The sequence below is a fragment of the Rathayibacter sp. RFBD1 genome (assembly GCF_002932915.1).
Classification (GTDB): domain Bacteria; phylum Actinomycetota; class Actinomycetes; order Actinomycetales; family Microbacteriaceae; genus Rathayibacter.
In genome coordinates this window covers 115,344-225,786 of sequence record NZ_PSWQ01000009.1, presented here as the reverse complement: position 1 = coordinate 225,786, position 110,443 = coordinate 115,344, and the positions used below count along the sequence as shown (strand labels likewise).

The window sequence follows — 110,443 nt, the reverse complement described above, 5'->3', positions numbered from 1 at the left end:
GGGCGAAGGGGTAGGCCAGGAGCACGTGCTCCGGCAGCCGCGCACCGGCGTCGCGCTCGCGGAGGACCGCACCGAGGGCCAGGGCCGCTCCCGCGCTCGCGCCGCCGATCGCGACGGGTGTGGATCCGGACTCCGTGCTGCGGAGGTGCCGCCAGGCGGCGTGCACGTCGTCGAGCGGGACGGGGTAGCGGACGTCGGGGCCGGCGAGCCGGTAGTCGACGGAGACGACCCGGGCCCGCGCCCGGTGGGCGAGCTCCGCCGCGACGACGTGCGACTCGCGCATGTCGATGCTCCCGGCGGCGAACCCTCCTCCGTGCACCCAGAGCAGAGCGCGCTCGGGCGCGGCGGGCGAGTACACGCGCAGCGGGACCGGTCCGTGCGGGCCGGACGCGGTCTCCGTGACGACGTCGATCCCCTCGGGCAGCGACCAGGGCCCCGGATCCTCCTCGAAGGCGGCCATGCGGGCGGCCTGCTCGGCGTCGAGCGGATACGCGAGGCCGGCCAGGAGGGGCAGCCGGGCGGCGAGGTACGGATCGAGCGGCATCGGCGCCTCCTTCGGGGTCGGGATCGCGGACCACGCTAGCCCGGCCGCGGGTCCTCGAGCGGCGCCTGCTCAGCCGCGTCGCCGCAGGAGCAGCACGCCGTCCAGGAGCACGGCGGCCGTGCCGTCGGGAGCGGTCACGGCGCGCTCCCTCGTCTCGACGAGCTCCGCGGTCCACTCGGCGGGGTCGAGGGCCAGCTCGGCGAGCTCCTCCTCGGGGCCGACGAGGTGCATCGCTCCGTGGCGGTGGTCGTCGCCGCTCGCCCACGGCGGGGGCGCGGCGTGCGAGACGACGGCGAGGCGGCCGCCGGGAGCGACGACGGAGGCCGCCCGCCGCAGCACGTCGATCCGCGGGAACTCGGCCATCGAGTGCAGGAAGCTCGCCGTCACCAGATCGAACTCCCCCACGACCGGCCAGTCCTCGGCGAGGTCGGCCTGCACGAAGTCCACGTCGGCGCCCCGCTCGGCCGCGGCCGCGCGCGCCCGGCCCAGCGCCGTCTCGGAGAGGTCGAGCCCGGTGATGCGCCAGCCGAGCGACGCCAGCCACAGCGCGTCCGCCCCCTCGCCGGCGCCGAGGTCGAGGGCGCGGCCCGGCGGCAGCGAGCCGACCAGCCCGACCAGCGTCGCGTTCGGGCGGCCAGACCAGATCCGATCGGAGTCGGCGTAGCGCGCCTCCCACTGCTCGCGTGCGGTGCTCATGCTGCTCCTCGTCCCCGGGCGCAGGGGCACCCGCGTCGAGGATGCCGCGCCGCCGCTCCGGCCGCCAGCGCTCGTGCCGAAGCGGCACGGGCACCCGTCCCCGCGGACGACACGGCCAGACGGAGCCGCGGCGCCGCGCGGACCCGCCGGACGCACTTCCCCGACACGCCCTGCGCCGATTAGCGTCGGTGCATGGCCCTCCGACTCGAAGAGATCATCGTCGACTGCACCGACTTCCGGACCCTCGGGCACTGGTGGCAGGAGGCGCTCGGCTGGGACGTCGTGGACGAGGACGAGGACGGCATCGAGCTGCTCGCCCCGTCGGGCCGCGGGCCGAGCCTCCTCTTCCTCGACGTACCCGAGCGCAAGACCGTGAAGAACCGCCTGCACCTGGATTTCGTGCCGGACGACCAGGAGGCGGAGGTCGCGCGGCTGGTCGGCCTGGGGGCGACGCGGTCCGACGTCGGGCAGGGCGAGCAGTCCTGGGTCGTGCTCGCCGACCCGGAGGGCAACGAGTTCTGCATCCTCTCGGCGCGGGAGTGAGAGCGCTTCCACTTTCCAGGACGGTTGTCGGGAAAGCGCTTCCATGCGCATGCATCGAAAAAGAATCTGAGAAGTCAAGGGTAGAACGATCGTTCTCGACTCCCTAGCATCGCCTCCGACGCGTTTCCCGACCGGGAGCGCGCGGAGCCGAGGAGTCACCGTGACCACCTACGACAGACCCGTCGCCGCCGTCGGCATGACGCAGTCGCAGCAGCAGGGCGAGCTGCTCGCCGGCCGCGCCCTCGAGAACCGCGCCTTCGGCCTCTACGCGTACGCCTACCGGCTCACACTGTCGGACTCCGCGGCGAGCGCCGCCCTCCGTCACGCGGCGGTCACCGTCCGCAGCGGACGGCCGCAGGGACTCGACGACACGGGCGCCCTCGACCTGATGCGCTCCGAGGTCGGACGCGCGAGCGTGCAGCGCGGCGGCTCCGCGATGGAGCGCGCCGAGCAGGCCCCGCCGGCGATCCGCGAGGACGACCTGCTGCGCTCGGGCTTCCACCGCCGCCTGCACGCCCTGCCGACGCTCGAGCGCCAGGCCTGGCTGCTCCGGCACACCGGCGGCCACGACGTCGACGCGATCGCGGCGATGCTGCAGGAGCCGGCGGAGCGCATCCGCTCGGCCCTCGCCTCGGCCGCCCGCACGCTGGTCGAGGGCGAGCTGGCCGAGAGCGAGTCCGCGGAGTAGCGCGGCACGAGGTGCCCGAGAGACGCCGGGTCCAGCCGGCGGCGCCCCTCAGGCGTCTGGGACCCGGCCGCGACTCGGCACGACCGGGAGGACGGGGTCAGTCGAGGTAGTCGATGTCGTCCCACGGCTGGTGGACGTCACCGGTGTCGCGGTCGTCGTCCGGCACCTCGAGCTCCTCGAAGATCACCGGAACACCTGTCGAGATCAGGACGCTGACCTGGCGGTTGCCCACGATCACGAAGTCGACGAGGCCTCCTCCGGCCTGCGTCGCCTCGGTCGCCGACCGCTTCAGCTCGGCGACGTCGGTCCCCTGGGACAGCCCGTAGGTCTTGCCCTCGATGGTGACGGTGGTGCGGATCATGTGGCGCTGCTGCTCCTCGGCTCGATGGGTTCAGCGTACGAATCGCGACAGAGCGCTGCCAGGCCTTGCGGTGGACGCCCGCGGCTGCCACGGGTGAAGGGGCCGGCTGAGGCGAGCGGCGTCCGGAGCCGCGGCCGGAAGCAGCGTGACGGGCCGCTCGGGCGGATCCGCCGCTCCTGACCTCGGTTCCGGACACCGGGCGGCGGAGTCAACCGGGCGCGCTCCACGGAGCTCCCGCCGTAGCGTGGAACCTGTCCGCACGTTCCGCATCCAGCGACAAGGAGGATCCGATGACCGAGAAGAACACTCCCGAGGACCCGCAGACCACCGACCCCGAGCACGTCGACCCCGACACGGCCACCGACCCCGAGGGCGACCCGGTCGAGAACCCGTCGGGCTGACGCCCGCACCGGAACGGCCCGCGGCCACCGGGACCTCGCTGAGAAGGCGGAGTCCCGGGGGTCGCGGGCCGTTCCCGTGTCCGGCGCCGCCATACTGACGGAGTGCAGGCCGAGGACGACGAGCGCAGGGATCTCGAGCGGATCCTGTCGGCCCGACCCCGCGACGACGGCGCCGACCGGGACGAGCGGCGCGATGCGCTGCGGCGGCTCGGCGAGCTGGAGGCGGAGGACGCTCCTCCCGGAGTGACGGGGTCCGGCGCGCAGACCGGCGCCGCGCCGTCCGTGGCGCAGCCGGGCGCGGCGCATCCCGGGACGGCGACCGACTCGCGTGCCCCCCTGCCGGCGGCCGCACTTCCGCTGTCGGCGACCGTCGGCTCCGAGACTGCGGAGTCGCCCGCCGAGCACCCCGACGGGCCGGCCCCGCGGACGCCGCACCCGCGCCGCCGCCGCCTCGTGCTCGCCGCCGCGATCGTCGGCGGTGCCGCGGTCGGCGCGATCGTCCCCACCGCGCTCCTCCTCCCTCCGCCCGCGGACCCCGTCGCCGCGCCGACCGCCTCCGCGGATCCCGCCGACCGCTTCGCCGCGCTCGTGGAGGGCTGGGAGCCGACCACCGACGTCCCGCCGGGTCTCGCCCTGCTCGCCGGGGAGGCCGTCGTCTACGGCTCCGGGTTCGACACCGCCGAGAACGACCGCCTGCTGATCACCGAGCCGAACGGCACCACGGTGTGCCTCGCCGTGCAGCGCCCGGACGCGTCCTTCTTCGCCGGCTGCACCGGCTCCGAGGCGTTCTTCGCCGGGGAGCCCCTCCGGGTCAGCGGCACGACGCTCCGCAGCGGCGCCCCGGTGTACACGCAGATCCTGCTCCGCCCGGACGGGACGATCGAGGGCGGCTACCAGCTGGTGCCGGAGTCGCCGCAGCCCGAGGCGGAGGAGTCCGGATCGGTGGAGTCCGGGTCGGCGGAGTCCGCGACCAGCGAGCCCTGAGCCGCCGAGCCCGCGACCAGCGAGCCGTGAGCCTGCGAGCCGCTAGGCGCGCGTCGCCTCCGCCGCGTCCGCGATCACCTCGGCCGCGGACGCCGTCCGCTCCCACACCGCGCGCTGCCGCTCGGCGCCCGTGCCCCGCGCCAGGACCCGCTCGACGCCGCACGCCGCGACCTCCTCGTCGCCCGACTCCGCCAGCGCCCGACCCGCGTGGTCGAGCAGGCGCGCCAGCACCGCGGAGGCGGGGGCCGGGCAGCCGTCGACCGGATCGATGAGGTCGCCGGTCGTGCCGTGGCGGCTCGCCAGCCAGGAGGAGACGGCGATCACCGGAGTCGGCAGCGGCACGGGCGGGACCCCGGCGTCCGCGTCGCGCACGGCCGTCTCGGCGAGCGCCCGGATCAGGACGGCGATCAGCGCCGAGTCCTCGGCGTGCAGCGGGACATCGGCGATGCGCACCTCGACGGTCGGGTGCGCGCGGGAGAGACGGGCGTCGAAGTAGAGCATGCCCTCGTCCAGCAGCACGCCGCAGGAGGTGAGGGAGGCGACGACGCTCCGGTACTGCTCGAGGTCGCCCCAGATCCCGACCGGGCCGGCGGTGGGCCAGCGCCCCCACGACTGGTAGCGCCAGCTGGAGAAGCCGGTGTCGACGCCGGCGCTCAGCGGGGAGTTGGTGCTCAGGGCGAGGAGGGCGGGCAGCCAGCCGCGCAGCCGGTCGAGGACCGCGATCCCCTCCTCCGGCGACCCGATCCCGACATGGACGTGCAGGCCGCAGGTGAACTGCTCGCGGGCGACGAGGCCGAAGCGCTCGGCCATCCGGTCGTAGCGCTCGTCGGCCGAGAGGTGCGGCTCGAACGCGGCGGGGCTGGTCGCGACCGCGACGGCGCGGGCGCCGACCTCGCGGGCGGAGTCGTCGGCCAGGCGGCGGCCCTCGCGCAGCCCGGCCAGCAGCGCGTCGTGCGTGCGGGCGGGAGCGCCGACCGCCTCGATCTGCTCCGCCTTGAGCTCGGCGGCCAGGGCGACCGCCGCGGAGCCGCGGACGGAGCCGAGCAGCAGCGGCGCCGCGGGCGTCGGGAGGAACGTGCCGGCGTCGACGAGGAGGTACTCCTCCTCCACCCCGAAGGTGCGGGCGCTCATCGGAGCGCCTTCCGCCCGAGTCCCCCGCCGCAGCCCACCCGGTCATCCCACCGTGCCGTGCGCCCGCCGGGCAACCGTCCTCGGCCGATGTTCAGCGTCGGGGCACGGTCGGGGACCCCCGTCCGCGTGCGGGCTGTCAAGGCCGGGTGCGGCGGAGCGCGGAGCGGCAGGATCGAGGAACACCCAGAACCGGAGGTCCCCGTGCCCGACAGCACTCCCGAGCAGGCCGAGTACGACGTCGCCGTCATCGGCGCAGGACCCGCGGGGACGGCCGCCGCCCTCCGCGCCGCTGAGCTGGGAGCGCGCGTCGTCGTGCTCGAGGCCGCGCGCGTCGGCGGCACCTGCGTCAACACCGGCTGCGTGCCCACCCGCGTCCTGGCGAAGACGGCGCGGATGATGCGCGAGACCCGCTCCGCCGGCGACTACGGTATCGAGATCGGCACTCCCGTCCTCGACTGGGCCGCGACCGTGCGCCACGTGCACGAGCGCGTCGACCTGGTGCGCTCGATCAAGCGCGAGGCGCAGCGGTTCGAGGAGGCGGGGGTCGACCTGATCCACGAGGGCCGCGCCCGCTTCGTCGACGAGAGCACCCTCGTGCTCGACAGCGGGAGGCGGATCCGCGCGCGCTCGATCATGGTCTGCGTCGGCGGGCACTCGCGGCGGCTGCCGATCCCGGGCGCCGAGCTCGCGACCGTGCCGGAGGACGTGCTCGGGCTGACCGAGCTGCCGCGCCGCGTCGCCGTGATCGGCGGCGGCAACACGGGCGCCCAGCTCGTCACCGTCTTCAACGCCTTCGGCTCGGAGGTGACGCTCCTCGACGTCGCCCCGCGGATCCTGATGACCTCCGACTCCAGCATCTCCGAGCACGTCGCGTCCGCCTTCGAGCGCCAGGGCGTCCGCGTCCGCACCGGGATCGAGACGGTGTCGGGCATCGAGCGGCAGGACGACGGCTCGCTCGCGATCGCGTGGCGCGAGGGCGGCGAGGATCGCACGGCCGAGGTCGACGTGGTGATCATGGCCACCGGCTGGCCCGCCGACGTCGAGGACCTCGGACTCGAGAACGCGGGCATCGAGGTCGTCCGCTCGGCGATCCCCGCCGACCAGTACTTCCGCACCGTCGTGCCGCACATCTTCGCGGTCGGCGACGCGAACGGGCGCGACATGCTCGTCCAGGCGGCGCAGTTCGAGGCGGAGGCCGCCGCCGAGAACGCGGTGCTCGGCGCGAACCGGCGCACGCCCCAGTTCCTCCTGCCCGCGGGCGGATTCACGGACCCGGACTACGCGGGCGTCGGCTTCACCCAGGAGCAGGCCCGCGAGCGCGACCCGCAGTGCGTCGTCGCCTCGGTGCCGTTCTCGCACCTGGACCGCGCCGTCATCGACGACCGCGAGAACGGGTTCCTCACGCTGATCGCCGACCGGCGCCGCGAGCTGCTGCTCGGCGCGCACGCGGTCGGCGAGAACGCGATCGAGGTCGTGCAGTCGGTCACCACCGCGATGGCGGCCGGAGTCGACCTCGCGACCCTCGCGAACGTCCGCTTCGCCTACCCCACCTACAGCGCGGTGATCGGGATGGCGGCGCGCGCCCTGCTGGCCGAGCCGGCGCGCCCGACCGAGCTGGACTGACGCGCTACCCGATCCTCGGAGGCGGCGCCAGCCCCGAACCGGCGGCCCGCCGCCTCCGAATAACTGGAGACGGGCACTCCGCCCGCCCCGCCGAGAGGAACCCCTGTGCCGATCCCCGCTGTCGACTACAACCACGTCCGACTCACCGTCCGCGACATCGCCGTCTCGCGCCCCTTCTACGACTCCGTCTTCGGCTTCGACGTCGCCTTCGAGGCGCCGCCGGCCGATGCGTCGCCGGAGGAGAAGGAGCAGCTGGCGTTCGTGTTCGGCGGCGTGATCTACCAGTTCCCGGGCGGACTGCTCGGCCTGCGCCCCGTCGCGCCCGGCGACGACCGCTTCGACGAGGACCGGGTCGGGCTCGACCACGTCAGCTTCACCGTCCCCGACCTCGACGCGCTGAAGGCCGCCGCGGCCGTGCTCGACGACCTCGGCATCCCCCACGAGCCGATCAAGGACGCCGGCGGCATGAGCCTCCTCGAGTTCCGCGACCCCGACAACATCGCGCTCGAGATCACGTCCCCGAGCTGATCAGAGCAGCGCGCGTATCGAGATCTCCACGCACGAACGGGCAGGTCTCGATACGCCGCTTCGGGCTACTCGACCAGCAGAAGTCCCCGACATGCTGATCGAGTAGCGCGCTCAGCGCGCGTATCGAGATCCCCGCGCACGCCCGGAGAAGCGGACTACGGACGCCGCCGACGGTACGGAGTCGTCGTCGACACCCGGACGAGGCCCGCGCGCTCCAGGATGGGCCGCGAGTACTCGGTCGAGTCGCTGTGCACGAGGGTCTTCCCGAGGGCTCGAGCGGAGGCGGCGCGGGCGGCCGTGACCAGGCCGTAGAGCCCGCGTCCGCGGTACTCCGGCAGCGTCGCTCCGCCCCAGATGCCGGCGAAGGCGGTGCCCGGGACGGGCTCGAGCCGGCCGCCGGACGCCATCCGCCCGTCGACCTCGGCGACCCACAGCTCCATGCCGTCGCCGCGTGCCAGGCGGGCGACGAGCGAGTCGGCGATCGACACGTCGACCTCCTCCTCGAAGGCGGCGTCGATCATGGCGCTGAAGGCGCGGACGTCCGGCTCGTCGACGACCCGCCGCAGCACGACCCCCTCCGGGACCGGCCGGTCCGAGAGCAGCGCCTCGACCGGGCCGATCATGATCGACTCGGCCTCGTCCGGCGCGAAGCCGTTCGCGACGAGGGCGTCGTGCAGGCCGGGGGCCTCGTCGTGGCCGCGGGTCTTCCACTCGACGCGGGTGATGCCGGGATCGGCGTCGAAGTGCGCGCAGGCCGCGGCGACCAGGCGGGCGATCTCCGCGGAGGACGCGCCGGCGAGGTCGCGGTAGGTGACGAAGCCGCGTCCGCCGGCGAAGGTCACCAGACGCAGAGGCCCCTCGCGCGTCACGGAGACGGCGCTCGGGGTCTCGGCGTCGGAGCGGAGCTGGTCGTCGTAGGCGCGGAGGTAGTCGGAGCTCATCGCCCCGACGCTACCCCCGGACCCGGGCGATCAGGTCCTGGATGAAGGGGATGACGTCCTTCGCCTGGTCGACGCTGGCGAATCCGGTCGCGACGAGCGGCCAGATCGAGCCGATGAGCGTCGCGATCACGGCGGCCACCGCGGCGACCCAGGCGAGGGCCGCGTTGCGGGAGAGGAACGCGACCGCGAGGCAGGCCAGGCCGACCGCGTAGCTGAGGACGATCGAGAGGACGATCGCGCCGACCGGGACGTCGAGCGCCCCGGCCGTGGTGCCGTCGGCCGCGCCGATCAGCCCGAGGACGGGCAGCAGCACGGCGACGACGACCACGAACGAGAGCACGACGCCCGTGCCGAGCGCGATCCAGGCCGCACGCGGCTTGCGTCGCGCGCCGTACGAGCGGGTGCGCACGGGACTACTCCCGACCGGCGGCGGACGACGCGCGGTCGTCCTCGGAGCGGTGGGCGTCGGTGTCGTCGGACGCGGCGTCGCGATCGGCCGCGGCCTCGTCGCGCTCGACGTGCTCGGACTCCTCCGCCGGAGCGACCTCGACGGTCGCGGTGCGGGGGTCGCCGTCGTCGTCGACCGGCTCGACCTGGACGCGGACCACGAACTCCGCGGTCTCGACGACGGCCGGGGCCGCGTGCGTCTCGACGCGGGGGTCGTCCTCGTCGCGCTCGGCGGCGCGCTCGTCATCGGCCGTCTTCTGGGCGGCTGAGCGCTCGTCGCGCTCGTCGGCCGCTCGGTCCATCGCGTCCGCGGCGTCGTCGGCGGCGTCCGCCAGGCGTCCGCGGGCGGAGTCGACGGCACCGGAGACGGCGTCGCGGGCGTTCCCGGCGGCCTCCTTGGCGGAGTCGCGGGCGTCGGACGTGGCGCGCTTGGCGGTGTCGACGAGCGGCTCCCTGTCCTCCTCCGGCTTCTCGATCGGGTCGAACGGGCCGTGGACGTCGGTCGCCTCGACGTTGACGACGACGTGGCCGCCGGCGACCGGCTCCGCCACGCGCTGCACCTGATCGCGCACGGCGTCCAGGACCTCGCGGACGGGGTGGGGGTACTCGACGACGAGGTCGATGTCGACGGTGGTGACGCCGTCGGCCTTCGAGACCGTGACTCCGGGGACGGTGCTGGTGCCCAGCACGCGGCGGGAGGCGCGGTCGAGGCCGCGGGCGACGGCTCCACCGAGGTGGTGGACGCCGGACACGCGCTGGGCGCTCTCGCCGGCGGCGGTCGCGACCCGGCTCTCGGTCGACTCGGGCTCGGACGGCTTCCCGTCGCGGCGGGCGGACTCGCGCCGACTCTGCTCGTTCGGGGTCGGCTGCTCATCGGTGCGGATGCGCTCGACGGTGCCGGGCTCCATCGGATCGGACATGGGGTGCTCCTTCAGAAAGACTTCCATCCCGCCTGAGCGGGGCTCTCCGGCCCTCCCGATCGGGAGGGCCGGACGGTGGTGCCGGCGGCTACTGCACGCGGGCGGTGCCGCTCATCTTCGTCCGCAGACCGCTGACGATCTGGATGACGACGGGCGTCTCCTCGCCGAGGAGGGCGTCCCACTGGCGGACGGCCTGGTCGACCGTCTGCCGGGTGCGGGCGGGCGAGGCGCCGCGGCGGGTGTGCGCGGTGACGCGCAGCACCTTCTGGTGCTTGATCTCGAACGCGGTCACGTCGACCGCGACGATGGACGGCTCCTGCGACAGGGCCTCCTCGAGGACCTGCTCGGCGACCTTCGCGTCGATGGTGACGGAGCCACCGGTGGGCGTCCCCGCTCCCTCTCCGGAGCCGACGCGCAGCAGCGTGGAGGTGCGGCCGCGGCCCTGGCGCACGATGAAGCGCACCAGCAGCAGGATGAGGACGAGCGCGACGACCGCGATGACCCAGAGGATCCACGGGGTGCCGCCCGAGAGGGCCTGGCTCGTGGGGTCGGCCGCGTCCTGCGCGGCGGTGGACACGTTCTCCTGCACCTGCGGGAGCAGCGACCCCACCGCGACGGCGCCACCGGCGAGGAGGAGGACGAGGCCCACGACGAACAGGAGCAGCCGGTTGAGGAATCGGTTCGTGGTGGTCATCAGCGGACCGTTCCCTTCTCGGACAGGCGCACCTTGGAGCGCAGGCGCGGGGTGCAGTCGAACGTGGCGAGCTCGGCGTCGACGGCCTCGCGGATCGGCGTGACGTCGATGCTGCGGCCGGAGGTGCGGGAGACCGTCACGTCGACGACGCGGGATCCGACCGACACCGACACGTTGTCGGGGTCGACGTCACCGGCGTAGCCGGCGGTGCGGGCGACGGCCTGCGCGATGACGCGGTCGTCGACGATCGCCGCGGTGCGGTCGGTGCTGACGGCGCGACGGCCGCGACGGCCGGGCTTGAGCGACACGACGATCAGGACGAGCCCGATCAGAGCGAGCACGGCGCCGGCGGCGGCGGTCAGCGCGATGGGCGCCGCGGCCGCATTGAGCAGCGAGGACGCTCCGTCCTGCGGGGCCACGAGCAGCGCGGGCTGGCCGAGGACGGCGAGGACCGCCTCTGTGCCCAGCCACGCGAACAGCAGGATGAGCAGGACGGCGAGGACGATCGCCGATCCGGAGCGGGACGAGTGCGTCTCGCGCCGCACCAGGCGCGGGTAGAGCGCCCGGCCGGCAGTGGTGGGAGTCGTCACGACACCCTCCTTCGTTCTCGGAGGTCGGCACCGGTGATCCGGAGGTCGACCCGGCCGATCGTGGAGCCCGTCAGTTCGAGGCAGCGCGAGCGGATGGTCGTCTGCGCCCGGCTGAGTCGGTCCAGCAGCGTCCCGGAGGAGCGGCGGCCCGTCTCGCCCAGGGGCGTGACGTGGATGGGGGCGTGCGCGACGACGTGGAGGCGTCCTCCCTCGTCGTCGAGCTCGACGGACACGTCGGACGAGTTCACGTCCAGCGCCTCCGCGGTGACGGCCGACACGACTCGGCGCACGGCGCGCGAGCTGATCGTCGTGCGGCCGTGGCTGGCCTCGTCGGCCATCACCGCCGCGGTCACGAGGACCGCCGCCCGCGGAGGGTGTCGCCGAGGGAGCGCAGGTCGAGCTTGCCCTCGACGACCCGCCCGACGCCGTAGCCGATCGCCATGGCGAGCGCGACCCAGAGGAGCGCCCAGAAGCCGAAGACGAGAGCGGTCAGCGCGAGGACCGCGCCGAGGACCAGGCCGATGTGGGACGGAGTCACTTGACGCGGCTCTCGGTCTCGTCGTCCTTGTCGTCCGAGGGGATGAAGACGTCGGAGATGGTGACGTTCACCTCGGCGACCTCCATGCCGACGACCGAGGAGATGGCCTCGGAGACGGCGGAGCGGATGCTGTCGGCGAGCTTCTGCAGCGCGACGGGGTACTCGGCAACGACGGTGATGTCGGCGGCGACCTGCTTCTCGCCGACCTCGACGGAGATGCCCTGGCCGCGGTCCTGCGCGTTGATCGCGTTGCGGATGGCGCCGATGGCGCGGGCGGCGCCGTTGCCCAGGTCGTGCACGCCGGGGACCTCGCGGGCCGCGATGCCGGCGACCTTCTCGACGACGCCGTCGGCGATCGTGTTCTTGCCGGCCGAGGTGGCGGTGCCGTGCTTGGCCGAGGAGGCGTTGGCGAGGCTGGTGGGGGTGACGTTGGTCATGATCTTCTCCAGATGGTCAGAGGTCGTGGCCGGGGCCGCGGTGCTCACGATCCGTGGCACATGATGAAGACGTGGCTCGGGGCCCGGACGTCCCGGTGGCTCAGCCAAGGTGCAGGGAACGTCGAGCGGAGATGCGTTTCGCGGCCACCGGCGTCCACAGGCCTCGGCGGCGCACTCGCTGAGCGGCCAGCGGAGTGCACAGCCGCGTCAGGCCGCGGTCGCCGTCCCCGCCGGGAGCCGGCGGTCGCGCCGACGGGTGAGGGCGCGGCGCCAGGCGGGGCTCCACCGCTCCTCGGCGACCGCGTTGACGCCCCACGACAGCAGGAGGACGACGACGAAGGCGACGAGTCCGGCTCCGTCGCGGCCGATCAGCGGCCAGAGCGCGCTGACGATCGCGCTGCCCACGACCAGATGGAGGATGTAGAGCGAGTAGCTGATCCGCCCGAGCCAGAGCAGCGGCGCCCATCTCAGCACGGCGGTCCGGCGCCGCATCGCGACGACCGTGACGGCCGCGCAGACGCCGAGGACGACCGCTCCGTCCGGCCCGCCGTGGAGGAGCTGGGCGTTCAGGGCCGCGATCAGAGCCGCCGGCACGGCGAGGAGCTCGAAGCGCCCCTGCCGTCGCGAGAGGAACAGCAGCATTCCGACGCAGAAGAGGGGTCCGTACTCGGCAAGCGTCAGGTTCGCCAGGACCCGGACGGCGACCGGCGCCGAGACGACGTCGACGCCTCCCGAGACGAGGTGGGCGGCGACGGAGGCGGTCGCGGCGACGCCGAGCCAGACGACCACCAGCACGCGGACCAGCCGATCCGTGAACCGGCACTTCGTGAGGACGAGCACGAGCAGCACCAGCAGGTAGAACTGCATCTCGACGGCCAGCGTCCAGAACGCGCCGTTCACGTTGGGCACCAGCAGCAGCCGCTGCACCATCGTGAAGTTGAGCAGCAGCTCCAGCGGCGTGAGGTCGGTGCCGGGGACGCGGGCGAGAGCGCCGACGACGATCGAGACGACCACCGCGATCCAATAGGCCGGGTAGAGGCGGCTGACGCGGGAGATCGCGAAGTCCGACGGCCGCCGCGCGCGGTCCGCGGACATCAGGATCACGAAGCCGCTGATGACGAAGAAGAGCTGGACGCCGAACTCGCCGAACGGGAGCGCGACGGATCCCGGCGGTGCATCCGGATGATCGAGCGAGAACGCGGTGGTGAAGTGGTAGACGACCACGCCGAGGGCGGCGAGGCCGCGCAGACCGTCGAGCTCGACGAAGCGTGACGCCACGGCTCCCCCGCTCCGGAGCCCCCGCCCCTCGCTCGAGTGTTCCAGAGCGCTCCGGTCGCCCGCGCGTCGGCCGTCCGTCGTTCCGCGCCGCGCCCGGCACCCGCCTCGACCCGCATCCCGGCGGCGGAGGCGCGGGGAGGGCGGCGCTACGCTCTCGGGATGGATGCGGAGCGCGCGGGCGAGGGGACGCCGACCCCGGCGCCGGGCGACTTCCCGTACCGGTCGCAGCTGCTCGCGAACCTGAGCGCGCTGATCCTCCTCTGGGAGTCGCCGACGCTGCAGGGCCGCATCCTCGCGGCGACCGGCGAATCGCTCGACCAGCCCGCGCACCAGACCCTCCGGCACCTCCTCGCCTGGGGGCCGATGCGCCCGACGGCCCTCTCCGAGGCGCTGGGCACCGGCGCCTCCTACATCAGCAAGATCGTCGGACGGCTGGAGCGCGACGGACTCGTGAGGCGGACGACCGACCCGGCCGACCGGCGGGCCAGCCTGGTCGCCCTGACGGACGCCGGAGAGACGGCGGCCCGGGGCGTGTACGCGCTGGGCGACCGGATGATCGCCGAGGTCCTGGCCGGATGGTCGGACGACGAGGTCCGCCGGTACACCGAGCTGACCGAGCGGTTCGTCGCGGATGCGATCGCGTCGGCCTCGCGCATGACCGAGCGCGGACTCCTCCCCGCGGAGGAGCAGCGCGTCAGGCCGAGTGCAGGTGGCGGTCGAGCGTCATCCAGTTCTCGCGGCTGAGGCGGGCGGCGCCCTCGGTGTCGCCCGCGCGGAGGGACTCCACGATCGCGCGGTGCTGCTCCACGGATCCGCGGGCCGCCAGGGAGGCGAAGCGCTGGCGCTCGGCACGGCGGATGAGCGGAGTGGCCTGCTCGAGCACGTCCTCGATCATCCCGTTGCCGCTGAGCCCGGTGAGCACCGCGTGGAACGCGTCGTCGGAGCGCAGCGCCGGCTCGACGTCGCCGTCCGCCAGCGCCCGGGCGAAATCGTCGTTCGCCGACTCCATCGCGGCGAGCGCCTCCGGAGTGACGGCCGGGCCGGCGAGGCGCGTGGCGAGCTCGTGCATGGCGGCGGCGATCTGCTGGGCGTCGCTGATGCTCTCGGCCGTGGCGGGGGTCACGATCGTCGCCCGGCCGGGCTTGGCCGAGACGAGGCCGACGCGGGCCAGCCGGAGCAGCGCCTCCCGGATCGGCGTCCGGCTGACCCCGAGCCAGGCCTCCAGCTCCTGGTCGCGGAGGCGCTCCCCCGGCTCGAACGTCCCGTCGACGATCGCGTCGCGCAGGGCGCGGTAGACGTCGTCGCGGAGGAGGGACCGGGGGGTGACGGCGGTCGTCTTCGGGATGGGCATACGGCGACGATAGCACCGCGCGATATATTGCATACGCCACTCGACCGCCGCCACCGGCGTCACTCCACCGACACCGCGCCCGCTCCGCTCACGGCGAGCCGGGTGTCGAGCGGGAGCGGCTCCCACCGGTCGCCCGAGCAGAAGTCGACGCGGTCCCGGTCCAGTCCGCTCGTCGTCACGACCTCGCCGCCGTCGAGCACGACCAGCGTCTGCATCCCCTCGTCCTCGGACCGGTCGGGCCCGGACCAGGAGATCCCGGTCCGCTCCTCGACCGACTCCGGCGACTCGTAGGGGCAGACGACGAGGAAGTCAGAGCCGTCGACGCCGTCCACCTCCGCGAGGGCGAACGATCCGCCCGCCGCGGCCTCGGCGGCGTCTTCGACGGCCGGGCCGGGATCCGCCGCGCCCGCGCAGCCGACGAGCAGCAGCGCGGACGAGAGGACGACCGCGGCAGCCCGGGTCCGGTGGCCGGAGGCGGCCCCTCGGCCCGCCGGCCCCGTCACCGCGTCGCCCGCACCGCGTCGAGGATCAGCTCCGCGACCGCGTCCGGCTCCGAGACCGTCACGGCGTGCGACGCGTCGATCTCGACCGCGGTGGAGCGGGCGCGCTCGGCCATGAACCGCTGCGACTCGGCGGGGACGGCGAGGTCCTGACGGGTGATCAGGGTCCAGGACGGGATGCTCCTCCACCCGGCGGCCGTGGCCGAGTCCTCGAGCGCGGCGGCCGCGATCGGCCGCTGGGTCGCGGCCATCAGAGCGGCGGTGGGCTCGTCGACGTCGGCCGCGAAGACCTCGCGGAACCGGTCCTGCTGGATGTAGAGGTCGTCGCCGGAGAACCCGCCGGACGCGAAGGGGACGGGGGTCAGGGCGGGGCCGAGCTCGCCGCCCGGGAACCTCCCGGCCAGCTCCCCGGTGCTCTCGCCCGGCTCCAGGAGGAAGCTGGCGACGTAGACGAGCGCGCGGACGTTCGCGGCGCCCTCCGCCGCCTCGCTCGCGACGGAGCCTCCGTAGGAGTGGCCGGCGACGACGACGGGTCCGTCGATCCCGTCGAGGACGCTGCGGAGGTACTCGGCGTCGGGGGCGAGCCCGCGGAGGGGGTTGGCGACCGCGAGGACGGGCAGGCCCTCGGCGAGGAGCCGGGAGGCGACTCCGTTCCAGCTGGACGACTCGGCGAACGCGCCGTGGACGAGGACGACGGTGGGCCGATCGCCCTCAGGGGTGAACGCGGACGTGGACATGGCTGCTCCTTCGGGATGAGGTGGTCGGACGACTGCATGCAATATATTGCATGCAGGTAGAAGAAGGCGAGAGGGTGGCGGGAAATTCCCGGGGTGGATGAACGGAGTGGTCCGGTCGCCTGGTCAGGGCCTCCCGCCCTCCCGGCGAGCCGAGCGTTCAGCTCCCGTCGTCATCGACTTGCGCATGCGCGCCGACGTCGCCCAGGGCGAGACGCTCTCGACGGAGTGAATGCCTCCTGCCTGGCCGTTCCTGCGTGGAGGCGCGCGGACACGATGCCCCCACCGGCGCCGGAGAAGCCTCGCGCTCCTCGATGAGCGAGAGGACATAAGCTCGCACACGTGGCAGCCGGCGCAGTGATGTACAACTTCGCGATACAGCTGGCTGATGTGGACCGCGGTGTCTACGAGGACATCACGTTGCGGGCCGCTCGGCACCCCTCCGAGACCGACGCGTACATGATGACGCGCGTGCTCGCGTACTGCCTCGAATACGTGGAGGGGATCACCTTCAGCGAGGGGATCTCGTCGACAGCGACCGAGCCGGCGGTGCTGGTCCGCGATCTCACCGGCAGGCTGACCACGTGGATCGAGGTGGGCGCGCCGGACGCCGAGCGACTGCACTTCGGGAGCAAGCTGGCCGACCGCACGACGGTCTACACGCATCGCAACCCGGAGAAGGTGATCGCGGCGTGGTCCGGCAAGCGCGTCCACCAGCTCGAGCAGATCACCGTGCAGAGCTTCGACCAGGGGTTCCTGGATGCCGCGGTCGCGGTACTCGAGCGCCGCAACACGCTGACCGTGTCGGTCGTCGAGGGGCAGCTGTATCTCGAGTTCAACGGCGTGACGTCGAGCAGCGACATCCACGTGCATCAGCCGGGCTGAGCCGGCGCCGAGTGTCACGAGGTCCGTGTCCGGAAGACCGGTCGGAGGACACGAAGGAGCATGACGGCAGGGCACTCGCCGCCGACGAGTGGCCTCCTGTTCTGCGGGCCTTCGTCCTGACCGCCGTCGTGGTGCCGCTCGCCGTCTACCAGGTCGTGCCGCGGCTGCTCCTCCTGCACGGCCGGATCGTCGCCTTCCGCGGACGTCACCGAGCGGCCCGAGGCTGAGGTCGGACGCTGACGACCCTGGACGCCGAGGGGCTCGAGGCCGCTCCGAGTCGAGTGGGGTCTCGGCGAGCCGGTCGCGGGCGATGGTCGCGGGGGATGCCTGCTCCTCGACGCTGCGGGTGTTGAGTCCGAGGAGTCCCTCGGGGGGTGAGCTCGGCGCTGATCGAGTCGATGATCGCGGCGGCGTCCGCGTCGACCTCGCGCTCGCCACGGGGACGACGGGGAGGAGAGCAGGAGGCCGGCGGAATCGTCGAGCTGCACGAGGGTGTCGTCGGCGACGGTGCTGACCCACCGAAGACGGCTCTGGGGACGGCGCTGCATCGACCGGCTGTACGCCCTCGAGGGGCGGCGATGAGGGTCTGGTGCTGGGGTGAGGTGAGGCGATCCTCGGCGACTCGTTCTCGTGTGGGGCCTCATCTGGCGACGTCGATGAGCAGTCGCTCACGAGGAGGCCGGAGCGGCTGGGCGGCCTCAGACCGTGCGGACCGTGCCGCCGTCGACCACGATCTCCGCGCCCACGATCGAGGCGGCGGCGTCCGAGACGAGGAAGCCGATGACCTCGGCGACCTCCTCCGGCGCGGCCAGCCGGCCGAGCGGCACGCCGCCCAGCGAGTCGAGGAGGAGCCCCATGCCCGCCTCGGGACTCACGCCGCGGGAGTCGGCCAGTCGCGCGGCGAGCGCCTCCGCCCCCTCGCCCTGGAGGCCCCCGGGCGAGACGGTGGCGACCCGGATCCCGCGCGGCGCCAGCTCACCGGCGAGCCCCTTGCTGTACGCGCGGAGCGCCGCCTTGGCCGCCGCGTAGCCGAGCGTGCCGTCGGGCAGCGGCATCCGGCCCTGGATCGAGCCGACGTGCACGATCGCTCCGCCGCCCCGGGCGAGCAGCAGCGGGACCAGGGCGCGGTCCATCCGCACGGCGGCCAGGAGGTTGAGCTCGAGCTCCGCCGCCCAGTGCTCGTCCGACAGGGCCGCGTGACCGCCGGCGGGAGCGGACGACCCGCCCGTGACGTGCACGACGGCGTCCACGCCGCCCTCCTCCTCCAGCGCCGCGGCGACCAGGGAGGCCGCTTCCGGCCGGGTCGCGTCCGCCTGGACCACCCGTGCCGCCCGCGTCCGCTCCGGCGCCGACCGGCCGACCGCGACCACGCGCGCTCCGGCGTCGACGAGCCTCGCGACCGTCGCCGCCCCGAGGCCCCTCGTCCCGCCGATCACGACGGCGGTCCGGCCGTCGAGCCGCTGCGACGACGGGAAGCCGACCCGATCTCCTCCGCTCATCAGGCGGGCTCGACGATCAGCTCGGCGATCCGGTCGTCGCGGACGGTGAAGGAGAAGGCGAACGTCAGCGGGCCTCCGGGGAAGTCGCCGTCGACGGAGGCGAGCAGGCGGCCGTCGGCGAACGAGGCGGGCGAGACGACGACCCGCGGCTCGATCTGGTGGACGGTGAGCCACTCGCGCACGCGGTCGCGGCCCTCGTAGGTGGAGCCGTCGTCGGCGACGACGGCGTCGGGCGCGAACACGGCGAGGAGCGCGTCCGCGTCGTGGGCGTTGGTGGCGGCCACGAAGTCCTGGACGGGCTCCGGCAGGGTGACGTCGTTCACGGCGGTTCTCGCTCCTCGTGCTGGGGGCGCGTCGAGGGTCGTCGGCTCGGGCCTCCGACCGGACGCACCCGGGGTGGGTTCGGTGGAGTCAGACTAGCATTTACTGTCCCACAAGACAGTATTTCCGGAGAGATCCGTGGACGACGAAGACCCGGCACCGCCGTGAGACGGTCCGGGCCCTCGGGCACGCAGGGGCTGCGCGTCAGCGGCGCAGCGTGTGGCTCGGCTTCTCGTCGAAGCGCACCTGGTACGCGCTCGCGAAGCGGCCGAGGTTGCCGAAGCCCCACTCGCGGGCGACCGCGGCGACGGTGGTCGAGCAGGGGTCGCCGGCGACCAGGTCGGAGTGGGCGCGGTCCAGCCGCACGTCGCGCAGGTAGACCGACGGCGACACTCCGAGGTGCCGCTTCGTCGCCTGCTGCAGCGTGCGGGTGTGCAGACCGGCCGCGCGGGCTGCGTCGGCCGGGGTGATCGGCTCGTGGGCGTGGTGCTGGAGGAAGTCGAGCGCCACCCGGGTGCGGGAGGCGGACGGGCGCCGCAGCACGGCCGGCACGTCCCACGCGCGCCACGGGAACAGCAGGAGCAGCACGCGGGCGAGGTCGAGCTCGGCGGTGAAGCGCACGAGCGGAGTGATCGCGGCCGTCGCGAGCGCGGCGCTCGCCTCCGTCACCGCGGCGCGCCAGCGGGCGAGGACGCCGGGGTCGGCGTCCGCCGCGTGGTCGAAGGAGACGGGCTGGCGGGGGCCGGCGTGCGTCTCGGTCGCGACGTCCTCGAGGAACCCGGGGGCGAAGTGGATGAGGTTCTGCCGGTGCGGCTCGAACTCGAGCCCGAACTGGCGCTCCGCGGGGAACAGGAACGGGGCCGAGAGCGCGCCGGTCCGGGTGAACGGCGGGAGGTTCAGGCGTCCGCCACCGGCGCGAAACCAGCCGACGACGTACTCCTTCAGGTGGGGGACCTGGCCGGTGAGGGCGCCGGAGCAGTCGGAGGTGCGCAGGGTCACCCGGTCGCTGCCGCGGACGGCGTAGCGGTAGGAGAAGCCGCGCTGCAACGGAGCGACGCGGAACTCGCCTCCGCCGTACGCCTCGGAGTAGACGGCGGACGCGGCGGACGGATCGTCGCCGGAGGCTTCGTAGCGCCGGTCGGCCCGCTCGTCGCCCGCGAACGGGCTGCCGAGAGTGAAGGTCGACTCGCTCATGACGTCCGCCCGGGGCGGCGGCGGAGGGAGCAGTGCATGGGGGGCTTCTTCCGGGTTCGGGGTCTGTGCGCTCGGGGGGACGCACGAGGGGTACGGAATCAAGACGTGTCGAGGAGCCGGAATGTCACGAATCCCGTCTCGAGACGTCCCCCATCGGCGGCACTCGCAATCCGGCCAGCGGATTCGGCGGCCCGTTGTCAAGGCTGGTAGTCATGCCGGACGGCGCCCCACACTGAGGGCACCGGCGCGCGGGGACACCGCGCGCGGGACCGCGGAGGAGGCGCTCATCGACGACGACCCCCTCCTGAACGCGTCCGACGCGACCCTCGCGGCGCGCGCCGTCGACGGCGACGTGCAGGCGTTCGAGCAGCTCGCCCGCCGCCACGGCGCCCTCATGCGCGTCTACGCCGCGAAGCTCCTCGGCTCCGAGGCGGAGTCCGAGGACGTGGTGCAGGAGGCGTTCCTCACCGGCTGGCGGCGTCTGGCCGATCTCGACAGCCCGGCGCACATCCGCAACTGGCTGATGCGCATCGTCACCCACAAGGCGATCGACCGGATCCGCGTCCGCCGCCGCCACGACGACATCGACGACTGGGATCCGCCCGCGCCGCCCGAGCACTCCCCCGAGCGCATCGTCGAGGCACGACTCCAGCTGGACGCGGTCTGGGAAGCGCTGGACCGATTGCCTGCTGATCAGCGACGCTGTTGGCTACTCCGCGAGACCGCCGGCTACAGCTACCAGGAGATCGCCGACGCTCTCGAACTCCCCGTCTCGACGGTCCGCGGCCTCCTCGCCCGGGCCCGTCGATTCCTGCTCCACGAATTGGAGGCATGGCGATGACCGACGACGCCGCCGTGCCCGAGGACGACCTCGACGGCCACACGCTCGAGGAGCTGGGCGAGTACCTCGACCGCGGCCGCGAGCCGCGCGACCCCTCGATCGAGAACTCCGCCGCGTGCCGGCTCGCTCTCGCGAACCTCACCCGCCTCACCGAGCTCTCGGCACGGGCGCTGCGGCAGGAGGCCGACCGCGAGCCCGACCGCGACGAGGTCTGGATCGCCGGCCTGCTCGACGCGATCCGCTCCGAGGTGCGCTCCGGCCGCGACATCCCCGTCCGCCACCCCGACCCGACCCTCCGCCTGGCGCTCACCGAGGCGGCCGTGCGCGGGATGATCCGCCGCGCCGGCGACACGATGGGCGGCGTCATCATGGGCCGCTGCACCCTCGACGGCGACGTCTCGGCTCCCGGCGCGGTGGTGCGGATCGACGTGACCTGCGCCCTCGAGTTCGGCCTGCCGGTCGCCGTGGCCGCCGACCGCCTGCGCGAGCGCATCCGCTACGCCCTGGAGCGCCACACCGAGCTGACCGTCGGCGCGATCGACGTGACCGTCGACGACGTGTACCCCCACCGGGAGGAGCGGGAATGACCGACGACACCGAGCTCTCGCAGCGGCTGACCGCCGAGATCCGCGACATCGAGGGAGTCGCGGGGGTCTACCCCGCCCAGCCGATCGTCGAGGCCGCGGCCGACGCGCTCGCCGTGAAACTGGACCTGCGGCAGCCCGACGTGCTGGTCGACATCGACCGGTCGGAGGGGTTCACCACGGTGAGCGCGCACATCGCCGCGTCCGCCGCACTGCCGGCCCCCGAGACGCTCCGCCTCGTGGGCGAGCGGATGCACGCGCTGCTCGCCGCCGACCCGTCGATCACGGGGCCGCTCGCCGTGAACGTGAAGGTGCGCCTCATCGAGGACTCGGGGCGCGCCGAGCACTGAGCGGGGCCGCCGCCGCCCCCTCCCGCGGGAGGCCGCTCTGGTACGCCTCGCGCGGCGTGCCGCGTACCGGAGCGGCATCCAGGGGAAGGGATCAGGGGTAGCCCGTCCGGGTCAGCAGGAGACGAGGCGGTCGAAGCGGGACGCGACGCCCGAGCTGTCGCTGAACTTGCGGTTGATGACGCTCATCGTGTTGCAGCCGCTGTCCGGGCCGTTCCTCCAGATGACCTTGACGTTGCTCGCCTGGTCGCAGTGCCACCACACCGTGACCTGCGCGCGACCCAGGGAGTCGCGCTGCGAGCGGACCTCGTAGCAGTTGCCCGGGCCGCCGTTCTGGTAGACGAGCTACCCGGCGGAGGCGGGGGTCGCGACGGCGACGGCCCCTCCGAGGGCGAGGGCGATCGCGGCGAGCGTGGCCGTGAGACGACGGTGCATGGTGTTCTCCTTCGAACGGGCGATCGGAGGCGACGGCGGCCGTCCCTCTGCCAGCACCCTGGACCCGGCCCCGCTGAGCCCGGTCATGAGCTTTCGTCCCGGGGATCACCCCGCCTGGAGGGTGGAGGGAGAGCGAGCACTCCTCACTAGCGTCGAGGCGCGTGCAGCTGCGCGCCCCTTCGACGCAGAGGACTCACCATGCCTTCACGACTCCTCGACCGGCCGCGACTCGCCCTCGCCCTCGCGGCCCTGTGCCTCGGAGTGCTCGCGGCGACACCCCCGCAGGCGGTCGCCGCCCTCGCACCGGCGTCCGCGACTCCGACCGCCTCGTCCGCCGGCCAGGCCGTCACGGCGGCGCCCGCCGACGCCCCGGGCTGGACCACGCTCCTGCGCGACGACTTCACCGGGCCGGCTGGCGCGCCGGTCGGGAGCCAGTGGGAGCACGAGGTCGGCACCTGGGGCACCGGGGCGGTCGACCGGACGACCGCGTCGACGGCGAACGTCTTCCTCACGGGCGGCGGCGCTCTGGGCATCCGCGCCCTCCGCGACTCCGCCGGAGCATGGACGTCCGGGCGGATCGTCACCGCCGACAAGTCGTTCTCGGCGCCGGCGGGCGGCCGACTGCTGATGACCGCCTCGATCCAGCTGCCGGACGTCGCGCAGGCCACCGGCTACTGGCCCGCCTTCTGGGCTCTCGGGCGGGACGCGAACGCCGTCATCGACTGGCCGGCGACCGGCGAGTTCGACATGCTCGAGGCCGTCAACGGCGCCGCCCAGGTGATCCAGACGCTGCACTGCGGAGCGCCGGACGGCGGCCCCTGCGACGAGCCCGCCGGCCGGACGAGCGGGATGCTGGACTGCGCGTCCTGCGTGACGGGGTTCCACCGCTACTCCGCCCTGCTCGACCGGACCGTGCCCGGCGACGAGCGCGTGGAGTTCCTCGTCGACGGCGTCACCCGGCACGTGGTGCGGGAGTCGGAGGTGGGGACGGCCGCGTGGCAGGCCGCGGTCCCGAACGACGTGCTGCTGATCCTGAACCTCGCCATCGGGGGCGGGCTGCCGAACGGCGTGTGCGGGTGCGACAGTGGAGCCGTTCCGAAGAGCTCCGGCGGGACGATGCTCGTCGACCACGTCGCGGTCTACCGGTCCGACGCGGCGCCGGCTCCGGTCGTCGTCGGGACCGCCGCGGTGGGCGCGACCCTGTCCTCCTCCGCCGGCCGGACGGGACCGCTCGTGCACCGCTGGGCGGCGGGAGGCGTCGACATCGCGGGAGTGACGGGTCCGGATCTCGTGGTCCCCTCCTCCGCGGTCGGCAAGCGGGTGACCGTGACAGTGAGCGCCGCCGACGGCTCCGGCCCGACGACCTCGCAGCCGACCGCACCGGTCGCCGCCGGCACCCTCGGCGCCGCGACGCCGACCGTCACGGGCACGGCCCGGGTCGGAGCGGTGCTCACGGCAGCCCCGGGTCCGTGGACGCCGACCCCCGTCAACCTCACCTACCGGTGGAAGGCGGACGGCGCGGCCATCGCGGGAGCGACGTCGCCGCGGTTCACGCTCACGAAGGCTCAGGCGGGGAAGCGGATCACGCTGACCGTCACCGGGACGAAGACCGGGTACACCACCGCGAGCCGGACCTCCGCGGCGACGGCGGTCGTGGGACGGTGACGGGCGCGGGCTGTCCCCCGCCCGCCACCGTGTCTCAGACCTCGCGCTTGCGGCGAGGAGCGATGCGCAGGACGGCGGTCCCCGCAGCGATGAGGGCGAATGCCGCGAGGGCCAGCCAGACCGAGTCGAACCCGGTCATGGCGAGCGTTCCGGCACCGACTCCGGCTCCGGCGGCTGTTCCGATGTGGTTGTACATGTCTCTCTCTCTGTTTCACCAGTCGCGCCGACGGCGTGTCAGCGCATCCAGGTAGGCCTTGGTGTGGACGACCTGCAGGAACAGGTCGACGACGAGCTCGTACATCGACGCGGCGGCGAGCATGTACCGCCAGCCGCGGTCGCGGACCGTCACGATCCGCTCGACGACGAAGATCGCGGTGACGGCCAGCCAGAACGGCTGGAGGCTCAGCTCGCCCCAGCCGACCGCGTAGACGATCGTGGCCAGGTAGACGTAGGTGATGATGCAGCCGAGCATCGTGAGCAGCTGACGCCCCCAGTAGGGAGCCGTGACCCGCGTGAAGCCGTACTGCACGCAGTTCTCGACCGCTCCGCGCTTCCAGCGCAGGCGCTGACGCCAGAGGTCTCCCCAGGTCGGCATGACCTCGGTGACGAGAGTGCAGCCGGCGGGGCTCAGCACGTCGTAGCCGAGGTGGCGGATCGCGAACGTGAGCTCGTTGTCCTCGGTGAGGACGGTGGTGTCGTAGATGCCGCCGATGCCGTCTCCGGAGGGGAGGGAGCCGGCCAGGCGGGCCGCGCTGATGCGGCGCATCACGGCGACCTGGAGCACGGCCGCGGTGCCCGTGACGACCAGGCACTTCCCGTTCAGGCGGCGCACGTCGCGGGCGTAGCGCGCGTACTCGTTGCGCTGGAGGTGGCCGACGAAGCCGCCGCCCTCGCCGCCGCGGAACACTCCTCCGACCGCGCCGATGCCGCCGTGCAGCCTGCCGCGGGCGATCTCGAGGAACCCGGGGTCGAGCGCGGAGTCGGCGTCCTGCACGAGCACCAGGTCGTCGTCCTGCAGCCCCGGGAGGACCTCGGCGAGGAACTGGTTGAGGCCGCCCGCCTTCTTGTGGCTGTTCCCGACGGTGACGAACACCTCGGCGCCGTGCGCGAGAGCGATCTCGACCGTGGCGTCGGTGCAGTTGTCGGCGATGACGACGATCCGGTCCGGCGGCCAGGTCTGCCGGCGCAGGCCCTCGATCGCCGCGGCGATCCCGGCCTCCTCGTTGTGGGCGGGGAGGGCGGCGACCAGGTCGCCGATGCGCGACGAGGCGCGGCGGCCGCTGCGGGGGCGCGTGCCGCGGATCGGAGTGGATGCCGGAGGGAGCCGGTCGGCGTCGACGGCGGGGAGCACGGTGCGCTCGAGGACCGCGGCGGGGGCCGGCGGACGCTCGAGCAGCGCGGTCGGGGCGGCCGGACGCTCCAGGGCGGCGGTCGCGGTGGCCGGATGCTCCAGGGCAGCGGCCGTCGCGGCCGGAAGCGCGGTCGGCGCAGCCCGACGCTCCAGGACAGCGGCCGGCACGACCGGTCGCGCGACCACCGCGGACGGGGCGGCCGGATGCTCCAGCACCGCGGTCGGGGCGGCGGGGACCGTCACCGCTCCGGCAGGCGTCGCGGACGCGAGGCGGCGCGGAGCGGAGACCCGTTCGCGCCCGGAGCGGGCGGCACGGCGTCCCGAGAGCGGGCGCGAGGCCGTCTCGTCGTGCGCCTCCCAGGTCGCCCGGCGACGGGGAGCCGTCGGCTCGTCCGCGCCGTGGCCAGGCTGTGTCGTCATGACTGTTCCTCTCCGCGGCCGGGGGCCGATGTGCGCTGATGAGCGCCCGCGCGGAACGGAGGTCGTCGCCGGGGTGGGCGCGACCCGAGTGAGGAACGGCGTCCGACGGGGGGATCGGAGCAGGGCCTGACAGAGGACAGCATCGGGGGGTGCTGCGATCAACCTAGGGGCACGGAGATGATGGAAGCAAGCAAAATTTGTCACCCTAAAGGGGCCATGCAAGGTCCTTGCGGCTCCGTCGTCCTCGTCGTAGCAGGTCAGTCGGCTCGCCGAGCCTCCTCCACACCCGGCGCACCCCTCTCCGCTCGGCCCCGCGGCGGGCCGTTCGGGGGTCGGCGGCGCTCTTGTGCGCCGAGCCGCCGGGGTCCAGCATCGAGCGACGGCCCCCGCCCGGGGCGGCCGCACCCGACGGGTCAGGGGCGCCATGCGGTCGCGAGGTCTGCTCTTCTGCCTGATCCCGCCGATCCTCTGGGGCGGCATGCTCCCGGTCGCGGACAGCATCGCGGCGACGGTCGACTCCTTCTTCATGACCCTCATCCGCTACACCGCCGCCGCGGTCGTCCTCGCCCTGCTGCTCGCCCGGGCGGAAGGGCTCCGCGCCTTCCGGCTCGACGGCCGCGGGTGGCGGCTGGCACTGCTCGGCGCCTCCGGATTCGCCGGCTTCGGCCTGCTCGCCTTCACGGCTCTGCGGTTCACCTCGGCCCCGAACGTCAGCCTGATGATGGGGATGATGCCCGCGATCGGCGCGGTGCTCGCGAGCATCGGCGCGCGTCGCCTGCCGCCTGCCGCCACCGTCGGCTGCATCCTGCTCGCGCTCGCCGGAGTCGCGCTCGTCGTCACCCGCGGCGACGTCGCCCTCCTCCTCGACGGCGAGCTGGGGTTCGGCGAGCTGCTCGCCCTGCTCGGAGCGATCTGCTGGGTCGTCTACACGCGCGGAGCCGCGGCGTTCCCCGGCTGGTCGGCGCTGCGGTACTCGACGCTCACCACCGCGCTCGGCTGCCCCTCGATCGCCGTCGCGGTCGCCGTGGCGACGGCCACCGGCTCCGCGCACCCGCCGACCGGAGCCGAGGTGCTCGCGGCCTGGCCGCAGCTGGCCTACCTGATCCTCCTGGCCGGCGTCGTCGCCGTGCTGCTGTGGAACGCCGGCATCAAGCTGCTCGGCGCCCTCAACGGCACGCTCTTCCAGAACCTCGTCCCGGTCACGACCTTCGCGATCAGCATGGCGGGCGGCTACCGGCCGGGGCCCGTCGCCCTGCTCGGCGCGGCCATCGTCGTGACGGCGCTGCTGCTCAACAACTGGGCGACGCGGCGCGCGGCCGCGGTCGCCGCGCGTCCCGCGGCGGTGCCGGCTCCGGTGCGCTGAGCGCACCGCGGGAGCCTCCCGCTCGGGGCGGTCACTGGTCGGAGTTGCCGGCCCAGCGGACGGAGCCCTGCGCCTCCTCCTTGCTGATCGGGGACACTGTGCGGCAGTGCGAGCACTCGAGCAGGTAGCGGGTCGAGACGGTCAGGACGGGGACGAAGAAGAGCGAGAGGCGCGTCCGGCGGCGGAGGATCCGCTGCTCGTCGCGCTGCCCGCAGACGCGGCAGACGAAGACGAGCGTCCGGAGGAGGTCCTCGACGGCTCGGGTCCCGAAGATGAGGAGCATGCGTCCGAGCGTAGGGAGCAGGGCGCGCTCGGCGGAGGGGGTTGCCGGGGCGCCGTCGCCGCGTAGCGCCGGGCGCAGACGACCACGGCGAGCGCCGTCTCGAGCAGGTCGCCTCCGTAGAACAGCAGGAGCGCCGCCTGGCGTCCGGTCTCGTCCGGCGCCTCCGCGTAGAGCACGGTCGCGAGCAGCGCGTGCGCGGCGATGCCCGCTCCGAGCACGCCCAGGCGCAGGCCGAACGGGGCGCGGTGCGGGTTCGGATCGACTCCGGCGAGCGCCGCCGTCAGCAGGCAGCCGCTGAGCAGGAAGTGCAGGCCGAGTGCGAGGTGCAGCAGCGGGTCGGCGTGCGCGGCGGCGAGCAGTCCGGTCGCGTGCACGAGCCAGAGGGAGCCCGTCGAGAGCAGGAGCGCCGTCACGGGGTGGGCGAGGAGACGGGCCGGGCGGCTCCGGAGCAGCCGCGAGAGCCGCCGGGCCGCCGTGACGTCGAGCGCGCGCAGGGCCAGGGTGACGGGGGCCGAGAGCACCAGGAGGAGCGGCGCGAGCATCCCGAGGACCAGGTGCGTCAGCATCGCCCCGCGCGGATCCGCGTGCGACCACTCCGCGAGCGGACCCGCGAAGCAGAGCGCCGCGGTCGCGAGCCCGCCGAGGAGCAGGGCGGTGCGGTGGAGCGGCCACGGCCGTCCGCGCCGCCGCTCGAGTGCCGCGGCGCCCCCTCCGAGTGCCGCGGCCGCGGCCAGCGGGACCAGGAGCAGCAGGCCCGGGTCGAGCAGGGAGTGGTCGGCGTGCGGGGTCACGCCGTCGCGCGCCGTCGCCGAGGCAGGAGGAGGAGCCCCGCCGCGAGCAGCACCGCTCCCGAGGCGATCCAGGCGGAGTCGTAGAGGAGCAGGTCGACGTCGTAGCGCACCTGGTGAACGCGGAGCAGCTTGTGGTCGACGACTCCGTCCCACAGCTGGAACAGCCCGGCCCCGGTGAGCCCCGCGGCCCACGCCGTGCGCGGACGCAGAGCGGATCGGCGCCGGGCGTCGGCGATCAGGAAGCCGCCGCCGACGAGTGCGAGGATCTCGGCCGCGTGCAGCAGCCCGTCCGAGAGAAGGCCGATCGCCGGAGTGGAGCGGTCGTAGAAGTGGTGCCAGGCGAGGATCTGGTGGAAGACGATCTCGTCGACGGCCGCCATGAGGCCGACTCCGATCAGGAAGGCGCCCTGGAACGCCCTGTCGCCGCGGAGTCCCCGGCCGCTCCGCCGCATCCGGTCCCCTCCCGATCGAGTGCCGGGGCCCCGGGATCCCGAGACCCCCGCGCCTCCTCCCGAGGCCCCGCCACCAGGGAAGCGGACGCCCGGATCGCGGCCTAGAGGGTTGACTCCTCGCGCCCGCGCCGGTCGTGCTGCCCCTCCGCTACGGGCTGGGCCGACGAGGCGCAACCCCGCGCGAGGGGCGCTCCCGTTCGGGAGAGTGGAGGCATGCAGCAGCTGACCTACGCCTCCAAGAGCTTCGTGACGACCGACGCCGTGACCGAGGCCCTCCTCGACCTGGTGACCGCGATCGACCGCCAGGAGCACTCCGAAGCGGTCACGGTCCCGGCGTTCACCGAGGACGGCGAGCTCATCGAGGCGAAGATGACCCTCGACGCGAGCAGCGAGCTCGTCGCCGTCCCCGTCGAGGTCTCCATCAAGGACGAGGAGTCGACCACCGGCGCCGTCGAGGCCGCCGTCGAGGACATCCGCTCCCGCATCAAGAGCAACCGCGCCACGATCGCGCGCCCCGTGATCGACGAGGACCCGGAGCCCTACAACTACGAGGAGTTCTGAGCAGCGCCTGCGGGCCTCCACGCCTCAGCACTTCCGCGCCTCCTCCGCACTGAGTTGCCCGGATCTGCTCACGACACGCCGGAGCGGCCAGCCGATCCGGGTACCACAGCGCGGATCCTCGCCCTGCGCCTCTTGACCGGCGGCACCGCAGGGAGTCGGATGAGGGCGTGCGCGCGCTGGTCCCCGTCTCCGATCCGTGGTCCGTCGACGGGAGCGGGCGGACGGACGACGGGCCCGTCGACGACCTCTCGGTCCGCGCCGAGCGGGACGGCGGCTCGTACTCGGTCCGCACGCTGCGGCTGACCGGTGTCCGCCTCGGGCCGCGCGGCTCGGTGCACGGAGTGGTCACCGATCCGGTCGCGACGGCGGCGCTTGCGATCGGCTCGCTCCTCCTCTCGGCGATCCCCGCCGACCTGCCCGAGGACCGGACGCGAGCCGCGATGGTGGCAGCGGAGGCGCGGGCCCAGGAGCTGGCCGCCGACCGGTCCGCGTGGGACGTGAGCCCCCTCCCCCTCGATGGGATCGACTACGCGCTCTTCACCCGGACTGTGCCCGAGGGCGCCGTCGCCCACGCCGACCTCGGCTGGGCCGTCGTCGCGCTGTGGAGCATAGGCCCGCTCCCCCGGGGCCCCTTCCACCTGCTCGAGATCCCCGACGAGCCCGTCCCGCGCTGAGTCGCCCGGATCGGCTCGCGACACGCCGCAGCGGGGAGCCGATCCGGGCGACTCAGCGAACGGGTCAGCGCACTCGGCCCGGGTTCACGCGCCCGCGACCGTGGAGCCGCGCACCAGCAGCTCGGTCGGCAGCAGCGTCACACGCTGCACCTCCTCGCCGGCCAGGAGTCGCACCAGCACGTCCGCCATCGCCTCGCCGAGGCCTGTGGAGGGCTGGCGCACCGTGGTGAGGCGCGGCTCGCTCGCCTCGGCGAAGTAGTCGCCGTCGAAGCCCGCGAGCGCGATGTCGCCCGGCACCGTGAGGCCGCGCTCGCGCAGCGCCGTCAGGGCGCCCGCCGCCATCTGGTCGTTGGAGGCGAAGACCGCGTCGATAGGCCGCCCGGAGTCGAGCAGGCGGCGCATCGCGGTCGCGCCGTCCTCGGGCGAGTAGTCGCCGTACTCGACGAGCGAGTCGTCGAGCCCCGCGGCGCTGACGGCCGAGCGCCAGCCGGCCAGGCGGTCGATCGCGGCGGGCATGTCCTGGCGGCTCGCGATCATCGCGGGGGCCGTGCGGCCGAGGCTCAGCAGGTGCTCGGTGACCGTGCGCGCCGCTCCGGTGTTGTCGACGTCGACGAAGTAGCTGCCGCCCTCCTCCGTCAGCGGCCGCCCGCCGAAGACCACGGGGAGGGAGGCGCCGAGCTGCGCGTAGGAGTGGTCACCGCTGTGGTGCGAGACGACGAGCGCGCCGTCGACGTTGCCGCCGAGCAGGTAGCGCCGCGTCTTCTCGGGCGCCGCCTCCGACGCGATCACGATGGTGAGCGTGTACTCGGTGCCGGCGAAGGCCATCGCGGCCCCCTGCACCACCGAGGCGAGGAACGGATCCGCGAACACCTTCGCCGCCGACTCCGGCACCACGAGCGCGACGGTCTGCGTGCGGCGGCTGGCGAGGGAGCGCGCGGCGCGGTTGGGCACGTAGCCGAGCTGCTCGATCGCGGCGAGCACGGCCGTCCGGGCACCGTCCTTCACGCGCGGGGAGTCGTTGACGACCCGGCTGACCGTCGCGCGGGAGACTCCGGCCAGCGCGGCGACGGCTTCGAGGGTCGGGGCGGCCGAGGCGGTGTCGTGGGTCATGCGGGCCTTCCTCGCGGGTGCCTCCGAGGCTAGCCGAGCGCCGGAGGAGTGGGCTCGTGCGGGGCGTCCGCGGCGTGAAGGGGCGCGGATCGCGGCCATTCGGGGGTGATGCGGCGGTGACGGGGCCACCGGGAGCGCCCCCGACGACCGCGCTCAGAGCCCGGTCGCCCCCTCCTGGCCGAGGCCGTTGAGGGCGAGCGCGAGCTGCGTCCGCGTGCGGACCCCCATCTTCCGGTAGGCGTGGGCGAGGTGGGTCTCCACCGTGCGGACCCCGAGGAACAGCTGCTCGGCGATCTCCCTGTTCGTCAGCCCGGAGGCGGCCGCGTCGGCGACCCGGGCCTCCGCGGTGGTCAGCAGCGCTCGGCCGTCCACCGCGTCGACGGTCTCCGTCAGCTGGAGGGTCCTCGCGGCGATCCGGGGGTCGTCGGCGTGCGCGCGCGACGTGGCGACCTCGGCCAGCACGGTGCGCGCCCGGGCGCTCCTGCCCCCGGCGACGAGCAGCTCGGCGCGGTCGAGCTGCGCCCGCGCCAGCTCGGGCGCGAATCCGCTGCGGCGCAGGAAGTCGACCGCGTCGTCCGCCAGGCGCAGGGCCTCGGCGGGCTCGCCCGAGCGCATCGCGACGAGCGCCCGGAGCCGGAGCGCCTGGCCGTGAGCGTGCGGGCGCCGGTGCGGCTCGTCGAGTCCGGCGAGGTGCCGGGCGAGCGCCTCCGCTCCCTCCAGATCGCCGGCGTGGACCCGCGCCCGGCCGAGCTCGACGTCGATCCAGAGCCGCCTGCCGGGCTCGACGATGCCCTTCGCGTCCGCCAGCGCGAGAGCCGTCTCGAGCTCTGACCGCGCGATGTCCCACTGCTCGGACCACGCGGCGTCGATCCCGGCGAGCCCGTGGAGCAGCAGCCCGCCGCGCATCATCGACGTCGGGCTCACCGATCCGGCGAGCAGCTCCTCCAGGGTGCCGCGGTCGTTGCGGGTGAGCGCGACGAGCCCGCGGGCGCGCGTGAGCGGCAGCGGCGGGTCGACCAGGCCGCGCGCGTGCTGCTCCGCCTCGGCCAGCAGCGACCCGGCCTGCACGATGCGTCCCGCGAGCACCTCCACGATCGCGGCGTGCGCGAGGGCGGACACGGTGGTCCGGTGCTCGCCGACGAGCTTCGCCGTGCGGACGAACGCCGTGAGGGCGGGGCGGGAGCGGCCGAGGTCGTCGGCCTGGTACGCGCCGGTGGCCTCGACCGCTCCGGAGCTGGACCTCAGGTCGAGCACGCCGTTCACCGCCTCCAGGGCCCGCGTCCGCGCGAGGATCTCCGAGGAGAGCCCCTGCCCCGCATCGAGGTGCCGGAAGGCGAGATCGCCCAGAGCAGTGAGGAGGGTGTACGGCGTGAGCTCCGGAGGGAGCGCGGCGGCCCGCTCGGCCAGTGCCCGGCCCACCTCCGCGGCCTCGCCGCTGGACCAGACGAGCCTCAGCACCTGGATCACGGTCGACCGCACGTCGTCCGGCTCGAAGGTCCTCAGCGCGTTCGCGAGGCGGTGGTCGAGGGCCTCGACGCCCAGGTCCTGGGCGATCGCCTCCGCGGAGACGACGGCGAGCCGGTCGAACCGGGACGGCGTCAGCTGCGCGGGGTCGACCATCGCGGACAGCCGCAGGACGAGCGCGATCTCGCCCCGCCCACCGGCGATCTGCGCCGCGTGCAGCACCGTGTCGACGTGCGCGGTCGAACCCGGTTCCGCCCGGGCGAGCGCGCGCAGCGCCAGCCGGAGAGCGTCGGAGCTCGTCCCGATGCGCCGGGCCCGATCGGACGCGGTCCGCAGCTCCGCCGCCAGCTCCGGTTCCGGACCGGGCGGGAGGGCGTCGTCGCGGTGCTCGAGCCGCTGCTCGGCGGGGAGGGCCGTCTGGGCCAGCTTCGCGTGCAGGGCGCGCCGGACGCCCACCGGCGTCGTCTCGGTCACCGCGGTCCGCAGCAGCGGCGTCCGGACCGACACTCCGTCGCCCGTGACGCTGAGGACGCCGAGCCGCACGGCCTCGGCGAGCGCCTGCTCCTGCTGACCGGAGACCTGGAGGAGCACGTCGACGCTCCCCGTCCGCATCAGAGCGGTCGCGACCAGGAGCTCGTGGACGGCCTCCGGGAGCCGGGAGATCCGCTCGATCGTCGACGCGACGGCGCGGGACGCGGAGGCCCTCGGCCGCGGCTCCCCCGCCCGGCGGGCCATCGCGAGGTCGATCGCCCAGGACGGGTTGCCGCCGCTCTCCGCGGCGATCTCGGCCGCCTCGGTCGGGGTCAGGCCGTCGATGTCGGCGTCGGCGAGGACGGCGGCGACCGCCGCCGGTCCGAGGGGAGGGAGGAGCGCGAGCTGGGCCGCGGTGAAGACCACCTTCCACGAGGTCACCGGTCCGCCGGCGTCCAGTTCGCGCGCGACGACGAGAGCGATGCCGGCCGCCTCCTGTGGCGGTCGGAACATCGGCGCCAGGAGGTCGACCGACTCCCGGTCCGCCAGGTGCGCGTCGTCGAGGATCACCACCGCGTGCGACGCCGCCAGCAGGGAGCAGAGGTGGCGCAGGGCGGCCTCGAGCACGCGGCGGTCGGCGAGAGCGGGGGGATCGACGACGAGGAGCCGCTCCAGGACGGCGCGGTACCCGCTCGGCAGAGCGCGGTGCAGGCGGTCGGGCACGAGGCGGAGGAGGGACCTCACCGCGGCGAAGGGACCGACGGCCCCCTCGTCGAAGCGGATCAGCAGCACGACCCGGTCGTGGCGGACGCGGCGGGCGAGGGCCTCGAGCATCGTCGTCTTGCCCACGCCGGGCTCGCCGACGAGCGCCAGACGGCCGCCGCGCTCGCCGGCGACGCGCACCATCCGCTGGAGCAGCGCCCGCCGCTCCGGCGCGATCCGATCGGGACCCTCGGGGTCCTCGAGCGCTCCGGGGGTCATCGGCGGGCGCTCCCGAAGACGGCGTCGAGGTGCGCGAGCGCCGACTTGGTCGGCGACAGCGCGGTGTGGCGCGCCCCGGCCCCCACGTCCTGGAGTGCTCGCGCGAGCGGGTGGCCGGTGCGCAGTGCCGCCGCGCCGCTGCCGTTCACGAGCAGCGGCAGCGCGCCCTCCGCCTCCGCGACGGCCTGCACGGCCAGGTCGGCCGCCGTGGCGCGGTCCAGCGCGGACTGCGCGTCGACCGCGGCGCGGGTGCCGAGCCCTGCCACCGCGGCGGAGTAGAGGGCGTTCGCCCGCGCGACCCGCAGCATCGCGGAGCTCACCGAGGCGCGGACGTCGCCGCGGTCCCAGCGCGCCGATCCGTCCGCTGCCTCCGCCGCCACCCTCTCGGCCGCGGCGGTCACGGTGCCGATCAGGGGGGCGGCGAAGAACAGCGTGGCGAAGTAGGTCAGCGGTGCCGCGGCAGGATCCGGACGGAGGATCCGGGTGCGGCGGAGGGGCACGGTCACGTCGTCGAGGAAGGCGGAGTCGCCGCCCGTGCCCCGCAGTCCGAACGCGTCCCAGGTCGCCTCGGTGCGCACCTCGTCGACGGGGACCAGCACGCGCACCGGCTCACCGGCGCCGGCGTCGAGGACCGTCGCCATGACCCAGTCGGCCCAGGGCAGTCCGCTCGCGGGCGAGGAGACCGCCCGGACGCGGAAGCCCCCGCCGATCCGCTCGCCGGTCCCCTGCGGAGCGAGGGTCCCGCAGACCAGCGGCGCGCGTCCGGGCGCCCAGATCTCGCGCAGCGCCTCGTCGGGCAGCTCCGCGACGGCGAGGTTCGTCACGGCGGCGACCGCGCCGACCCAGCCGAGGTCCGTGTCCTCGGCGCCGAGCGCGAGGAGCCGGGCGGCGATGTCGGCGACGGTGGCGGGGCCTCCTCCGTACTGCTCCGGCCGCCAGGCCCGCAGGACTCCGGACCGCTCGAGCGGGAGCGGCACCGGGGCCGCTCCGCGGCCGGTGGTCGAGGGGATGTCGTGGTGCGTGAGGGTCATGCTCGTCCTGTCGATCGTCGCCGGAGTCCCGACTCCGCTTCCGCGCCGCTCGGGGCGCTGCGGTGCGGCGTCGTCCGGTCCCGATCCTCGCCACCGGCTGTCGACGTCGCGTCGACGACGGATCGACGCCGGGGCGCGCTCCGGCTCACAGTCCGTGCGGGGCGACGAGGAGGCGGACGGCGAAGACGGCGCCGAACAGGACGAACCAGAAGCCGCCGACGACGACGCCGGCGACCGCCAGCCCGCGTCCGCGCTCTCCGGTCCGGCGGATCTGCGCGAGCGCGACCAGCGACACCACGAGGCCGACGACGTTGAGGACGAACGCGAGCACGAAGCCGGCGATCGACAGGGTGTTCAGGCGATCGGTGTGCGGTGCGGTCGATGTGCTCCGGCCGGTGATGGACATGGGGTCTCCTTCGTGCAGCGTCCCGGGCGGGCGCAGCGGCGGACCGTCCGAGATCAGCCTCCGACGATGGACGACAGGTGTCGAGCACCGTCCGGACGATCGTGATCACCCCACAGGATGAGGGCGACGGACCTCCGTGATCGCACGGACGCCGGCCCCGGCGCAGCGGACGACGATCGCCTCCATGCCGGAACACGAGCCCGCCCTCGACTCCTTCTCGGAGCAGTCCCCCTCCACCGCAGCCGCCCGGAGCGCTCTCCGCGCCTCCCCTGCGCAGTGGATCAGCGGCGCGCGTCCGCGGACCCTCCCCCTCAGCATCGGCTCCGTCGCCCTGGGCACGGGAGCGGCGATCGCGGGCACCGGCGGCGGCATCGCCGAATGGGCGGCCGGCGGCCGGAATCCGGGGATCGCGGCGCTGTGCCTCGCGGTCGCGCTCTGCCTGCAGATCGGCGTGAACTTCGCCAACGACTACTCCGACGGCGTGCGCGGGACCGACCGCTTCCGGCGCGGACCGGCCCGGCTGACCGGAGCCGGGACCGCCGCCCCGGCCGCCGTGCTCGGAGTCGCCCTGTCGTTCCTCGCGCTCGCCGCGGTCAGCGGGACGGCGGTCGTCCTGCTCACGGGGCTCTGGTGGATGCTCGCGGTCGGCGCCGCCACGATCGTCGCCGCATGGTTCTACACCGGAGGCGCGCGCCCCTACGGCTACCGGGCGCTCGGCGAGGTGTCGGTCTTCGTGTTCTTCGGGCTCGTCGCGGTCCTCGGCACGGAGATCGTGCAGCTGGACCGCCTCACCGGTCCCGGCTGGATCGCCGCCACGGCCGCCGGATCCTTCGCCTGCGGCGTCCTGATGGTCAACAACATCCGCGATGCCGAGGCGGACCGCCTCGCCGGGAAGCGGACCCTCGCCGTCGTCGTCGGGGAGCGCACCGCGCGGGTGCTCTACGCCGTCCTCCTGCTCGCCCCGTTCGCTCTCCTCGCCGTCCTCGCGCCGGAGCATCCGCTCGCGCTCGTCGCCGCGTCGGCCCTCGCACCGGCGGTCCCCGCCGTCCGGATCGGCTCGCGTCCGGCGGACGCACCGCGCCTCATCGCCGCCCTCCAGCTGTCGTCTACCGCCTCGCTCGTCTACGCGCTCCTGCTGACGGGAGCGCTCGCCCTCGGCGCCCCGTCCTGACCGCCGCAGCCCGGCGAGCCCGTCCCCCGCACGTCCCTCTCACCCGCCCGCTCCCCCGATCGAGGTCACTCATGCGCATCGTCTTCTCCGCCAACCCGCTCCCGGGGCACCTCGTCCCGATGATCCCGCTCATGCGGGCCGCGCGTGCCGCCGGGCACCGCGTCGCCGTCCTCACCGGGGCCGACGCCGCGGCGTTCGTCCTCGCCGAGGGGAGGCCGGACCTCGAGATCCTGCCCGCAGGGCCGCCCACCCTCGCGGCGATGACCGCGATGCAGGAGGAGACCGGGGCGAGCCCCGCGACCGCTCCGGATCCCGCCACGATCGCCGAGTTCTTCGCCGTGCGCCGGGTCGCCGAGACGGTGGACGAGGCGGTGAGCGCCGCCCGGGTCTGGCGCCCCGACCTGGTGATCAGCGAGAGCCTCGATCACGTCGGACCCTACGTCGCCGAGGCGCTCGGAGTGCCGTTCGTCAGGCACACGTTCGGACCCGAGCGCCCCGAGGCGGTCCGGACCGCGATCGCCGCGGCCTCCGCCCGCGCCGCCGCCGCGCGGGGTGTCGTGCTGCCGGCCCCCGCGGCGTGGATCGACGTCTACCCGGCGTTCCTCGAGGACCCGGCGAGCGTCCGCACCGGATACCGCATCCCCCTGCGCCCGTCGGCGCACGAGGCCGCGGGCTCGCCCGGAGCGCCGCGGCCGGCGCACGGCGACCGGCCGCGCGTGCTCCTGACCATGGGAACGGTCTTCACCAGCCAGCCGCTCCTGGACGCCCTGGTGTCGTCGATGGAGCGGGACGGTCTCCGCATCGACCTGGTGGCCACCGCCGTCAACGGCGTGCGGGCGCGGCCGGGGGCGCCGGAGTCCCCCGTGCGCGTCGAGAACGTGCCCTTCCGTCCGCTCGCCGAGCTCTTGGCGGACGCCGACGCCGTTGTGACAGTGGGCGGTGCCGGCACCGTCCTCGCGGCCCTCGTCTCCGGGGTCCCCCTCGTGGTGATGCCGCTCGGCGCGGATCACGCCGTCAACGCGGCCCGCGCCACGGCAGCGGGTGCGGCGATCACCGTCGCCGCAGCGGAGGAGGCGGGTCCCGCCCTCCGGAGGGTCCTCGAGGACGACCGGTTCCGCGCGAGCGCCCGGACGGCCGCCGCGCGCATCGCAGCGCTGTCGGCCGCCGACGAGGTGCTCGGCGAGATCGAGCACCTCGTCCTGGGCGACCTGCGGAAGCGGGCGTGAGCGGGGAGGAGCGGCCGGGAGGGATGCCGGCCGCGGAACCCGGTCCCGGTGCGCTGCGGCCGCGATCCGCCGGGTCCGGGCGCGGATCCACGCCGTCGCACCGTCGTCGACAGCCCGTCGACCGGACGTCGACGGCCGACTGGTCGACTCCTCACGACCGCCCCCTCCGGGCGGACCCACGACGAAGGACGGACATGCCCCCCACCACTGACCACCGCACCGCCGGTGCCGCTTCCGCCTCCCGCGCCGCGTTCCTCGAGGACGTCGCCGCGCTGAGCGCCGCTCTCGAGGGCGCCGCGCTGACACCCGAGGACGACGGCTACGCGGCCGCCTGCGCCGGCTACAACCTCGCCGGCCACCGGCGTCCCGACGTCGTCGTGACGGCGCGCAGCGCGGGCGACATCGTCGAGGCGGTCTCGTTCGCCGCGGCGCACGGCCTCCCCGTCGCCGTCGTCGCCACCGGCCACCACGCGACCCGCCCGATGCGGGACGGCCTGCTCGTCTCGACGGCGGCGATGACGGACGTGCACGTCGATCCCGCGGCTCGACGGGCCGTCATCGGCGCCGGCGCGCGCTGGAGCGACGTGGTGCCGCGCACCGCGGAGCACGGCCTCACTCCCGTCCACGGGTCCTCCGGCCACGTCGGCGCGGTCGGCTTCACGCTCGGCGGCGGCCTCAGCCCCGTGCTGGGCCGCCGGTACGGCTGGGGGTCCGACCACGTCGTCGCCCTCGACGTCGTCGCCGCCTCCGGCGAGCTGCTCCGCGCCTCCGCCGATAATCACGCCGACCTCTTCTGGGCCCTGCGCGGCGGCCGGAGCAGCCTCGGCGTCGTGACCTCGATGGAGATCGAGCTGTTCCCCGTCGAGCGGTTCATCGGCGGCGGCCTGTTCTTCGACGGGGAGCACGCCGAGGCCGTCCTCGCCGCGTTCGCCGCGGCGACAGCATCGGCGCCCGACGAGCTCACGCTGTCGCTGGCGTTCCTCCGCTTGCCGCCGGTGCCCGGTGTGCCGCCGCTGCTCGCCGGGAGGTCCGTGCTGCACGTCCGGGTTGCGCACCTCGGCGACGCGGCGACGGCTGCGGCGCTCCTGGCTCCGCTCCGCGACGCGGCGCCCGTCCTCGTCGACACGGTGGAGGAGACGCGGTCCGAGGACTTCGAGCGCATCCACAACGACCCGACCGACCCGGCGCCGTTCTCGGAGGAGACCTCCCTGCTCGCGGGCCTCGACGCGTCCGCGCAGCGCGCGCTCCTCGACACCGTCGGACCCGCGAGCGGCACCGGTCTCCACATCGTCGAGCTGCGGCACCTCGGAGGGGCGTTCGCCGCGCCGCGGGCCGGAGCCGGGGCGGTCTCCGCAGGCTCTGCCGCCTACGTCCTCTGGGCCGTGTCCATCGGGATGCCCGAGGACGACGCCGACGGCGTCGCCCAGGCGCGCGCGCTGATCGAAGCCCTCCGCCCGTGGAGCACCGGCGCGCGGTACGTCAACTTCGCCCCGGACGACGGGCACCCCGAGCGCTCGTTCTCCGGGGACGACTGGGCGCGGCTGCTGCGGGTGAAGGCGGCCGTCGATCCCGGCGACCTCTTCCGGGCGCAGACGCCCCTGCTCGAGCACGCGCCGTCCGGCGAGCGCCGTCCCGCCCCGCGCCCGTGAACCCGCACCACCGACCCGCACGAACGACCACCACCGACCGAAGGAGCACCACCGTGACCACCACCGGCACCACCGACACCACCACCGCCACCGCCGCCCTGCCGTTCGCGGTCGAGCAGGAGCTCGGCCGCATCCCGCTGCTCTGGGCGCGCGCCCTCGACACCGCCGACGCGTCCGTGCTCGAGGACCTCCTGACCGACGACGTCGTGGTTGACATGACGCCCGCGACCACGAGGATCGGGCTCGAGTTCCCCGTCCTGCAGGGGAGCGGGACCGTGATCCCCACCATGATCGGCGCCGTCGGCCCGCTCGACACGATGCACGCGGTGAGCAACGTCACCGCGAGCCGCCGCGGCGACGGGTACCTCGTCGAGGCCTACGCCCTGGCGCAGCACTTCCTCCCCGGCGAGGGGCCGGTCGCGACGGCGACCCGGCACGCCCTGATGGGCAACACCTGGACCTTCCACGTCCGCGTCACGCCCGAGGGCCACCGGGTGGAGCGCTTCGTCATGGACTGCCGCTGGATGGAGGGCGACCCCCTGGTCCTGCTGGCCGCGATCTCCTGACGCCCGCGGCGGCCGGATCCGCGGACCCGGCCGCCGTCCTCACCCCGGCGGGATCCCGGAGACTCCGGCCGGGACCCCGAGGAGGCCGATCCGCCTCAGGCGACCTCCTGCCGCAGCGGCTGGCGCCGCGCGAAGGCGCGCACCAGCGCGAAGAAGCCGTAGCGGCCGCCGGCGGCGTCGAGGAGGAGGTGCGCGTCGACCAGGTCCTCGAGCACGGCGCGCGTCGCCGACACCTCCAGGTGCAGGACCTGCGCCGCGGTCTCGACGGAGAAGGCCTCCTCGGTCAGGTGGGACAGCGCGTGGAAGGCCGCCCGGCGGTCCTCCAGGAGCCCGGCCGACGCGCGGCGGAACGGGGCGTCCACGATCCTGCAGTCGGCGTGCATCACGACCGGCTGGTCGAGGTCGTCGTACAGCTGCTGCTCGATCTGCGCGACGCTCCACGCCGGACGGTCCGCGAGGCGGGCCGCCGCCACGCGGACCGCGAGGGGCTGGTGCGAGCACGCGGCCGCCAGCCTCGCGGTGGGGCCGGGCTCGGCGGCCAGGCGCTCACGGCCGACGAGGCGCCCCATCAGCTCGACGGACTCCTCCGGGGCGAGCGGCAGGAGCTTCATCCAGCGCGCCCCGGTGACGTCGAGGAGCCGCCTGGTCGCCGTCACCACGGTCAGCGAGCCGGCGCCCGTGGGGATCAGGGGGTGGACCTGGGCAGCGCTCGCCGCGTCGTCGAGGAGGAGCAGCACCGGCCGGTCCGCGGTCACGGACCGCCACAGCGCCGTGCGCTCGTCGAAGCCGTCGGGGACCGCGGCGCGGGCGACTCCGGCGCCCTCGAGGAGCGACAGCAGCGCGCCGGCCGCGGTGCGGGGGTGGCCTCCCGCCGCCCGGAGGTCGACGAAGAACTGCCCGCCGGGGAACGCCGCCCGCACGCGGTGGGCGGCGTGCACGGCGAGCGCGGTCTTGCCCATGCCGCCCAGCCCGGTGATCCCGACGACCCCCTGGCCGGAGCCGACCGCCGCGGCCTGCTCGATGCGGAGGATCTCCTCGGCCCGCCCCACGAAGTCGGCCGGGTCCGGTGGCAGCTGCGCGGGTGCGACGGCGTGGCCCGGCGTCCCACCCGGCCGCGCAACGGAGGCCGAGAGGGCGACCGGACCGGCGGGCGGTCGAGCGGGATCGTCCTCGAGGAGGTCGCGGTGCAGCTGCTGGAGCGCCGCGCCGGGCGAGACTCCGAGCTGCTCGGCGAGCCGTCGTCGGAGCGCGTCGTAGGCGCCCAGCGCGTCGCTGCGGCGTCCGAGCGCCCGGAGCGTCTCCAGGAGGAGCGCGGCGACTTTCTCGTCGAGCGGTCGCTCCTCGGCGAGGCGGCGCAGCCCGGGCAGGGCGTCGTCGTGCCGCCCGAGGCCGACCCGGAGCCCGGCGAGCTCCAGCGCGATCTCGTTCCGCACCTCGAGGAGGCGCCGGCGCTGGTCCTCGAACCACTCCCCGGGCAGCCCGGCGAGCGGGGTGCCGCTCCACCGGTCCGCCGCGGCGCCGAGCCGCTCGGCAGCGCCGGCCGGGTCGTCGGCCCGCTCGAGCTCGCGGGCGAGACGGCGCTCCCGCTCGACCACGGTCAGGTCCAGATCGACGCCGCCCCGGGGCATCCGGTACCACCCGCCGTCGGTCTCGATGCCCGGCCCGTCCGCGCCGGCGTGAGGAGCGAGCACGCGCCGGAGCCGGTAGACGTAGGTCCGCAGGACTCCGTGCGCGCTCCGGGGCGGGGTCGCCCCCCAGATGCGGTCGACGAGCGTGTCGACGTCGACCGGGCGGCCGTCGGCGAGCAACAGGATCGCGAGGACGGCCCGCTGCTGCGGCGAGCCGAGATCGAGGTCGGCGCCCTCCGCGACGGCCGAGATCGGCCCGAGCACGGTGAACCCGACGGAGCGGGGAGCGGGTGAGGTCATGGACGGTCCTCCTGTGGCGGTGGGGCGGTGGCGGGGCGTCCGGACGACGCGGGGTGCGCGGGACGCGCGGATTCGAGGGGGTGACGGAGCGGCTGTCGCGATGCGGAGGAGACGGACGCCGGGTCCGCTGCGCTCCTCGCGGCTGGGCGGAACGACGGGCACCGCCCGCGCCTCCCGGAACCGGGACCGCGGACGGCTCCTCACCTGCGCCTCAGCGTCGCGGGAGTGCCGCGCGCGGGCTCGCGGCGCCCCGGTCGCTGCGGGCGGCGGCGTCCGACGGCGCGCTCGACCGGCGCCGCGAGGTGAGCGCGAGGAAGGCGAGCGCGCCGACGAGCGCGATGCCCCCGGCGAGGCGGAAGTCCCCGTCGAGGCCCGTCGCGGTCACCACGCCGCCGCCGACGATGGAGCCGGCCGCGAGGGCGAGCTGGATGGTGGTGACGAACAGCGCCAGTGCGGTCTCGGATCCGGCGGGGGTCGCCGTGGACATCCAGGTCTGCAGGGCGAGCGGGAGGCCTCCCCAGACGAAGCCCCAGACGAGCACGAGCGCGACGACGCCGACGCTCGAGGGCGCCAGGAACGGCAGCAGGACGACCGCCGCGGCGAGCGCGATCTGCGCCGTCCCCGTCGTGCCGCGCACGCTCCGCGTCACCGTCGCTCCGGCGGTGAAGTTGCCGGCGATCCCGGCGACGCCGAACAGCAGCAGTGCGACCGTGACCGCCTCCGGTCCGAGCCCGGCACGGGTCTGCAGGAAGGGCGTGATGTAGGTGTACGCCGCGAACTGGGCGAAGAACAGGACAGCGGCGCCGAGGAGTCCGACGCGGGCGCGCGGCACGCGGAGCAGTCCGCCGAGGGAGGCGAAGCGGACGCGCTCCGTCGAGGGGAGCGGCGGCAGGGTCGCGAGCTGGAGGGCGAGGGCGACCAGCCCGATCGCGCCGCCGATGACGAACGCGAGGCGCCAGTCGGCGAGCGCCGAGACGGCCGCGGACAGCGGGAGGCTGACGACGGTGGCGACCGAGATGCCGGCGGTGATCATCGACACCGCTCGGACGGCTCCGGCCGGCGGCACGAGCCGGGCGCCGATCCCCATGCCGATCGCCCAGAATCCGCCCAGGCTGACGCCGAGGAGTGCGCGGGCGGCCAGGAGCACGGGGAAGGTCGGAGCGAGGGCCGCGAGCGCGTCCGAGACAACCAGCAGTGCACTGAGGGCGACGAGCACGGTGCGGCGGTCGAACCGCGAGGTGGCGACCGTGACGAGGGGCGCGGCGAGGGCGGCGAAGAGGCCGGTGACGACGACGACCGAGCCGGCGGTCCCGATCCCGACGTCGAGGTCGGACGCGATCGCGGGCAGGAGGCCGATGGGCAGGAACTCCGAGAGGACGATCGCGAACGAGCCGAGGGCGACGGCCGCGACTCCGACCCGTCCGCGGCGCGCCGTGATTCCGGGCCCGCTCACGAGAGCGCTCCGACGATCGCGGGGGCGTCGACGAGGGGGAGCGTTCCGGTGCGCGACGGGAGGGCGCCACGGCGGAGGGCGGGAGGAACGGTGCTGGTCATGAGTGGTCTCCTTGCTGCTCGGGGTTCGCGGGCGGAAGCGGTCCTTTTCCGGGGGAGGCGGGCCGGGCAGGGAGCGCCGTGCCGATCTCTGGGCCTGATGAAGCCACCCGGGTTGTTGACCGATCAGTCTTGAACGCTACGCCGATGTAGACCTTTCAGTCAATAACTCCGTGCAGCCCTCCCGGCCGGGCCTCAGGTCGCGAGTCCGGCGAGGTGGTGCGGCGCGGAGGGGTCGTACCGTCGGAAGACGGCGTCGGGGAAGTGCGGGCCGACGAGCACGACGTCCCCGCCTCCGACCCGCTCCGCGAGGAGCTGCCGCGTGCGGACCGCCTCCGCTCCGTCGTGGTCCCCGACCCAGACCAGCTCCGGACGGAGGATCTCGGCCGGGCAGTGCACCGCGTCGCCGACGACGAGCGCGCGGAGGCGGCTCCCCTCCACGGCGAAGCCGACGTGACCCGGCGTGTGCCCCGGTGTCCGGACGACCCGGACCCCGGCGACGGGCTCCTCGCCCTCCACGAAGTGCCGACGCCGCGCGTCGATCAGACGGAGCTCGTTCGGCCGCGGCCCCACGGCCTCTCCGCCGTTCTCGGGCCGGCTCCAGAAGTCCCACTCGTCCGCCGCCAGCCAGTACTCGGCGTTCGGGAACGTGGGCACGCCGTCCACGGTCTCGCCGCCGATCCAGCCGATGTGGTCGGCGTGGAGGTGGGTGATCAGCACGGCGTCGATGTCGGCCGGCTCCAGCCCGAGGGCGGCCAGGCTCTCGAGCAGCGCGCCTCCGCGCATGTACGCGTCGCGGACGGCCCCCGGCCGGACGAGGGGGATGGTCCGGTCGCCGATGCCGGCGTCGATCAGCACCCTGCGGTCCGCAGTGGTGGCCAGGACCGCTCCGACGCTCAGCACGAGCATGCCGTCGTCGTCGAGGACGTCGGGGCCGTCGGCGGCGAGCGCGTCGTCTCCGCGGGGGTAGGCGAGTCCGGGCTCCGCGCGGAACTCGCCGTCGGGCAGGTAGTCGAGGGTGATCCCGCCGAGATCGAGGTGGGCCGCGGCTGCGGGTGATGCGCTCATGAGGACTCCGGACGGTGCTCGGGACGGGGACACGAGCAGTGAACCGCGACGAGGCCCGTCCGGCCGTCCGTGGTCCCACCGAGACCGCTCCGCGCCGGCTGGGAGCCGACCGGGCGGCAGCGGAGGGAACGGTGACAGGTCCGCCCCTCCACCCGGCCCAGCCGTGGTTCCACGGACGCCCCGACGGCGACCGCGTTCCTACCGTTCCCACGACGGCCCGCGCAGAGAGCGCGGGCGGGCCGGACTCCGGCCGGACGTCGCGGAGGGAGCATCCATGCGCATCACGGTCCTGGCGGTCGGGTCTCGAGGAGACGTCCAGCCGATGGTGGTCCTCGCCGCCGAGCTGCGCGAGCGCGGACACGACGTCCTGGTGGCTGCACCGGACGACCTCGTGCCGATGGCGTCCGCGCTCGGCCTCGACGCCGTCCCGCTCGGCTTCGACGTGCGGGCGTTCCTCCAGTCGGGCGAGGGGCAGGCGTGGCTCGCCTCCGGAGACACCCGGAGCTACCTCCGCGGCCTGCTGCGGCAGAAGGTCGAGCTCAGCAGCGTGCTGCAGCCCGCGATGGTGCGGGCGGCGGCGGGTGCCGACCTCCTCCTCGCCGCCAACCTCGTCCTCGACGAGGCCTCGTGCATCGCGGAGGCCGCGGGGATCCCCGTCATCGGGATGCACTTCGTGCCGCGGCGCTCCAACCCGCGCTACCCCGCCGTCACCGTGACCGCCCGGAGACTCCCCCGCCCTCTCCCCCGCCTCACGCACCTCATCGCCGATCGCGTCGAGCGGCGGGCGACGGCGGGCTACGTGAACGACCTGCGGCTCGCGCTCGGCCTCCCTCCGACGACCCTGCCGGTCAGCCGGCGCCTCGCGGACCGGGGCGCCTGGGAACTGCAGGTGTACAGCTCCGTGCTGGTGCCCGGCCTCGAGGGGTGGCCGGAGCGCCGGCCGGACACCGGGTTCATCCGCGCGACACCCGAGCAGCACGCGCTGTGGGGCGATGCGGGCGCGGACGACTCCCTCGACGCCTGGCTCGACGCGGGCGACCCCCCGGTGTTCTTCGGCTTCGGGAGCATGCCCGTCGGCGAGCCCGGCCCCGTGCTCGCCCTGCTCGACCAGGTGTGCCGCGACCTCAGGGTCCGCGGTCTCGTCGGCGCGGGCTGGAGCGACTTCGCCGACCGCGCGCCCTCGACCCGGGACCGGCTCCGCGTCGTCGGCGCTCTCGACCACCGCGCCGTCCTCCCCCGCTGCGTCGCGGCCGTCCACCACGGCGGCGCGGGGACCACGGCGGAGTCGCTGATCGCCGGCCTCCCGACCGTGATCGCCGCCGTCTTCAGCGATCAGCCGTTCTGGGGGCGCCGCGTGACCGAGCTCGGGGTCGGGTCGACGTTCGCGTTCGTCGACCTCTCCGCCGACCGGCTCGTCGCCGCGCTCCGGCCCCTGCTCAGGGAGGAGGCCGGGAGGCGGGCGCGAGCCGTCGGCGCGGCGCTCGCCCGCGAGGACGGGGTGCGGGCCGCGGCGGACGCCGTCGAGCGCTCGGTGAGTGCCGGCGTCCGCTGAGACGTCCGGGGTCCGTCAGCCGCGAGAGGCCGCGTTCCGGCGGAGCCCCGCGATCACCGGTCGCCGGTCCGCGCAGCCGCTCCCGGGCGGACGACGCGGTCCACGGCACGGACGGCCCCGGTCGCGTCGGTGCCGTCGGCGGCGAGCCAGACGACGCCGCGGACCGCCTCCACCCCCGGCGCCGGCCGGTCGATCCGGTAGCCCACCCGGAAGGGGAACGAGCCGCCCGTGCTCCAGGGGAAACTCCCGGGCGCCGAGTGGTGCTCGACGAGCTCGACCGTCGCCCAGGTGAGCCCCGCCACCGCCGTGAGAGGGGTGTCGAGGAGCAGCCGGTCGCCCGCGCGCACCGGCGCCGCGGTCACGCTGCCGCCTCGCCGACCTTCAGCGGCGCTCCGTGCCCGGGCAGGATCCAGTGCGCGGGCAGCTCGCGCAGGTGCCGCCCGGCGGCAGCGGCCTCGTCCGGATCGGCGTGGAAGAAGCCGGGGAGCAGCTGCAGGCCGTCGGAGTCCAGCAGGGGATGGCCGGTGACCAGCGCGTCCCCGGCGATCAGGACTCCCGCGGACGGCTCGAGGTACGCGGTGTGCCCGCTCGTGTGCCCGGGGCTCGGGACCACGCGGAGGGTGTGCCCGGTGGTGAGCGCCAGCTCCGTGCCGGCGAGCTCGACGGCGGTCGGCACCCCGACCCGGCCGAGGCCGCCCGCCGCGACGGCGCGGAGCACCCAGTCGATCGTCCGCGGTCGGTGCAGCACCGGGAGGAGCTCCCGCAGTGTCACCTGCTCCTCGATCTCCCGGCGCACGTTCGCCGCCTCCACCGGGCCTGTCGCCACCGCGACTCCGCGGGTCCGCGCCAGCAGACGGCTGCTGCCGAGGTGGTCCGAGTGGCCGTGGGTGATCAGGATCCTCCGCAGGTCCTGCATCCGCCCTCCCGCGAGCGCGATCGACCTCTCGACGAGCCGCAGGTCGCGGGGATAGCCGCAGTCGACCAGCTCGACGGAGCCGTGCCCCGTGAGGACCGTCCAGTTCGACAGCGGCCCCTCGACGAAAAGGACGCCGGGCGCGACCGCGGTCGTCCGCATCCTCACGCGGCTGCGGCGCGCACTCCCGCTCATTCCGGGCCCCTCGAGCCGAGCGGGCGGACGAGGAGCGGAGCGGGAGCGGCCTGCGAGGAGCGGGAAGGACGTCTGGACACTCGGCCATGGTCGTCCCCGCCGACCGAGGCCCGCGTCGGTGGGATCACGGAGATCCGGCGGACGCGCGCGGTCCCCGCCTCGACGGACGCTCCCGGCCCGATCCGATCGGCCCTTCCGGGTCAGCCCGTCTCGGGGAGCACCGTGACGGTCAGCGCCCGCGCCGGAAGCGGGAAAGGAAGCTGCGGAACCGCTCGGCCTGCCGGTCGGTGAAGTCGTTCGACAGCCGGAAGGCCTCCCTCGTCGGATCCGCCCCGTTCGCGACGTCGCGGATGGCGCGCAGCGCCTGCTCCGACGGCGTCGGCCCGTCCCCCGGACGCGGCTGCGCCGACCCGCTCGAGGGGTCCTCGTCGCGCCGGTCCTTCGGCTCCATGTCGCCTCCTCCGCGCCAGCCTAGGCGGCGGGAGGTCACCTCCGACGAGGTGTCGAACGGGGCGCGGACGCCGAGGAGCAGTGCCCCGGCGGTCGGACGCTCCCGGGGCGACGATCGGCCGCGGCCCGTTCCGGAGGGACCGTCGACCGCTCGCGGCCGGGCGGCACGCTCCCCGACCTCGACCCCCGGACCCGGAGCACCACGGCCCCGGGCCCGAGGCCCCCGTCCCGCGGTCCGATGTCCCCCGACCCGGTCCCGCGGGAGCCTGCGGGCGTCAGCCCTTCACCGCTCCGCTCATGATGCCCGCGATGAGCTGGCGTCCGGCGAGCAGGAACAGCACCAGCAGCGGGATCACCGAGAGCACGGCGCCGGCCAGCACGATCGAGTAGTCGACGTAGTAGCCCGACTGCAGCTGCGCGAGCGCCGTCTGCAGGGTCGGATTCGTGGGGCTGAGGACGATCAGCGGCCAGAGGAAGTCGGTCCAGGCCATCATGAACGTGAAGAGCCCGAGGATCGCCATCGCCGGTCGCGCCGCCGGGACGGCGACGGTGAGGAACGTCCGGAACTGGTTCGCTCCGTCCACGCGCGCCGCCTCAATCAGCTCGTCCGGGATCACGTCGACCAGGTACTGCCGCATGAAGAACACGCCGAACGCGGTGACCAGCGTCGGCACGATCACGGCGCCGAGCGAGCCGGTCCAGCCGAGCTGCCGCATCAGGATGAACAGCGGGATGATGCCCAGCTGCGTCGGGATCGCCATGGTCGCGACCACTCCGATCATCAGGCCGTCGCGCCCGCGGAACCGCAGCTTCGCGAAGGCGTAGCCGGCGAGCGTCGAGAACGACACGACCGACAGCGTGATGATCCCCGAGACGATGACGCTGTTCAGCAGCGCCGTCCAGAACGGGATCGCCGTCAGCACCTGCGAGGCGTTGGCGAGGAAGTTGCCGCCCGGGACGAGCGGCAGGGTCTCGCTGCGGGTCGCGTTCGAGCCGCTCGCCACGACGAACGACCACCAGAGCGGGTAGGTCGAGCCGAGGATGAAGGCGCTCAGCAGCCCGTAGGTGAGGAAGCCGGGCCGGTCGACGCGGCCGGCGCGGGAGGCGCGGACGCGGCGCACCGGGAAGGCGGCGGAGGTGGCGGGGGCGGTCATCGCTCGCTCTCGTTCTGGCCGAGGCCGGTGGTGGTGAGCAGGGGGTCCGCGGCGGCGATCTCGTCCGCGGTCGCGGGGCGGGCGGAGCGCCGCTTCGAACGCTGCGAGATCCGGTTCTCGACGGAGGCGATCCGCCGCGAGATCGCGAAGTTCAGCAGGCCGATCAGCACGATCAGGAGGAACAGCAGCCACGCGATCGCGGCCGCCTCGCCGAAGTTCTGGCGGAAGAACGCCATCTCCCAGAGGTAGAGGACGGTGGTCTGGAACTGCCGGTCCGAGCCGCCGATGCCGCCGGCGTTCGACACGTCGAACAGGCGCGGCTCCGCGAAGATCTGCAGGCCGCCGATGGTGGCGGTGATGATCACGAAGATCAGGGTCGGCCGGATGCTGGGGATGGTGATCGAGCGGAAGCGGCGGAACGCGTTCGCCCCGTCGATCGCGGCCGACTCGTGCAGCTCGCGCGGCACGGCCTGCATGGCGGCGAGGAGGATGAGGGCGTTGTAGCCGGTCCAGCGCCAGTTGACCATCGTCGCGATCGCGACGTGGCTGGCGAGGCGGTCGTTCGTCCACTCGATCGGGCTGATGCCCACGAGGCCGATCAGATTGTTGATCAGACCCTCCTGGTCGCTGAAGACGCTCGAGAAGATCAGCGCGACCGCGACCGGCGAGACGATGTACGGCAGCAGGACGCTCATCCGCCAGAAGGTGCTGGCCCGCAGCGCCTGGTCGAGGGCGGCCGCGAGCAGCAGCGCGACGGCGAGCTGCGGGATCGTGGAGAGCAGGAAGATGCTCAGCGTGTTGACGATCGAGTTCCAGAAGAAGCGGTCGCCGAGCACGGCCGCGAAGTTCGCGAACCCGACGAAGTCGCCCTGGCCCTGCAGCAGCTGCCAGTCGTAGAGCGACACGACGAGCGTGTAGACCAGCGGGAACGCGCCGGTGAGCGCGAAGAGCAGGAAGAACGGTGAGATGTAGAGGTAGGGCGAGGCCTTCACGTCGAAGCGGCTCGCGCGCTGGCGGAAGGTCAGCGGGAGTCGGGGCGCCGGGCGCCGCTTCCCCGCGGGGGGCGTCGCCGTGGCCGGCGGGGTGAGTGTGCTCGTCATGGCGCTCTCTTCGAGGTCGAGTCGGAGTCGGAGGGGATACGGCGGGGCCGGAGAGGTCTCGGTCCGGCCGGCGGCAACGGTTCTCCCGTGCGGCGAGGCGGCCCGGGATGCGGGCGGCCCGGCCGCACGGGGACCGGGAGGTCCGGTGGCGGCCGGACCTCCCGGATCGGGTGGGCGTCGGCTCGGAGGCGTCAGCCCCCGGGCGTCGGCCCGACCGGATCAGTCGACGAGCTCGCCGAGGAGCTGGAGCGCCTCGTTCCAGCCCTCCTTGCCGTCGATCTCGCCGCGGTCGACCTTCTGCAGGACCGGTCCGAAGACGTTCTCCTGGATCAGCGAGTCGTCCGGGCCCTTGTACTGGGCGACGACGCCCTCGGCGCGCTGCGCGAGGATCGCGCCGGTCGGGGAGTCGTTCATGCCGGGGTCGGGAGCGGCCGCTGAGGCGAGCTCCTTCTGCGCGTCGAGGGTGCTCGGGAACGGTCCGGCCGCCTCGAACGCCTTCAGCTGCTGCTCCGGCTCACTGAGCCACGACGCCAGCGCGGCGGCCTCGGCGGGGTGCTTCGACTGGGTCGGGACGGAGAGGAACGAGCCGCCCCAGTTGGCGGGGCCGCCGGGGAAGACGTCGGCGAAGTCCCAGCCGGTGGCCTCGGCGTTCCCGCCGCCGGCCTCGACGTTGCTCTTCAGCGTGCCGAACATCCAGCCCGGGCAGACGAAGGTGGCGAAGGTCTGGTCGGTGAACGATTTGCCCTTGTTCCAGTCCCACGCCTTCTGCGCGGCCGAGAGGCCGGAGGCGGTGGCGTCGGTCAGCTGGCCCCAGCGCTCCTCGAGCTCCGGGTTGCCCTCGACGTTCAGCTCGCCGTCGGAGGTGTAGTACCCCTCGGGCAGCTGGTTGACCATGGCGTTCCAGACGAATCCGGAGTGGTCGAACCAGGCCTTGCCGGTGGCGTCGTGGTACTTCTGGCCGGCGGCGAAGTAGTCGTCCCAGGTCGCGTCCGGTCCGCCGAGCATCTCGGCGACGGCGGCGCGGTCGGTGGGCATGCCGGCGGCCTCGAAGGCGGCAGTGTTGTAGCAGAGGCCCTCGGGTCCGATGTCGGTGCCGTAGCCGATGACGCGTCCCTCGGGGTCGGTCGCCTGCTCGTACTTCCAGTCGACCCAGTCGGCCTTGCGGTCCTCGATGCCGTGGTCGCGCAGGTCGACGAACTGGTCCGAGACCTCCATGACGGAGCCGAGCCAGCCCTCCTCGATGGCGACGACGTCGGCGAGTCCGGAGCCGGCGGCGAGCTTGGTGAACGCGTCGGTCCGCGCGTTGCCGCCGGTGTCGATGTTGTTCGGGACGATGGTGATCCCCGGGTTGGCGTCCTCGTACTCGCCGTAGAGCTCGTCGAAGCCCATGGCGTTGAACGTGGTGACGGTCAGCTCGATCTCGCCGCCCTCGGAGGCGTCGGATCCCGACGAGCATCCGGTGACGATCAGGGCGAGGGCCGAGGCGCCGGCGATCGCCGCGGCGATCCTGGTGCGTCGTGAATAGGGCACGGTCACTCCTTCGTGATGGTGGTGGGGCACCCCTGGGAGCGCTCTCACGCGTGCTGTTCCGCGTATGTGAGAGCGCTCTCACGAGGTGTGCGGCGAGCTTACGCACGCCCCCGCGGAGAGGTCAAGCGTTTTCGAGAGAGCGCTCTCATCCACTTGTTGGTCCCCGCCCAGCCGCGCGCCTCCCCGCCGCCCTCGCCCCGCGAGAACGCAGAAGTCGCGGTACTCGAACGCGAGTACCGCGACTTCCGTGGACTCATCGCCCTCTGCCGATCGAGTAGCGGCTACTCGACCAGCAGGCCGACCTCAGCCCACCAGCACCGCGAAGCCCTGCGCGGGCAGCTGCACGGAGACGGCTCCGGACGGCGACGTCTCGCTCACGAGCGCGCCGTCCTGCGAGTAGACGCGCAGGGTGCCGGAGCCGCCCGAGACGCCGATCGCCGTGGTGCGCACGCCGTCGGTGGAGTTGCGGATCAGCTCGGTGCGGCCGCCCTCTCCTCCGACCACGAGGCGCGTGACCAGAGGTCGCACCAGCATGGCGTCGAGGCGCGTCTCGCCGCTCAGCGGGCGGACCTCGACGCTCGACGAGCCGGCCGGCACTGTGCGGCGGAGCTTCTGCGGGAGCAGCGCGCCCGCTGCCTCGGTGACCCCCTGCGACCCGACGGTCGAGCGGAGCAGGTCGAGCGGCCGCTTCCCCGACGTCCAGACGCTCAGGGGCGTGCGCTCCGTGCCGCGCTGCGGCTGGTCGATGACGGCCTCCACCACGCGGTCCTGCGTGGACGAGCCGATCGGGATCGAGATCGCGCGGCGCGGGTCGGTCAGCGAGAGGTACGAGCCGCTCCAGCCGGCCTCCCCCGTCCAGGACGACTCGGGCGTCACGACGGTGCCGCTGCGCGCGCTCTCCGCCTCGACCAGCGTCAGCCCGTCGCGCGAGCGCTCGGTGGCGACGGAGCGGGCACGGTCGGCGACGTCCGGGTGTGCGTCGAGCGCCAGCATCGCCAGCAGGCCGTGGATGGTGCTCTCGGCGCCGCTGTTGCGGTTGACGGACCCGTCGGCCTGGACGCCGTCGAAGACGACTCCGGTGGCCGGGTCGTAGACCGGGCCGAGGCTGCGGTTCAGGCCGAAGAACCAGGCGCCCTGCACGGCCGCGAGGTCGGTGAAGGCGCTGGAGCCGGTGGCATCGGCCAGGGCGAGCGAGTTCTGCAGGCGGGAGTCGGCTCCGTAGGCGATCTGCACGCGGTCGGTCGGAGTCGGGTTCCAGCCGTTGTCGGGGCCGCCGGCGGTGAGCAGCTCCGGAGCGAAGCGGGCGCCGTCGACGAGCGCGGGCTCGAGGAGGGAGGAGTCGTCGAGCGCTGCGGACGACGCGGCGAGGCCGCCGGCCATCTGCGACGACCAGGAGTGCCAGAGCGTGCGCGACTTCGTCCACGGGAGGATCGCGCCGTACGGCCAGGCGGTGGTGTCCGCCTCTGTGGTCGTGGTGCGGGCGTAGGCGGCGACGCCCTCGGCGAGCTCGGCCGTGCTCGTGCGGACCGCGGAGTCGTCGGGGGCGGCCTCGAGGTAGGCGGAGAGGCCGAGCAGCGCCTCCGAGGTGGCGTCGGCGCCGTCGACGATCAGCCAGGCCGGCACCTGCACGCCGTCGGCCTGCGCGTACTCGCCGTAGCGCGTGAGCACCTCGCGGTCGACCGCCGCGACGCCGAGGCGCAGCCGCTCCTGCAGGAAGGCGGCGAACTCCGGATTCGTGTCGCGGAACGCCGCGTAGCCCTCGCCGAGCGCCCACAGGGTGCGGGCGAGCCAGTAGCTGTCCTCGGAGTCACTGGGGTCCGGCAGCTCGACCGGCTCGGCGCTCGCGTTGAGCTCCCCGTCGGTCTGCATCCAGAGGACCACGTTCCCGGCGTCGTCGCCCTCGGTGGTCTGGAAGTAGGCGAGGGCGCGGAGCGTCTCAAAGGCCTTCTCGCGGCTCTCGGTCGAGCCGGTCTGCTGCCAGTGGCGGAGGTAGACGACCGCGGCGCGCGAGATGTCGTCGGTGTTGAACGCGCCCTGCTCGTAGTCGCCGGTCGCCGGATCGAGGCGGCCGCCGCCGACGCGCTCGAAGGTGCCGCCGTCGCGGGCGTCGGCGTAGGTCCACGGCATCACCAGGTTCGGCTCCTCGTCGAGCCGGTAGGTGGTGTGGCCGGGCTCGGGCACCGGAGTGGCGGTGTCGAGGAGGAAGTCGAGGTGCGCCGTGTTCGTCAGCGGCTCGGCCGCCTGCGCGGGGGTCGCGCCGAGGGCGAGGCCCCCGACGGTGAGGGCGGCGGCGGCCAGGACGGCCGCCGATCGGGTGAGCGTGTTCGTCATCGAACTCTCCTTGGGTGGGGGATGTGGGGGGCGGATCTCGATGCGCCGGCGGTGCGGGCTACTCGATCAGCGGGAGGCGCCGACGGACTGGATCAGCGACGTCAGCCGTCCGTGCGGACGAGGCGGGCCGCGCCGATCTTCGAGTCGGCCATGCCGTAGAAGACGTAGTGCTGCCCGTCGATCTCCTCGATCGCCGTCGGGAAGACGACGTTCGGGACGATCCCGCTGCGCTCCTCCTCCGTCTCGGCCTCGAGCAGCGGCTCGGCGGTGCGCGCGATCACCCGCGACGGGTCGTCGCCGTCGAGGAGGATCGCTCCGGCCGAGTAGTTCACGTGCTGCTGCTGCGCGAAGGCGCTGTCGATCACTCCGGTCACCCCGTGGTGGATGAGCAGCCACCCCTCGGGCACGCGCAGCGGCGCCGGTCCGCCGCCGACCTTCAGCTCCTCGAACGGGAACTCCGGGCCCGCGAGGAACCGGTGCCGCGTCCAGCGCGTGAGGCTCGCCAGGTCGCGGTCGACCTCGTCCACCGGCACGTAGCTGATCCAGATGCTCTGCCGCGGGTCCTCGATCCCGGCCGGGAGGCGCACGCCCTCGCCCGGCCGCGTCTCGCCGAGGTCCCACATCGGCCGGTGCAGCACCGCGAACGAGCGGGTGCCGTCCGGGGCGGCGACGATCTCGGGGAAGAACACGCAGTCCTTGTTGTGGAACAGGCCCAGGTCGATGTCGAGAGCGTCGTCGTAGGCGAAGGTCACCGGGCCCAGGCGCCGCCAGTCGCGGAGGTCCTCCGACACGGCGAGCGCCGTCCGGGGCCCGAGCGGCCCGTAGGCGACGTACGTCATCACGTGCAGGCCGAGCGCCTCGATGAAGGTGATCCGCGGATCCTCCACGCCGGCGTTGTGCGCGCCGCGCTCGAAGCCGCGGTCGGGCGCGAGCACGACGCCCTCGCGCTCGACTCCGACGGGCACGCCGCCCTCGACGATCACGCGGGCGAGCCCCACGCGGGAGACGTTGCCGGCGGCGACCATCCGGGGCAGGAGGTAGAGCTCGCCGTCGGGTCCGCGGCCGCTGCCGGGGTTGAGCACCCCCTCGGCTTCGAGCTCGTCGCCCGGGGCGGGGTCCATCACGACGCCGACGCGCTCGAGACGGTAGGGGACAGTGGTGAGGGTGGGAGACATGGTCAGCCTTTCACTCCGGATCCGAGATCGGTCGAGACGAAGTAGCGCTGGAACACGATGAACAGCACCACGACGGGCGCGGCGAGCACGACGGCTCCCGCGAGGATCGCCCCGAACGGGTTGTCGGTCGACGACGCCACGTTCGAGATGTAGTTGGCCAGGGACACGGCGAGCGGCTGCAGCGACGCGTCCTTGGTGATGAGGAACGGCCAGAGGAACTCGTTCCAGGGGCCGATGAAGGTCAGCAGCACGGCGGTCACCAGCGCAGGCCGCACCAGCGGGAGCGCGATGGTCCACAGCAGCTTCAGCTCGCCGGCGCCGTCGATGCGGGCCGCCTCGAACAGCTCCTTGGGGAGCTGCAGGAAGTACTGCCGGAAGATGATCACCGCCGTCGAGTTGATGGCGAACGGCAGGATCATCCCGAGGTGGCTGTCCGCGAGGCCGTAGTCGCGCGCGATCAGCACGTAGAGCGGGATCTGCAGCAGCTGGAACGGGATGACCTGCACCAGCAGGGCGAGCGCGAACACCGCGTTGCGCCCCCGCCACTGCAGCATCGCGAGCGCATAGCCGGCGAGGACGCCGAAGAACACGGTGCACAGCAGCACGCCGCCGGTGAAGATCCCGGAGTTGACCAGTCCGGTGAGCAGGCTGATCCGCTCGTTCACGTTGACGTAGTTGTCGAGCGTGAGGTTGCCCGGCTCCGGGATCGCTCCCGCCAAAGTCGGGTCCGGGTCCGTCTGCAGGGAGCCGACGATCATGTAGTAGAAGGGGAAGAGGAAGACGATCGCGCCGATCGCGAGCACGACTCCGCGCAGGATCACGGCTCCGCGGCTGGAGCCGACGGGGCGCCTCCGCGGCGACTTCTCGGGGGCGACGGCGGCGGGCACGGCCGAGGCGGCGCCTCCGGCACTGGACAGGGTGCTCATGAGTTCCTCTCCCCCGCGAAGCGGTTCTGCAGATAGGCGATGACCAGCACCAGCAGCACCAGGACCACGCCGATGGCCGAGGCCACGTCGGGCTGCCCCTGCTGGATCCCGAGCTGGTACATCAGCAGCACGGGCGAGGCGGACGCGCCGTTGGGGCCGCCTCCGCCGGTGAGGAGGTAGGGCTCGGTGAAGAGGTTCGCCCCGGTGACGGTCGACACCAGCAGCACCAGGAGGGTCGCGGGCCGCACGCTCGGCACGGTCACCGACCAGAACTGGCGGATGCGTCCGGCGCCGTCGGTCGAGGCCGACTCGTAGAGCTCCTTCGGCACGTTCTGCAGCGCCGCCAGGTACAGCAGGATGTAGAACCCGAGCTGCTTCCAGGTGACGTAGAGCGCGATGATCGGCATCGCGAGCTGCTCGTTGATCAGCCACGACGGGTTCGGCGCGAGCGGCCCGAGGAGGCTGTTGACCAGCCCGTTCCCGTTGAAGAGGAACAGCCAGACGCCGACGACCGCGACGCTCGCCGTGACGTAGGGCACGTAGAAGCTGACGCGGAGGAACGTCCGCAGGTGCACGACCTTGTCGAGCGCCGCGGCGAGAAGCAGGGAGAGCACCACCGTCAGCGGCACGTTGATCACCAGGAAGATCCCGATGTTGCCGAAGGAGCGGATGACCTGCGGGCTCGAGAACGCCGTGACGAAGTTGTCGAGGCCGACGAACGGCCGCTCCACCTGCACGCCGGGAGCTGCGAAGAAGAAGTCGTGGAACGCGATCCAGACCGAGTAGACGACCGGGAACGCGAAGACCGCGAGCACGAAGAGGAGGTAGGGGCTGCCGAACAGCAGCCCGAGGGGCTGGGGCCCGAGGACGCGGTGCAGGAGGCTCCGCTTCCCCGGTGCCCCGGCCGGCGCGGGCCGGCGGGTGAGGGTGGTCACGGCCGGGTCACTGCTGGCCGGCGAGCCCGGTGACGGTCTCGGCCGCTCCGTCGAGCGCCGTCGTCACGTCGCCCTCGCCGAAGATGACCGTCTTGCCCCACGCGTCGCGGATCGCCTGCAGCATCTGCACCGTGTTCGGCCCCGACGGCACCTCGATGGTGCGGCTCGCCTGGTCGCCGAAGCGCTGGTAGGCGGGGTTCGCCTCGAAGTAGTCGGCGTAGGTGGTCTGCAGGTCGGTGCGCAGCGGCATCTGGCCTGTGGTCGCGAGCAGCGAGCGGTCCTGCTCCTCGCTGGTCGCGAACTTCAGCACCTCCCAGGCGGTGCCCTTGTTGGCGCAGGCGGAGTAGAGGCCGACGTTCTTCGCGTCGCTGAAGGTCCAGGTGTCCTCGGCGGGCGTGCCGTCGGGGGTGGGCACCGAGACGGAGCCCCAGTTCAGGTCGTCGTAGACCGAGACCGCCCAGGGGCCGACGATCGACATCGCGGCCTGGCCGTCGGCGAAGGCGTCGCCCTGGTACTGCTCGCGGCCGGCGAGGCCCTGGTCGTAGAGGCTCTTCCAGAAGTCGGCGACCTCGTAGCCCTCGTCGTCGGCGAAGGTGGCCTTGCCGTCCTCGACGAGGCTCGTCCCTCCGGTGGCCGCGGCGTAGAGCGGCATGAAGTCGAACTGGGTCTGGAAGAACTCGCTGGTGGGCGCGGGCTGGATCGCGGCGGGCGCGGCTCCCGACTCGACCAGCGTCTTCGACGTGGCGAGGAAGTCGTCGTAGGTCGACAGCGACGGGTTCTCGGGGTCGAGTCCCGCCTTCGCGAAGAGGTCCTTGTTGTAGAAGATGACGACCGGGTTGCTCTTCCACGGCATCTGGAAGTACTCGCCGTCGGCGTTCTGGTACTGCTCCGCGAGGTCGCCGCTGCGGGTCTCGATGTAGTCCGCGCCGCCGTCGAAGCTCGAGAGGTCGACGAGTCCGCCCTGGCGCTCGAACTGGCCGACCGCGCTGGGGGCCGTGTTGAAGACGAGGCACGGCGCGTTGCCGGCCGTGATCGCGGCTCCGATGACCTCCTCGCTGCTCTTGCCCGCGGGGATCTCCTGCCCGGTGATCTCCTCGTCCGGGTGGTCCGCGTTCCAGGCGTCGACCATCGCCTTGCCCCACTGCACCTCCTGCTCGTTGTTCGAGTACCAGATGGTGATCGGTCCGGTGGCGGTGAGGTCGGTCGACGCTCCGCCGCCACCGCTGCAGGCGGTGAGGGCGAGCGTCGCGAGGGAGGCGGTGGCGATCCCGGTCAGCCAGCGTCTCGTCGTTGAGGTGCCCATGGTGTTCTCCTTGTCCGGCGTGCGCGACGGTGCGCACGCGTCTTCAGTGGGTCGACGGCCGCGGAGGAGCGGTCGAGTGGCGCACCACGAGCCCGGCGGGCTCGAGGTCGACGTCGGGGGCGCTGCCGGACTCGATGAGGTCGAGCAGCGTGCGGGCGGCCTCCTCGCCCCAGCGCGCGGGGCGCGTGCGGGCCGAGGTCAGCGACGGGTAGACGTGGGCGGCGATCTCGGAGTCGTCGAAGCCCGTGATCGAGAGGTCGTCGGGGAGCCGGAGCCCGCGGGCGTGAGCGACTCCGAGGCCGGCGATGGCCATCGGGTCGTTGCCGAAGACGATCGCGGTGGGCGGAGTCGGGCTGTCGAGGAGGCGCTCCGTGGCCGCCGCGCCCTGCTCCGCACTGAAGTCGGTGGCGACGAGCGCGGTGGGATAGAGCCCCGCGTCGGTGCAGGCCCGCGTGAAGGCCTCGCGGCGGCGGGAGGAGTGGAGCAGGTGGTCCGGCCCCGCGACGTGGGCGATGCGGCGGTGGCCGAGCTCCGCCAGGTGCCGGACGGCGTCGGCGATGCCCGCGGAGTCGTCCATCACGACGGCGGGTGAGGAGGAGCCCTCCAGCCGCCCGAGCGTGACGGCCGGGATCTGCAGCTCGGCGAGCAGCGCCGGCCGGGAGTCGTCCTGCCGGAGGTCGGTGAGGAACACGCCGTCGACGCGGCGGTCGGCCGCGAGCGTGCGGTAGACGGCCTCCTCGGAGGCGCCCGGGTCGACGACGCTGAGCACCAGCACCCGGCCGCGCTCGGCGAGCACCCGCTCGACCCCCGAGATGAAGGAGGGGAAGAACGGATCGGCCGCGATGACCGCCGGGTCGCGCGCCACGACGAGGCCCACCGCGAACGAGACGCTGGTGGAGAGGGAGCGGGCCGTGAGGCTGGGCCGGTAGCCGAGCTCGGCAGCGACGCGGAGGATCCGCTCACGGGAGTCGGGCGAGACGCCCGGCCGGTCGTTGAGCGCGAACGAGACGAGCGCCTTGCTCACGCCGGCCTCACGTGCGACGTCGAGGATCGTCGGTCTGCCCGCCATGGGAGCTCCTTCGCTCGTCGCCGCGTCTGAACCGGTTCTGTAAACCGGTTCAGAGCACCGTAGCAGGGAGGCGAGCGGAGGAGAAGAGGGAGGTGGATGAGGCGGTGCGCGTGCCACCTGGAGCCCGTTTCCCGCCTGTCCCCGGTGCTGGAACGTGCACGCGTCGGCCGGTCGCTACGGTGTCGGACGCCTGTGCACGGGCCCCCGGGATGGCCGCCGAGCGAGTGGCTCCAGGCCGCTCACGGAACCGTCGAGCGACGGAATCTGAGAGCCCTCCGCGACCCGGCTCCAGCGCGTCCGCGTGGTGCTGGAGTGTCCCGGTGCCCGGTGACCCCGCAGGCACTCCCCCGATCCGAGAGAGAGAACGATCATGGCCCGCCCCCACACCGCCAGCCGCACCACGAGCGAGCAGCGCACCGAGCACGCCGAGCAGTACTCGGCCGGAGCGCGCTACGCGTCGGAGGCGTTCGGCACCTTCCTCCTGGTCGCCGGGGGCGTCGGCACCGCGGTGTTCGCCTCCGCCTTCCCCGACTCCGGCAACGCGCTCGGAGTGGGCTTCCTCGGTGTCGCCCTCGCCTTCGGCCTCACCGTGATGGCCGGCATCTACGCTGTCGGCCACATCTCCGGCGGCCACTTCAACCCCGCCGTCAGCGTCGGCCTCGCCATCGCCGGCCGCACCGAGTGGAAGCACATCCCCGGCTACATCGTCAGCCAGATCCTCGGCGGGCTCATCGGAGCCGGAGTCGTCTTCCTCGTCGCCGCCGACGGCCCCGCCGGCTACCTCGCCGCCGCCCGCGAGTCCGGCTTCGCCTCCAACGGCTACGGCGCCGCCTCCCCCGGCGGCTTCGGCCTCGGCGCGGTCCTGCTGACCGAGATCGTCCTGACCGCCGTCTTCGTCGCCGTCATCCTCTCCGTCACCGCCAAGAGCGAGTACAAGGCCGTCGCGCCGCTGGCCATCGGCTTCACGCTGACGCTCGTGCACCTGATCAGCATCCCGGTGAGCAACACGTCGGTGAACCCGGCGCGGTCGATCGCTGCCGCGGTGGTCGCAGGACCGGATGCGCTGGGGCAGGTGTGGGTGTTCCTGGTCGCGCCGATCGTGGGAGCTGCGATCGCGGGGGTCGGGACGAAGGTGCTGAACCGGCGGAAGTAGGGGGTTGAGTCGCGCGGCGGAGTAAACCTGTCCTTTCGGACAAAGTCAGGCTGACGAGCGGGGACCACCTCGCTGGAAAATTGGAACCCCGCTCGCCAGCAGGATGTCCGCGTCGGCCTGGGCGACCAAGAAATGGCCGGCCTGGTGGTCGCCAAGGAGCATGGCGGCATCTCCGCACAGGTCCCGCTCAAGATGCCCCATCAGCCGGAAGCGATAAATCGCAAATTTTATCCCCGGGTACCGTCCCGGAGATTGCACGCTTTCGGCGACGAGACCTTTGAGCTGCAGCCGTGCGCACGCGTGCCCGGTGAATAGGCATCAGACGAAGCTGCCCTGGTGCCGCTCCGCCTCTGACCACCGCCCACCAGGGCGACACGGCTTATCCCACCATGCCATAACGCCACGGACATGCGCCCGTGATCCCGCGGGCGGGTGGCCTTCAACATCAAGACGACCGCCTGACTCAGAAGACGAATGATGCACGAACCACCTCCAGTCTGTCTCACGAGCGCCTGCCTGGCTATTAAACCCGACCAAAGATCTATCGCGACAGAGGGTCGGGAAGAGCGTCGAACTCTAGAGTGAATTCGTGTACCGCTGCGAGACCCGAAGACGTTTCCCGACTGTAGCGCCGCGCGTAAGGAAAGATGATGCTTGTCGAAGTGCCGATCGCTTCGCACAAATAATACCAAGCAAACCCGAGAACTTGCGTTTTCGGCCCCACAGGACAAAGATAGAAATTCTGCGCTTCACCCCTCGCCTTCAGAGAGCTGATGTGGTCACTAATCACCTGAGCGGTCATGAATGGGTTATTGGCCGGTGCGAATAGCAAGCTACGGTTGCGAAGATCGTTGATTGCCTCCTTCACCTGCGAGACTCGGTAAATGCTTTCCTGGTACATATGCGCCTGCAGCCCCGGCATACCAACCACCAGGTAGTGATCGGCATTTCGCTTATCCTCTGCGGCCGCCTTCACGAGATCAATATCGTAGCCAGCGCCGATTATAAGGCAATCACGCGCATTGAACGCTGGGCGATGAGTGCCGGCATACCCAGGCACGACTCCAACCCTCTCCACAGGACCCTTCGTGAAGGTGGTCGCCTGGCCAGACTTGTACGAAACGGGGTCGGAGTAGAGAAAGGTTGCTTTAGTAAGCCCCGCCCGCTTAAGTACAAGCGGCAATACCATCAAATGTTGCCTCATCATCCCCGTGATGTCGATTGCCACCTTTGAATTAGCATCAATAGGATGAGCTTGGAAAAACTCTTCCCAGACATCTATCTCTGAGAGGCCATCAGGCGGCACCCACCAAGAGGATCTCGGTAACTCAGCATCTCGGTAGCCATACTCTCGATGAATCAGCCAATACTTTTCAATTGCTGAAACTTGAGTGAATACAGACGCCACTCTTTCCGAGTCATTAAACGCCGAGATGAGAACATCGAACTGAAGGTTTGAGAGATTGGCCGGGGAATGACGTTTGCGGCTAAATATGCTGAAATCGTACATAGCTCTAAAACAGCTGATTCGCCGCTGGATCAGAGAAAGGCGCCCTCATCGGGGCCACGCACTTTCGCGCAAACCCCTGATAAACCGACTCATCAGCGGTGGGAGAAAACAGGGCCATGACCTCATCACCCGCCAGCGAAAGATCACCCCGGCGCCCGAACCCGAGACCAAAGAATGGCGAAAGCATTGGATGAATCTGAAACTTCCGGTGCACCGAGCCCTGATTTCGCGCTTGACGGCCACCTGGGATCTCAAGCAGGAGCCGATGCTTCACGCAGTTCTCGATTACGAGCGCTGCTGCCGGACTAACCCCCTCGAAGTTTGACGAAAAGGTCGTCAAGCTAACCTCGGAAGGCTTGTCGGAATATCGAATATCGCGAAGTAGCGATCCAAGTCTACGAATGGCGCGGTCACAGTCAACCCCGTCGTCACCCAACGGACGAACGTCGTTCAAATACCAGGCCGATGCTTCTCGCACGCCGTCTGACTGCGTGCCGACAGGGATTGGGGACATGCCTGTGAAAGGATCTTCTCCCCGCCAAGAAGCCCGTGACGTTACGTACTTCAGGATCACCAAGAGACTTCTGGGCAAATGCCCAGACATTCGGATGAATGTGTCGATTCCGGAGTATCTCTGCTCGGTCGACTGATCAGCGAAGATCTGGGCAATCAAATCCTTGCGCCAAAGGTTTAGAAAATTCATTGCGGTCCCGTCGGCAGAACCGTCTGCGATCGGCGCAATAAACTCTCGTGCAGCGGTGAAGTGTTTCGGCGAGAATACTCTCGAAGCGCTCCAACCCTGGTATGCCTTCAATATTGCGAGCTTCTCGAGTAGCGGATGACCCTCGAACCGAACAGCTTCTACAGCAGCATTTGAGAGAACCGCGTCTGAAGTAGCCCGTTGAACAGCCGAACGCAAACGAGTCAGATGCCGCCCCTCCCCGCCCTTAATCGTTTCAAGCAGGACCGCATCCATTAACGGTGAAGTGCGACCAAGATCCAGCTTACCTATCCAATTTTTCGCTTGCTCTTCCCGATAGCCGCTCGCCCGAAGCCGCCGTTGAATCATGTCGAAACAAAAGGTCTTGTAGGATTCCTCACTCTGACTATAGGCATGCTCGGGAACTACTTTCTTAAACTCGCTCCCTTCTCTGTTATCCTCGTCGGCGCTGAGCGTAGAATATGTGCGAATACCCCATTCCCGCGAACCGATCAGAAAACAAGTCGGAAGTTGCTTCTCCCGTACAAGTGTATTGATGAAGCGCTGCTGATCCTCTGTCAGATTTTCCAACTCATCCAGCATATAAGTGAGCTTAACCTCCGCGAGGCCGGGCAGAGTCTGCACTAAGGCGCCGACGCCGAATATAAGGCGCCCAGGGTTGAAGCGAATAGCAACATCTAATGCTTTTGTAAGAGGCGCATTATTAACCGCCGAGTCGACCTCACGCTGGACGTCAAAGAGCTGACTTCGCAGAGCCGATAGCGAGGCGCTCTCGCGGTGGTAGTTTAGGCCATCAACAAGAGCCATAGTTCCCTCTGCGAAGGTAGCAATGGCGTCCGTGCTCCAGATTTCATCCGCCCGCTGAATGTCTTCGAGTACATCTAGGAGCAACAGTACCAAACGCATTTCGAGCGATTGTGCGAAAACAGCACGCCAAGCTTCAAGCTCGATCCGCGCGCCCTGAAAACGACTGCCGTCGAGACCGCTTGCCGGCGCGTAGATACCAATATATCCATCCTGCTGAAGACGAGCTAGCACACTGCTAGTTGCTCGTTCCTTCTGCAGCGGATACGCGTAAAAGCGCATGAGGTGAGTTCGGCCTCCACCTTTCCCGCCGACGAGATACTGTGTAATCGGACTACGCGGGTCGACCAGCGGGTAATCCGCTGCAGAGAAACTAACAAAACGAACCGAAATCTCTTCATCTGTGAAATCAACGGCTTTAGTAACTTCAAATGGACTAGTCGTCATCCGTAAACCTTATCAAATCGAGGGAATACTGGATCCCACTGGACTTTCGTGTCATTGAGCCAGAATATCGGCAGCGAATTGTCGGGGACATTGTGCTGAAAGCCGAGCAGCAGTTGCCCATTCTTGTACCCCAGTGGATGCCCAGGGACCAGTTTAGACCCATAGGCAGAGGCTAATGCTTGAGCCTCGGCAAGCGTGAAGCCCGGTGGCGGGTCGACAAATACCCTCGACTGGTTGCTGAAGGCTTGTTCCGCATCGTCAACCTCGTGAATGGTCTCGACGCGGTCGAACGGAAGTAAACGAACCCTTGACAAAGCATTCGGCCGCGCGAAGAGCGTGAAGTACCATATTTCGAGGCTGTGCGGATGCGATTTAGCGGCTTCGCGAACAAACTCAAGAAGTTTGTGGCTGTAGTCTTGAGCTTGTTGCCCTGAGCCCATGAGGTCGTCAACGAAGACTAATCTTTTGAGCCCGGGAATAGCGATCTCGTTCGGCGCGACCCCGGGTGCATGATTCAATATCTCGTGTTGGTGAATGAATAGCGACTTAGGCAATTTATTCATCTGGCGAAAGTAATAGAGGAGGTGCGCACCGCTTTCGGACGGGTTGCCCATTCCGAGAAATCGCGTCGATCTCAATTCTTCCTGAAAAGATGCTTCGAGAGTTGCAAAGTCGCGGGTATCATTTTGCGCTACCCTTGCCTGCTGAATGAGCGGGTAGCGGAATAGATCACGATACACGGACCTCAACATCTCGCGGATTTCCTTGATCCCAAAGTAGTTGAAGTGACTAAGCAGGTGCAGAGCATACAAACGCTCTGTATCCACGTCGAGCACGGAGCCGTCAAAATTCGCCAACCATCGATTGACGTCAGCACCTTCTATGACACTATCCCAGACCTCACGCGAAAGATTACGTATCCGGGTTTGGAGGCGTTCTTCCAGAGAGGCCTCGGGTAAGGACGTGGGCAAATCAGTCATTCAAATTTCTCTCTCAAATACTTCAATGTACTCTGCTCGCGCTGGCCTTGTCCCATATCTACGTGCCGTCATCAGCGCGCGTCCTCGGATCTCGTCGCGAAGGCTCAGTGTTCGCTTGAGGCCGTTATCGAGTAACATCTCTCCTAGGAGCGAATACGTGTCTAGCTCCAGCTTTCCGACCGTGTTGGTGCCGGAGATAAGAACCACGCGTGCACCTCTTGCGCCAATGAGGCCAAGTACGCGCTGCATATCCGCGAAGTACGTGGCGTAGATTGCGCCTCTTTCAGGTGAGGCTTCGCGAGCTGCACTAACGGCCTGCTCGACGAGAGGACCGAAGAGATGATCGCGAGCGAGGAGCCTTTCAGAAGCGCTCAGATGCTCACGTCCTATGCTGCCACCCTCGAGTGCAATCGTTCCTCGATCTGATGCATGACCAAGCCAGCCCAGTTCTAAGCTTGTACTTCGAACATATTTCTGAGCAGCGCCGTAAGGTGGGCTTGTAAATATCAAGGCTCGTTCTTGATCAACTGCTCGGCTCCAAGCATCCTCAGAGCGAGCATCCGCGTGTATCACGCGGGGGCGTTCATTGATCGGGCCAATCCTTCGAACAGCCTGCGAAATACGGCCGATTTCGTTGATCCATACGCTCCAGACATCACTAGCAGTAAAGTGAAGCGGTACGCGAGGCCGGACCGGAACTGGGATCCGTCGATCCGTGTTTGCGACTTTTCGCGCCGTTAGAGCAAGGGCAAGAAAGAGTGCGTCGGCAAGCTGTCCGCTGTGCTGGCTGACGGTGGATGTCAGCCGCGCTAATGCGGAGTGCGCCTCCTCGGAGTACCAGCGTTCGAGATAGCGAGGAGTCGAGGCGCGCCTTCGAGTGTATTTCGCGGACTGCAAAACCTCATTCGCTAGATCAGTAAATTCGCGTGAATCGATAAGTGTGGTCTTTACGCGCGATGCAAGTGCGCCTATTGGGTTTTGTTCGATGCCGCTTGACGGCAGGCCGGCTCGCTGGGCCTCGACGAGTACGGTGCCGGCTCCGCAAAACGGATCCACGATGCGCTCGATGCCGCCGACAATTTGCTCGCACTGAAGAAGCATCCGAGGAATCTGGCGAAGAAGCCGCGCTGGATACGGGTACAACCCATGCGTGAGTTCATCGGCCGGTAGCGGCCCAACAAGGTCACGAAAGCTAACGTCAAGAGGTGTCCCGCTGTATTTGCGCTGCAATAAGTCAAGCGTGCCGGTCATGCCATAATTGATTGGTCGTTTTGAAATCGTACTATCGGAACGGGTCATGAGAGTTTTCCTACGCTGGCATGGAACGATCGAGGAACCGGTTTTAGATAAGACCATTGGTCCGCTCGTGCTAACACAAACTGGCGCATCGATACGCAGATTGGCCGTTCGGCCGCGCGCGGCCGTAGTCCAAAATTGCCTCTCATCGTCGCTCCTCACCATGGACATTACAGCGGAAACGGTGCGCCTCCAGGCGTTCTCGATGTCTTCCATGGCATCCCGGAAACTGTCCTCCGTGCGGAGGTCCGGGTGCTGGTGTTGCGCGGTGTGGCCGTAGTGAGCTTGCTGCAGGGGATCGCGAAGCCGCGGGCGGACAGGTCTGCCCCGTAGCGACCGTGACACGTGCGACGCCACGCTGGTCGCGGCGCGACGTATGGCTTGGAGAGACTGGATGGGGTCGGTGACCGCGACCTCGATCGGCTGCCCATGCGTCTGCTCGTTATCCTCTCACTTCGACAGCGGCGCGGCCTGGTCCAGCGCCAACCCGTGGTTGGGCCTGATCCAGGGCCAACCCTTCGTTGTGCTTGAGCCGTACGCACGTGAGGATCGCGGACTCCGCGCGGCCGGCTCCTTCTTCACAGTCGCCGGCTTGGTCCTGGTGCGGCTCGCGATCGACGCGGCGGACACTCCTGCGGAGGAGTCTTGCACCTACGAAGCGATGCAGTCCACGGTCAAGAGTTCGGCGCGCTGGTCGTTTTACATCACCTACTGCACGATCAGGCAGACAGTCGTCCCGTAACCCTCCACATCGCGGACCGGGATTGTGGCCGCTTCGGCCTCGTATAATGCGAGCGCGCGTCGATATCCGGCCCGAATGTAACTTGTGAAACGGGCCCCTGGGCTCAGTGAATAGTCTCCGCGCAGGCAACAAATACTATCGCTACAAGTAAAGACGCAAGTCGCGTTCGAGCAAATGCTGCTCTTTGAGTGCGTCTATTAGTCCTCGAAGTGCACTCAATGCATCAGCTTCGGCGTTATCGAGGTCGTTGGTATTAGCGGCCTTGTGCGCGGCTTCCAAGACTGCATGATACTTCGCGTGAATCTCGTCCTCACCGAAGACGGCGTCGAGCAGGTCAGCAAAATCTACGAAATAGCGATAGAGCGTGCCGATTCCCACGCCAGCCCGAGCAGCCACTTGGGCGGTCGTCGCTCTTTCTCGGCCAACTTCGACGATGATCTGCCGCGCCGAGGCGATGATCGTCGCCCGAGTCCGATGGGCGCGCTCTTGAAGTGGTTCTACCGGTGTACTGCGTTTGACGGAGCTGGTCATGGCCGCTACTTTGCCACCGATCCTGGCCAAACTGACACATACTCATGTGATAATTGGGGCGTCGCGATCAAATGCGATCCAGGCTTGACAATCGAAGCTGTGTATTTTTGAGGTCCCAATCGAACAACTTCGCATGCCACGTTGCAATAGCTAGGACAGATAAGGTCAGGTCGGAGGTGAGGCGAAAGCAGAGCCGGACTGGGAGAGAAATTGAAGATGGCCCTACGTCATTCCGCCGCATATCCCGCCATCCAAACCTCGAGTCCCGCCACACCTCTACGCCTTTGGGACGGGCAATAACCGTGGGTTAAATCCCGCACCAAAACAGTCTTTCTAGAAGTTATCGAACGTTCTACATAGAGGAAGGAAAACCTCTCCCGCACTTGCAGCCTTACTGGTCACATTGGTCGGTTGCGCAGTATTCTCTGCAGCTGAGGAAAGAGCGGTCGATCCCGACGCGGCAATCTTTCGCGTTAGAGGTTGTCCCGACTAACTTCGTCCTCGCGAAGCCGTTTCGACTAAAAGCGTGACCCCTCTTGCGTGGTGAATGGTGGACCGAACCGGACGTGATTTAGGATGCGCTTCAGGTCCCCATCGACGGTAACGGGCGAGAACGGATCGGGGTCAAGCCGCTCACTGCCAAAGCGATACGAGAAGACGTCTCGGAGGGTGCAATTTAGGTCATCGACAACAGACACTCGACCTCGACCCTGACGCTAAAATACTCTGGAAGTTCCCTCCAAGCGGTGACAGCGGTCGGGGCAATGGACGCTCCTACTTCCTTCGCAATCGACGTCGGGCTGATTGCTCACGTGGAGCTCGCCTCGACCGACGACGGGAAACGTACGGCGACCGCCAGAGATGGCTCGCTCGTAGTCGTAGTGGTAGCTGCCTGGGCGTACGACCCGGCCGGCGTTTTCGTGCCGACTCACTACGAGGTGGATGACCCCGTGATGCCACGGGCGACCAGTGGTCTGCCACCCCCGCTTCGGTACCGTCTCCCCCATGCCCGACCCCACTCCCGACACCCCCGAGGTCGCCGCCGAGCACCTCCGCGCCGAGCTGCAGCTGAGGCGCTTCGGGCGGCTCCGCCTCACCATCGACATGGCGCTCGGCAGCGGGTTCCTCGCGCCCTACGACCTCGTCGTCGTCCGCCTCGACACCGGCGCGGAGATCATCCGCGTGAAGGCCGATCTCACCGATCCCCACTACCTCCTCGGTCAGGTCGAGCTCGACCTCGAGACGAAGACGGTCGCCGAGTTCCTCGAGGAGTGGCGCCCCGCCTGACCGGGCCGGCACAGCCGCGATCACGGCGACGGGGACAGCACGGCGCCGAGGCGACCGGAGCAGGACGGCGGAGATCCGTACCCCCTCGCCTCACAGCCCCGCGGGAATCCTGTCCCGCTCCTCGTCGACCACCACCGGCACCCACGCACCGCGGGCCGGCCGCCCCGCCCACCAGACGTAAACCCCTGCAGCGACCACAGCGCCTCCGGCCGCGATCGCCCACCACGGGAACCCAGCGACGTCGGGCGACTCCCCCGCCGCGTCCACGTCCGACTGCGGCGTCGGGATCACCCGTTCGCCGGTGACGAGGATGCGGTGGGTGTTGATCCCGAGCGGGGTGCAGGTGACGAGGGTCAGGAGGTCCTGGCCGGGCTGCACGAGGAGGCTCTGCGTGTCCTCCGGCTCGACGACCAGCGTCTCGCGCACGCGGTAGGTGACCACCTCGCCGTAGACCTCGATGGTGAAGGTGTCGCCCACGTCGACGCGGTCGAGGTGGGTGAAGAGCTCGGCCGAGGCGAGGCCGCGGTGGCCGGTGAGCACCGAGTGGGTGGAGGGGCCGCCGACCGGCAGGGCGGTGCCCTCGAGGTGGCCGACGCCGCGCTCGAGGACGGCGTCGCTCGTGCCGTGGAAGATCGGCAGATCCACGTCGATGGCGGGGATCCGGATCCGGGCCATCAGCCCCTCGGCGTCGCCGCGCAGGAGGGAGGAGTAGCGCTCGCGGTCGGCGACCTGCTCGTCGTCGGCGAGGGGGAGACGCTCGTTCGCGGCGACGGCGGCGCCGCCTCCGCTGAGGCTCTGGTTGTAGGCGCGGGCCTCGACGAGGTTCTGCCGGAGGGTCTCGGCGCCGAGGTCGGTGATGTCCTGCGTGAGGGAGTCGATCTCGCGCGCCTGCTCGACGGCGCTGAGCCAGCTGGCGGCGACGGGGTACAGCAGCAGCGCCACCCCCGAGAGGCTGATGAGCGCGATGACCAGCGGGGCGATCGGGAGCCGCCACCGCGGCCGGCGGTGGATCCGCCTCCGTGGAGGAAAAGGGCTGGAGACAGAGGAATGCGGGGCACCCGACGGGTGCCCCGCATTCGACTTCGTCATGGTGTGACGTTACTCCGCGGTCTGAGCAGCCAGCGCGGTGCGGCGGCGCGAGGCGATCAGGCCCGAACCGATCGCGAGGGCGAGGAGCGCGCCTCCACCGAGGGTGAACCACTGCGCGCCGCCACCGGTGAGGGGCAGGGCGAACGCCGGCACCTGGGTGTGGAGGAACTCGACGTAGTTCTGGATCGGCGCGGTGGCCGAGCTCGGTCCGGCGACGACCTGCGTCAGCACCTGGGCCGGGGTCGGCAGACGGAATCCGGCGGGCGGGGTCAGCTCGCGGACGTAGTAGTTGCCCGGCGTGATGATCGGGATCTCGACGAAGCCGTTCGCTCCGGTCGTCCAGTTCTGGTTGCCGTTGATGAACACCGGGTTCTGGCCGAGGTTGGCGTCGTTCTCGGTGAGGAACACCTGGTAGACCGCACCCGCGAGCGGCACGCGGTTGGCGCCGTTGTTCTGGTAGGCGTACACGGTCAGCTGACCGATCGGGGTGCTGCCGGTGACCGTCTCCGTGGCCCCGTTCACGACGCTCGTCGCCGAGTTGGTGATGATGCCGTTGGCCGGGATGGCGGTGGCGCGGGTGAGCACCGTGAGGGTGACGACGCCGCCCTGAAGACCCTGGAGCTTCGTGAGGCCGGCCTGCAAGAAGTTCAGCGTCACGTTCCGGGTCGCGGCGTCGTAGCCGAGCGTGTAGTCGGTGTTCGCGATGAACGCCGGTGCGGGCGCGGTGCCCGCGGCGCTGGTCACCGTGATGCCGGTGGGCGCGACGCCGGCCGGGCCGGTCGGCAGGTAGGTCAGCTCGGCGGGGAGCGTGTCGGTGAGGGTGAACGCCTCCAGCGCGTCACCGGCGGCGAGCACCGGCACGTCCGAGGCGATGGCCCAGCGGATGAGGTCGGGGTTGCGCGCCTCGACCGAGTTCGCCGCCGCGGGGACGCGCGTCTTGGTGAGCTCCGTGACCGCGTTCTTGGGGTAGACGTGGACGTCGTAGATCCACTGGTTCGCCGGCGCACCGGTCGGGCCCGTCGGGAACGGCAGGGTGACGAGGAACGGCGCCGCGCCGTTGGTCGCTCCGGCGGGGAGCTGGGTCTCGGTCACGAGGTAGAGGCCGAGCGGCATGCTCGCGCCGTTGTTGAACACGGCCTCGCCGTCCGTGCCGCTGGTGGCGGTGAAGGTGTCGGCGGCGGTGACACGGGTCGCGGCGGTGCCCGGGGTCAGGTTCGCGACCTGGTTCCAGCCGTCGGGCGTGGTGAGGTCGACGCCCTGGACGCGCGCGGCGGTGAACACGGCTCCGGGCAGCGCGTCACCGGGGACCGTGATCTCCTGGCCGGTGCCGATCGCCTGGCCGTTGTTGGAGCCCAGCGCGAGCTTGTGCACGGTGAGGGTGCGGCTGATGGTCGGGTCGATGTTGCCGGGCAGCGTGACCGCTGACGCCGGCGCGACGGCGGTGAAGACCGCCGCAGCGCTCAGCGCGAGGACGCCGGCTGCGGCGGCGAGCCGCCTGGTGAGTGAGCGGGACATGTGATCTCTCCTACTGAGGTCGTGAGTGCTGGTGTCGTGGAGTCGAAGGTGTGCGGGAAGGGGTCTGCGGGAGAGCGCCGGGGCTCTCGGTCGGGGCGTCACCGGGAGGGGCCTCGCAGCCTCCGGCGCCGCTCCCAGAGGAGGAGGCCGAGTGCGAGAGTGAGCACCGACCCCCCTCCCAGGAGGAACGCGTCGGTGCTGGCGCCACCGGTCAGCGGCAGGCGTGTGGGGTCCACGGGGGCGTTGACGAAGCGGTAGACCGCCGTCTGACCGGCCGTGGGGGCCGTGATCGTCCGCGAGGCGACCGGGGACCACGTCGTCCCGGTCAGGCGCTCGAGACGCAGTTCCTGGTAGGCGAGGCGGCGGGTCGGATCCGTCGCCGCCTCGGACAGCGTGTAGCCGTGACCTGGTCGCACCTCGAAGGTGCTCGCCGGGTTGCCCGCGGCGACGTACTCCGCGCCGGCCCGGGTCTCCGTCGGGAGCGTCGCTCCGGCCAGTGCGGCGGGCGTCGCGGTGACGCGCCAGTCGGCCGCCTGGAAACCGGTCTGGGGGCGCAGGACCTGCTTGACCAGGGTGATCGTCGCGCTGGCGTTGTCCACGGTGCAGGTGACGGCGGCACCGTTCGTCGGGGTCACGTCTCCGGCCGCGCTCACGGTGAGGACGGCGCCGGTGTCGGTGCGGCACTGCCAGGGGCCGGTCTGCACGGAGGTGGCGGGGCCCCCGGTCTCGGCGAGCCGGTAGGCGGCACCCGGGGTGACGGGGATCGCCGACACGCCCGCGGAGCCTGCGCGGCCGGTCGGGCCGGGCAGGGCGCCGGTCGGGCCGGTGGCGCTGAGCGTGAAGTCACTGGGCAGCGCGCTGCCGGAGCTCACCGTCTTCACGAGCGTGAGGGAGGCCGTGGGCCGGTTCACGATCGAGCACTCGACGACCGCCGCGGAGGCGATGCCGGTGAGGCTCGCGCTGATGACGGTCCCGGTCTGCGAGAACGTGGTCGCCCGGGCGGTGCCGTTGACGGTGCAGGCGCCGCTGACGAACGCGAAGCCCGTCTGCTGCACCTCCGAGACGGTGAGCGTCGCCCGCGACGCCTCCGTGCCGAACAGGACGGTCCAGGCGGCCTGGCCTGCGGCGTCCGTCTGCTGGCGGGGCGACTGCTCCGGCAGCAGGGCGACGGTGCCGGCGGTGGCCGTCGCGGTCGTGCCCACGGTCCAGTCCACGCCGGGGCGGGTGGTGCCGGAGGCGTCCCGGATCGTCTTGGTGATCCGCACGGTGGAGGCGGGGCGCGGGGAGTTGAAGAAGGTGCAGGTGACGTTGACGCCGAGCCGGTTCGGGAGGGTGACCGTCCCGGTCGGGTTCGAGCCCGTGCTCACCCGCACGCCGTCCGCGTAGCACTCGTAGATGCTCGTGTAGGCGGTGATCGGGGAGGCGGAGCCCGCGGCCATCGCCTCCGAGACCGTCACCGTGCTGTTGATCGGAGTGGGGAAGGGGCCGATCTGCGCGGTCTGGCGGCCGGTGGTGGCGCCGGTGGTGGTGGCCGTGGCGAACGGCGACGCCGGGGAGCCGGCGGCGGCCGTGAGCTGGAACTGGTCCGCCGCGGCCAGGCGCCCGACCACGCTCTTCTGCACGGTGATCGTGGCCGGCGAGGAGCAGCCGGAGAGGTCGACGGCGTTGACGCTCACGCGCGGCGTGCCGCTGACGCGGGTCCAGGTGGTGGCGTCGAACTCGTAGGCGCTGCCGGGAATCGCCGGGGCGCCGTTCGCGGCGGCGACGTCGCCGTTGGCGAGGTAGACGGTTCCACGCGGCGAGAAGGCGATGCCGTTGATGTTGGCGAAGGCGGCGTCGGTCCCCGTCACGGCCTTCGCGATCGAGGTGTTCACCGGGAGGGTGCCGCCGGTCGCCGCGGCCAGGGCGTCGGCCGGCACGGTGAAGATCGCGGCGCTGCTGGCGTTGTTGACCGAGCCCGCGCCGACGACGTAGAGGTTGCCGCGAGCGTCGAACGCCATGTCGCCGTTGCCGTTGGGGGTTCCGGAGGTGGGGAAGGAGCCGACGAGGGCGAACCGGGTGGCGACGGGGTTGGCCTCGGTGAAGCTCCAGATGTAGAACTGGCCGCTCGCGAAGCTGCCGAACAGGTACCGGCCCGTCCGGAGGTCGACCGCGCCGGCGACGATGCTGCCGGTCACCTGCGCTCCGCCGGCCACGGTCGTGTACGCGCTGTTCGCGATCCTCTGGAAGCCGACCTCCGGCGTCCACTTGAGGACGGCGTCGACGTCCGTCGCGTCGGACGAGCGGTCCAGCGCGTAGGCGAAGGCGCCGTTCGCGCCGACGCCGAGCGCGTTGGCCTCGGCGGTCCCCGACCAGCTGCCGATCGAGGTCAGGGATCCCGTGACGATGTCGGCCTGCTGCAGGGCGCCGGCCGCCGTGAGGGAGTAGAAGCGGCCGGTGTCGCAGAACAGGCGCGGCGTCTGCACGGTGTTCGTGAAGGTGCAGAGCACCTCCGCTCCCGCCTCGCTGGGGATCGTGATCGACCCGGCGGCGGATGCTCCGGAGGCGATGACCGTGCCGCCGCGCGAGCACTCGTAGCTGTTGGAGTACCCCAGGCCCGCGCCCGCGGTCTGCGCCTCGGCGATCGTGTACGTCGCTCCGGACTGCACGGTGAGGCGGCTGATCTGCGCGGCCTGGATCCCGGTGGCGGTGCCCGTGGTGGTCGCCGACGCGAGGACCGTCGTGCCGCTGCGCACCGAGAGCGTGAACTGGTCGCCCGTGGCGCTGCGCACCGGCAGGTTCTTCCGGACGGTGAGGGTCGTCGCGGCCTGGATCGTCACGGACGTCGGGGCGGAGGCGATGAGGCCGGTGGGAGTCGTGGTCCCGGTGCTGTACGTCCCGGCGGCGGCGGCCACCACGTCCACCGAGATCGTGCAGGAGGTCGCGCCCGCGGCGAGGTCGCCGCCGACGGTCGAGACGGAGGAGGATCCGGCGGCCGCAGTGACGGCGAACGCGGTTCCGGTGACGTCGGTGCAGGACCCGCCGACAGCAGGCGTCGGGGCCACGACGAGGCCGGCCGGGAGAGCGGTCGAGAAGCGCCAGTCCGCTTTCGCGAGGAGGTCGCTGGTGTTGGTGACCGTGTAGGTCAGCGTGGTCGGCACCGTCGCGGTCGGCACGGCCTGCGTGAAGGCCGCGTCGAGAGCGGGAGTGACGTCGAGCACGCGGAGGTCGTCGACGGCGAAGGCGCTTCCCGTGCCGGTGACCGTGTTCACGAGCTGCACCTGGGCCGCCGCGATCTGCGCCGGAGTGAGGAGCGCGGTGCTCGTGCCGGTGTAGGCGGCGGCGCGGGCGGAGGCGGGGAGCGCGGGATCGACGAGCGCGCCGAGCCCGCCGACCAGCGGGAGGGTCGGGGACGTGTAGAACACGCTGCCGGTCGCGGCGCAGGGCACGACCGGTGCGGCGAATCCGGTGAGGACGGTCGACCCGCCGGACACCAGGTTGAGGGAGAGGGACGCGTTGTTCGTCCCGCACTGCCCGCCGGCGGCGTTCATGCCGACGGCGTAGTAGCGGGCGGCGGGAGCGGAGACGCCGATCCCCGCGGCGCTCTGGGCGACGGTCGTGCCGCCGGTGACGGTGGCGTAGGGGTACTCGACCAGGGCGTGGTTCGCCTGCGTGCCGGTGGTCGAGCCGTTGGCCGGTGCGGTGCTGGAGGTGGACCCCGGCACTCCGGCCGCCACCTGGCCGAGGACGTCCGCCATGCGGCGGGTCTCGCGTGCGGCCGACGATCCCGTGCCGACGGTGAGGAGGGGCCGGGTCGGGCAGAAGGCGGAGTTGGGGTACGGCGCCGTGTAGTTGACCAGGACGCCGGTGCAGTTCGTGGCGGTCGACCAGCCGGTGGCGGCCGTGTAGCGGCCGTTCGCGTAGGCGGTGAGCGCGCTCGGGGTGGCGGTCAGGCCCTGCTCGAAGGTCTCCGTCCACACCTGTCGCGGGGCCTCGGCGACGCCGGCCGCGAGCGTGGAGAAGCCTCCCGCTGCTCGCGCCGTCGCGGGCGGGCCGCGGTCCGACTCCTGATCGTCGTCCGAGGCCGCCGCGGGAGCGGGCGCCGACTCGGCGGGCGTCGGCTCGACGGGCTGCTCCGTCTGCGCGGCGCTGCGGGGCGCTTTGGGATCGGGCTCGTCCTGAGCGGGCTCCTCCGCCGTCGCACTCGGCGACTCCGCGGCCTCGGCGGGTGCCGACGGGGCGGACGTCGACGGGGCGGACGTCGACGGGGCGGACGCTGACGGGGCGGACGCTGACGGAGTGGGTGCCGAGGTGGCAGATGCGGAGGGGGCGGGTGCCGGATCGGCCTCGGGGGCTGCCGGCGGTGTCGGTGCGACGGGCGTCGCGAGAGGAGCGGGGGCGTCGCCGGCGACCGGATCCGCCTGGTTCGCGGCCTGAGCGGGAGACGAGGCGGAGACGTCGCCGAGCCCCCACGAGCCGACGAGGAGAGCGCCGATCGTCGCGAAGACGACGGCCCGCATTCCGAGGCGCGACGGCGATCGGTGCCGTGAGTGGCGGCGCCGCCGGGTCGTGAAAGCCATGGTTCTGCTTCTCAGTCGTGTAGTCGATCGTGGAGATGAGCGAAACGTCGACACGACGAACGACACGGATGTCGCAGCGAGTGCGGAGGCCCCAGACTCCGGAGGGGAGCACGCATTCCCCGCGGGCTTCCGAAGATGAACGTATAGGTCGGCCTCCCTCTCGCCATAGAGAAGTGAGCCCCCCTTGTCGGGGCCATAACCGATGAGAAAAGGACCGGGGTGAAGCCGAATATGGCGCCTTTCGACGGGTCCTCGCGAAGGAGTTCTAAGAAGTGAGCGCGCGCGACCGCCTCGGCTCACTCCTCCCGTCAGGTCCCGTGCAACGCTCGGGCCCCACCCGGCCACGTACTCGGTAGACGCCCGACCGACGAAGGATGGACCCGATGACGCGACCCACACTCGACGACCTGCTCTCCCGCAGCGACCCCGCGACCGACGACCGGGCGCCCGGTGTCCGCGCCGCCCTGCACAGCGTGATCGCCGAGACCCGCGAACGCGCGCCTCGCCGTCCCGCGCGGTCGAGGGCGTGGTGGCTGGCGGCTCCCGTCCTCCTCGTCCCGGGTCTCGTGCTGGCGACCAGCGCCGGCACCGACGTCCGCTCGGTCCCCGACTTCACGATCCCGATCAGCTACACCACCGACTCCGGCGCAGCGGTGTCGTGCTCGATCGACTACTTCAACGGAGAGATCGACTACCGCGAGGTCACCACCTCCGCGACCGCCTACCTCCGCGCGCAGGACTGGAGCGGCGTCGGCCAGCGGATCCACGACGACGCGCTCGCCTACACGACCGACCCCGTATGGCTGGCCTCGGACATGAACAGCGACGGCCCCGGCCTCTCGGAGGAGACGATCCGCTGGCGCGCCTGGATCACCGCGGCGGACGACCACATCCTCGACACGATCCCCGACGGCGTGATCGTCGAGGGCGACGGCGGCCTGGGCGGCAGCACCGACTGCACGGGAGAGCTGTGATGAGCGCCGGCGAGGCGGCACCGTCCCTGGCCCGCAGCGTCGTCCGCTCCCCCGCGCGCGACCGCGGGGCAGAGATCACGGCCCTGGTCGAGCGGGAGGCGCCGGACCTGCTCCGCTACTTCGCGCGGCGGACGGCGAGCCCCGAGGACGCCGCGGACCTCCTCAGCGACACCCTCCTGATCCTCTGGCGGAAGGAGCGGTCGATCCCCGAGGACGAGACGCGCGCGCGGATGTGGGCGTTCGGCGTCGCACGGCGGGTGCTCTCGGGCCAGCGCCGCACCGCGACCCGGAGGAGCGCGCTCGTCGAGCGGCTGGCGGAGGAGCTCCGCATCACTCCGCCCGCACCCGCCGACGACGCGGCGGAGGACGTCCGCGCCGCGATCGCGCAGCTGAAGCCCGTCGACCAGGAGATCATCACCCTCGTCTACTGGGACGGCTTCTCCCTCGCCGAGGCGGCCGAGATCCTGTCCCTCCGCGCCGCGACCGTGCGGAGCCGGCACGCGCGGGCGCGGGCGACGCTGCGGGACGCGCTGGGGGCGGCGATGTGAGGAGGGGTGCGAAACCCCTCGCCCGGCGCCCCCGCCTGAGTAGCATCCCCCGCATGAGCAGGCTCGTCGTCTCCGTCCTCACCTCGCTCGATGGCCGCTTCGAGGGGCCCGGGCACGACCTCTCGGCGCTGCCGTTCGAGGACGCGTTCAACGACCACAACCTCGAGCTGCTGCGCCGCGCGGGCACGCTCGTCTACGGCGGCCGCTGGTTCCGCGACAATTGGGACAGCTGGAGCGCCGTCGCCGCGGACGGGACGGCGGGCGAGCGGGAGCACGAGACCGCGCGGCTGGTCACGTCGCTCGACGCGCTGGTGATCAGCGACTCCCTGGCTCCCGATCCGGAGGCGCCGTGGGCCGCCACCACCCGGATCGTGCCGCAGAAGCAGGGTCCGGCCGAGATCGAGCTGCTCAAGCAGGGCGACGGGGGCGACCTGCTGATGTTCGGCAGCGGCACGACCTGGAACCCGCTCCTCGAGCAGGGCCTGGTGGACGAGCTGATCGTCCTCGTCGGCGCCGGACTCGCGGGCGGCGGGACGCCGCTCTACTCCGGGGCGCCGCAGCACGGGCTGCGCCTCCTCGACGCGACGGTTCTGCCGGGCTCTGAGCTGGTGCGGCTCCGCTACGACGCGAGCGGGGCCGGCGAGCGGCCGCACAACCTCCGCTGAGACAGGGCGGCCTCCCTCAGGAGCCCACGCCCCTCCTCTCAGCCGACGTCGTGCGCGCCCGAGGCCGGGGCAGCTGGTGAGAGCGAGCCTCCAGCGGACTCCTCCGGCCGGCGGAGTGCCCGAGCGCACAGCCGGACCCCCAGAAGCGCAGTCGCCGCGCCTCCCGCCAGCATCCCGGCACCCACCGCCGTCCACGTCGTCAGGCTGGAGCTCGGCGCGCCGTGCAGACCGTAGAAGAGCCCGACCCCGCTGCCGACCAGAGCGGCCGCGACCAGCGGGATCGCCAGCGCCGATCCCTTCTCGGACCGCGTCCACGCCGAACTGCAGAGAACGGCGACGGCGCCGATCAGCCAGCCGACGCCGGGGACCACCAGCCAGCCGAAGGCGAAGACCAGGGAGGCCGCGACCGCGAACCACGGGCGGTCGAGGACCGTCCGTTCGTCACCGCGATGGACTCCGGCCTCGACTCCGCTCGTCATGCGTCGGAGCCTACGGAGACGGCCCGGACCGTGGCACGAAGTGGCGCGGGATCGGCCGGACGGCGCCACACCCGCCTCCGCTCGGTCCTGAGGAGCCGGTCCTGCCGAGCCGGTCCTCGAGCGCTGGCACCCGGCCTACCTGAGGCACGCCTCGGCCTCCCTCACCCCGCGACCGTCAGCGACACCTCGACCGCCACGTCCTCCGGCCCCTCCCCCAGCACCGTCTGCCGCACCTCGACCCCGTCGAGCCGCAGACCGCGGTCTCCGGCGGCGTCGAAGAGCGCGACGATCGCCGGATGCAGGGTCCCCTCGGGCAGTTCCTCCCCGTCGCGGGGGCGCCAGGTGGCGACCAGCTCGGTGCGCGCCGGGAGGATCGCGGCGAGATCGGCGAGGTCGCCCTCCGCCTCCGCCGACGTCGGCCAGCAGCAGACGAGCTCCGCCGAACCCGGCTCGCCCGCCCGGAGCGCCGTCCAGAAACGTCCCGTCGGCCCGAGCCCCGCCGCGTGCACTCGGGTGGCGAGCGCGCCGAAGATCTCGTTCGCCTCGTCGTCGCCCGGCCCGTCGGCCTCGTCCAGGGCGATCGTGAGGACCTGGCCGACGTACGGCTGCGCCGACATCGTCCGCTCGGCGACCTCGACCGGCACGGCGAGCGCCCGCAGCGCCACCTCGGCGGCCTCGAACGCCCGGTCCTCCTGCTCCCGCTCCGCGAGCACGCGCTCCCTGTGCGCCTGCAGCGCCTCCGCCGCGGTGCCGGCTCGAGTCGCCGCCGCGACCTCGGGCAGCGGCACCCCTGCGCTTCGGAGGGCGCTGATCACGACTCCGGCCCGGACCTGGGCGTCGGCGTACCGGCGGTACGACGACCGCTCGTCGACCTCCGCCGGGACCAGCACGCCCTTCTCGTCGTAGTGCCGGAGCGCCTTCACGCTCAGACCCGTGATGCCTGCGTACTCCCCGATGCCCAACATGCCTCCAGCATCCCGTCTCCCCCGGCGGGAGGGTCAACGGGCGGCGATCGCTCGGCTCGCAGCCCCGACCGGCGACGCCGGCCGGCGACAGCGGGCGGAGGAGGAATTCCCTCACACCCGAGAAGCGACTTCCTGCAGGATCAGCAAGGAGAGGCCGGCTACGGCGAGCAGGACCCCCACGGCGACAGCCACGAGAACCACGATCAGCTTCGCGCGGGAATGGGAGACCTGAGCGCCCCAGAACGAATCGTCCCGAGCCTCAAGAAAAGCGAAGCCTGCTGCCGCGACAGCGACGACCGCGAATCCTCCTGTGGTCAACTCCGTCAGATATCCCCCGACGACTCCGGCTCCCACGGTCACATAGGAGAGGAGATTCGCGACCAGCACCTGAGGCTTGCCGACTCGTCCGACGGCCATGGCGGCGAAGATGACGATCGTGGTCGCGACGGGGAACCACTCGGCGCCGATCGCACTCCCGTAGGCGAGCGCGAAGAGGACGATCCCGACCACCGAGAAGACGGCCGCGATCGCGAAGACCACGGGCTTGGGCAATGGCGCGACCAGGTTCATCGGACTCCCTCTCTCACGCGGCACGACGTCTCGTGCACGTCTCCTGGTGAGAGTAGGGCGGCCGCCTCGGTCGGGAGACTTCAGGAGGCTGCCGAGCCGCGCTGCCGAGCCGCTCGGGGAGAGCGGACTCCGGAGAAGCCCCGCCCGATCAGTCGATGACCCACCGTTCCGTTCGCGGGTCTCCCGCAACCGGAACGACCCCGCTTCAGCCCTCGCGCCTCAGCCCGCGCGCTCACCAGCCCTCGGGCCCCGCGCTCCCCGCCTCGTACTCGTCCAGCGGAGCGTCGCCCGAGGCCCAGGCGGAGAGCACCGGAGTGATGATGCGCCAGCACTGCTCGGCCACGTCGCCCGGGACCGAGAGCAGGGTGTCGCCCTGCAGGATCCCGGCGAGGACCTGCGCGTAGGGGTCGAGCGTGGCCGCGCCGGGCTGCGCCGTCAGGGTGGTGCGCTCGAGATCGGTCAGCTCGTCGGCGCTGTTCACGACCAGGTCGAGGCTGACGTCGCCGCCCTTGAGGCCGATCCGGAGGACCGTCCCGGCGTCGCCCTCGGCCGCCTGCAGGCCGCGCGGGGGCGTGGCGGCGCGGAAGTGGATCGCCACCTCCCGGCGCGGGTCGCCGATCGCCTTGCCGGAGCGGAGGACGAAGGGGACGCCCGCCCAGCGCGGGGTGTCGACCTGGAGCAGCAGCTGCGCGAGGGTCTCGGTGCCGGTCTCGGGGTCGACGTCGGGCTCGTCGACGTAGGAGGGGAAGAAGCGGCCGTCGACGCGGCCCTCGGTGTAGCGGGCGCGGCGGGCGGAGGAGGGGTCGTCGCGCCAGAGCCGCACGGCGCCGAGCACCTCGGCCATGCGCGCGTGGACCTCGTCGGGCGCGACCTCGTCGGGGCGCTCCATCGTGGTCAGCGCGAGCACCATCAGGAGGTGGCTCTGCAGCATGTCGCGCAGCGCGCCGGTCTTCTCGTAGAAGGCCGCGCGGCCCTCGATGCCGAGCGTCTCGTCGTAGACGATCTCGACCTTCTCGATCCACTCGGCGCTCCAGCTCGCCTCGAGCAGGCTGTTGCCGAAGCGCAGGCCCAGCATCCCCAGCACGGTCGCGTTGCCGAGGAAGTGGTCGATGCGCCAGAGGCGGCTGTCGGGGAGGACCTTCGCGAACGCCGCGTTGAGGGCGATCGCGTCGTCGAGGTCCTCGCCGAACGGCTTCTCGATGGCGACGACCAGCTCCTCGGGGAGGTCGAGCTCGGCGAGCGAGGCGGCGACCTTGTGCCCCATCGCCGGCGGCAGGGCGACGTAGAGCACCGGGGTCGACGGGCAGGCGTCGAGGAGGGCCTTCAGCTGCTCCGGGTCGGAGGCGTCGGTGGCGACGAAGCGCGCGCGCGACGCGAGCGCCTCGACCGTGTGCGGGGCGACTCCGGCCGCCTCGAGGCTGCGGCGGACGAGGCCCTGCCACTCCTCGTCGGTCTGGGGCGTGCGCGCCGCGCCGATCAGCGTGAGCTCGAGGTCGCGCGCGAGCTCGGCCACCCGGCCCAGGCCCGGCAGCAGCAGCCGCTCGGTGAGGTCGCCGCCCGCTCCGAGGATCGCGATGCTCCGCCGCTCGCTCCCCAGTGCCGCGGCCTCGGGGATTCCGATCTGCTCCGTCATGGTGTCTCCCTCGTAGCCGTCGTGAGTCAGCGGCCACAGTACGCGCCGGGCCCTGGCGCGAGGCCGGGAGCCGGGAGGGGTTGAGGAAGCGGGCGCGGAGTGGCAGGGCGGCGCGGTCGGGAGCGAGAGAGCTGCACGACCTCCGCTGAGACGCGGCCCGCCGTGTCGGGGCAGGGAGCCCCTTCTCAGCCGACGTCGGCGCGCGACCCGCGGACGCCCGGCCCGCCGCAGCCGTCCCGCACAGCACGTGATCCCCCCTCCAGTGCTCGTCCGGCGGTACCCTGCCCGCATGCGCCTGCGCCAGGTCGTCCTCGACACGGAGGACGCCCGCGCCCTCTCCGCCTTCTACCTCGCCCTGCTCGGCGGCGAGTACCGCCCCGGCGACGAGCCGCCCGCGGACGGCTCGGACGACGAGGCGGAGTGGGTCGCGATCGTCACCGCCGACGGCGCGAAGCTCACGTTCCAGCGGGTGGCCGCCCTGCCGCGCGCGACCTGGCCGGAGGGGCCCGTCCCGCAGCAGCTGCACCTCGACTTCATGGTCGCGGACGCCGACGAGCTCGACCGGCAGAAGACCCGGGCGCTCGCTCTCGGCGCCGAGCTGATCGAGGACAGGAGCGAGGACCCGGAGGAGGCGCTCCACGTCCTCGCCGATCCGGCCGGCCACCCGTTCTGCGTCTTCGTCGCGCCCGACTACCCGGCGGAGTAGGGGCGCGCGGCTTCAGCGAGCCGCACGCGTCGGATCACATGCCGGTGATCGTGACCGTCGTCGTCGCCGCGATCACCGCGGCTCCCGTGACACTCGCGGCGGTTCCCGCGAGGACGGCGGCGGCCGCCGGCCCTGCCCAGTGCTGCGCCGCGAGCGACCGGATCGCCTGCCGGTCCGGGATGCCGGGCCTCGGCGAGAGCGCTCCGGCCGCGTCGAGCAGGCCGATGAGCGCCGCGTCCGACGGAAGGGGCGCCGTCCGAGCCGCGAGGACCTCGGCGACCCGGATCCGCAGCCGCTCGTCCTCCACCGGCTCCACGGCGGCGACCCGCTCGAGGAGGGCGGCATGCAGCTCCCTCCGCGTGAGGCGGGCGATCCACCAGGAGACGCTGCGCGGTGCTCGCTCCGCTGCGATCCACCCGAGGGCCCCGTCGAGCACGGCGTCCCCGAGCGCGGACCGCTCCGGCCCGAGGGCGACGGCTCCGGCGTCCACCTCGACGCGCCGCTGGAGGGAGAGCTCCGCGAGGACGGAGGCGGCCAGGACGGTGTCGAGAGCGCCCGACGAAGCCGTGGGCCGCCCGTCGCTCCGCCGCAGCAGGAGGAGGAGAGCGACGGGGAGGGGCGGCTGCCCGGCTCCGGGGGGCGCACCGGCCGGCGGGGTGGTGGGAGAGGGCTGTTCCGTGGAGTTCCGTGTCGAGTCGTCCATCCCTCGAGCCTGGCACCCGACCCGTCGAGACCGCATCCGCCGGGCGACGGGTCCTCCGTCGTCCGATCGATCGACCGGCCGGACACGCCCGAGAGCCCACGTCGCGCCCCGAAGCGGACCGCTCCTCCGCCACATCGGGCGTCAGACCACCCCCGCCGCCGTCCCCGACACGATCAGGTCGGCGCGGTCGCGAGTGGCCTCGATCAGCAGCGCGTTCCGCCCGTCGACCTCGGAGGCCCAGGCGGAGGCCGCCTCGGGGGCGCGGCCGAAGGAGACGTGGCGGTCGACCAGGCGCTCGAAGCGCTCGGTCTCGGGAGTCGCGCAGAACCAGGCCTCGTCGAACTCGGCGCGCAGCAGCGCCCACGGGCCCTCGTCGACGAGGAGGTAGTTGCCCTCCAGCACGACGAGCGACGCGGAGGGGTGCACGGCCAGCGCGCCGGCCACTCCCTCGTCGACGGTGCGCTCGAAGGTGGGCGCGTAGACGACGTGGTCGGTCTCGGCGCGCAGCCTCCGCACCAGGGCGAGGAAGCCCCAGCCGTCGAACGTGTCGAGGGCGCCCTTGCGGTCGTGGCGGCCGAGCTCGTCGAGCGTGGCGTTGGCGAGGTGGAAGCCGTCCATCGGCACGAAGGCGGCGGTCCCCTCCCCCGCGAGCTCGTTCGCGCGGGCGACCACCGCCCGGGCGAGCGTGGTCTTGCCGGCCCCGGGGCTGCCGGCGATCGCGACGATCGCGCGGCGGCCCGGCGAGGTCAGCGCGAGCGCGCGCCCGGCCAGCTCGTCGAGGCCGGGCCGCACCGCGTCGGGCGCGACCTCGGTCTCAGGCCTCGCCACGGCTGCTCTCCAGCGCGTTCACCAGGAAGCCGTGGGCGTGGCGAGCGAGCGCGGGGCCGTCGTTCCAGAGGTTCCGCCACACGGCCAAGTCGTTCGAGAGGGTCGGCGAGACCACGGCCGACGAGAACGACTCGAAGGTGATGGGTCCGCGGTAGTCGATCGCGGCGAGGGCGTGGAAGAACGTCGTGAAGTCGAGGTGGCCGCTGCCGAGGTAGCCGCGGTGGTTCTCGCCGATGTGGACATACCCGAGACGATCCCCGACCAGCAGCACCGGGCGGAAGAAGTCGTCCTCCTCGATGTTCATGTGGTACGTGTCCAGGTGGATCAGGACGTTGTCGGCGCCGATGTCGTCGGCGAGGCGCAGGGCGTCCGCGGCGGTGTTGATGACGTTGGTCTCGTAGCGGTTGCAGATCTCGAGGCCGAGGGTCATGCCCTTCGTCGAGGCCTCGGCGGCGAGGTCGGTCAGCACCGAGACGACGTTCGCGCGGCCCGCGGCCGAGAGGGGCGCGCTGTACTTCCCGAGCGCGCTGTAGAGGGCGCCGGTGAAGTGGGTGCCGCCGAGCGCGTGGGTGGTCTCGAGGGAGTCGGCGAGCAGCTTCGCGCCGCGGGCCACCACCTCCGGGTCGTCGCTGGAGACGTCGGCCGAGAAGGCGAGGCCGCGCGAGCAGACGATGCCGAGGTCGTTCGCCTCGAGGGCGGCGCGGGCGGAGGCGGTGTCGAGGTTCTGCACGTCGTGCAGCGAGAGCTCCAGCAGGTCGAATCCGGCCGCCTTGGTCTGCTCGATCGTCGCGGTCACTTCGTCGGGGGTGGTGCCGCCGGCGAAGACGAGGGCGTGCACTCCGAGAGGGTTCGTGGTCATGGTGGTGCTCCTTGGTTCGAGAGGTTCAGGGGCGGCGTCGGGCCGCGGGGTCGGTGTCGAGCAGGTCCGCGAGGAACGCGTGGCCGGAGGTCGCGAGGGCGACGGGGTCGTGCCAGAGCTCGCGCCAGAGACCCATGCCCTCGGCCGAGGCCGGGGGCTGGACGGCGGGCGAGAAGCTCTCGAGGGTGAGCGGACCGCGGTAGCCGGAGTCGGCGAGCGCCGCCGCGAGCCCGGTCCAGTCGGTGCTCCCGGTGCCCAGCTCTCCGCGGTGGTTCTCGGAGGCGTGGAGGTAGCCGAGCAGGTCGCCGGCGTCGCGGACGGCGCTCGCGAGGTCGACCTCCTCGAGGTGGGCGTGGAAGGTGTCGAGGTGCAGGAGCACGTTCGGCGCGTCGAGCTCGCGGAGGAACGCGGCGGTCTGGGCGGCCGTGTTCAGCAGGTTGCTCTCGTAGCGGTTCACGTACTCCGCTCCGACGACGACGTCGGCGGGAGCGGCGGCCGCGGCGACCCTCCGCAGCACGTCGAGCGAGCGCGAGCGGGCAGCCGCGTCGGCCGCGTGCTCGTACTTGCGCATGGCCGAGTAGGTGACTCCGCCGACGTACCGCGCGCCGATCGCCTCGGCGAACCGCACGGCCGCCAGGAGCCGCTCCTCGCCGCGGCCGGCCGTGGCCTGGTCGGTGATGTCGGAGTCGGCGTCCAGCGCGAGCGAGACGACCGCGTCGATCCCGTGCTCGTCGAGCAGGTCGGAGGTCCACGCGGAGGCGTCGGGGTCGTCGGGCGCCGGGATCTCGATCAGGTCGAAGCCGATCGAGGCGGCGGCGCCGATCGCGCGGCGCCCCGACTCCGGCGTCCAGTCGCCGACGAGCAGGCCCGCGTGGACCCCGATCGGCGACGAGCGCTCCGTGCTCCCGCGGTGCAGGAACTCGGGGTGCATCAGGCGGCCTTCGCGCCCGTGATCAGCGAGACGAGCTCGTCGCCGCTGGTCTCGGCGGTGCGGCGGCCGGCGACGGCGAGGCCCGCGCGCATCACCCACACCTGGTCGCTCAGGCGCATCACCTGGTCGAAGTTGTGGCTGATCAGCAGCACGGCCACTCCGGCGTCGCGCAGCTTGAGGATGATCTTCTCGACGCGCGCCGTCTCCTGAACGCCGAGCGCCGCGGTCGGCTCGTCCATGATCACGATCTTGCTGCCCCAGCCCGCGGCCCGGGCGATCGCGACCGCCTGGCGCTGGCCGCCCGAGAGGCGGCGGACCTTGCTGGTGACCGGCGGGACGTTCACGGCGAGGTCGCCGAGCAGCTCCTGGGCCGTCTTCTTCATCTGCGTCCGGTCCAGGAACCGCACCCCGGGCACGCCCTTGGTGAGCTCGCGGCCGAGGAAGAAGTTCTGCCACACGGTCAGGTCCTCGACCAGGGCGAGGGTCTGGTGCACCGTCTCGATGCCGCCGTCCCGCGCGCCGAGCGGAGTGGTGAAGTGCACCACGTCGCCGTCGAGGGTGATGGTGCCGGAGTCGGCGGGGTGCACCCCGGAGAGGCAGCGGACGAGGGTGGACTTGCCCGCGCCGTTGTCGCCGATCAGGGCGGTGATCTCGCCGCGGCGCATCGACATCGACGCTCCCTTGAGAGCGTGGACGCCGCCGAAGGACTTCTTGATGTCCCGCGCTTCGAGCAGGATGTCGCTGGTCATGGCTGGGCTCACTTCTTCTGGTAGCGGGTGATGAGGGCGGCGAGCACGACCACCAGGCCGACGGCGAGGGGCTGGTAGAACTGCGAGACGCCGAGCAGGGTCAGGCCGTTGGTCAGCGCGGTCAGGAGGAACGCTCCGATGATCGGGCCGACGATCTTGGCCTTGCCGCCGGTGAGGCTCACTCCGCCGAGCACGACGGCCGCGATGGAGTTGAGCAGGTACTGCGTGTTGATGGCCGGCTCCGCGGCGCCGACGCGGGCGACGAGGAGGAGCGAGCCGACTCCGGCGAGGACGGCGGCGATGATGTACACCGCGATGCGCACGCGTCCGGCCTTGATGCCGTTGGCGACCGCGCTCTCCTCGTTGCCGCCGACCGCCTGCACGTGCAGGCCGAAGCGGGTTCGGAACATGACGACCCAGGCGACGACTCCGATGACCGCGGCCAGGATGATCGGGTAGCCGATGATCCCGATAGAGCCGGTGGTGAGGCGGAGCAGCTCGGGGCTGCCGACCGTGATCGGCTTGCCGTCGGAGACGATCAGCGCGAGGCCGGTCGCCACCGAGAGCGTGCCCAGTGTCGCGATGAAGTCGGTGACCTTGCCCTTCGCGATCAGGAAGCCGTTGATCACTCCGATCAGCCCCGCGAAGAGCAGGGCCGCGAGCGCCGAGAGCCAGAAGCCCCAGCCGGCGCTCCAGCCGATGCCGAAGCCGACCGCTCCGACGGTCATCGTCGCCGAGATCGAGAGGTCGATGCCGCCGGTGGTGATGACGAAGGACTGGCCGATCGAGAGGATGACCAGGATCGCGGCGGCGACGAGCATCGCCTTGATGTTGCCGAGGCTGAGGAACGTCGGCGTCGCGATCGAGAACACGATCACCAGGGCGACGAGCCCGATCGGTGCGGCGTTCTCGGCCCAGAAGCTGAGCTGACGGAGGTTCGCCAGCAGCGGGGAGGCGCTGGCCGGGGGTCGGGCGGTGACTGAGGTCATGGTCGCTTCCTGGGTTGCCATGGGCGGGAGGTCCTACTTGCTGGGGACGAGCGCGGCGAGCGGGTTGTCGAACTCCTCGAACGGCTGGGGGAAGGCGCCGAGGGCCTGCTCCGCGGTCTCGGAGGTCACGAGTGCGGTGGGCGACTCGATCTCGGCGGGGATCTCCTCGCCGGCGCCGACGGCCTCGCACGCCTGCACGCCGAGCTGGCCGATCGCGTAGGGGTACTGGGCGACGGTGGCGGTGAGGCCGCCGTCCTTCACCGACTGCAGCGCGTCCTCGTTGCCGTCGACGCTGACCACCTGGACGGAGCCGGTGAGGCCCGCGTTCTCGACGGCCTTGACGATGCCGAGGCCCATGTCGTCGTTCGCGGCGAAGAACGCCTTCACGTCGGGGTTGGCGGCGAGGATGTCGGTCGCCTTGGTCAGCGCGACCTCGCGCTTCCAGTCGGCCGCGGCCTCCTGGACGACGGTGAGGTCGGAGCCGATCGCGGCGGTGAAGCCGTCGACGCGGGCGGCGCTGGTGACGTCTCCCGAGACTCCGCCGATGACGGCGACCTCGGAGCCGGCGGGCAGCTGCTGCAGGAGGAAGTCGCCGGCCTTGCCGCCGGCGGCCTCGTTGTCGGTGCCGATGTAGGTGGTCACGTCGAGGTTCGCGGCCTCGACCGCGTCGGGGTCGAGCGGGCTGTCGATGTTGACGATCGTCTTGCCGGTGGCGGAGGCGAGGGCCTGCACCAGGTTCGTGCCGCTGATCGGGTTGACGATGAGGCAGCCGAAGTCCTGGCCGGCGACGGTGGTGAGCTTGTCGGCCTGGCCGGTGGTGTCGCCGATGTCGGCGGCGGCCTGCACCGAGACGTCCACGGAGTCGTCCTTCGCGGTGTCCTCGATGCCGTTCTCCATCGCCTGGAAGAAGGGGTTGTCGAGGCCCTTGATGACCGCGGCGACCTTGGTCGATCCGGAGCCGCCGGCGGCCGTGTCGCCACCCGAGGCGCAGCCGGTGAGGAGGAGTGCGAGGGCGCCGACCGGTGCGAGAACCGGGAGGAGGCGGCGTGCTGTGCGGTTCATCGTCATCCTTGAGGATCAGTGGCACCACTGCGTGCCGGTGTGTGAAAACTACCCGGGCTTTCGCGTTACCGCAATACGAAAGTCGGGGAACTTCAGGTTTTCCGTCGGCAGGCATGTACGCTGACCGTGACAAGAGGGGGAGCGATGACGGGGTACTCCACCGGCGAGGCCGGTTCGCACGTGGCCGACGTCCTCGCGCTGTTCCGCGAGCAGGGCGAGGTCTCGCGCAACGCCGTGATGGAGCAGACGGGGCTCTCCCGCTCCACCGTCAACCAGCGCCTCGCGACCCTCGTGGAGCTCGGCCTGATCGCCCCCACCACCGGCGGCGAGTCGACCGGCGGGCGCCCCTCGAGCATGTTCGCGATGAACCTGGTCGGCACGGTGTTCCTCACCGCCGACATCGGGGCGAGCGGATTCGTCGCCGCCGCCTGCGACCTGCGCGGCACCCCCCTCCGGCACGAGAGCGGCGTCGTCGACGTCTGGGAGGGGCCGGACGCCGTGCTCTCGCTCGTGATCGCCGCGTTCGAGCGGCTGCAGCAGGGCGACGCGGTCGCCGGCATCGGCGTCGGAGTCCCGGGGCCGGTCGAGTTCGCCGCCGGGCGCGTGCGCAACCCGCCGATCATGACCGGCTGGGACGACTTCGACATCGCCGGCTACTTCGCCGAGCCGTACGAGGGCGTGCAGGTCGTCATCGAGAACGACGCGAACGCCCGCGCCCTCGCCGAGTCGCGCCACCACGGCTCCGACAACCTGATCAGCCTGAAGCTCGGCACCGGCATCGGCTCGGGCCTCGTCTTCAACGGAGCGACGATCCGCGGAGCCGTCGGCGCGGCCGGCGACATCGGCCACACCCGCGCGGTCACGGGCACGGTCGACGCGGATCCGCTGCCCTGCCGCTGCGGCAACGCCGGCTGCGTGGAGGCGTACGCGAGCGGCTGGGCCCTCGTCCGCGACCTCTCGGCCGACGACCCCTCGATCAAGCACGTCGCCGACGTCACGGCCCGCGTGCTCCGCGGCGACATGCGCGCCACCCAGGCGGTGCGCCAGGCCGGCCGCGTCCTCGGCGAGGCGGTCGCCGACCTCGTCAACATCCTCAACCCGCGGACCATCGTGATCTCGGGCCAGCTCGGCGACTGCGGCGAGGTGCTGATGTCGGGCCTGCGCGAGCGCGTCTACCTGCGCACCCACCCGCTCGCCACGCGGCACCTGACCATCCACACGTCGGACCTGGGCGAGCTGGCCGGCGTGATCGGCCTCGCCCTGACGACCGCCGACCAGGTCTTCAGCCGCGAGCGCTTCGACCGCGAGGCGAGCGCCGAGAGCCCCCGCGCGGCGGCCGCCGCGAGCTGAGCGGGAGCGCCCTGCCGCGCCCGGCAGCGGCGGGACCGGCGTGAGCGACCCCCTCCGCCCCGCGCACTGTTACGCCCGGCGACGAAGGGTTACGCCGGGCGACGCGGGCCGGGACGGGCGGGCCCGCGGTGCTCCATCATCGTGTCCGGGACGACGCGGAGAGGCCGCGGCCGCCCGACCCGTCCGAAGGAACGCGATGATCCGGCTCGAGCAGCTCAGCAAGTCGTACGGTCCGGCGACCGTGCTCGACCGCCTCGACTTCTCGGTCGCGACCGGCGAGATCTTCGCCGTCGTCGGCCCGAGCGGTGCGGGCAAGAGCACGCTCGCCGCCTGCGTGAACCTCCTGGAGCGGCCCACCTCGGGCACGGTCGTCGTCAACGGGGAGGCGCTCTCGCAGCTCTCGGAGGAGCGGCTGCGCGTCGCCCGCCGTCGCATCGGCACCGTCTTCCAGTCCGACGGACTCTTCAGCCGCCGCACGGCAGAGCAGAACGTGGCCCTGCCGCTGGAGTACCTCGGCGTCACCGCCGCCGAGACGAAGCGCCGCGTCGCGGAGCTGCTCGAGCGCGTCGGCCTCTCGGACCGCGCCCGCTACTACCCGCACCAGCTCTCCGGCGGTCAGCGCCAGCGCGTCGGCATCGCCCGCGCGCTCGCCCTCCGCCCCTCGGTGCTGCTCTCGGACGAGGCCACCTCGGGCCTCGACCCCGCCTCGACCACCGCGATCACCACGCTCCTGAAGGAGCTGCGCGACGACCTGGGCCTCTCGATCCTCTTCATCACCCACGAGATGGAGACGGTGCGCCAGGTGGCCGACTCCGTCGCCCGCCTCGACCACGGCCGCATCGTGGAGTCGGGGCGCCTCGTCGACCTGTTGCGCGACCCCGCGTCCCCGCTCGGCCTCGCCCTCAACCCGGTGCGCCCCTCCGTCGCGCCCGGCCCGGGTCTGGGCGAATGGGTGGTGGGCTACTCCCGCTCCGGAGTGCCGACCGACTGGGTCACCCGGCTCGCGGAGGCGGTCGGCCCCGTCTCGCTGCTCGGCGCGGCGATCGAGACGGTGGACGGGCAGGCGGTCGGCCACGCGACGATCGGGCTCGGCCCGGTCGACGAGGCGCGGCTCACCCGTGCGGCGGCCGAGCTCGGCCTGTCGGTCCGGCCCGCCGGCGTGCGCGTCCTCGCCGAGGAGGTGGCGGCGTGATCCTCCACCTCGACAACAAGGTCCCGCTCGAGCAGATCCCCGCGCTGGTGCTGCCGGCGCTCGGCGAGACGCTGATCATGGTCGGCATCGTCATGGCGATCGTGGTGCTGGTCGGCGTGCCGCTGGGCGCTCTCGTGCACAACCTCGCTCCGGGCGGCCTGGCCGAGAACCGGGCCGCCCACCAGGTGCTCAGCGCCGTGATCAGCGTCGGCCGCTCGCTGCCGTTCCTCATCCTGATGGCGTCGATCATGCCGTTCACGCGCCTGATCACCGGCACCAACATCGGGATCGTGGCGGCCGTCGTGCCGATGTCGATCGCGGGGATCGCCTTCTTCACCCGCATCGTCGAGAACGCGCTGCGCAGCGTGCCGCTCTCGCTCACCCGCGTCGCCCGCGCCTCCGGAGCGTCGCGGCTGCAGGTGGTGCGGACCGCCCAGCTGAGCGAGGCGGTTCCGCAGATCATCGGCGGCCTGACGATCAACACGATCGCGATGATCGAGTACTCGGCGATCGCCGGCACGATCGGCGCCGGGGGCATCGGCTACGTCGCGGTGACCTACGGCTACCAGCGCTTCGACACCACCGTCATGCTCGCCACCATCGTGATCCTGGTCGCCACTGTCGCGACCGTGCAGCTCACCGGCGACGCCCTCGTCCGCGCGACCACGCCCGGCGCCTCCCGCTCGCGGCGAGCGCCCCGGGTCGCGGCCGCCGTCTAGAACCACCACTCCTCCTCCTGCGCCCTCGGGCGTCCCTCCCGCGCGCCCGCGCGCCCCCTCTTCGAAAGGCACCGCCATGTCCACTCCCGACGACCTCGGATTCGATCTCACGAAGAAGCGCCGCTGGCCCTGGATCGCCGGAGCGGCCGTCGTCGTGGTCGGCGTCGCCTCCGCGATCGCCGTCCCGCTCCTCTCCCCCGCCGTCTCGGCCAACGAGCAGGAGGGCGCGACGCTCTACGTCGCGACCGCCGAGGGCAACGCCTCCGAGCAGGCCCTGGTCGACTTCGTCGCGGAGGAGGTGGCGCCGCGCTACGGCATCACCGTCGCCTTCAAGGGGCTCTCGGACAGCAACACCATCAACCGCGCGGTGAGCGAGGGCGAGGTCGCGGCCACGGTGTACCAGCACAAGCTCTGGCTGGGACAGGTGCTCGAGGCCAACCCCGACTTCGAGGAGGAGGCGGCCACCCCCGTCTTCCGCTGGGGCTTCGGGCTCTGGAGCGACAAGTACTCCGACGTCTCCCAGATCCCCGACGGCGGCACGGTCTCGCTCTACTCCGACCCCGCCAACGAGGCGCAGGGCCTCTGGCTGCTGCAGAACGCCGGCCTGATCACGCTGAAGCCGGGCACGGAGCCGGGCACCGCGACCCAGGACGACATCGCCGAGAACCCGAAGAACCTGCAGTTCACGCTGCTCGACTTCGCCGCCCAGTCGCGCGCGCTGCCGGACCTCGACGCGGCCGTCGGCTACACCGAGTACTACCTCGCCGCCGGCATCCCGATCGAGCAGCAGATCTTCGCCCCGCAGGCCCCCGACGACTTCGCCGGGCAGCTCACCATCGGCTCGAAGTACCGCGACACCGAGAACGTGAAGAAGCTCGTCCAGGCCTTCCAGGACCCGGCCGTGCAGGAGTTCCTCGCCACGAACGAGACGGTGAAGGGGATCCTGCTGCCGATCGACGGCTGAGCAGGGCCGGAGCGACGGGGTCGCCTGAGGAGTCGCGCGCGGCTTCTCGGGCGACTCGGCGTCTGCGGACGTAGCGTGGGCTCATGAACACGTTCACTCTCCACAACGGTGTCGAGATCCCCGCCCTCGGACTCGGCGTCTTCCAGACTCCGCCCGACGAGACCCGCGCCGCCGTCGCCGCCGCGCTCGACGCGGGGTACCGGCACATCGACACGGCGGCGGCCTACGGCAACGAGCGCGAGGTGGGCGAGGCGATCGCCGGCCGCGACGACGTCTTCCTCGAGACGAAGGTGTGGATCAGCGACTACGGCTACGACGAGACGCTGCACGCCTTCGACAAGAGCGCGGGCAAGCTCGGCGTCGAGCGGATCGACCTGCTGATCCTGCACCAGGCCCTGCCCGAGGCCTTCGACCGCACCCTCGACGCCTACCGGGCGCTCGAGCGGCTGCTCGCCGACGGGAGGGTGCGGGCGATCGGCGTGAGCAACTTCATGGTCGAGCACCTCACCCGCCTGCTCGCCGAGACCGACGTCGTCCCCGCGGTGAACCAGCTCGAGGTGCACCCGTACTTCCAGCAGCGGCGGGTCGAGCGCTTCGGCTGCGAGAACGACATCCTCACCCAGGCCTGGTCGCCGATCGGCGGCATCACCGCCTACCGCGACTCCCCGCGCCGCAGCTTCGACGACCCGGTGCTCCTCGAGCTCGGCGCCAAGTACGGGAAGACGGCCGCGCAGGTGATGCTGCGCTGGCACCTGCAGGAGGGCCGCCAGGTCATCCCCAAGTCGACCCGCCCCGAGCGCATCGCCGAGAACATCGACGTGTTCGACTTCGCGCTCTCCGGCTCGGAGCTCGCCCGCATCGACGCCCTCGAGGCCGGCGTGCGCGGCGGACCGGAGCCCGAGGCCGTGACGCTGGAGGCGTACGGCCGCGACATCCCCGAGGCGTGAGGAAGGCGCCCGCGACGGGAACACCGGAGCCGTCGCGGGCGTTGCCCTCACCATGAGCGTTCCCCTCTCCATCCTCGACCTCGCCCCCATCGCCCCCGGTGAGACCGCTCGCGACAGCTTCGCCGCCTCCGTCGCCCTGGCCCAGGAGGCCGAGCGGAACGGCTACCGCCGCGTCTGGTACGCCGAGCACCACAACATGGCGAGCATCGCCTCCAGCGCGACCTCGGTGCTCATCGCGCACGTCGCCTCGCAGACCTCCACGATCCGCCTCGGCTCCGGCGGCGTCATGCTGCCGAACCACTCCCCGCTCACCATCGCCGAGCAGTTCGGTACCCTCGAGACGCTGCACCCGGGCCGGATCGACCTCGGACTCGGCCGCGCCCCCGGCAGCGACCAGGCGACCTTCCGCGCGCTCCGCCGCGACCCCGACTCCTCCGAGCGCTTCCCGCAGGACGTGCTGGAGCTGCAGGCGTTCCTCGCCGGCGAGTCCCGCATCCCCGGAGTGAGCGCGACGCCGGGCGCCGGCACCCGCGTCCCCCTCTACATCCTCGGCTCCTCGCTCTTCGGCGCGCAGCTCGCGGCCGCTCTGGGCCTGCCGTACGCGTTCGCCTCGCACTTCGCTCCGGACGCGCTGCACCAGGCCGTCGCGGAGTACCGCCGCGGCTTCCGCCCCTCCGAGCAGCTCGACGCGCCCTACGTGATCGCCGGGATGAACGCCATCGCCTCCGACACCGAGGAGGACGCGCAGGAGCAGTTCGCGCAGATGAAGCGCGCCCGCCTGATGATGCTGCTGCGCCAGAGCGGGCAGATCCCCGTCGGCCAGACATTCGACGACGAGGAGCTCGACGCCCTGCTCAGCGCGCCGATCGGCGCCCACGTCGCGAGCATGACCACCTACACCGGTGTCGGCACCGGCGACCAGGTGGCCGACTACACCGCCGACTTCGCCCGCTCCGCCGACGCCGACGAGGTCATCGTCGCCCACGCGTCGCTGCAGACGGAGGCGCGCCTGCGCTCGGTCGCGCTCCTCGCGCAGTCGAACGCGCGCGTCGCCGCCTGACGGGCGGGCGGTCGAGTCCGTCGGCGCCGCCGCACGGGCCCCGCGCGCGACCGGGGCCGCGCATCGGCGGGCGTGCGGCGCGAATCGGCGGACTCCTGTGAAAGTGAGCCTCTAACGGGGGCCACCTCACAGGGGGCGACTCCAGGAGGAGCGCGTCCGCGGTGCCAGGCTGAGCCCTGTGTCGACGATGACGGGCAAGCGGCGTGAGCCCGGGGACAGCCCTGCGCGGTCGGCGGCCCTGCTGCTGCGGGTCTGCACGGGCGACCGGACCGCCTTCCGGCAGCTCTACTCGCTCACCGCGGGCCGGGTCGTCTCCGTCGCGGACGCCGTGCTCGACGACCGCGCCGCCGCCGAGGAGGTCGCGCAGGAGGTCTACCTCGAGCTCTGGCGCACCGCGCGCTCGCTCGACCCGGGCCGTCCCGTGCTCGCCTTCCTGGCCCAGGTCGCGCACCGCCGTGCCGTGGACCGCGCCCGGGCGGACCGGTCGGCGCGGCGCCGGGAGCTGCAGTACACGGTCCTCGACCGGCCGCGCGATCACGAGTGGGAGCGCTCGGACGTCCGGCTGGCCCTGGCGCCCGCGGCCGGCGCGATCCGGCAGCTCGCCGCCATCCACCACGACGTCCTCTACCTCGCCTACGTCCGCGGGTACAGCCACTCCGAGATCGCGGAGGAGCTGTCGATCCCGCTCGGCACCGTCAAGACCCGGCTGCGCGACACCCTCATCCGCCTGCACACCCACCTGCAGTCCGCCGGCCCGGCGGATCCGGACGGCGGACCGGGACGGCGCATCCGGCACTGACCGGTGGCGCGAACGCCTCTACGCGACCGGGGTCGCACGCTTCCGGACCGTGTCCGGCCCGCTCAGCCCGCCTGCGTCGCGCCCGAGACCGCGAGCCCGACGATCACCGTGAGCACCGTCGTCCACAGCGCGATCGCGACGCCCTGCCAGAGCAGGATCCGCCCGCGGCCGACTCCGGCGCCCGCCAGCATCACCGCGGTGAAGTGCGTCGGGAGCAGCAGCGGCCCCAGCAGGCTCACGCCCGGGACGCCGTAACGGGTGAAGGCCCGCTGGAACTTCTCGCGCCGCGGAGTCGTCCGCTTCGCCTCCGAGCGGCCCGTGATCGCCGAGCGGACGCCGGTGCCCAGCAGCACGAGCAGCGCCACGCAGACGAAGTTGCCGATTGCCCCCGCAAGCCCGGCGACGACCGGGTGGATGCCGCCGATGATCCCGATGCTCGCCGCTCCCTCGCCCTCGATGAAGGGGACGGCCCCGGCCGCGGCGACGACGAGGGGCTGCACGAGCTCGGGAACGCGGCCGATCAGGTCCTGGAATCCGAGGATCGCGTCGCTGATGATCGTCATGGTCGTGCCTTCCGGTACGTGGCCCCGGCTCTCGGGACTCCTCCATCCGACCGTGTCCGCGAGTGCCGCGGCAGTGCCGCCGGGTCACCGCGTCCCGGGAGGATCGACGGCCCGAGGGGTGACAAGTGTCATGGTCGTAGCCTGGGCCGCATGGTGAACTCGACCGAGCCGGATCCGCCCGTGCGCGCGGGCCGCGGCGTCGCCGTGACCTGGTGGTACACCCTCGCGTCAGCCGCCTCCTTCGTGGTGATCGTCCTGGCCGTCTGGTCCGTGGCGGTGCTGAGCGCCGAGGCCGAGGAGTGGCGGAAGGCCGCCTACTTCCTGGGCGCGGCCGCCTGGGTCGCGGTGTTCTCGCCGACCGCGCTCGCGTACCGGCGCGCCGACCGCGAGGGCCCGGTGCGCCTCCGGGCCGCGCCGACCCTGGTCTTCTGCCTCGGAGTGGCGGCCGCGGCGCTCACCGGCACGGCCGCCGGGAGCCTCGCGCTCGGGCTCTCGCTCGCCGCGACCCTGGTCGCCGTGCTGCCCTGGCAGAGCGGGGTGCGGCTCCGGGTGATGGTGCTCTGCACGATCGTCCTCGCGGTCGCGGCGGTGCTCGAGCAGACGCGCGCGGCGCCGGACGCGTCGGCCGCGCTCTCGACCCTCCTGCTGTTCGCGACGCTGCTGCCCCTGACGGTCGTCAGCGCGCTGTGGTGGTGGGACATCGTCCGCGAGCTCGACCGGGCGCGCGCCGCCGAGGGCCGGCTCGCCGCCGCCCAGGAGCGCCTGCTGCTCGCCGGCGACGTGCACGACCTCCAGGGGCACCACCTCCAGGTGATCGCGCTGCAGCTCGAGCTCGCCGAGCGCCTCCTCGGCAGCGACCCGGAGGCCGCTCTCGAGCAGCTGCGCGCCGCCCAGCGCTCGGTCGACGGCGCCCGCACCGGCACCCGCGAGCTCGCGACGCGCTTCCGCAGCGTCCCGCTCGTCGACGAGCTGGCCAACGCCGCCGACCTGCTCCGCTCGGCCGGGCTCCGCGTCGAGCTCGAGGTCGACCCGGCGGCGGCTCACGCGCCGGCCGAGACGCTCGGGCCGGTGGTCCGCGAGACGACGACGAACATCCTCAAGCACGGCGGCGGCTCCAGCGCGCGGCTGCGGCTCGCGCGGGAGCAGGACGAGTGGCGGTTCGAGGCGGTGAACGACCTGGCACCGGACGCGGAGGAGGCGGACGGGACCGGCTCGGGCGTCCTCGGCATGGCGGAGCGGGTCGAGCGCGCGGGCGGGACGCTGCGCGCCGGGGCGGTCCGCCTCTCCTTCGAGCTGGACGCGCGCCTGCCGGTGGGGAGCGACTCGTGATCCGGGTGCTGATCGCCGACGACGAGGACATGATCCGCACGGCTCTGGCCGCGCTCCTCCGCCTCGAGGAGGACCTCGAGATCGTGGGCGAGTGCCGCGACGGCGAGCAGGCGGTCGCGGAGGCGCTGCGCCTGCAGCCCGACGTGTGCCTGTTCGACGTCGAGATGCCCGGGCTCGACGGGATCGAGGCGGCGGAGCGGCTGCGCCGGGTCTCGGCGACGCGGGTCGTGGTCGTCACCCGGCACGCGCGGCCGGGGGTCCTGCGGCGAGCGCTCGGAGCGGGCGTCAGCGGCTTCCTGCCGAAGTCGCGCCGGGTCGAGGACGTCGCCGAGGTGATCCGCCAGGTCGCGAGCGGACGTCGCTACGTCGATCCGGAGATCGCCGCCGACGCCCTGGCGAGCACGCGCAGCCCGCTGACCGACCGCGAGCTCGACGTGCTCAGCGCCGGCTCCCGCGGCGAGACGATCGGCGAGATCGGCGCGGCGCTGCACCTCTCCTCCGGCACCGTCCGCAACCACGTCTCGTCGATCCTCCGCAAGCTCGACGTCGACACCCGCCAGCGCGCGGTCATCGAGGCCCGCGAGCGCGGCTGGATCTGAGCGAGGCGCCGCAACGGCAGCCACTCCGCAGGAGTCGTCGCACTCGCGCTCGAGTGCGACGACTTCTGCGTTCTCGCGAGCGGTGCCCGTCAGGCCGTCGGCGTCCAGATCCGCATCGTCGACGGCCCGCGGTTCGCCCAGCGGTGGTACGGCCGGAACTCCGCCTCGAAGCGCCGCCCCTCCTCCACCGGCACGGAGCCGTAGGGCCAACCGGGAGCCGCCTCGCGCGCCACGAGGGACACGCGCGCTCCCTCCGCCGTCACGACGGGCGGCACCGAGGCGTCGACCGCGATGTGCTCGGTGTCCAGGCCCTCGGGCAGGTCGAGCGACTCGATCGCGAGCACGAACGGCCCGCGCTCGAGGGCGACCTGGCCGCGCACCGCGTCGATCCGGGGGTGCGGGGCGACGAAGCGGGCCGTCATCGGCAGCGAGAGCCGCACGGTGTCGCCGGCGGAGAACGCCCGGCGGACGGTGACGGTCGGCGTCGAGACCGGCTCGCCGTCGAGCAGCGCCGAGCCCCGCGCGAACGGCGGCACCCGCAGCGTCAGCGCGAACTCCGCGTCCTCGAGGATCCGCACGACGATCTCGCCGTCGGCCGGGTACTCCGTCTCGACGCGCAGCGCGACGCCTCCGGTGCGCACCTCGTACGCGCCGTACTGGTGGAGCTGCACCCCGTCGTCGGTGGCGGTCGCGAAGCCGAGCTCCACGCTCGCCAGGGTGCGGGCGGTGTTGGTCGGGCAGCACGAGACCCAGAACCAGGGCGCGCGGAGGCTGGACTGCGCGCGGTCGGTCTCGCGCGACTCGTCCGGTGCCACTCCGTCGACGCGCTGCTGCAGCGTGTTCGTGTAGAAGAAGGCGCGGCCGTCCTCGCGGGTGGCGGGGAGCACCGCGTTCAGCAGCGTCCGCTCCATCAGGTCCGCGTAGCGGTGCTCGTTCGAGCCGAGCAGGAGCCGCCAGCTGAGCATCGTGGAGCCGATCGCCGCGCAGGTCTCGGCGTAGGCGCGATCCGGCGGCAGCTCGTAGTCGGCGCCGAAAGCCTCGTCCTGGTGGTGCGAGCCCATCCCGCCCGTGACGTAGGTGCGCCGCTCGACGGTCGCCTCCCACTGGCGGCGGACCGCCTCCTCCAGCTCGGCGTCGCCGGTCTCGACCGCGACATCGAGAGCCCCGGAGGCGAGGTAGAGGGCCCGCACCGCGTGGCCGCGCAGCACCTCCGCGTCGCGCACGGGCACGTCGTCCTGGAAGTACTCGGCGCCGAACGCGATCGGCTTCAGCGTCCCCGTCCCGCGGCGCTCCACGAAGAGGCGGGCCAGCTCGAGGTAGCGCTCCTCCCCCGTCGCCCGCGCCAGCTCGGCGAGCGCCGGCTCGATCTCGGGGTGGCCGCACACGGCGACCCTCCCCTCGGGCCCGAACTCGCGGTGCACGTGGTCGGCCAGCCGTCGGGCGACCTGCGGCAGGAGGTCGTCGTGCCCGGTGCGGAGCCGCGCCACGGCGGCCTGGATCAGGTGCCCGAAGCTGTACAGCTCGTGGCCCCACTCCAGGTCGGAGTAGCGCGCGCGCTGGCCGGGCCGGCCGAAGCTCGTGTGCAGGTACCCGTCCGGGTCCTGGGCGGAGGCGACCCGCGCGACGAGGTCGTCGTACCGCTCCTGCAGCCCGGCGTCGTCGCTCCGGCCGAGCTCCCAGGCCATGGCCTCGAGGAGCTTGTAGACCTCGGAGTCCACGAACTCGATACCCGCGTGCGCGTCGCCGCTCTCGGCTGACGAGATCGAGCCGTCGGCCGCGCGGTCGAAGTTGCCGGCCCAGCCGACGCGCTCGATCCACGAGCGGCAGTGCTCGATGACGGCGGAGGAGTTGAGGTCCTGGTAGTGCTTCCAGAAGCCGCCGGTGAGGCGGATCTCGTCCTGGCGCAGCGGCCGGAGCACGCTCCGCGAGGGGGCGACCGGGCCGCCGAGGGCGGTGGCGGTGGGGGCGGTGAGGGTCACGGTGTCTCCTTGGAGGGACGGGTCAGTCCTTGACGGCGCCGGCGGTGACTCCCGCCGAGACGTACCGCTGCGCGACGACGAGGAGGACGGCGGCCGGGAGCGAGGCGACCACGGCGGTCGCCATGATCGAGTTCCACTCCTGGTTGTTGTTGCCGATGTACTTGTAGATGCCGAGGGTGATCGGCTGGAGCTTCCCGCCGCTGTCGAGCGTCGAGGCGAAGATGAAGTCCGACCAGGCCCAGAGGAACGCGAACAGCGAGACGGTGACGACGGAGTTGCGGCTGATCGGCATGATCACCGAGGTGAAGGTGCGCCAGGCGCTCGCTCCGTCCATCCGGGCGGCCTGGGTGAGCTCGTCGGGGATCCCCGACATGAAGGCCGTGAAGATCAGCACGCCGAACGGCACCGCGATGGTGGAGTCGGCCACGATCAGGCCCGGGATCGAGTTGAGCAGCCCCAGGTTGAGGTAGATGGCGTAGAAGCCCATCGCCATGATGATCGCCGGGATCATCTGCGCGATCAGCAGCACGAACGAGAGGGCCTGCCCCCCGCGGGGCCGCAGCTTCGCCAGCGAGTACGCGGCGGGAGCGGCGATCGCCACGGTCAGCAGCACCGTGCCGAGGCCGACGACGAGGCTCGTGCCCAGGTAGGGCAGCTGCTCGCTCAGCACCGCCTGGTAGCCGGTGAACGTGGGAGAGAACGGGAACCAGTCCGGCGGATCCTTCCGCATCGAGCCGGTCGGAGTGAGGGAGACGTTGATCATCCAGTAGACGGGGAACAGCATGACCGCCGTGAGGGCGATCCCGACCACCGTCAGGTACCAGGGGCGGCGCGCGGTCACGAGTCGGCCTGCTTCCGCTGGACGCGGATGTACACGAGGCCGAAGACGAGGGCCAGGATGATCAGCAGGTTGCCGACGGCCGCGGCCGGTCCGAAGTCGGGCAGCATCGAGCCGAAGCCGAGCTGGTACGTCCAGGTGGCGAGCGTGGTCGAGGAGTCGGCGGGGCCGCCCTTCGTCATGATCCAGATGATGTCGAACACCTTCAGCGTGTAGACGAGGCCGAGCAGGATCGTGATCGCCGACACCGGCCGCAGCAGCGGCAGCGTGATCCGCCAGAACTGCTGGGCGCCGGTCGCGCCGTCGAGCGAGGCCGCCTCGTAGAGGTCCTGCGAGATGTTCTGCAGGCCGGAGTAGAGGATCACCAGGTTGAACGGGATGCCGATCCAGATGTTCGCGATCAGGACCGCGATCAGCGAGGTGGTCGGCGAGGTGAGCCAGTTGATCTGGCCGATCCCGAACGACTCCAGGAACGCGTTCACGATGCCGGAGTCGCTGTTGAGCATCCACGACCAGGTCGACGCCGAGACGATCAGCGGCAGGAGCCACGGCACCAGGAACAGCGCCCGGAGCGTGCTCGCCAGGGGGAAGCGGCGGTAGAAGAACACGGCGAGCGCCAGCCCCAGCGTGAACTGGAAGAGGAGCGAGACGCCGGTGAACACCGCCGTGTGCAGCAGCGCCGGGCCGAAGGTCGCGTCCTGGAACACCTGGACGTAGTTGTCGAACCAGACGAAGGGCGCGTTCCCCTGCACGAACGAGCGGACCGTGTAGTCCTTCAGGCTCAGCTCGAGGTTGCGGTAGAGCGGGAACGCGTAGAAGACGAGCAGGTAGGCGACGAGCGGGGCGAGGAACGCCCACGCGACCAGGCGGCCGCCCTCGGGGCGCCGGCGGCGCCGACGGCTCTCGGCGGCCGGGGCGGGCCGGGCCGGCGGCTCGGTGCCGCGCCGCAGGAGGCGGGCGGTCTCGGTGGCAGTGGTCATGGTCTCTCCCGTCCCCCCGGCCGGTGCGCGGAGCACCGGCCGGAGGGACCTCGTTCGGGGAGCGGGAGCCCCCGGTCGTCCTACTTCGTGGCGGATTCGGCGGCCGACTGGGCGGCCTTCAGGGCGTCCTCGGGAGACTGCGAGCCGCTGAGCACGGTCTGCACCGCGCCCCACAGCTGCTCCGAGATCTTCGGGTACTTCGTGCCGAGGTCGTCCGAGGTGCGGCCCTTCGCGGCCTGCACGGCGGTGACCCACGGCTCGAGGTCGGCGTTGCCGGCGACCTGCTCCTGCTGCGCCTCGGCCGTCGGCGCGATGTACGAGAGCGTGTTGTCGGTCGTGACCAGGCTCTCCGTCGAGGTCAGGCACTCGGCGATCTGCTTCGAGGTCTCGTAGCGCGCCGTGTCCGACTGCACCGGGAGGGTGAGGAACTCGCCTCCGGTCGGTGCGGGGGCCGCTCCGCCGTCCTTCGACGGGATGGTCAGGACGCCGTAGTCGATCCCCGAGGCCTTCGCGTTCGCCAGCTGCCAGGTGCCGTTCTCGCCGAACGCGTACTCGCCGGTCTCGAACTCCTGCCAGCTCGTGGTCTGCGTGTTGCCGATCACGGAGTTGGGCGCGTAGCCCTTCTGCAGCCAGTCGCTCCAGAGCGAGACGGCGTCGACCGCGGCGGGCGAGTCGAGGTCGGTCAGCTCGGCGCCGGAGCCCCAGAACCACGGCAGGAACTGGAAGGTCCCCTCCTCCGTGCCGATGCCGGAGAACGTGATGCCCTTGCCGCCGGAGGCGGTGACCTTCTCGAGCGCGTCGGTCAGCCCGGCCCAGTCGGTGATGGAGGCGGCGTCCACGCCGGCCTTCTCGAGCACGGCCTTGTTGTAGTACAGCGCGAGCGTGTTGGCGCCGATCGGCACGCCGAAGGTGTCGCTGCCGGTCTGGCCGGCCGCGAGGATGTTCGCGTCGATCCCCTCGGTGGAGAGCCCGGACTCGGCGGTCGTGGTCAGGATGCCCGACTCCGCGAGCGTCGAGACCACGGGGTTGTCGACGAGCAGGAGGTCGGGCGAGTTGCCCTGCTGACCGGCGAGCAGCGCCTTGTTGGTCAGGTCGGTGGTGTCGTAGCCGGTGCGCTCGACGGTGACGCCGGCCTCGGTCCCGCAGGAGTCGATGAGCTTCGCCCAGTCGGACGACTCGTCGAACTGGGGGTACGGGTCCCAGAACGTGTAGCTGCCTCCCGCGGCGGAGCCGGAGTCGCCCCCGGTGCCGCTCGCGCAGCCGGTCAGTGCGGCGGCGGCCGTCCCCAGCAGGACGGCGGCGGCGAGGCCCCGAGCGTGCTTCCTCGTCTTCACGGATGATCCCTTCGTCGTTGACGGATTCCTCGGCAGTCGTCCCGATCGTCTACGCCGGGCCGAAACTACTTTCTGTCGGGTAAACCTAGGCAGGGGCGGTCAGCGCGTCAAGAGATGCGACCTTTTCGGTCTTTTCGGTTTTTCGCCGGAGTCGTGCGAGGATCGACGCGGCGGCCCGCCGGGCCCGGAACGGAGGCGCGGTGCCACCACGCAAGCCCACCGGCACCATCACGCTCACCGACGTGGCGGCCGCCGCCGGCGTCTCGATCGCCACCGCCTCCAAGGCGCTCAACGGCCGCGACCAGGTGCGCGCCGAGACCCGCCAGCGCGTGCTGGACGCCGCCGAGGCCCTCTCCTTCACCCCGAACCCGTTCGCGCAGGCCCTCAACTCCCGGCGCACGGGCACCATCGGGATGCTCACCAACGATCTCGACAACCGCTTCGTGCTCCCCGTGCTGCTCGGCGCCGAGGACGCGTTCGGCGCAGGATCGACCTCGGTGCTCCTCTGCGACGCCCGCGGCGACTCGATCCGCGAGCAGCACCACATCAAGAACCTGCTCGCCAAGCGCGTCGACGGGATCGTGGTGCTCGGCCGGACGACGAACCCGCGCCCCTCGATCACCCGCACCATCCCGGTGCCGGTCGTCTACGCCTACGCGCCCTCGGAGGATCCGCGCGACTCCTCCTTCACGCCCGACAACGTGCAGGCCGGCGTCCTCGCCGCCCGCCACCTGATCGAGCGCGGACGGACGAGGATCGCCCTCGTCAACGGCGAGCCGAGCTACACCGCCGCGCACGACCGCGCCCGGGGCGTCGAGCAGGCGCTGACGGAGACGGGGCTGCCGCTGGTCGGCGGCGGCGTCCTCTTCGGGCAGTGGTCCGAGAGCTGGGGCCGCCAGTGCGCAGAGACGCTGCTGCGCGCGCATCCGGACCTCGACGCGATCATCTGCGCGAGCGACCAGATCGCCCGCGGCACCCTCGACCACCTGCGCGAGACCGGCCGGCGGGTGCCGCAGGACGTGGCCGTCGTCGGCTTCGACAACTGGGACCTCCTCGTCGAGGCCGCCCGCCCGCCGCTCTCGAGCATCGACATGATGCTCGACACGCTCGGCCGCGCCGCCGCGGAGGAGCTCTCGAACGCGATCCACGGACGTCCGACCGCGGGCGTGCAGGCCATGCCCGTCCGCCTCGTGCCGCGGGAGTCCTCCGGCTGACGCCCCTGCCCTCCGCGAGAACGCGGACGTCGTCGAACTCGAGCTCCGGAACGACGACTCCTGCGTTCCCGCGACCTGCCGACCCGAGCTCGCGGGATCGGATGTTGACGCCGCGCTCTCGGGTGTGTACTTTCCAGTTATACGAATAACCGAGACCACGAGGAGGTGGGTCATGGCCGGACGGACGGCGACGATGAGGCAGGTCGCGGAGCGCGCCGGCGTCTCCCAGGCCACCGTGTCCCTCGTGCTCAACAACGCTCCCGGCAACCGCGTCACCGAGGCCACCCGAGCCCGTGTGATGGAGGCGGTCGAGGATCTCGGCTATCGCACCAACGCGTTCGCGAAGTCGCTCCGCAGCGGGCAGTCGGGGATGATCGGCTTCGTCTCGGACGAGGTCGCCAGCTCCCCCTTCGCCGGCCGCCTGCTGAAGGGCGCGCAGATGCGGGCCTGGGAGAGCGGGCACATCATCCTCAGCGTCGACACCTTCGGCGAGCGCGCCCTCGAGGAGTCGGCGATCGACATGATGCTGTCGTACCGCGTGCTCGGCGTCATCTACGCCTCGATGTACCACCGCGTCGTCGAGGTGCCGGAGGCGCTGGGCGACGTGCCCACCGTGGTCGTGAACGCGCAGTCCGCCGGCGGGCGCTTCTCGAGCGTCTTCCCGGACGAGGAGGAGGGCGGGTACACCGCCACCCGCCAGCTGACCGGCGCCGGCCACCGCCGCATCGCCTACATCGACATCCAGCCCGCCGACAGCGACCTCCCCGCGGGTGTCGGACGGCGGGCGGGCTACCGCCGCGCCCTCGAGGAGGCGGGCCTCACCGTGGACCCCCGCCTCGTCCGGCACGGCTCCGGCGGCACCGTCGAGGACGGCCTCGCGCTCACCGCGGAGCTCCTCGACGAGGCCGATCCCCCCACCGCGATCTTCTGCGGCAACGACCGCACCGCCTGGGGCGCCTACCGGGCTCTCGAGGCGCGCGGCCTCCGCGTGCCCGAGGACTGCTCCATCGTCGGCTTCGACGACCAGGAGACCCTCGCCTCCTACCTCGACCCCGGCCTCACGACCGTCGCGCTCCCCCACGAGCGCATGGCCCGCGACGCCGTCTCCCTCCTCCTCGCGGAACCGCGCGAGGAGCCCCGACCCCATCCCATCCATTGCTCACCGGTCCTCCGCGGATCGGTGACGAGTGCAGAGGTGCGCGCATGACGACGATGAAGTCCGCCCCCGGGATCCCCCGGCCACGGCGCCTCCTGAGCCCGAGGCAGCGCCTCGGCTCCGCTGCGAGGCGCGCCCTGCGCTCCTGGCAGTTATACGTACTACTGACTCCGGCGCTCGTCTTCGTGGCGCTGTTCAAGTACTGGCCGATGTACGGCGCCCAGATCGCCTTCCGCGACTACAACCCGTCGCTCGGCTTCTCGGGCAGCCCGTGGGTGGGCCTGGACAACTTCACCCGCTTCGTCTCGTCGTTCCAGTTCGGGCGCCTGATCGAGAACACCCTGACGGTGAACGCCCTGGGTCTGCTCATCGCCTTCCCGGTGCCGATCGTGCTCGCACTGATCGTCAACCAGCTGCAGAGCGAGCGGTTCAAGAAGTTCACGCAGACGGTGCTCTACTCGCCGTCCTTCATCTCGGTCGTCGTGGTCGTGGGCATGATCCACCTGCTCTTCTCGCCGCGGTCCGGGATCGTGAACAGCGCGATCGTCGCCCTCGGGGGAGAGCCGGTGTTCTTCATGGGCTCGCCGGACTGGTTCCGGCCCCTCTACATCGGCTCCGACATCTGGCAGAACGCCGGATTCTCGATGATCGTCTACCTCGCCGCCCTCACCGCGATCGACCCGGCTCTGCACGAGGCCGCCCGCGTCGACGGAGCGAGCAAGTGGCAGCGGATCCGCCACATCGACATCCCGGGCATCCTGCCGGTGATCACGATCCTGTTCATCCTGGCGATCGGCAATCTCTTCAACCTCGGATTCGAGAAGGTCCTGCTCATGCAGACCGACCTCAACCTCCCGACCTCCGAGGTGATCCAGACCTACGTCTACAAGGCGGGGCTGCAGCAGGCGCAGTTCAGCTACTCGGCCGCCATCGGCCTCTTCAACTCCCTGATCAACCTCGTCCTGCTGGCGACCTTCAACCAGGTCGCCCGCCGTGCGGGCCAATCGAGCCTCTGGTGACGACGCCATGACACAGACCATCCACCCCGACCGCGCCGTCCGCGAGCCGTCGGCACCGACTCCCCCTCGCCGCACCGCGCCGGCGAAGCGCACCGGACGGTACGCGGACCCCGTGTTCAACACGATCGCGATCGCCGTCCTGCTCCTGGCGATCGTCGCGATCGTCTACCCGATGTACTTCATCGTGATCGCCTCGTTCAGCGAGCCGTCGCAGATCCTCAACGGGAACGTCTGGCTCTGGCCGGCCGGCTTCACCCTCGAGGGCTACGGGCGGATCTTCTCGGACGGCGCGATCTGGCAGGGCTTCGGCAACTCGGTCCTGTACACGGTCGTCGGCACCGCGATCAGCGTCAGCACGATCCTCTGCGCGGCCTATGCCCTGTCGAGGAAGGACCTCTACGGGCGGACCGTCTTCCTCCTGATCTTCATCCTCACGATGTTCATCGACGGAGGCCTGATCGCCCGCTACCTGGTGGTGCGCGACCTCGGGATGCTGGACACGATCTGGGCCGTGGTCCTGCCCGGCGCGGTCGGGGTCTGGAACCTGATCATCGCCCGCGCCTTCTTCGAGAACAACGTGCCGGGCGAGCTGCGCGACGCCGCTCAGATGGACGGCGCGAGCGACTTCCGCTTCTTCTTCAGCATCGTCCTGCCGCTGTCGAAGCCGCTGATCTTCCTCATGATCATGATCCACCTCGTGGCCAACTGGAACGCCTTCTTCGACGCCCTGATCTACCTCGACGACGAGAGCAAGTACCCGCTCCAGCTGGTGCTGCGCAACGTCCTGATCCAGTCCGAGGTCACCTCCGCAGGCGGCTCCGGAGCGATGGACTCCTACGCCGCCGCCCAGCGCCTGGGCGAGCTGATCAAGTACGGAATGATCGTCGTCTCGACGATCCCCCTCTTGATCGTCCTGCCCTTCATGCAGAAGCACTTCACCAAGGGCGCCCTTCTCGGCGCCGTGAAGAGCTGACCCTCCACCCCTCCCGCACCACCCTTTCGACAAGAGGAACACGAACGATGAGACACCGCAGTTTCTTCACCACCACCGCACTCGCCCTCTCCGGCGGACTGCTCCTGGCCGGCTGCACGACCGGCGGCGGGAACGACCCCGTCCAGGACCGCTCGAGCGAGGTCGGCTTCAACGAGACCGGCCTGCCGATCGTCGACGACACGCTGTCGCTGACCTTCGGCGGCACCAAGTCCGCCCTGTCCCCCGACTACTCCTCGATGCAGCTCGTGCAGCAGTGGGAGGAGGACACCAACATCTCGATCGACTGGAAGAACCTCCCGGAGCAGGTCTACGCCGAGAAGAAGAACCTCCTCCTCGCCAGCGACGACGTGCCGAACGTGCTGTTCAACTCGGGCCTCACCGACGCCGAGATCGTGCAGTACGGCGAGAACGGCACGCTCCTCCCGCTCGAGGACCTGATCGAGGAGCACGCGCCGACCCTCTCCGCGATCCTCGAGGACCGGCCCGACATCCGCGCCGCGCTCACCGCCTCGGACGGCCACATCTACACGCTGCCCTCGGTCGAGGAGCTCGGGATCCTCCAGTATCCGAACTTCCTCTTCATCAACACCGCCTGGCTCGACGCACTCGGCCTCCCGATGCCGACGACGATCGAGGAGTACCGGGCCGCGCTCGAGGCCTTCAGGACCGGCGACCCCAACGGCAACGGCAAGGCCGACGAGATCCCGCTGTCCTTCCGCACCGACTCCTTCTGCGGCAACCCGCACGACCTGATCGCGGCGCTCGGCGGGCAGCCGGAGAACAACGACCACCGCATCGTGGTCGACGGGAAGGTGCAGTTCACGGCCGACACCGACGGCTACAAGCAGGGCGTCGAGGCGCTCTCCGACTGGTACGCCGACGGGCTCATCGACCCCGAGTCGTTCTCGCAGGACGACGTCGCCTTCCTCTCCAAGGGCAAGGCCGACACCCCGGTCCTCGGCTCCTTCTTCTGGTGGGAGGCGAAGGAGATGGTCGGCGAGGACCGCCTCGGCGACTACGCGATCCTCGGCGTGCTCGAGGGCGTCGACGGCGAGAAGCGCGCCAGCGTCACCAGCAACCAGGAGATCAACCGCGGCGCGATGGCGATCACCCGCTCCAACGAGTACCCCGCCGCCACGATGCGCTGGGCCGACCGCCTCTTCGACCCCGAGATGAGCGCCCAGAGCAGCTGGGGACCCCTCGGCGTCACGCTCCAGAAGGACGAGGCCACCGGCCTCCTCGTGCAGATCCCCGCCGCCGCCGGCGAGGCCGAGGGCGAGCGACGCCAGAAGGTCGCCCCGGGCGGCCCGAAGATCACCACCGAGAAGGACTTCGAGACCGTCGTGGCCCCCGAGCCGCGCGCGAAGGAGCGCCAGGACCTGGTGAACGAGTACTACCTCCCCTACAAGGCGAACGACGCCTACCCGCCGGTGATGCTCTCGAACGACGAGCTCGACCGCGTCTCGTACGCGCTGACCGACATCAACACCCTGGTGAAGGAGAAGTTCGCCGCCTGGATCGTCAACGGCACCGTCGACAGCGAGTGGGACTCCTACGTCTCGCAGCTGGAGTCGATGGGCGCCTCCGACGTGACCGCGACGTACCAGCAGGCCTACGACCGCTTCCAGAACGGCGGCGAGTAGTCCCCGGGGGCGCGGGCGGCAGCCGCCCGCGCCCCTCGTCCGGCCGCACCGAACCCCTCTCCTCAGGAGCCCTTGTGACCATCACCACGACGACCGACGCCTGGCGTCCGTCCGCCCACTTCACCGCCCGATCCACCTGGCTGAACGACCCGAACGGGCTCCTCTTCCACAACGGCACCTACCACCTGTTCTTCCAGAACAACCCGACCGGCAGCACCTGGGGCAACATGTCCTGGGGCCACGCGACCTCGACCGATCTGGTGTCGTGGAGCGAGCAGCCCGTCGCGATCCCCGTCCTCGACGGCGAGATGGCCTTCTCCGGCAGCGCCGTCGCCGACGTCCGCAACACGGCGGGCTTCGCCGGCCCCGGCGAGACGGCCCTCGTCGCGGTCTACACGGCCGCCCGCGACGCCCTCCCGGACGGCACCGGGGCCTCGCAGGCCCAGGCGCTCGCCTACAGCGTCGACGACGGCGCCACCTGGACCCGGTACGCGGGCAACCCCGTCCTCGACATCGGCTCCGCGGAGTTCCGCGATCCGAAGGTCTTCTGGTTCGGCGGGGACGACGGCCACTGGGTGATGGTCGCCGTCGAGGCGGTCGACCGCCGCGTCGCGGTCTACACCTCGCCCGACCTGATCGCGTGGACCCGGCGCTCCCACTTCGGCCCCGCCCATGCCACGGGCGGCGTCTGGGAGTGCCCGGACCTCTTCCCGCTGCGCGTGCGCGGCACCGACGAGGTCCGCTGGATGATGATCGTGAGCCTCAACCCGGGCGGCATCGCCGGCGGCTCCGGCAGCCAGTACTTCCTCGGCGACTTCGACGGAGCCGAGTTCACCGCCGACCGGATCAGCGCGTCCGAGGACCCCGCCGACTACGACTGGCTCGACTACGGCCGGGACTACTACGCGGCCGTCTCCTTCAACGACGCTCCCGAGGGCCGCCGCCTCACGATCGCGTGGGCCAGCAACTGGGACTACGCGAACGAGACGCCCACCGGCCCGTGGCGCTCGTCGATGTCGCTCGTGCGGGAGCTCGACCTCGTCCGCGGGGCCGACGGCCGTCTCCGCCTCGCGCAGCGGGCGGTCCTCCCGACGGGGCCGGCGTCCCGCGACGTCCGCGTCTTCGACGTCGACGTGTCCCGCCTCCCCGGCGACCGCACCGAGCTGCGCCTGCTCACCGGCACGACCGACGACGAAGTGGTGCTCACGGTCGTGGGCGACGAGGGAGTGCTGACCTGCGACCGCACGCGCAGCGGCGCGGTGGACTTCGCGGCGTCCTTCCCCTCGGTCGACTGGGCTCCGCTGCCCGCGCCGGACGAGTCGGGGCGGACCCCGGTCCGCATCGTCGTCGACGCCTCGGTGGTCGAGGTGTTCCTCGGCGGGGGTCTCAGCACCCTCACCCAGCTCGTCTTCCCGTCGGCGCCGTTCACGACGCTGCAGGTCCGCGCGGCGGCGGAGTGAGCGGGCCCCGCGCGGGCTCCGGCTCTCGCGTCCTCGGCGTCGGCGAGACCGTCGTCGACGTCGTCGAGCGGAACGGGAGCCGGTCGGAGCACGTCGGCGGCTCGCCCGCGACCGTCGCCGTCGCCCTCTCCCGGCTCGGCCGCTCCGTCCGCTTCGCCA

At 72.0% G+C, this 110,443-nt stretch carries 110 protein-coding genes (2 of these 110 only partly in view); 42 read left to right on the top strand and 68 right to left on the bottom strand.

Going from position 1 to position 110,443, the window contains the following annotated elements; translation table 11 throughout:
- Window positions 1–544, bottom strand: the 5' portion of a protein-coding gene (locus C5D50_RS04625; protein WP_104282875.1) for an alpha/beta hydrolase fold domain-containing protein. It extends 377 nt beyond the left edge of the window; only the first 544 of its 921 coding nucleotides appear in the window; its start codon is at window positions 542–544; the stop codon falls past the left edge of the window.
- 69 nt (window positions 545–613) lie between these two features.
- Entirely contained in the window at window positions 614–1,240 is a 627-nt protein-coding gene (locus C5D50_RS04620) for a class I SAM-dependent methyltransferase (RefSeq protein WP_104282874.1), read from the bottom strand.
- A 192-nt stretch (window positions 1,241–1,432) separates the two neighbouring features.
- Here C5D50_RS04620 and C5D50_RS04615 point away from each other — a divergent pair, with 192 nt between their 5' ends.
- A complete protein-coding gene (locus tag C5D50_RS04615; RefSeq protein WP_104224051.1) occupies window positions 1,433–1,783 on the top strand; it encodes a VOC family protein in 351 nt (116 codons plus the stop codon).
- A 160-nt stretch (window positions 1,784–1,943) separates the two neighbouring features.
- Window positions 1,944–2,471 carry a hypothetical protein gene (locus C5D50_RS04610; protein ID WP_104282873.1) on the top strand — a complete coding sequence of 176 codons (528 nt, stop codon included), beginning with the start codon at window positions 1,944–1,946 and terminating at the stop codon, window positions 2,469–2,471.
- Between the two features lie 97 nt (window positions 2,472–2,568).
- Here C5D50_RS04610 and C5D50_RS04605 read toward each other — a convergent pair whose 3' ends face one another.
- Complete coding sequence (locus tag C5D50_RS04605; RefSeq protein ID WP_104224053.1) at window positions 2,569–2,832, bottom strand: hypothetical protein; 264 nt, start codon at window positions 2,830–2,832, stop codon at window positions 2,569–2,571.
- A 503-nt stretch (window positions 2,833–3,335) separates the two neighbouring features.
- Here C5D50_RS04605 and C5D50_RS04600 point away from each other — a divergent pair.
- Complete coding sequence (locus tag C5D50_RS04600) at window positions 3,336–4,217, top strand: hypothetical protein (RefSeq protein WP_104282872.1); 882 nt, start codon at window positions 3,336–3,338, stop codon at window positions 4,215–4,217.
- A gap of 42 nt (window positions 4,218–4,259) precedes the next feature.
- On the opposite strand, the gene C5D50_RS04595 is transcribed toward C5D50_RS04600, so the two are convergent.
- Complete coding sequence (locus C5D50_RS04595; protein ID WP_104282871.1) at window positions 4,260–5,348, bottom strand: glutamate--cysteine ligase; 1,089 nt, start codon at window positions 5,346–5,348, stop codon at window positions 4,260–4,262.
- Window positions 5,349–5,549: 201 nt separating this feature from the next.
- Here C5D50_RS04595 and C5D50_RS04590 point away from each other — a divergent pair, with 201 nt between their 5' ends.
- Window positions 5,550–6,971, top strand: coding sequence for an NAD(P)/FAD-dependent oxidoreductase (locus C5D50_RS04590; protein ID WP_258060409.1), 1,422 nt, complete (start codon window positions 5,550–5,552; stop codon window positions 6,969–6,971).
- A gap of 105 nt (window positions 6,972–7,076) precedes the next feature.
- Entirely contained in the window at window positions 7,077–7,499 is a 423-nt protein-coding gene (locus tag C5D50_RS04585; protein ID WP_104282869.1) for a VOC family protein, read from the top strand.
- A 155-nt stretch (window positions 7,500–7,654) separates the two neighbouring features.
- Here C5D50_RS04585 and C5D50_RS04580 read toward each other — a convergent pair whose 3' ends face one another.
- The 9 genes from C5D50_RS04580 to C5D50_RS04540 form a co-directional block, all read right to left on the bottom strand.
- Window positions 7,655–8,440: a GNAT family N-acetyltransferase gene (locus tag C5D50_RS04580; RefSeq protein WP_104257483.1), complete on the bottom strand. Its 786-nt coding sequence runs from the start codon at window positions 8,438–8,440 to the stop codon at window positions 7,655–7,657.
- 10 nt (window positions 8,441–8,450) lie between these two features.
- Complete coding sequence (locus C5D50_RS04575; RefSeq protein WP_104223994.1) at window positions 8,451–8,849, bottom strand: hypothetical protein; 399 nt, start codon at window positions 8,847–8,849, stop codon at window positions 8,451–8,453.
- A 4-nt stretch (window positions 8,850–8,853) separates the two neighbouring features.
- The gene (locus C5D50_RS04570) at window positions 8,854–9,807 is read right to left on the bottom strand and encodes an Asp23/Gls24 family envelope stress response protein (protein ID WP_181137291.1); all 954 of its coding nucleotides are present in this window, start codon (window positions 9,805–9,807) and stop codon (window positions 8,854–8,856) included.
- 88 nt (window positions 9,808–9,895) lie between these two features.
- The gene (locus tag C5D50_RS04565) at window positions 9,896–10,501 is read right to left on the bottom strand and encodes a hypothetical protein (RefSeq protein ID WP_104238125.1); all 606 of its coding nucleotides are present in this window, start codon (window positions 10,499–10,501) and stop codon (window positions 9,896–9,898) included.
- Window positions 10,501–11,091, bottom strand: coding sequence for a DUF6286 domain-containing protein (locus C5D50_RS04560; RefSeq protein ID WP_104225847.1), 591 nt, complete (start codon window positions 11,089–11,091; stop codon window positions 10,501–10,503). Before C5D50_RS04560 ends, C5D50_RS04565 begins: the two co-directional genes overlap by 1 nt.
- Window positions 11,088–11,444 carry a hypothetical protein gene (locus C5D50_RS04555; protein WP_244230558.1) on the bottom strand — a complete coding sequence of 119 codons (357 nt, stop codon included), beginning with the start codon at window positions 11,442–11,444 and terminating at the stop codon, window positions 11,088–11,090. The genes C5D50_RS04560 and C5D50_RS04555 overlap by 4 nt, the downstream gene beginning before the upstream one ends.
- Window positions 11,441–11,629 (bottom strand): DUF2273 domain-containing protein, encoded by a 189-nt coding sequence (locus C5D50_RS04550; protein WP_104223990.1) that lies wholly within the window; start codon window positions 11,627–11,629, stop codon window positions 11,441–11,443. Before C5D50_RS04550 ends, C5D50_RS04555 begins: the two co-directional genes overlap by 4 nt.
- A complete protein-coding gene (locus tag C5D50_RS04545) occupies window positions 11,626–12,066 on the bottom strand; it encodes an Asp23/Gls24 family envelope stress response protein (protein WP_104223989.1) in 441 nt (146 codons plus the stop codon). The genes C5D50_RS04550 and C5D50_RS04545 overlap by 4 nt, the downstream gene beginning before the upstream one ends.
- 207 nt (window positions 12,067–12,273) lie before the next feature.
- On the bottom strand, window positions 12,274–13,344 hold the full coding sequence (locus C5D50_RS04540) for an acyltransferase (protein WP_181137290.1): 1,071 nt from the start codon (window positions 13,342–13,344) through the stop codon (window positions 12,274–12,276).
- Window positions 13,345–13,503: 159 nt separating this feature from the next.
- On the opposite strand from C5D50_RS04540, the gene C5D50_RS04535 reads away from it, so the two are divergent.
- Complete coding sequence (locus C5D50_RS04535) at window positions 13,504–14,088, top strand: MarR family winged helix-turn-helix transcriptional regulator (RefSeq protein ID WP_104282866.1); 585 nt, start codon at window positions 13,504–13,506, stop codon at window positions 14,086–14,088.
- Here C5D50_RS04535 and C5D50_RS04530 read toward each other — a convergent pair.
- From C5D50_RS04530 to C5D50_RS04520, 3 genes are read right to left on the bottom strand one after another with little or no spacing between them, the layout of a single operon-like run.
- On the bottom strand, window positions 14,039–14,695 hold the full coding sequence (locus C5D50_RS04530) for a GntR family transcriptional regulator (protein WP_104282865.1): 657 nt from the start codon (window positions 14,693–14,695) through the stop codon (window positions 14,039–14,041). The genes C5D50_RS04535 and C5D50_RS04530 overlap by 50 nt on opposite strands.
- A gap of 59 nt (window positions 14,696–14,754) precedes the next feature.
- Window positions 14,755–15,198 carry a hypothetical protein gene (locus C5D50_RS16520; RefSeq protein ID WP_104282864.1) on the bottom strand — a complete coding sequence of 148 codons (444 nt, stop codon included), beginning with the start codon at window positions 15,196–15,198 and terminating at the stop codon, window positions 14,755–14,757.
- Entirely contained in the window at window positions 15,195–15,932 is a 738-nt protein-coding gene (locus C5D50_RS04520) for an alpha/beta fold hydrolase (RefSeq protein ID WP_104282863.1), read from the bottom strand. The genes C5D50_RS16520 and C5D50_RS04520 overlap by 4 nt, the downstream gene beginning before the upstream one ends.
- A gap of 339 nt (window positions 15,933–16,271) precedes the next feature.
- On the opposite strand from C5D50_RS04520, the gene C5D50_RS04515 reads away from it, so the two are divergent.
- The gene (locus C5D50_RS04515) at window positions 16,272–16,814 is read left to right on the top strand and encodes a YaeQ family protein (protein WP_104250497.1); all 543 of its coding nucleotides are present in this window, start codon (window positions 16,272–16,274) and stop codon (window positions 16,812–16,814) included.
- Window positions 16,815–17,512: 698 nt separating this feature from the next.
- Here C5D50_RS04515 and C5D50_RS04505 read toward each other — a convergent pair.
- The 3 genes from C5D50_RS04505 to C5D50_RS04495 all read right to left on the bottom strand — a co-directional run bounded on the left by C5D50_RS04505 (window position 17,513) and on the right by C5D50_RS04495 (window position 19,828).
- Entirely contained in the window at window positions 17,513–18,313 is an 801-nt protein-coding gene (locus C5D50_RS04505; RefSeq protein ID WP_104282861.1) for an SDR family oxidoreductase, read from the bottom strand.
- The gene (locus C5D50_RS04500; RefSeq protein ID WP_104282860.1) at window positions 18,313–18,636 is read right to left on the bottom strand and encodes a nuclear transport factor 2 family protein; all 324 of its coding nucleotides are present in this window, start codon (window positions 18,634–18,636) and stop codon (window positions 18,313–18,315) included. Before C5D50_RS04500 ends, C5D50_RS04505 begins: the two co-directional genes overlap by 1 nt.
- Before the next feature lie 202 nt (window positions 18,637–18,838).
- Window positions 18,839–19,828 carry a helix-turn-helix transcriptional regulator gene (locus tag C5D50_RS04495; RefSeq protein WP_104282859.1) on the bottom strand — a complete coding sequence of 330 codons (990 nt, stop codon included), beginning with the start codon at window positions 19,826–19,828 and terminating at the stop codon, window positions 18,839–18,841.
- Between the two features lie 352 nt (window positions 19,829–20,180).
- Here C5D50_RS04495 and C5D50_RS04490 point away from each other — a divergent pair, with 352 nt between their 5' ends.
- From C5D50_RS04490 to C5D50_RS04480, 3 genes are read left to right on the top strand one after another with little or no spacing between them, the layout of a single operon-like run.
- On the top strand, window positions 20,181–20,669 hold the full coding sequence (locus C5D50_RS04490; protein WP_244248147.1) for an RNA polymerase sigma factor: 489 nt from the start codon (window positions 20,181–20,183) through the stop codon (window positions 20,667–20,669).
- Window positions 20,660–21,256, top strand: a complete 597-nt coding sequence (locus tag C5D50_RS04485; protein ID WP_104223973.1) for an Asp23/Gls24 family envelope stress response protein — start codon at window positions 20,660–20,662, stop codon at window positions 21,254–21,256. The genes C5D50_RS04490 and C5D50_RS04485 overlap by 10 nt, the downstream gene beginning before the upstream one ends.
- Window positions 21,253–21,603 carry a hypothetical protein gene (locus C5D50_RS04480; RefSeq protein WP_104225842.1) on the top strand — a complete coding sequence of 117 codons (351 nt, stop codon included), beginning with the start codon at window positions 21,253–21,255 and terminating at the stop codon, window positions 21,601–21,603. The genes C5D50_RS04485 and C5D50_RS04480 overlap by 4 nt, the downstream gene beginning before the upstream one ends.
- A gap of 111 nt (window positions 21,604–21,714) precedes the next feature.
- On the opposite strand, the gene C5D50_RS16515 is transcribed toward C5D50_RS04480, so the two are convergent.
- Window positions 21,715–21,864, bottom strand: coding sequence for a hypothetical protein (locus C5D50_RS16515; protein ID WP_181137289.1), 150 nt, complete (start codon window positions 21,862–21,864; stop codon window positions 21,715–21,717).
- A 369-nt stretch (window positions 21,865–22,233) separates the two neighbouring features.
- Between C5D50_RS16515 and C5D50_RS04475 the strand changes: the two genes are divergently transcribed.
- Entirely contained in the window at window positions 22,234–23,700 is a 1,467-nt protein-coding gene (locus C5D50_RS04475; RefSeq protein ID WP_104282857.1) for a family 16 glycosylhydrolase, read from the top strand.
- A gap of 34 nt (window positions 23,701–23,734) precedes the next feature.
- Here C5D50_RS04475 and C5D50_RS16510 read toward each other — a convergent pair whose 3' ends face one another.
- Window positions 23,735–23,896, bottom strand: a complete 162-nt coding sequence (locus C5D50_RS16510) for a hypothetical protein (RefSeq protein ID WP_167305255.1) — start codon at window positions 23,894–23,896, stop codon at window positions 23,735–23,737.
- A 15-nt stretch (window positions 23,897–23,911) separates the two neighbouring features.
- Window positions 23,912–25,471 (bottom strand): glycosyltransferase family 2 protein, encoded by a 1,560-nt coding sequence (locus C5D50_RS04470; RefSeq protein WP_104282856.1) that lies wholly within the window; start codon window positions 25,469–25,471, stop codon window positions 23,912–23,914.
- 424 nt (window positions 25,472–25,895) lie between these two features.
- Here C5D50_RS04470 and C5D50_RS04465 point away from each other — a divergent pair, with 424 nt between their 5' ends.
- On the top strand, window positions 25,896–26,834 hold the full coding sequence (locus tag C5D50_RS04465; protein WP_104257493.1) for a DMT family transporter: 939 nt from the start codon (window positions 25,896–25,898) through the stop codon (window positions 26,832–26,834).
- Window positions 26,835–26,865: 31 nt separating this feature from the next.
- Here the strand turns inward: C5D50_RS04465 and C5D50_RS16990 are convergent, their stop codons facing one another.
- Genes C5D50_RS16990 through C5D50_RS04450 form a run of 3 tightly spaced genes read right to left on the bottom strand, consistent with a single transcriptional unit; the run spans window position 26,866 to window position 28,360 of the window.
- A complete protein-coding gene (locus C5D50_RS16990) occupies window positions 26,866–27,024 on the bottom strand; it encodes a hypothetical protein (RefSeq protein ID WP_374953052.1) in 159 nt (52 codons plus the stop codon).
- Window positions 26,976–27,908 (bottom strand): cytochrome c oxidase assembly protein, encoded by a 933-nt coding sequence (locus C5D50_RS04455; protein ID WP_104282855.1) that lies wholly within the window; start codon window positions 27,906–27,908, stop codon window positions 26,976–26,978. Before C5D50_RS04455 ends, C5D50_RS16990 begins: the two co-directional genes overlap by 49 nt.
- Window positions 27,905–28,360: a DUF2243 domain-containing protein gene (locus C5D50_RS04450; RefSeq protein ID WP_104282854.1), complete on the bottom strand. Its 456-nt coding sequence runs from the start codon at window positions 28,358–28,360 to the stop codon at window positions 27,905–27,907. The genes C5D50_RS04455 and C5D50_RS04450 overlap by 4 nt, the downstream gene beginning before the upstream one ends.
- 213 nt (window positions 28,361–28,573) lie before the next feature.
- On the opposite strand from C5D50_RS04450, the gene C5D50_RS04445 reads away from it, so the two are divergent.
- Window positions 28,574–28,921 carry a hypothetical protein gene (locus C5D50_RS04445; protein WP_104223965.1) on the top strand — a complete coding sequence of 116 codons (348 nt, stop codon included), beginning with the start codon at window positions 28,574–28,576 and terminating at the stop codon, window positions 28,919–28,921.
- A 167-nt stretch (window positions 28,922–29,088) separates the two neighbouring features.
- A complete protein-coding gene (locus C5D50_RS04440) occupies window positions 29,089–29,595 on the top strand; it encodes a hypothetical protein (RefSeq protein WP_104282853.1) in 507 nt (168 codons plus the stop codon).
- A gap of 84 nt (window positions 29,596–29,679) precedes the next feature.
- Here the strand turns inward: C5D50_RS04440 and C5D50_RS04435 are convergent, their stop codons facing one another.
- The 4 genes from C5D50_RS04435 to C5D50_RS04420 form a co-directional block, all read right to left on the bottom strand.
- Window positions 29,680–30,705, bottom strand: a complete 1,026-nt coding sequence (locus tag C5D50_RS04435) for a LacI family DNA-binding transcriptional regulator (protein WP_104282852.1) — start codon at window positions 30,703–30,705, stop codon at window positions 29,680–29,682.
- Window positions 30,706–30,858: 153 nt separating this feature from the next.
- Window positions 30,859–33,621, bottom strand: coding sequence for an AAA family ATPase (locus C5D50_RS04430; RefSeq protein WP_104282851.1), 2,763 nt, complete (start codon window positions 33,619–33,621; stop codon window positions 30,859–30,861).
- Complete coding sequence (locus C5D50_RS04425) at window positions 33,618–34,652, bottom strand: hypothetical protein (RefSeq protein ID WP_104282850.1); 1,035 nt, start codon at window positions 34,650–34,652, stop codon at window positions 33,618–33,620. The genes C5D50_RS04430 and C5D50_RS04425 overlap by 4 nt, the downstream gene beginning before the upstream one ends.
- A gap of 145 nt (window positions 34,653–34,797) precedes the next feature.
- Entirely contained in the window at window positions 34,798–35,058 is a 261-nt protein-coding gene (locus C5D50_RS04420) for a DUF4190 domain-containing protein (protein ID WP_104282849.1), read from the bottom strand.
- 184 nt (window positions 35,059–35,242) lie between these two features.
- Between C5D50_RS04420 and C5D50_RS04415 the strand changes: the two genes are divergently transcribed.
- The 4 genes from C5D50_RS04415 (at window position 35,243) to C5D50_RS04400 (ending at window position 39,670) form a co-directional block, all read left to right on the top strand.
- Window positions 35,243–36,229 carry a 1,4-dihydroxy-2-naphthoate polyprenyltransferase gene (locus tag C5D50_RS04415; protein WP_104282892.1) on the top strand — a complete coding sequence of 329 codons (987 nt, stop codon included), beginning with the start codon at window positions 35,243–35,245 and terminating at the stop codon, window positions 36,227–36,229.
- A 71-nt stretch (window positions 36,230–36,300) separates the two neighbouring features.
- The gene (locus C5D50_RS04410) at window positions 36,301–37,455 is read left to right on the top strand and encodes a glycosyltransferase (protein ID WP_104282848.1); all 1,155 of its coding nucleotides are present in this window, start codon (window positions 36,301–36,303) and stop codon (window positions 37,453–37,455) included.
- Window positions 37,456–37,649: 194 nt separating this feature from the next.
- The gene (locus C5D50_RS04405) at window positions 37,650–39,104 is read left to right on the top strand and encodes an FAD-binding oxidoreductase (RefSeq protein ID WP_104282847.1); all 1,455 of its coding nucleotides are present in this window, start codon (window positions 37,650–37,652) and stop codon (window positions 39,102–39,104) included.
- A 53-nt stretch (window positions 39,105–39,157) separates the two neighbouring features.
- Window positions 39,158–39,670 (top strand): nuclear transport factor 2 family protein, encoded by a 513-nt coding sequence (locus tag C5D50_RS04400; protein WP_181137288.1) that lies wholly within the window; start codon window positions 39,158–39,160, stop codon window positions 39,668–39,670.
- A gap of 95 nt (window positions 39,671–39,765) precedes the next feature.
- Here C5D50_RS04400 and C5D50_RS04395 read toward each other — a convergent pair whose 3' ends face one another.
- The 3 genes from C5D50_RS04395 to C5D50_RS04385 form a co-directional block, all read right to left on the bottom strand.
- A complete protein-coding gene (locus C5D50_RS04395; protein ID WP_104282845.1) occupies window positions 39,766–41,598 on the bottom strand; it encodes a BTAD domain-containing putative transcriptional regulator in 1,833 nt (610 codons plus the stop codon).
- 211 nt (window positions 41,599–41,809) lie between these two features.
- Entirely contained in the window at window positions 41,810–43,051 is a 1,242-nt protein-coding gene (locus tag C5D50_RS04390) for an MFS transporter (protein ID WP_244230557.1), read from the bottom strand.
- A 293-nt stretch (window positions 43,052–43,344) separates the two neighbouring features.
- The gene (locus C5D50_RS04385; RefSeq protein ID WP_104282844.1) at window positions 43,345–44,217 is read right to left on the bottom strand and encodes an MBL fold metallo-hydrolase; all 873 of its coding nucleotides are present in this window, start codon (window positions 44,215–44,217) and stop codon (window positions 43,345–43,347) included.
- Between the two features lie 274 nt (window positions 44,218–44,491).
- Between C5D50_RS04385 and C5D50_RS04380 the strand changes: the two genes are divergently transcribed.
- Window positions 44,492–45,769 (top strand): glycosyltransferase, encoded by a 1,278-nt coding sequence (locus tag C5D50_RS04380; protein WP_181137287.1) that lies wholly within the window; start codon window positions 44,492–44,494, stop codon window positions 45,767–45,769.
- 53 nt (window positions 45,770–45,822) lie between these two features.
- Here the strand turns inward: C5D50_RS04380 and C5D50_RS04375 are convergent, their stop codons facing one another.
- From C5D50_RS04375 to C5D50_RS04320, 12 genes are all read right to left on the bottom strand, one after another.
- Window positions 45,823–46,131, bottom strand: a complete 309-nt coding sequence (locus C5D50_RS04375; protein WP_104282842.1) for a hypothetical protein — start codon at window positions 46,129–46,131, stop codon at window positions 45,823–45,825.
- On the bottom strand, window positions 46,128–46,877 hold the full coding sequence (locus tag C5D50_RS04370; protein WP_258069552.1) for an MBL fold metallo-hydrolase: 750 nt from the start codon (window positions 46,875–46,877) through the stop codon (window positions 46,128–46,130). The genes C5D50_RS04375 and C5D50_RS04370 overlap by 4 nt, the downstream gene beginning before the upstream one ends.
- 229 nt (window positions 46,878–47,106) lie before the next feature.
- Entirely contained in the window at window positions 47,107–47,328 is a 222-nt protein-coding gene (locus C5D50_RS04365; protein ID WP_104282840.1) for a hypothetical protein, read from the bottom strand.
- A 274-nt stretch (window positions 47,329–47,602) separates the two neighbouring features.
- Window positions 47,603–48,481: a carbohydrate ABC transporter permease gene (locus C5D50_RS04360; protein WP_104223961.1), complete on the bottom strand. Its 879-nt coding sequence runs from the start codon at window positions 48,479–48,481 to the stop codon at window positions 47,603–47,605.
- Window positions 48,478–49,581 (bottom strand): carbohydrate ABC transporter permease, encoded by a 1,104-nt coding sequence (locus tag C5D50_RS04355; RefSeq protein WP_104225835.1) that lies wholly within the window; start codon window positions 49,579–49,581, stop codon window positions 48,478–48,480. Before C5D50_RS04355 ends, C5D50_RS04360 begins: the two co-directional genes overlap by 4 nt.
- A gap of 219 nt (window positions 49,582–49,800) precedes the next feature.
- The gene (locus tag C5D50_RS04350) at window positions 49,801–51,111 is read right to left on the bottom strand and encodes an ABC transporter substrate-binding protein (RefSeq protein WP_104224001.1); all 1,311 of its coding nucleotides are present in this window, start codon (window positions 51,109–51,111) and stop codon (window positions 49,801–49,803) included.
- A 303-nt stretch (window positions 51,112–51,414) separates the two neighbouring features.
- Entirely contained in the window at window positions 51,415–53,442 is a 2,028-nt protein-coding gene (locus C5D50_RS04345) for a hypothetical protein (RefSeq protein ID WP_104282839.1), read from the bottom strand.
- 101 nt (window positions 53,443–53,543) lie between these two features.
- Entirely contained in the window at window positions 53,544–54,617 is a 1,074-nt protein-coding gene (locus C5D50_RS04340) for a glycosidase (protein WP_104282838.1), read from the bottom strand.
- Between the two features lie 2 nt (window positions 54,618–54,619).
- Window positions 54,620–55,543, bottom strand: coding sequence for a carbohydrate ABC transporter permease (locus C5D50_RS04335; RefSeq protein ID WP_104238931.1), 924 nt, complete (start codon window positions 55,541–55,543; stop codon window positions 54,620–54,622).
- On the bottom strand, window positions 55,540–56,478 hold the full coding sequence (locus C5D50_RS04330; protein WP_104223956.1) for a carbohydrate ABC transporter permease: 939 nt from the start codon (window positions 56,476–56,478) through the stop codon (window positions 55,540–55,542). Before C5D50_RS04330 ends, C5D50_RS04335 begins: the two co-directional genes overlap by 4 nt.
- A gap of 7 nt (window positions 56,479–56,485) precedes the next feature.
- Window positions 56,486–57,781, bottom strand: a complete 1,296-nt coding sequence (locus C5D50_RS04325; protein WP_104282837.1) for an extracellular solute-binding protein — start codon at window positions 57,779–57,781, stop codon at window positions 56,486–56,488.
- A 43-nt stretch (window positions 57,782–57,824) separates the two neighbouring features.
- Complete coding sequence (locus tag C5D50_RS04320; RefSeq protein ID WP_104282836.1) at window positions 57,825–58,850, bottom strand: LacI family DNA-binding transcriptional regulator; 1,026 nt, start codon at window positions 58,848–58,850, stop codon at window positions 57,825–57,827.
- Between the two features lie 370 nt (window positions 58,851–59,220).
- Between C5D50_RS04320 and aqpZ the strand changes: the two genes are divergently transcribed.
- Window positions 59,221–60,003, top strand: coding sequence for an aquaporin Z (aqpZ, locus tag C5D50_RS04315; protein ID WP_104282835.1), 783 nt, complete (start codon window positions 59,221–59,223; stop codon window positions 60,001–60,003).
- A gap of 541 nt (window positions 60,004–60,544) precedes the next feature.
- Here the strand turns inward: aqpZ and C5D50_RS16320 are convergent.
- The 4 genes from C5D50_RS16320 to C5D50_RS16305 are packed head-to-tail and all read right to left on the bottom strand — an operon-like array spanning window position 60,545 to window position 65,764.
- Window positions 60,545–61,513: a hypothetical protein gene (locus C5D50_RS16320; protein ID WP_146086882.1), complete on the bottom strand. Its 969-nt coding sequence runs from the start codon at window positions 61,511–61,513 to the stop codon at window positions 60,545–60,547.
- A 4-nt stretch (window positions 61,514–61,517) separates the two neighbouring features.
- Window positions 61,518–63,485, bottom strand: a complete 1,968-nt coding sequence (locus C5D50_RS16315; RefSeq protein WP_146086881.1) for a hypothetical protein — start codon at window positions 63,483–63,485, stop codon at window positions 61,518–61,520.
- The gene (locus C5D50_RS16310) at window positions 63,482–64,465 is read right to left on the bottom strand and encodes a hypothetical protein (RefSeq protein WP_146086880.1); all 984 of its coding nucleotides are present in this window, start codon (window positions 64,463–64,465) and stop codon (window positions 63,482–63,484) included. Before C5D50_RS16310 ends, C5D50_RS16315 begins: the two co-directional genes overlap by 4 nt.
- The gene (locus C5D50_RS16305) at window positions 64,466–65,764 is read right to left on the bottom strand and encodes a site-specific DNA-methyltransferase (RefSeq protein WP_146086879.1); all 1,299 of its coding nucleotides are present in this window, start codon (window positions 65,762–65,764) and stop codon (window positions 64,466–64,468) included.
- 400 nt (window positions 65,765–66,164) lie between these two features.
- Between C5D50_RS16305 and C5D50_RS04310 the strand changes: the two genes are divergently transcribed.
- Entirely contained in the window at window positions 66,165–66,503 is a 339-nt protein-coding gene (locus C5D50_RS04310) for a hypothetical protein (RefSeq protein ID WP_146086878.1), read from the top strand.
- Between the two features lie 141 nt (window positions 66,504–66,644).
- Here the strand turns inward: C5D50_RS04310 and C5D50_RS04305 are convergent, their stop codons facing one another.
- On the bottom strand, window positions 66,645–67,034 hold the full coding sequence (locus tag C5D50_RS04305) for a TetR/AcrR family transcriptional regulator (protein WP_104282833.1): 390 nt from the start codon (window positions 67,032–67,034) through the stop codon (window positions 66,645–66,647).
- A 1,005-nt stretch (window positions 67,035–68,039) separates the two neighbouring features.
- Between C5D50_RS04305 and C5D50_RS04300 the strand changes: the two genes are divergently transcribed.
- Window positions 68,040–68,321, top strand: a complete 282-nt coding sequence (locus tag C5D50_RS04300; RefSeq protein WP_104319433.1) for a hypothetical protein — start codon at window positions 68,040–68,042, stop codon at window positions 68,319–68,321.
- Between the two features lie 90 nt (window positions 68,322–68,411).
- On the opposite strand, the gene C5D50_RS04295 is transcribed toward C5D50_RS04300, so the two are convergent.
- The 3 genes from C5D50_RS04295 to C5D50_RS04285 form a co-directional block, all read right to left on the bottom strand.
- Entirely contained in the window at window positions 68,412–69,410 is a 999-nt protein-coding gene (locus C5D50_RS04295) for a class C sortase (protein ID WP_104282831.1), read from the bottom strand.
- Window positions 69,411–69,419: 9 nt separating this feature from the next.
- Entirely contained in the window at window positions 69,420–70,925 is a 1,506-nt protein-coding gene (locus tag C5D50_RS04290; RefSeq protein ID WP_104282830.1) for a SpaH/EbpB family LPXTG-anchored major pilin, read from the bottom strand.
- A gap of 98 nt (window positions 70,926–71,023) precedes the next feature.
- Entirely contained in the window at window positions 71,024–75,484 is a 4,461-nt protein-coding gene (locus C5D50_RS04285; RefSeq protein WP_146086877.1) for an LPXTG cell wall anchor domain-containing protein, read from the bottom strand.
- Window positions 75,485–75,867: 383 nt separating this feature from the next.
- Between C5D50_RS04285 and C5D50_RS04280 the strand changes: the two genes are divergently transcribed.
- The 3 genes from C5D50_RS04280 to C5D50_RS04270 are packed head-to-tail and all read left to right on the top strand — an operon-like array spanning window position 75,868 to window position 77,671.
- Window positions 75,868–76,458: a hypothetical protein gene (locus C5D50_RS04280; protein WP_104282828.1), complete on the top strand. Its 591-nt coding sequence runs from the start codon at window positions 75,868–75,870 to the stop codon at window positions 76,456–76,458.
- Complete coding sequence (locus C5D50_RS04275) at window positions 76,458–77,006, top strand: RNA polymerase sigma factor (protein WP_104282827.1); 549 nt, start codon at window positions 76,458–76,460, stop codon at window positions 77,004–77,006. Before C5D50_RS04280 ends, C5D50_RS04275 begins: the two co-directional genes overlap by 1 nt.
- Window positions 77,007–77,059: 53 nt before the next feature.
- Complete coding sequence (locus C5D50_RS04270) at window positions 77,060–77,671, top strand: dihydrofolate reductase family protein (protein WP_104282826.1); 612 nt, start codon at window positions 77,060–77,062, stop codon at window positions 77,669–77,671.
- 38 nt (window positions 77,672–77,709) lie between these two features.
- On the opposite strand, the gene C5D50_RS04265 is transcribed toward C5D50_RS04270, so the two are convergent.
- From C5D50_RS04265 to C5D50_RS04250, 4 genes are all read right to left on the bottom strand, one after another.
- On the bottom strand, window positions 77,710–78,150 hold the full coding sequence (locus tag C5D50_RS04265) for a hypothetical protein (RefSeq protein WP_104282825.1): 441 nt from the start codon (window positions 78,148–78,150) through the stop codon (window positions 77,710–77,712).
- Between the two features lie 161 nt (window positions 78,151–78,311).
- Window positions 78,312–79,115, bottom strand: a complete 804-nt coding sequence (locus tag C5D50_RS04260; RefSeq protein ID WP_104282824.1) for a MerR family transcriptional regulator — start codon at window positions 79,113–79,115, stop codon at window positions 78,312–78,314.
- A gap of 111 nt (window positions 79,116–79,226) precedes the next feature.
- Complete coding sequence (locus C5D50_RS04255) at window positions 79,227–79,685, bottom strand: hypothetical protein (protein ID WP_104282823.1); 459 nt, start codon at window positions 79,683–79,685, stop codon at window positions 79,227–79,229.
- A 232-nt stretch (window positions 79,686–79,917) separates the two neighbouring features.
- On the bottom strand, window positions 79,918–81,318 hold the full coding sequence (locus tag C5D50_RS04250; protein WP_104288934.1) for a glucose-6-phosphate dehydrogenase: 1,401 nt from the start codon (window positions 81,316–81,318) through the stop codon (window positions 79,918–79,920).
- A 289-nt stretch (window positions 81,319–81,607) separates the two neighbouring features.
- On the opposite strand from C5D50_RS04250, the gene C5D50_RS04245 reads away from it, so the two are divergent.
- Window positions 81,608–82,024 (top strand): VOC family protein, encoded by a 417-nt coding sequence (locus tag C5D50_RS04245; protein ID WP_104239613.1) that lies wholly within the window; start codon window positions 81,608–81,610, stop codon window positions 82,022–82,024.
- A 34-nt stretch (window positions 82,025–82,058) separates the two neighbouring features.
- Here the strand turns inward: C5D50_RS04245 and C5D50_RS04240 are convergent, their stop codons facing one another.
- From C5D50_RS04240 to C5D50_RS04210, 7 genes are all read right to left on the bottom strand, one after another.
- Window positions 82,059–82,727: a GPP34 family phosphoprotein gene (locus C5D50_RS04240; protein ID WP_181137286.1), complete on the bottom strand. Its 669-nt coding sequence runs from the start codon at window positions 82,725–82,727 to the stop codon at window positions 82,059–82,061.
- Between the two features lie 141 nt (window positions 82,728–82,868).
- Window positions 82,869–83,555 carry a nucleoside/nucleotide kinase family protein gene (locus C5D50_RS04235; RefSeq protein WP_208543338.1) on the bottom strand — a complete coding sequence of 229 codons (687 nt, stop codon included), beginning with the start codon at window positions 83,553–83,555 and terminating at the stop codon, window positions 82,869–82,871.
- Window positions 83,542–84,414, bottom strand: a complete 873-nt coding sequence (locus tag C5D50_RS04230) for a sugar phosphate isomerase/epimerase (RefSeq protein WP_104225811.1) — start codon at window positions 84,412–84,414, stop codon at window positions 83,542–83,544. Before C5D50_RS04230 ends, C5D50_RS04235 begins: the two co-directional genes overlap by 14 nt.
- 25 nt (window positions 84,415–84,439) lie before the next feature.
- Entirely contained in the window at window positions 84,440–85,345 is a 906-nt protein-coding gene (locus tag C5D50_RS04225) for a sugar phosphate isomerase/epimerase (RefSeq protein WP_104282817.1), read from the bottom strand.
- Complete coding sequence (locus C5D50_RS04220; protein WP_104222715.1) at window positions 85,345–86,094, bottom strand: ATP-binding cassette domain-containing protein; 750 nt, start codon at window positions 86,092–86,094, stop codon at window positions 85,345–85,347. Before C5D50_RS04220 ends, C5D50_RS04225 begins: the two co-directional genes overlap by 1 nt.
- An 8-nt stretch (window positions 86,095–86,102) precedes the next feature.
- Complete coding sequence (locus C5D50_RS04215) at window positions 86,103–87,083, bottom strand: ABC transporter permease (protein WP_104222714.1); 981 nt, start codon at window positions 87,081–87,083, stop codon at window positions 86,103–86,105.
- A gap of 33 nt (window positions 87,084–87,116) precedes the next feature.
- Window positions 87,117–88,145 carry a substrate-binding domain-containing protein gene (locus C5D50_RS04210; protein WP_104222713.1) on the bottom strand — a complete coding sequence of 343 codons (1,029 nt, stop codon included), beginning with the start codon at window positions 88,143–88,145 and terminating at the stop codon, window positions 87,117–87,119.
- A 144-nt stretch (window positions 88,146–88,289) separates the two neighbouring features.
- Here C5D50_RS04210 and C5D50_RS04205 point away from each other — a divergent pair, with 144 nt between their 5' ends.
- The 7 genes from C5D50_RS04205 to C5D50_RS04175 all read left to right on the top strand — a co-directional run bounded on the left by C5D50_RS04205 (window position 88,290) and on the right by C5D50_RS04175 (window position 95,176).
- Window positions 88,290–89,495 carry an ROK family transcriptional regulator gene (locus tag C5D50_RS04205; protein ID WP_104225808.1) on the top strand — a complete coding sequence of 402 codons (1,206 nt, stop codon included), beginning with the start codon at window positions 88,290–88,292 and terminating at the stop codon, window positions 89,493–89,495.
- Between the two features lie 196 nt (window positions 89,496–89,691).
- Window positions 89,692–90,687: a methionine ABC transporter ATP-binding protein gene (locus C5D50_RS04200; protein ID WP_104222709.1), complete on the top strand. Its 996-nt coding sequence runs from the start codon at window positions 89,692–89,694 to the stop codon at window positions 90,685–90,687.
- Entirely contained in the window at window positions 90,684–91,406 is a 723-nt protein-coding gene (locus C5D50_RS04195; protein ID WP_258069551.1) for a methionine ABC transporter permease, read from the top strand. The genes C5D50_RS04200 and C5D50_RS04195 overlap by 4 nt, the downstream gene beginning before the upstream one ends.
- A 76-nt stretch (window positions 91,407–91,482) precedes the next feature.
- On the top strand, window positions 91,483–92,370 hold the full coding sequence (locus tag C5D50_RS04190; protein WP_104282816.1) for a MetQ/NlpA family ABC transporter substrate-binding protein: 888 nt from the start codon (window positions 91,483–91,485) through the stop codon (window positions 92,368–92,370).
- 83 nt (window positions 92,371–92,453) lie between these two features.
- Window positions 92,454–93,317 carry an aldo/keto reductase gene (locus C5D50_RS04185; protein WP_104222706.1) on the top strand — a complete coding sequence of 288 codons (864 nt, stop codon included), beginning with the start codon at window positions 92,454–92,456 and terminating at the stop codon, window positions 93,315–93,317.
- A 52-nt stretch (window positions 93,318–93,369) separates the two neighbouring features.
- Window positions 93,370–94,377 (top strand): LLM class flavin-dependent oxidoreductase, encoded by a 1,008-nt coding sequence (locus tag C5D50_RS04180; RefSeq protein ID WP_104237741.1) that lies wholly within the window; start codon window positions 93,370–93,372, stop codon window positions 94,375–94,377.
- A 187-nt stretch (window positions 94,378–94,564) separates the two neighbouring features.
- Window positions 94,565–95,176: a sigma-70 family RNA polymerase sigma factor gene (locus tag C5D50_RS04175; RefSeq protein WP_258069559.1), complete on the top strand. Its 612-nt coding sequence runs from the start codon at window positions 94,565–94,567 to the stop codon at window positions 95,174–95,176.
- A 62-nt stretch (window positions 95,177–95,238) separates the two neighbouring features.
- Here C5D50_RS04175 and C5D50_RS04170 read toward each other — a convergent pair whose 3' ends face one another.
- The gene (locus C5D50_RS04170; protein ID WP_104225805.1) at window positions 95,239–95,739 is read right to left on the bottom strand and encodes a small multidrug efflux protein; all 501 of its coding nucleotides are present in this window, start codon (window positions 95,737–95,739) and stop codon (window positions 95,239–95,241) included.
- 150 nt (window positions 95,740–95,889) lie between these two features.
- Here C5D50_RS04170 and C5D50_RS04165 point away from each other — a divergent pair, with 150 nt between their 5' ends.
- Both C5D50_RS04165 and C5D50_RS04160 read left to right on the top strand, forming a co-directional pair.
- Window positions 95,890–97,068, top strand: a complete 1,179-nt coding sequence (locus tag C5D50_RS04165) for a sensor histidine kinase (protein ID WP_104288932.1) — start codon at window positions 95,890–95,892, stop codon at window positions 97,066–97,068.
- Window positions 97,065–97,667 (top strand): response regulator transcription factor, encoded by a 603-nt coding sequence (locus C5D50_RS04160; RefSeq protein ID WP_104222701.1) that lies wholly within the window; start codon window positions 97,065–97,067, stop codon window positions 97,665–97,667. Before C5D50_RS04165 ends, C5D50_RS04160 begins: the two co-directional genes overlap by 4 nt.
- An 89-nt stretch (window positions 97,668–97,756) precedes the next feature.
- On the opposite strand, the gene C5D50_RS04155 is transcribed toward C5D50_RS04160, so the two are convergent.
- From C5D50_RS04155 to C5D50_RS04140, 4 genes are all read right to left on the bottom strand, one after another.
- Window positions 97,757–99,646, bottom strand: a complete 1,890-nt coding sequence (locus tag C5D50_RS04155; protein ID WP_104282813.1) for a glycoside hydrolase family 127 protein — start codon at window positions 99,644–99,646, stop codon at window positions 97,757–97,759.
- A gap of 22 nt (window positions 99,647–99,668) precedes the next feature.
- Complete coding sequence (locus C5D50_RS04150) at window positions 99,669–100,487, bottom strand: carbohydrate ABC transporter permease (protein ID WP_104222699.1); 819 nt, start codon at window positions 100,485–100,487, stop codon at window positions 99,669–99,671.
- Window positions 100,484–101,464 carry a carbohydrate ABC transporter permease gene (locus C5D50_RS04145; protein ID WP_104282812.1) on the bottom strand — a complete coding sequence of 327 codons (981 nt, stop codon included), beginning with the start codon at window positions 101,462–101,464 and terminating at the stop codon, window positions 100,484–100,486. Before C5D50_RS04145 ends, C5D50_RS04150 begins: the two co-directional genes overlap by 4 nt.
- A gap of 80 nt (window positions 101,465–101,544) precedes the next feature.
- Complete coding sequence (locus C5D50_RS04140) at window positions 101,545–102,798, bottom strand: extracellular solute-binding protein (RefSeq protein ID WP_104282811.1); 1,254 nt, start codon at window positions 102,796–102,798, stop codon at window positions 101,545–101,547.
- A gap of 200 nt (window positions 102,799–102,998) precedes the next feature.
- Between C5D50_RS04140 and C5D50_RS04135 the strand changes: the two genes are divergently transcribed.
- From C5D50_RS04135 to C5D50_RS04105, 7 genes are all read left to right on the top strand, one after another.
- On the top strand, window positions 102,999–104,012 hold the full coding sequence (locus C5D50_RS04135; protein WP_104282810.1) for a LacI family DNA-binding transcriptional regulator: 1,014 nt from the start codon (window positions 102,999–103,001) through the stop codon (window positions 104,010–104,012).
- Window positions 104,013–104,184: 172 nt separating this feature from the next.
- Window positions 104,185–105,219 carry a LacI family DNA-binding transcriptional regulator gene (locus tag C5D50_RS04130; RefSeq protein WP_104282809.1) on the top strand — a complete coding sequence of 345 codons (1,035 nt, stop codon included), beginning with the start codon at window positions 104,185–104,187 and terminating at the stop codon, window positions 105,217–105,219.
- Window positions 105,216–106,187: a sugar ABC transporter permease gene (locus C5D50_RS04125; RefSeq protein WP_244229528.1), complete on the top strand. Its 972-nt coding sequence runs from the start codon at window positions 105,216–105,218 to the stop codon at window positions 106,185–106,187. Before C5D50_RS04130 ends, C5D50_RS04125 begins: the two co-directional genes overlap by 4 nt.
- 7 nt (window positions 106,188–106,194) lie before the next feature.
- Window positions 106,195–107,160 (top strand): carbohydrate ABC transporter permease, encoded by a 966-nt coding sequence (locus tag C5D50_RS04120; RefSeq protein ID WP_104268804.1) that lies wholly within the window; start codon window positions 106,195–106,197, stop codon window positions 107,158–107,160.
- A gap of 47 nt (window positions 107,161–107,207) precedes the next feature.
- Window positions 107,208–108,824, top strand: coding sequence for an ABC transporter substrate-binding protein (locus C5D50_RS04115; protein ID WP_104288931.1), 1,617 nt, complete (start codon window positions 107,208–107,210; stop codon window positions 108,822–108,824).
- A gap of 74 nt (window positions 108,825–108,898) precedes the next feature.
- Window positions 108,899–110,284 (top strand): glycoside hydrolase family 32 protein, encoded by a 1,386-nt coding sequence (locus tag C5D50_RS04110; protein ID WP_104282807.1) that lies wholly within the window; start codon window positions 108,899–108,901, stop codon window positions 110,282–110,284.
- Window positions 110,281–110,443, top strand: the start of a protein-coding gene (locus tag C5D50_RS04105; protein WP_104282806.1) for a carbohydrate kinase family protein. Its footprint extends 737 nt past the window's final position; 163 of the gene's 900 nt are visible here — the first part of the coding sequence; it begins with the start codon at window positions 110,281–110,283; its stop codon lies beyond the right edge, outside the window. The genes C5D50_RS04110 and C5D50_RS04105 overlap by 4 nt, the downstream gene beginning before the upstream one ends.

Bases quoted from the DNA above. Each gene is read 5' to 3' on its own strand.
- C5D50_RS04190 (WP_104282816.1), top strand. From the start codon at position 91,483: ATGTCCACTCCCGACGACCTCGGATTCGATCTCACGAAGAAGCGCCGC.
- C5D50_RS04245 (WP_104239613.1), top strand. From the start codon at position 81,608: ATGCGCCTGCGCCAGGTCGTCCTCGACACGGAGGACGCCCGCGCCCTC.
- C5D50_RS04145 (WP_104282812.1), bottom strand. From the start codon at position 101,464: ATGACCACTGCCACCGAGACCGCCCGCCTCCTGCGGCGCGGCACCGAG.
- C5D50_RS04215 (WP_104222714.1), bottom strand. From the start codon at position 87,083: ATGACCTCAGTCACCGCCCGACCCCCGGCCAGCGCCTCCCCGCTGCTG.
- C5D50_RS04125 (WP_244229528.1), top strand. From the start codon at position 105,216: ATGACGACGATGAAGTCCGCCCCCGGGATCCCCCGGCCACGGCGCCTC.
- C5D50_RS04465 (WP_104257493.1), top strand. From the start codon at position 25,896: ATGCGGTCGCGAGGTCTGCTCTTCTGCCTGATCCCGCCGATCCTCTGG.
- C5D50_RS04345 (WP_104282839.1), bottom strand. From the start codon at position 53,442: ATGACGAACACGCTCACCCGATCGGCGGCCGTCCTGGCCGCCGCCGCC.
- C5D50_RS04605 (WP_104224053.1), bottom strand. From the start codon at position 2,832: ATGATCCGCACCACCGTCACCATCGAGGGCAAGACCTACGGGCTGTCC.
- C5D50_RS04430 (WP_104282851.1), bottom strand. From the start codon at position 33,621: ATGACCCCCGGAGCGCTCGAGGACCCCGAGGGTCCCGATCGGATCGCG.
- C5D50_RS04300 (WP_104319433.1), top strand. From the start codon at position 68,040: ATGCCCGACCCCACTCCCGACACCCCCGAGGTCGCCGCCGAGCACCTC.
- C5D50_RS04170 (WP_104225805.1), bottom strand. From the start codon at position 95,739: ATGACGATCATCAGCGACGCGATCCTCGGATTCCAGGACCTGATCGGC.
- C5D50_RS16305 (WP_146086879.1), bottom strand. From the start codon at position 65,764: ATGACCCGTTCCGATAGTACGATTTCAAAACGACCAATCAATTATGGC.
- C5D50_RS04335 (WP_104238931.1), bottom strand. From the start codon at position 55,543: ATGAGCACCCTGTCCAGTGCCGGAGGCGCCGCCTCGGCCGTGCCCGCC.
- C5D50_RS04220 (WP_104222715.1), bottom strand. From the start codon at position 86,094: ATGACCAGCGACATCCTGCTCGAAGCGCGGGACATCAAGAAGTCCTTC.
- C5D50_RS04535 (WP_104282866.1), top strand. From the start codon at position 13,504: ATGGATGCGGAGCGCGCGGGCGAGGGGACGCCGACCCCGGCGCCGGGC.
- C5D50_RS04210 (WP_104222713.1), bottom strand. From the start codon at position 88,145: ATGAACCGCACAGCACGCCGCCTCCTCCCGGTTCTCGCACCGGTCGGC.
- C5D50_RS04200 (WP_104222709.1), top strand. From the start codon at position 89,692: ATGATCCGGCTCGAGCAGCTCAGCAAGTCGTACGGTCCGGCGACCGTG.
- C5D50_RS04365 (WP_104282840.1), bottom strand. From the start codon at position 47,328: ATGGAGCCGAAGGACCGGCGCGACGAGGACCCCTCGAGCGGGTCGGCG.
- C5D50_RS04520 (WP_104282863.1), bottom strand. From the start codon at position 15,932: ATGTCCACGTCCGCGTTCACCCCTGAGGGCGATCGGCCCACCGTCGTC.
- C5D50_RS04115 (WP_104288931.1), top strand. From the start codon at position 107,208: ATGAGACACCGCAGTTTCTTCACCACCACCGCACTCGCCCTCTCCGGC.
- C5D50_RS04120 (WP_104268804.1), top strand. From the start codon at position 106,195: ATGACACAGACCATCCACCCCGACCGCGCCGTCCGCGAGCCGTCGGCA.
- C5D50_RS16315 (WP_146086881.1), bottom strand. From the start codon at position 63,485: ATGACGACTAGTCCATTTGAAGTTACTAAAGCCGTTGATTTCACAGAT.
- C5D50_RS04530 (WP_104282865.1), bottom strand. From the start codon at position 14,695: ATGCCCATCCCGAAGACGACCGCCGTCACCCCCCGGTCCCTCCTCCGC.
- C5D50_RS04405 (WP_104282847.1), top strand. From the start codon at position 37,650: ATGCCCCCCACCACTGACCACCGCACCGCCGGTGCCGCTTCCGCCTCC.
- C5D50_RS04410 (WP_104282848.1), top strand. From the start codon at position 36,301: ATGCGCATCGTCTTCTCCGCCAACCCGCTCCCGGGGCACCTCGTCCCG.
- C5D50_RS04595 (WP_104282871.1), bottom strand. From the start codon at position 5,348: ATGAGCGCCCGCACCTTCGGGGTGGAGGAGGAGTACCTCCTCGTCGAC.
- C5D50_RS04485 (WP_104223973.1), top strand. From the start codon at position 20,660: ATGGCGATGACCGACGACGCCGCCGTGCCCGAGGACGACCTCGACGGC.
- C5D50_RS04255 (WP_104282823.1), bottom strand. From the start codon at position 79,685: ATGAACCTGGTCGCGCCATTGCCCAAGCCCGTGGTCTTCGCGATCGCG.
- C5D50_RS04250 (WP_104288934.1), bottom strand. From the start codon at position 81,318: ATGACGGAGCAGATCGGAATCCCCGAGGCCGCGGCACTGGGGAGCGAG.
- C5D50_RS04580 (WP_104257483.1), bottom strand. From the start codon at position 8,440: ATGAGCTCCGACTACCTCCGCGCCTACGACGACCAGCTCCGCTCCGAC.
- C5D50_RS04415 (WP_104282892.1), top strand. From the start codon at position 35,243: ATGCCGGAACACGAGCCCGCCCTCGACTCCTTCTCGGAGCAGTCCCCC.
- C5D50_RS16510 (WP_167305255.1), bottom strand. From the start codon at position 23,896: ATGTACAACCACATCGGAACAGCCGCCGGAGCCGGAGTCGGTGCCGGA.
- C5D50_RS16320 (WP_146086882.1), bottom strand. From the start codon at position 61,513: ATGTACGATTTCAGCATATTTAGCCGCAAACGTCATTCCCCGGCCAAT.
- C5D50_RS04505 (WP_104282861.1), bottom strand. From the start codon at position 18,313: ATGAGCGGAGGAGATCGGGTCGGCTTCCCGTCGTCGCAGCGGCTCGAC.
- C5D50_RS04570 (WP_181137291.1), bottom strand. From the start codon at position 9,807: ATGTCCGATCCGATGGAGCCCGGCACCGTCGAGCGCATCCGCACCGAT.
- C5D50_RS04395 (WP_104282845.1), bottom strand. From the start codon at position 41,598: ATGACCTCACCCGCTCCCCGCTCCGTCGGGTTCACCGTGCTCGGGCCG.
- C5D50_RS16310 (WP_146086880.1), bottom strand. From the start codon at position 64,465: ATGACTGATTTGCCCACGTCCTTACCCGAGGCCTCTCTGGAAGAACGC.
- C5D50_RS04495 (WP_104282859.1), bottom strand. From the start codon at position 19,828: ATGAGCGAGTCGACCTTCACTCTCGGCAGCCCGTTCGCGGGCGACGAG.
- C5D50_RS04470 (WP_104282856.1), bottom strand. From the start codon at position 25,471: ATGACGACACAGCCTGGCCACGGCGCGGACGAGCCGACGGCTCCCCGT.
- C5D50_RS04380 (WP_181137287.1), top strand. From the start codon at position 44,492: ATGCGCATCACGGTCCTGGCGGTCGGGTCTCGAGGAGACGTCCAGCCG.
- C5D50_RS04130 (WP_104282809.1), top strand. From the start codon at position 104,185: ATGGCCGGACGGACGGCGACGATGAGGCAGGTCGCGGAGCGCGCCGGC.
- aqpZ (WP_104282835.1), top strand. From the start codon at position 59,221: ATGGCCCGCCCCCACACCGCCAGCCGCACCACGAGCGAGCAGCGCACC.
- C5D50_RS04450 (WP_104282854.1), bottom strand. From the start codon at position 28,360: ATGCGGCGGAGCGGCCGGGGACTCCGCGGCGACAGGGCGTTCCAGGGC.
- C5D50_RS04425 (WP_104282850.1), bottom strand. From the start codon at position 34,652: ATGACCCTCACGCACCACGACATCCCCTCGACCACCGGCCGCGGAGCG.
- C5D50_RS04285 (WP_146086877.1), bottom strand. From the start codon at position 75,484: ATGGCTTTCACGACCCGGCGGCGCCGCCACTCACGGCACCGATCGCCG.
- C5D50_RS04305 (WP_104282833.1), bottom strand. From the start codon at position 67,034: ATGACCAGCTCCGTCAAACGCAGTACACCGGTAGAACCACTTCAAGAG.
- C5D50_RS04445 (WP_104223965.1), top strand. From the start codon at position 28,574: ATGCAGCAGCTGACCTACGCCTCCAAGAGCTTCGTGACGACCGACGCC.
- C5D50_RS04355 (WP_104225835.1), bottom strand. From the start codon at position 49,581: ATGACGAGCACACTCACCCCGCCGGCCACGGCGACGCCCCCCGCGGGG.
- C5D50_RS04320 (WP_104282836.1), bottom strand. From the start codon at position 58,850: ATGGCGGGCAGACCGACGATCCTCGACGTCGCACGTGAGGCCGGCGTG.
- C5D50_RS04435 (WP_104282852.1), bottom strand. From the start codon at position 30,705: ATGACCCACGACACCGCCTCGGCCGCCCCGACCCTCGAAGCCGTCGCC.
- C5D50_RS04620 (WP_104282874.1), bottom strand. From the start codon at position 1,240: ATGAGCACCGCACGCGAGCAGTGGGAGGCGCGCTACGCCGACTCCGAT.
- C5D50_RS04205 (WP_104225808.1), top strand. From the start codon at position 88,290: ATGACGGGGTACTCCACCGGCGAGGCCGGTTCGCACGTGGCCGACGTC.
- C5D50_RS04545 (WP_104223989.1), bottom strand. From the start codon at position 12,066: ATGACCAACGTCACCCCCACCAGCCTCGCCAACGCCTCCTCGGCCAAG.
- C5D50_RS04480 (WP_104225842.1), top strand. From the start codon at position 21,253: ATGACCGACGACACCGAGCTCTCGCAGCGGCTGACCGCCGAGATCCGC.
- C5D50_RS04370 (WP_258069552.1), bottom strand. From the start codon at position 46,877: ATGAGCGGGAGTGCGCGCCGCAGCCGCGTGAGGATGCGGACGACCGCG.
- C5D50_RS04180 (WP_104237741.1), top strand. From the start codon at position 93,370: ATGAGCGTTCCCCTCTCCATCCTCGACCTCGCCCCCATCGCCCCCGGT.
- C5D50_RS04615 (WP_104224051.1), top strand. From the start codon at position 1,433: ATGGCCCTCCGACTCGAAGAGATCATCGTCGACTGCACCGACTTCCGG.
- C5D50_RS04270 (WP_104282826.1), top strand. From the start codon at position 77,060: ATGAGCAGGCTCGTCGTCTCCGTCCTCACCTCGCTCGATGGCCGCTTC.
- C5D50_RS04385 (WP_104282844.1), bottom strand. From the start codon at position 44,217: ATGAGCGCATCACCCGCAGCCGCGGCCCACCTCGATCTCGGCGGGATC.
- C5D50_RS04260 (WP_104282824.1), bottom strand. From the start codon at position 79,115: ATGTTGGGCATCGGGGAGTACGCAGGCATCACGGGTCTGAGCGTGAAG.
- C5D50_RS04420 (WP_104282849.1), bottom strand. From the start codon at position 35,058: ATGTCCATCACCGGCCGGAGCACATCGACCGCACCGCACACCGATCGC.
- C5D50_RS04165 (WP_104288932.1), top strand. From the start codon at position 95,890: ATGGTGAACTCGACCGAGCCGGATCCGCCCGTGCGCGCGGGCCGCGGC.
- C5D50_RS04230 (WP_104225811.1), bottom strand. From the start codon at position 84,414: ATGACCACGAACCCTCTCGGAGTGCACGCCCTCGTCTTCGCCGGCGGC.
- C5D50_RS04340 (WP_104282838.1), bottom strand. From the start codon at position 54,617: ATGTCTCCCACCCTCACCACTGTCCCCTACCGTCTCGAGCGCGTCGGC.
- C5D50_RS04565 (WP_104238125.1), bottom strand. From the start codon at position 10,501: ATGACCACCACGAACCGATTCCTCAACCGGCTGCTCCTGTTCGTCGTG.
- C5D50_RS04275 (WP_104282827.1), top strand. From the start codon at position 76,458: ATGAGCGCCGGCGAGGCGGCACCGTCCCTGGCCCGCAGCGTCGTCCGC.
- C5D50_RS04360 (WP_104223961.1), bottom strand. From the start codon at position 48,481: ATGACCGCCCCCGCCACCTCCGCCGCCTTCCCGGTGCGCCGCGTCCGC.
- C5D50_RS04225 (WP_104282817.1), bottom strand. From the start codon at position 85,345: ATGCACCCCGAGTTCCTGCACCGCGGGAGCACGGAGCGCTCGTCGCCG.
- C5D50_RS04185 (WP_104222706.1), top strand. From the start codon at position 92,454: ATGAACACGTTCACTCTCCACAACGGTGTCGAGATCCCCGCCCTCGGA.
- C5D50_RS04265 (WP_104282825.1), bottom strand. From the start codon at position 78,150: ATGACGAGCGGAGTCGAGGCCGGAGTCCATCGCGGTGACGAACGGACG.
- C5D50_RS04325 (WP_104282837.1), bottom strand. From the start codon at position 57,781: ATGGGCACCTCAACGACGAGACGCTGGCTGACCGGGATCGCCACCGCC.
- C5D50_RS04240 (WP_181137286.1), bottom strand. From the start codon at position 82,727: ATGGACGACTCGACACGGAACTCCACGGAACAGCCCTCTCCCACCACC.
- C5D50_RS04280 (WP_104282828.1), top strand. From the start codon at position 75,868: ATGACGCGACCCACACTCGACGACCTGCTCTCCCGCAGCGACCCCGCG.
- C5D50_RS04175 (WP_258069559.1), top strand. From the start codon at position 94,565: ATGACGGGCAAGCGGCGTGAGCCCGGGGACAGCCCTGCGCGGTCGGCG.
- C5D50_RS04475 (WP_104282857.1), top strand. From the start codon at position 22,234: ATGCCTTCACGACTCCTCGACCGGCCGCGACTCGCCCTCGCCCTCGCG.
- C5D50_RS04290 (WP_104282830.1), bottom strand. From the start codon at position 70,925: ATGTCCCGCTCACTCACCAGGCGGCTCGCCGCCGCAGCCGGCGTCCTC.
- C5D50_RS04295 (WP_104282831.1), bottom strand. From the start codon at position 69,410: ATGACGAAGTCGAATGCGGGGCACCCGTCGGGTGCCCCGCATTCCTCT.